The sequence below is a fragment of the Bordetella tumbae genome (assembly GCF_965139195.1).
Classification (GTDB): Bacteria; Pseudomonadota; Gammaproteobacteria; order Burkholderiales; family Burkholderiaceae_B; genus Bordetella_A; species Bordetella_A tumbae.
Genome location: NZ_CBCSJH010000004.1, coordinates 1 through 115,343 on the forward strand (window position 1 = coordinate 1; position 115,343 = coordinate 115,343).

Consider the following 115,343-nt stretch of genomic DNA (forward strand, 5'->3'; position numbering starts at 1 on the left):
GCACGGATTTAGTCCGCGCAGCGGACCGAGGCCCCTGGTCATGGGCCGAGTCCGTGCGATAGGCCCGGCACCACGCCCAGGCACGCGACAGGGACGCCTCCATAGAGACAATCACGAACAGCAAACGCCCACAACACCAACAGCGATAAAAAATGCCCCCACGCTGCCCCTTTGGCTTGCTGCCCCCCAAGGGGGCGTTTTTATCTTGGGACGGCCCGGCGAGACAAAAAAAAGCTCCCGAAGGAGCTTGGAAGAGCCAGACAGGCGCAGCAGTCCTGCCTGGCGGGGGAAAAGGGAGTCTTAGTCGTTGATGTCCACGTCTTTGGTTTCGCGAACAAACAAGGTGCCGATGACCAGCGTCATGACGGCGATGATGATCGGATACCACAAGCCGTCGTAGATGTTGCCTGTCGCAGCCACGATCGCAAAAGCAACCGGGGGCAAGAAGCCGCCGAACCAGCCATTACCGATGTGATACGGCAAGCTCATCGAGGTGTAGCGGATGCGGGTGGGGAACATTTCGACCAGCATGGCGGCAATCGGCCCGTACACCATGGTCACGAAGATCACCAGAATGGTCAGCAGGACTACCACCATGACCTTGTTGATTTGTGCCGGGTCCGCCTTGGCTGGGTAGCCGTGGCTGCGGATCGCGTTGGTCAGGGCGGTTTTCAGCTCGGCAGACTTGGCCTTGAACTCATCCGCAGACATGTTCTTGCCTTCGAAGGAAGGAAACTCGTCATTGCCGATTTTGACCTTGGCTACGGTGCCGGCAGGGGCTGCCTGGTTAGCGTAGTTCACTGAGTTGCCCGCCAGGAACGACTTGACCACGTCGCATGAACTCGTGAATGACGAGGTGCCCACCGGATTGAACTGGAATGAGCAAGTGGCCGGGTCTGCAATCACGGTGACCGGTGCCGATGCCTGAGCTTTTTCGAGCGCTGGGTTGGCAAAGTGCGTCAGGCCCTGAAAGATCGGGAAATAGGTCACGGCAGCGATCAAGCAGCCCGCCATGATGATGGGCTTGCGGCCGATGCGGTCAGACAGCGAGCCGAAGATCAGGAAGAACGGCGTGCCGATCAACAGGGCCAGGGCGATCAGGATGTTGGCGGTGTTGGCGTCGACCTGCAGCGTCTTGGTCAAGAAGAACAAGGCATAGAACTGGCCGGTGTACCACACCACGGCTTGACCGGCAGTCAGGCCCAGCAGTGCGATGATCACGACTTTCAGGTTTTTCCATTGGCCGAAAGACTCGGTCAGAGGCGCTTTGGAGCCGCGGCCTTCTTCTTTCATGCGTTTGAAGGTCGGTGACTCATTGAGCTGCATCCGGATCCACACCGATATGCCCAGCAGCACCACAGAGATCAGGAACGGAATGCGCCAGCCCCAGGCTTTGAAGGACTCTTCGTCCATGATGCCGCGCACGCCCATGATGACCAGCAGGGACAGGAACAAGCCCAGCGTGGCCGTCGTCTGGATCCAGGCGGTGTAGGCGCCGCGACGGCCTTGGGGGGCGTGTTCGGCCACGTAGGTAGCTGCGCCGCCGTATTCGCCGCCCAACGCCAAGCCTTGCAGCAGCCGCAGCACGATCAGAATTGCGGGGGCGGTGATGCCGATGCTGGCATAGCTGGGGAGCACACCCACGAGGAACGTGGACAGGCCCATGATGACGATGGTGACTAGAAAGGTGTACTTACGGCCGACCAGGTCGCCCAGACGGCCAAAGACCAGGGCGCCAAAGGGCCGTACCGCAAAGCCTGCCGCAAAAGCCAGCAAGGCGAAGATGAACGCCGCTGTGGGATTTACCCCTGAGAAGAAGTGGCCCGCAATGATGGCCGCAAGCGACCCATACAGATAAAAGTCGTACCACTCGAATACCGTGCCTAGCGACGACGCGAAGATCACGCGCCGTTCGTCTTTGGTCATCGGGCGCGGGCCCGTGGATGGGCCTGGGCTGGCCATCGATGCTGTGCTCATGATGTCTCCTCGTTTTGGATCGGTGGTGATCCACCGTGCCGGCTCGTGTCCGGTATGTTCCGGTATTCGGGCTAGTAAGAAGGTAGAAAACGAGGCTGACGGGGTTCTGACGGGATACTTACTTGAATCTTAATTTTGAAACAAAACGTGTTTTTTTGGTGTTTTTCCCAGCGTTTTTACCCGATCCGGGTCTGTTCATCAGGGATATCCCTAGACCGGAAAATCAGCGTTTTCCTGCCTACCGTGTAAGGGAAACAACACACGGATGCATGCGCCGGGCAGATCCGAGTGAGCGGTGCCCTCAAGGATTTGCACTTGTGCGTGATGTTTTTGAGAAATCTCACGCACAATGGCCAGCCCGAGGCCGCTGCCTTCAGCTTGGGTCCCCAGCACGCGATAAAAACGGTCAAAGACGCGTTCGCGTTCTTCGGGGGGGATGCCTGGACCGGAGTCCTCGACTTCCAGGATGGCATGTGTGGTGCTGCTGCTGACACGGACGGTGATATGCCCGCCCGATGGGGTATAGCGCAGCGCGTTGTCCACCAGATTATTGAGCAGCTCGGCGAGCAAGATATCGTTGCCGTCGATCATGACTGGCGTGTCTGTGCCTTCAAATCCTAAATCGGTATTGAGCGAGAGCGCTTGGTGCACCCATTGCAAGGTCTGCTCATGCGCGATGGCATTCAGGTCGGCGGGTACCAATTCGACTGAATGGGGGTTTTCGGCGCGCGCCAGTAATAGCAGCTGATTCACGAGGCGAGTGGCGCGTTCCGAGCCCATGATCAGTTGACGCAGACTCGCCTGCATTTCGTCGGGGCTGGCGTCTCGCAGGGCTAACTCGGCCTGAGTACGCAGGCCCGCCAAGGGCGTCTTTAACTGATGCGCGGCGTCAGCGACAAAACGTCGTTGCGCCTGTACGTTCGAGGACAGACGATCCAGCAATTCATTCATGGCGCCGACCAGAGGTGCGATTTCCGACGGGGCAGCGCCCTCGTCGATGGGCGACAGATCGTCGGGGCGGCGAGCTCTCAGGCGCTGTTGCAGGGCGTTGAGAGGAGCGACGCCTCGTGACAGGCCGAACCACACCAGCAGCACCGCGACGGGCAGCACGATGAATTGCGGAATGATGACGCCTTTGATGATGTCATTGGTTAATTCGGTCCGCTTTTCCATGGTTTCGGCGACCACGAGCAGCACGGGCTGAGTTTGCGGGATGTGCAGGTCGACCCAGGTGTAGGCCAGCCGTACGCCGAACCCGCGCAACGTGTCTTCGGCATATAGGACAGTGCCGGGCTGTGGCGGTCCGAGATCGGGGGGCAACGGCAGGCCTTTATCCCCGCCCAGCACCTCGCCGTGACTGCCCTGGGCCAGCCAGAATACGCTGTCGGTCTCACCGGGATGCAGCACGTCGCGCACAGAATCATTGATTTGCAGGACGGCGCGTCCGCCCTGCGCATGTACATGGCGCGACAGAATATGCAGGTTCTGCGCCAGCGCTCGATCGTAAGGGACGTTGGCGATGTTCTGCGCCACCACGTAGGTGATGGCCACGCTCATTGGCCACAGCAGGAACAGGGGAGCCAGCATCCAGTCGAGGATTTCTCCCAGCAACGATCGCTGGGGGGGCGCAAAGCTGGGGCCTTTCGCCCCGCCGCGCATGGCGTCCAGGGCTTCTTGGTTCAGCGACTCGTGCGCAGCTGGCTCAGTGGGTGAGGTGGCTGGCGGCACCTTGGTCCCGTTCAAGGCAATAACCCAGGCCGCGTACCGTGATGATTTTGACTCCGCTAGGCTCGAGTTTTTTACGCAGCCGATGCACATAGACCTCGATGGCGTTGGTGCTGACCTCTTCGCCCCATTCGCACAGGTGGTCGACGAGCTGGGTTTTGCTGACCATGCGGCCACTGCGGGTCAGCAAGATCTCCAGCAGGCTGACTTCGCGTGCGGATAAATCCAATGTCTGCTCATCGACCAGTGCGACACGCCCCGTCTGGTCAAACACCAGGCGGCCATGGCGCAATAATGTGGCTCCGCCGCCAGCACCGCGCCGTGTCAGGGCGCGCACACGGGCCTCCAGCTCGGATAGGGCGAACGGTTTGGCCATGTAATCGTCAGCGCCCAGATCCAGCCCTTTGACGCGTTGCTCGACACTATCGGCCGCTGTCAGGATCAGGACCGGCATCGCCGAGTTGCGCGCACGCAACCTGCGCAGGACCTCGAGTCCGGTGAGTTGAGGGAGTCCCAGGTCTAAAATGAGCAGGTCAAAAGGCTGGGCGGCGAGGGCGGAGTCGGCGGCGGCGCCGTCACTGACGGCGTCAACGGCGTAACCATTGTGGCGCAATGAGCGGGACAGGCCATCGGCCAGGATGCTGTCGTCTTCGGCGATAAGGATGCGCATGCAGTGAAAGCGGGGCAAAAGCCGTTAAGGGCGCGCGACACCGGGTGGTGTTCGTGCGCAGGCATTCTGGCACAGCATCGGCTGATTGCCCATCCTGGGAATCCCTGGAAAAATATGGCACACTGGATTTATATACAGTACAATCGAATGCAATAATCGCCGCTTCGACGTGCAGCGCTTTGCCGCACGTTAAACCTCACAGCGTCAACATCATTTAGCCACGGGAAACCACATGGACGACAAAACCAGCAAAGCAGCCGCCTCGGAAAAGGCCAAGGCGCTGGCCGCCGCGCTTTCGCAAATCGAAAAGCAGTTTGGCAAGGGCTCGATCATGCGTTACGGCGATAACGAAGTCGAACACGACATCCAGGTCGTGTCGACGGGCTCGCTGGGGCTTGATATCGCGTTGGGCGTGGGTGGCTTGCCGCGTGGGCGCGTGATCGAGATCTACGGCCCTGAATCGTCGGGCAAGACCACGCTCACGCTGCAGGTCATCGCAGAAATGCAAAAAATCGGCGGCACCTGCGCATTCGTCGACGCAGAACACGCACTCGACGTGCAGTACGCCTCGAAACTGGGCGTCAACCTCACCGATCTGCTGATTTCGCAGCCCGATACCGGCGAGCAGGCCCTGGAAATCACAGACGCGCTGGTGCGTTCGGGTTCGGTGGATCTGATCGTGATCGACTCGGTCGCCGCGTTGGTGCCCAAGGCCGAAATCGAAGGTGAAATGGGCGATTCGCTGCCCGGTCTGCAGGCTCGCCTGATGAGCCAGGCGCTGCGCAAGCTGACCGCTACCATCAAGCGCACCAACTGCATGGTCATCTTCATCAACCAGATCCGGATGAAGATCGGCGTCATGTTCGGCAACCCGGAAACGACTACCGGCGGTAACGCCCTCAAGTTCTATTCCTCTGTGCGCCTGGACATCCGCCGCATCGGCTCCATCAAAAAAGCCGAAGAAGTCGTCGGTAACGAAACGCGCGTCAAAGTCGTTAAAAACAAGGTCTCGCCTCCATTCAAGCAGGCCGAGTTCGACATCATGTATGGCGCCGGCATCTCGCGCGAGGGCGAAATCATCGACCTGGGCGTGCAAGCGGGCGTGGTCGACAAATCCGGCGCCTGGTACAGCTACAACGGCACCCGCATTGGTCAGGGCAAGGACAATGTCCGTGAATACCTGAAAGAGCGTCCCCAACTCGCCATCGAGATCGAGAACAAGGTGCGTGAAAACCAAGGCATCGTCAGCCGTGCTGCGACATTCCCGGCTAGTGAGGCCGAGACTACCGACGCAGAATGATTCGTCAGCGGGGTTCTTCGTGGCCACGTCGCGGCTCGTCTTCACGCGAGCCTGACGACGGAGGATTTGAGACGATGAACCGCTCTCGTGCGGACAGCGGTGGCGAAAATCGCCGAGTGCTGTCTGCACAAGAAGACGATTTCGAAACCCAAGGCAAACTCCCGGCTCGGGATAATGATTTCGAGACATTGAGCAAGCCCAAACCGCGTGGACCTAGCCTAAAGGCCCGCGCGGTGGGTTATCTGTCGCGTCGCGAATACGCGCGCAATGAGTTGGCGCGCAAGCTCCAGCCTTATGCCGAAGACGCTTCCGACATCGAGCCGGTGCTCGATGCACTGGAAAAAGAGGGCTGGTTATCTACCGAGCGATTTGCGCAGAGCCTGGTGCATCGTCGTGCCGGGCGGCAGGGCACGGCACGCATTGTGCAGGAATTGCGTCAGCACGGCGTAGCCGAGGATCAGGTCGCGCAACTGCGCGATGACCTGCGCGCCACCGAATATCAGCGTGCGCTCGAGGTTTGGCGCAAGCGTTTTTCCGCCAAACCCGTCGATCGTAACGAGTACGCCAAACAGGCCCGCTTTCTGGCTGGCCGAGGGTTCGCTCATGATGTGATTCGGCGTCTATTGGGCGACGAGCGTGACGATGATTGATCAAGAGCGGCTCAGTTTTTCTTGACCTAAGGCCCCAAAAATCGGTGAGGCATTCATACGTTCTTATCCCAAGCTACCGGCAAAACGCCGTGCGTAGTCTTCACGTTTGAATGCCTCGATCACGAAGTCGATGAAGACTCGCGTCTTGCTCGGGAGCAGGTCGCGACTCGCATAGTAGAGCGAGATTGCGCCCGCATCGGCCCACCAGCGCGGCAAAACTCGCACAAGCTCCCCCGACTCCAATCCTGCTAGAACATCAGGGACGGCCAGCATGGCGACCCCCAAGCCTAGCTGCACCGACTCCCTCAGCGCGGCAGGGTCGTTGACCACTAAAGTTTCGCGCATCAATGCGGCAACCTGATCACCTTGCGCGTCGCGCATGTTCCAGGTACGGATGCGGCCCGACTTAAGTGAACGCATGACGATTCCATCCAGCTCAATCAGCCCGGATGGGTCAACCGGTGCTGTGCGCCGGGCCAGATAGGCAGGAGATGCGACGGCGATGATATGCGCTGGTGCCAATGTCCGGGCGACCATGCCGGGCGCGAGCTCGAAGCCACCACCAATAGCGGCGTCGTAGCCTTCGGCGATCAGGTCCACCGCGCGGTTCTCGAAATGCCACTCGGGCTTGATACGAGGGTAGCGCTGCAAGAAGTCCGGCAGTAGCGGCAAAATGTGGCTCATCCCGATGGTTGGCGGCAGGCTGATCTTGAGCACACCCGCAGGCTGTCCGTCGTCTGCCGATACTGAGGCAATGGCGTTTTGCAAAGACTCCAGATTGCCGCCGATCGCGCTCAGGAACGCCTCACCCGCCTCGGTCAGCGTCAGTTTGCGGGTTGAACGATGGAATAGCCGTACTTTTAGGTTGCGCTCCAGCATGGCCACGTTCCGGCTTACTGCTGCCGGAGTTAGCGCCAACCGCCGCGCCGCAGCCGAAAAGCTACCGCTCTCGGCACTGCGCACGAATGACTCCAAGTTGGCCAAGGTTTCCATTCGTGGATATTAAACTAATGCTTGAAGATGATTCAAGCTATATAGCACTAATCAAGAGGAAATAAGTGGGCGAAAGTGGCCCTACTTGTAGGGTCTAGGGTAAAGAGCGTTCTGCGCCGCTCTTGGAACAGGAGAAGATGCCGTGCCGAAAATTATTCAGATGCAGTCCCCCGGCGGTCCGGCCGTCCTGCAGATCATCCCCAGTGATCTGCGGGCGCTACGTGCTGGGGAGGTTCAGATCACCCAAGACGCGATTGGTCTCAATTTTGTCGATACCATGATACGGAGGGGGCAGTATCCAATGACGATGCCGGCGGTCCCTGGTTTCGAAGCAGCGGGGACAGTCACCGCGATAGGACCCGACGTGAGTGGGATGTCGGTCGGCGACCGTGTCGCCTACTTCTTCGCCGAGGGGGCATACGCTACCGAGAGGGTGATTTCAACGGCACCGTTGGTCCACCTGCCTAGCGACATCACCAATGAGGTCGCAGCGACTTTTTTGGCCAAGGGCGGAACGGCCTGGATGGGGCTTCGTGGCCTCTATGATCTCAAATCGACTGATGTGGCGCTGGTGCTCGGCGCATCAGGAAGCGTGGGCTCAATTCTTTCCCGTTGGGCAAAATCGCTCGGCGCGACGGTCATTGGTATAGCTGGGTCTCCGAACAAGCTCTCCAAGGTAACCGCTGGCAGCACCTACGCGTTCCACTCGCAAGATCCCGACATCGCGGCGAATATCCGCGCGATCGCGCCGGATGGGGTGGATGTGGTTTACGATTTCGTAGGGCAGGCGATGTTTGATTTGGGCGCTGCAAGCGTCCGCGATGGCGGTGTCATAGCAGCTATCGGCTATGCGTCGGGCCAAGCATCGACAAACCGACCAGATTTCGCTCGACGAGCCATCGCAGTTCGAAGTGGCGGTTCCCCTCAATATGTGCGTGGCCAGGCGGTCGGCATTGCGACCAACGAGCTATGGGCCGCAGTGCGTTCCGGCATTTTCGACGACCTCAAAACCGCTCGCTATCGGTTCGATGAGATTACGCGTGCACACGACGACATGGACAGTCGACGCTTGACCGGGCTGCCGGTTCTGATCACGTAGGCCAGGCATTAAATCATTGCTTGAAGATGATCCAAGTCATTTGATACTAATCAACAAGCAATAAAAGCGCGAAAGTCACTCCACCGAATCCTCGGCATTTAAACGGAGTGACCCATGAACGACATAACTTCTACCCAATCGCTTCCGCTGGTCGGCAAGACGGCCTTCGTCACCGGTGGTTCTCGCTCAATCGGAGCGGCCATCGCTAAGCAACTCGCTGCCGACGGCGCCCAAGTCGCCTTCACCTACCGCGGCTCGCCTGACGCGGCCAAGCAAACAATCGCGGACATCGAGTCGGCCGGCGGCCGCGCGCTGGCCATCGTAGCCGATGCTGCGGATCCGGACGCCGTGCGCGCGGCTATCACCAAGACGGTCGAGACATTTGGTGGCCTGGACATTCTGGTGAACAACGCCGGAATCGCGTCGGCGAGCCCGATCGACCAGATTACATTCGAGGACTATCAGTCGATGCTCGCGGTCAACGTCACGGGCGTTTTCGTTGCCACGCAGGAAGCCATACGCCACATGAAGGAAGGTGGCCGAATCGTGCACATCGGAAGTTCGGCGACGAAGTATGCCGGCGTGCCCGGTCTCTCGGTGTATGGACTGACAAAGGGAGCCATCACTGGCTTCAACCGCAGCTTGGCATACGACCTGGGTTCGCGTGGCATCACCGTCAACACCGTGCACCCCGGGCCCGTAGACACGGACATGAATCCGGTCGATAGCGAGTGGGCCAAGTTGCTCATCCCCGGTATCGCGGTGGGCCGTTACGGCAAGCCGAATGAAATCGCCAGCGTCGTGGCGTTTCTCGCCAGTCCACAGGCCTCCTATGTCACGGGCGCCGACATCCTGGTCGACGGCGGTTTCACGTCTTGAGCGTCTCTGGAGTGGGCTCGTTGGCCCGCTCCACACGACTGCAAAGCCGATCTTCGTCATCAGACATAACTTCATCTTCGGTCGAGGACATTCATCATGAACACGCCGCTTCCTTCCATCGGCATCATCGGTGCGGGTCATATCGGCGCGGCATTCGCGCGCGCGCTGGCACGCTGCAGTATCCCGGCCGTCCTGTCGAACAGCCGCGGGCCGGAGAGTCTGCAAGCGCTGGTACAGAGCATTGGTCTCAGCATACGCGCCGGCACACGAGAGGAAGCGGCCGCGCAGGCCATCGTGTTGGTCGCGGTGAACTGGTCGAAGTTGCCAGGTGCCCTGGCCGGGCTGCCGGATTTCGAGGGGCGCATTGTTATCGATGCTAATAATCCGATCGAGGCACCGCTGTTCAAGCCCATCGACCTTCATGGCCGCACATCGAGCCAGTCATTCGCCGATCTGGTACCGGGCGCGCGCGTTGTGAAGGCGTTCAATCATCTACGTCCCCAACTGCTCTTCGCCGATCCAGCGGAGCGCGGAGGGCGACGCGTTCTGTTCTTTGCTGGCGACGATGCCCATGCCAAGGCGCAGGTCAGTGCGTTGATCGATCAGTTGGGCTTCGCGGGTATCGATCTTGGCACGCTGGCCGTGGGTGGACGCATGACGCAGTTCCCAGGTGGGCCGCTGCCCTCGCTAGAACTGGTGCAGTTTGGTTGACAACCGCGCCCCAATCCTTGGGGCAGCAAGCCGAAGGCGCAGCGTGGGGGTATTATTTTTTGATCCATTCAGACTTTCACTGACCGTATCCCATCCAGGGTTTTAAAGCACGTCTCTCGTGCGATTGCCAGGAAATCATTAATGTAAGGCGCGTCGATGTCCTCGGTGCGTACGGCTGCGTACAACGTACGCCATACTCCTTGCGGACCCAGGTGGCACAACCGCAGCCAGCCTTGATGCAAATATTCTGTCAGTGCCCAATTAGGCAGTGCAGTCACTCCGCGGTTGCTGGCGACGAGTTGCACAATGATGGGGGTCAGTTCTGCCTTGCGTACCGCGGCCGGCTCCACGTCGGCGGGATCCAGAAATGTCGTAAAGACATCCAGCCGTTGCCGATCCACAGGATAAGTGATGAGGATCTGATCAGCCAATTGTTCGGGCGCGATATGTTTGCTGGCAGCCAAAGGATGCGACTCGGATACAGCCAATACCAGCTCGTATTTGAATAAGGGCAGGTATTCCACCGCTTCGAGTTGCTGTGGATCCGAGGTAATCACCAGATCCAGATCCCCCCGTACCAGCGCGGGCAGGGGGGCAAACGAAAACGCGGCCGACAGATCCAGCGCGACATCCGGCCATTGGCCTCGAAATGCGTCCATGCTCGGCATGAGCCATTGAAAACATGAATGGCAATCGATCGCCAGATGCAGCCGCCCCGTGCGGCCCGCCGCCAGCCGCTGCAACTCCCGTTCGGTGGCTCGGATTTGCGGCAAGACTTCATCGGCCAGCGCCAGCACCCGCAGCCCCGCTGTTGTCAGGCGAGCCGGGCGGGTACGGCGATTGAGCAAAGGGGTACCCAGACGGGTTTCCAGATCCCGCAGTTGATGAGATAGCGCCGACTGCGTCAGGTGCAGTCGATCGGCGGCTTCTTGCAGACTGCCTCCGTCGCGGATCGCCGAGAGGGTTTCTAGATGACGGATTTCGAGCATGGATCAGGCGTATCAGGGGAGGGTGGATAAAAAATATGAGCGTAGCGAGGTTGCGGATGGACCAACATGAATCACACTCAATTTATTTATATGAGAAATTTTCAATAAATGTATGTTGAGATTGATTTTGACGCAAATTAAGTTAAAGGCAGAATAGCATCAGAGTTGAATGAAATTTGTTGAATCGGATATTTATATGACCATAATTCATAATTTGGGCTTTCCCCGTATTGGCGCGCAGCGTGAGCTCAAGCGCGCGGTCGAGGCCTATTGGGCAGGCAAGCAGGCCGCAGGGGATCTAGCGCAAACAGGCCGCGAGCTGCGTGCCGCGCATTGGCAGCGCCAGGCGTCGACGGGCGTTCAATTCGTGCCGGTAGGCGATTTCGCGTGGTATGACCATGTCCTGGAATGGACCACGCTGCTGGGCGCGGTGCCGGCGCGTTTTGGCCAGGCCGATGATCAGCCTGTGACGCTGGATACGCTGTTTCGCATGGGGCGCGGGCGCGCGCCATCGGGCACGCCTACCGCGGCCTGCGAAATGACCAAATGGTTCGATACCAACTATCACTACATCGTGCCGGAACTGGTTCCCGGCCAGACATTCCGCATCGCGCGTGAGTATCTATTCGATCAGGTCAAGGAAGCTCAAGCCCTCGGCCATCAAGTCAAGCCCGTCATTCCGGGCCCATTGACCTGGCTGTGGCTGGGCAAGGGCGATGCGTTTACCGATGGGACCGGAGACGCTGCCAAACTGCAATTGCTGGACGCGCTGCTGCCGGTCTATGCCGAGGTATTGGCGCGCCTGGCACAGCAGGGCGTGCAATGGGTGCAAATCGACGAGCCGATTCTTGTGCTGGATCTGCCGCAAGCCTGGCGTGACGCCTATCGCACGGTGTATGCGCGTCTGGCGCAGGCGCCTGTCCAACTGTTGCTGGCGACCTATTTTGGCGGTCTGCAGGACAATCAGGAAACTGCTTTGGCGTTGCCCGTTGCCGGCTTGCATATCGATCTGGTGCGCGCGCCTGATCAGTTGCAGTCCATCGCTGCCGCGCTGCGTCCAGACCAGGTGCTGTCTGCCGGCGTGATCGACGGCCGCAACATCTGGCGCACCGATTTGGATGCCGCGCTGGCCGCGTTGGCGCCGGTTCGCCAACAATTGGGGGATCGCCTGTGGCTGGCGCCGTCGTGTTCTTTGCTGCACGTACCGGTGGACTTGGCAAATGAAACAGATCTGGATGCCGAACTAAAAAGCTGGCTATCCTTTGCCGCGCAAAAGCTCGACGAGCTGAGTCTGCTCGGCCGGGCATTGGATCATGCCGAGACGGCTGAAGTCAGCTCGGCCTTGGCAACCCAGCGCGCCGCGCTCAAGGCACGCAGTGAATCGCCCCGCATTCACAATCCCGCTGTCATTCGCCGCATGACTGACGCCACCAAAGTCACCCGTGACCGTGCGCCGTTTGCAGACCGTATTGCACAGCAACAGCAGTTGCTGAAACTGCCCGCATTTCCGACGACCACTATTGGTTCGTTCCCGCAGACGGCCGAAATCCGCGCCTTGCGTCGTGACTGGAAGTCCGGCGTGCTGAGCGATGCCGCCTACGAGGCAGCGATCCGCAAGGAAATCGAGGCCGTCATCCGCTTTCAGGAAAAAATCGGCCTGGACGTGCTGGTGCACGGCGAGCCTGAGCGTAACGACATGGTCGAATATTTTGGCGAGCTGCTGGCCGGGTTTGCCTTTACCCGCAACGGTTGGGTGCAGAGCTATGGCTCGCGTTGCGTCAAGCCGCCGATCATTTTCGGTGACGTCGCTCGTCCTGCGCCGATGACCGTCGGCTGGTCCTCGTACGCGCAGTCGCTGACCGACAAACCCGTCAAGGGCATGCTGACCGGCCCGGTGACGATTCTGCAATGGTCGTTTGTGCGCGATGACCAACCTCGTGAGCAGACCTGCCGCCAGTTGGCGCTGGCGCTGCGCGACGAGGTCGTTGATCTCGAGGCGGCCGGCGTGCGAGTCATCCAGATCGACGAACCCGCCATCCGCGAGGGGCTACCGCTGCGTCGCGGCGACTGGCAGGCCTATCTGGATTGGGCGGTGGATTGCTTCCGCCTGTCGACTGCCGGCGTGGCAGCGGACACGCAGATTCACACTCACATGTGCTATGCCGAGTTCAATGACATCATCGAATCCATCGCCGCGATGGATGCCGACGTCATCACCATTGAGACCTCGCGGTCGAATATGGAGCTGCTGAAAGCCTTCGAGGATTTCCGTTATCCGAACGATATCGGCCCGGGTGTGTACGACATTCACTCGCCCAACGTGCCGGACGTGGACTGGATGGTCGGCCTGATGCGCAAGGCGGCGTCGCGCCTGCCGAGCGAGCGCCTTTGGGTCAATCCCGATTGCGGCCTGAAGACCCGCGCATGGCCGGAAACCGAGGCCGCGCTGGTGGGAATGGTTGAGGCGGCCCGCGCGCTGCGTGCGGCCTGATCCGTCCCGCTTTACACCCAGGAGGCCGGTAGCCCGGCCGCCCCTGGGAGCGTGGTGGGCGGGGGAGAGGGGAAGCGGCGTTTCCTCGAGCCCTGCGTTATACTTCCCTGGATTTGCTGCTTTGCGTCAAAGACTTTGAAGTGCAGGCCCCTTAATGCCCTTGCCACCGTCGACAGTTCCTCGCCATCCTTTGCACACGCGTTCCATACGCGTGCAGTCCTACGGGCGCGAGGATGGTTTGTGGGATATCGAAGCTGAGCTCATTGACTTCAAGTCCTATGATTTCCCCAAGAGCAACGGGGAATTTTTCAAAGCAGGCCGCCATATTCACCACATGCATCTGCGCATCACCATCGATGACGCGTTTACCATAGTGGCAGCCCAGGCGGCTTATGACGCGGCACCCTACGAACAGCACTGCATGGACATCGACGCCGCCTATGCGGGCTTGGTGGGCATGAACCTGCTCAAAGGGTTTCGGCGCCAGGTCAAGGAGCGCTTTGGTCGTACGGCAGGCTGTACGCACATGACCGAGCTTTCGCAGGTGCTGCCCACCGCGGCAGTCCAATCCATGGCCAACCGGCGGCGCCAGAACAGCAATCCGGATATCCGCCCATTTCAGCTGGATGGCTGTCATGCCTTGCGCACTGACGGCCCGGTGGTGCTTGAGCATTATCCCAAGTGGTACACCGGGGATAGCGCTGAGGCGTCAGCGGGCGCAAATTCCGATTCTCCCTCTTTTTCTCATTCGTCCTGACAGGTAACACATGAAAATCCACGAGTATCAAGGCAAGGAACTGCTAAAGCAATTTGGCGTGCCTGTGCCGCGCGGGATCCCCGCATTTTCCGTCGACGAGGCTGTGGCTGCCGCTGAAAAGCTGGGCGGACCGGTATGGGTCGTCAAGGCACAGATCCATGCTGGTGGCCGTGGCAAGGGCGGCGGCGTGAAGCTCGCCCGTTCGATTGACGACGTGCGCAAGCTGGCCGGCGAGATCCTGGGCATGCAATTGGTCACGCACCAGACCGGTCCGGAAGGCCAAAAGGTCAATCGCCTGTACATCGAAGACGGCGCCGACATTCAAAAGGAATACTACGTGTCGCTGGTCACTGACCGTGCCACGCAGAAAGTCGCCATCATCGCTTCCAGCGAAGGCGGCATGGACATCGAGGAAGTCGCTCACTCGACGCCCGAAAAAATCATTACTGAATACATCGACCCGCAAACCGGTCTGTCGCTCGAGCAAGCCAAGCAGGTCGCCCAGGCCATCGGCTTGACCGACGGCTCGGCCGACCAAGCCGCCGACGTGTTCCAGAAGCTCTACAAGTGCTACATGGACACCGACGCGTCGCTGGTCGAAATCAACCCGTTGAACCGTGACAGCAAGGGCAACATCATCGCCCTGGACGCCAAGTTCAACTTCGACCCGAACGCCTTGTTCCGTCACCCGGAAATCGTCGCCTACCGCGACCTGGACGAAGAAGATCCCGCAGAAGTCGAAGCCAGCAAGTTCGACCTGGCCTACATCCAGCTCGACGGCAACATCGGCTGCCTGGTCAATGGTGCTGGCCTGGCCATGGCGACCATGGACACCATCAAGCTGTTTGGCGGTGAGCCGGCCAACTTCCTGGACGTTGGCGGCGGCGCGACCGCTGAAAAGGTCACCGAAGCCTTCAAGATCATGCTCAAGAACAAGGGCGTGCAGGCCATTCTGGTCAACATCTTCGGCGGTATCATGCGCTGCGACGTCATCGCCGAAGGCGTGATCGCTGCTTGCAAGGCCGTCAACCTCAACGTACCGCTGGTCGTCCGCATGAAGGGCACCAACGAAGAACTGGGCAAGAAAATGCTGGCCGACTCGGGGCTGCCCATCATCAGCGCCGACACCATGGCCGAAGCGGCCACCCGCGTCGTAGCCGCCGTTAAATAAATTGCCAAGGATTCACAAATGTCGATTCTGATCAACAAGGACACCAAAGTCATCACCCAGGGCATCACGGGCAAGACGGGCCAGTTCCACACCCGTATGTGCCGTGAATACGCCAATGGCAAAGCCGCCTTCGTGGCCGGCGTCAACCCCAAGCGTGCCGGCGAGGACTTCGAAGGCGTGCCCATTTTCGGTAGCGTGAAAGACGCCAAGAGCGAAACCGGCGCCACCGTTTCGGTCATCTACGTGCCGCCCGCCGGCGCTGCCGCCGCCATCTGGGAAGCCGTCGAGGCCGAACTGGATCTGGTCATCTGCATCACCGAAGGCATCCCGGTCCGTGACATGCTGGAAGTCAAAAACCGCATGAAGGCCATGAACAGCAAGACCCTGCTGTTGGGCCCGAACTGCCCCGGCCTGATCACCCCCGATGAAATCAAGATCGGCATCATGCCCGGTCACATTCACCGCAAGGGCCGCATCGGTATCGTCAGCCGCTCCGGCACGCTGACGTACGAAGCTGTCGGTCAAGTCACCGAACTGGGCTTGGGCCAATCCAGCGCCGTCGGTATCGGTGGCGACCCCATCAACGGCCTGAAGCACGTCGATGTGCTCAAGCTGTTCAACGACGATCCCGATACCGACGCCGTCATCATGATCGGTGAAATCGGTGGTCCGGACGAAGTCAACGCCGCACAATGGGCGAAAGACAACATGAAGAAACCCGTGGTCGGCTTCATCGCCGGCGTCACGGCGCCTCCGGGAAAACGCATGGGCCACGCCGGTGCGTTGATCTCGGGCGGTGCCGACACGGCGGATGCCAAACTCGAAGTCATGGAAGCATGCGGTATCCGTACCACGCGCAACCCCTCCGAGATGGGCAAACTGCTGAAGTCCGTGCTGTAACAGCCTGACGTTTCGCAGTGTAAAAAGCCCGCCTGGTTTGGCGGGCTTTTTACCGTCGGGGCGTCGATGGTGTTGTCGCACCCGTTTTGCAAAATATAATAACGAGCCGGTATTACGCGTACACCCCTATAAAAATCGTCAGGCGCCAAGAGCGCTCGGCATCCGGCAACGGCCACTCCCCAGCTCGCAACTACCAAGATGGCCGCGACCCGTACGCAACAAACAAAAGCATCAACTCACACCTAGGGGATCGCTAGGAAAGAGAGGAATGGAACTTACATCAGCAGCATTTTGGATTGCCCTACTACAGATTATTTGGGTCAACATCCTGTTATCCGGCGATAACGCCGTAGTGATTGCACTCGCCGCGCGCTCACTGCCCGCAGAGCAGCAAAAAAAGGCGATCACGATCGGTTCAGCGGCCGCGATCATCATGCGTATCGTGTTGACGCTGGTTGCCGCCAAGCTCCTGTTGCTGCCGTGGCTCAAGCTCATCGGCGCACTGTTGTTGGTCTATATCGGTGTGACACTCCTGTTGCCCGAGGGCGACGAGGACGGTGATGGCAAGCAGCATGGCACCTTGCTGTCGGCGATTCGCACCATCATGATTGCCGACTTGGTGATGAGCCTGGACAACGTCGTGGCGGTTGCCGCCGCTGCAATGGGCGATACCACCCTGCTGGTCGTAGGGTTGGCCATCAGCATCCCGTTGGTTATCTTTGGTAGCACCTTGTTATTGAAGGTGATTGAGCGTTTCCCGTTGATCGTCTGGGTCGGAGCGGCACTGCTCGGCTTCATTGCTGGCGAGCTGTTGGTAGGCGACCCTGCCTTGCACGATTCCGTGATCCGTATTGACAGCGCCTTGGGCCTGACTGAGCATCAGTTGGCATTGATCTCCGGTGTCGTGGGTGCAGCCCTGGTTTTGCTGATTGGGAAAATTTTACTTTCTCGACGCCAGGTACTGACACAAAGCTGAACTACAATACGCGTTTTGGCACGACGACTGCCGCGTTTTGACGCGGCAGTTTTTTGCCGCCGGGCCGCTTCAAGGCAAATGCTCCCGTGGGGGGTAGCAAGCCGAAGGTGCGGCGTGGGGGCTTTTTTCCCGCCAAGTCATCACAGGCAACGAGTCCCAAGCACAGGGACCAAGCCGCAGGCGCATCGGGGAAGGTGTCGACGTGGGGCTGGTAACGTCCGATTCATGATCAGCCGTTGCCATCCAAATTGTCATTCCGAGGGGGATCGCAAGTGTTAGAGTTTCTACAAACAATAAGCTGGGCTGCAGTATTCCAAATCATTCTTATCGACATCCTGTTGGGTGGCGATAATGCCGTCGTGATTGCGCTGGCTTGCCGCAATCTGGCGCCCAAACAACGCATGCAGGGGATTTTGTGGGGTACGGCCGGTGCAATCATCCTGCGCGTCGTGCTCATCGCATTCGCCCTGACGCTTCTGGCCATCCCCTTCCTCAAGGTCGTGGGCGGTCTGCTTCTGGTCTGGATCGGCGTCAAACTCCTCATTCCCGAGGACGACGGACACGACAACATCAAGGGCAGCACCTCTATTGCCGCTGCCGTGAAAACCATCATCGTGGCCGACTTTGTCATGAGCCTCGATAACGTCATCGCCATTGCCGGCGCCGCGCAGAACGCGCACGAAGGCCACCAAATTGGTCTGGTGGTATTTGGCCTGGTCGTCAGTGTGCCTATCATCATCTGGGGCAGCACCCTCGTGCTCAAGCTGATTGACCGCTATCCTTTGGTCATTACATTGGGCGCCGCATTGCTGGGCTGGATCGCTGGCGGCATGGTAGTTACCGACGTTGTTGTCGAAAATCAATTCGGCCCTCAGCCTACTGCGGTTAAAATCGCTGCAGAAGTCATCGGCGCATTGATTGTTGTGGGTCTTGGGCGGTGGCTTGCTAGCCGTAAAACTGCCTCCAAGGAATCTACTCATGAGTCTGCGTAAAAGCGACAACCCCGAATCCGGCCTGAGCCTGCTGCAAGGCCTGGCAATACTGGCCATCATCGGGGTGATCGCCACGGTGATCTTTTCCAGCCTGGGCAATTAACCTGCCCGTGTCTGCACCGCAACGCCTCGTTATCGCGACCCGCGCCAGCCGGCTTGCCCTGTGGCAAGCCGAGCATGTGCGCGATCGGTTGCGCGCTGTCTACCCCAATTGTTCCGTCGAATTGCTGACGCTGACCACACGGGGCGACCAGATACTGGATCGCACCTTGTCCAAAGTCGGCGGCAAAGGGCTCTTTGTCAAAGAGCTCGAAACGGCCTTGCTCGATGGGCGGGCCGATTTGGCGGTTCATTCACTCAAAGACGTCCCGGTCGACTTGCAGGCGCCATTCGAATTGTGCGCTGTGCTCGAGCGAGCCGACCCTCGCGACGCTTTTGTTTCCAATGACTATGCGACCTTGGCCGACCTGCCGGCTGGGGCCGTCGTTGGCACCTCCAGCCTGCGGCGGGAGTCGCAGATCCGGCAACGCTATCCTCATCTGCAGATCAAGCCGTTGCGTGGCAATCTGGATACCCGCCTGGGCAAACTCGATCAGGGCGATTACGCCGCGATCGTGCTGGCTGCGGCCGGTCTGCAACGCCTGGATCTGGGTCACCGCATCCGCAGCCTGCTGGATCCTGTCGACAGCCTGCCGGCAGCCGGGCAGGGCGCGCTAGGCATTGAAATCCGCGACGATCGTGATGATCTGCGTGCCTGGCTGGCTCCTCTCGTGTGCGCGCGCACCACGGCTTGCGTGTTGGCCGAGCGTGCTGTCTCACGGACGCTGGGCGGTTCATGCCAAGTCCCTCTGGCGGCGTATGCCGTACTCGACGGCGATAACGTCGAGCTTCGAGCATTGGTGGCCTCTCCCGATGGCAAACAAGTGATTCATTTCCAACAGACCGGGCCAGTGGCGCAGGCCGAGCAGATCGGCGAAGCCGTCGCTCAGGCCTTGCTCTCCAAGGGCGCGGCCGCCATTCTGGCTGCCTTGCAAGACACGTCTGCCGTCTGAGGCTGGCTCATGCCAGTTTGTTGTGAGGTACGTCCGGATTCAAGGCTGAGCTTGGCAGCAGCGTATAGCTGCTGGAGCCAGCTTCCGGGATACATACAGGGGTGTCTATGTCGCGTATCGCCATTCTGACTCGCCCTGCCGGCCGTAACGACGCGTTGGCGCAGGCGCTCGGCGCTGCCGGTTGGCAGGCGCTGGACCTGCCTGCCCTGGAACTGCGCTCCTTGCCGGTTACCGCGACAGATCTGCCTTTGCCGCAAGACTTCGATCTAGTCATCTTTGTCAGCGGCCATGCGGCGCGGACGTATTTGAAGCAACTGCGGGACTTGGCGGGGCAGACCGACTGGCCCGCTGCCGTCGCAGCCGCAACGGTGGGACCGGCGAGCGCGCGTGCGTTGCGCGAAACGCCAGGTTTTTGCGCCAATACAACAGTATTCTGTCCGCCGCCCGATGCGTCTACCCATGATTCTGAAGCCCTGTGGCAGGTCTTGCGTGCGCAAGACCGCCTGCCCAACAGGGTGTTATTGGTACGCGGCACCCAGGGCCGGGATTGGCTGGCCGATCAACTGGAGGCCATGGGGACGCGGGTACGGCGGCATGCCGCTTATGAACGCCAGCCGGCCAACTGGCCGTCGTCTGCGGTCGAGCAACTGCGAAAATGGGCGCAAAAGAGGGAAAAAGCGACGTGGCTGCTGACGAGCGGCGAAGGACTGACCGCCGTCCAATCCCATATCGATGAGACTGGTCTCGCCGATTGGTGGTACGCCTGCGACTTTATCGTGACCCATCCCACACTGGCGCGGCGGCTGCAGCAAGGCCTCGCTGGCAAGGTCACGGACGCAATGGTAAAAATCTGCTTGCCGGCCGATGATGCGATCCTCGCGGCCTTTGTTGCGGCTTGAATCGAAGTTTTGGCATTTCACCGAATACAATCGCGTCATGACAGACCAGACACCTGACACTGCACCTGCCGTCAATTCGGCAGTTCCGGGCGCAGCTTCGCCCACCAAACCGGCATCCGCCCCGGTTAAAAAGTCGTCCCGTGGGGCAGGCTTATTGGGCGCGGCGCTGATTATCGTGCTCCTAGTGGCCGTCGGCCTGGGGTGGGCGCTATGGCTGCAGCGCAAGCAAGCCGACGCGGCCGGCCGTGAAATAGCGACTCGTTTGGCCACATTGGAAGACGCCGTCGCGCAAGGCCGCAAAGACGCGCGCGAAGCCTTGACCCTCATTCAAGGGCAAAGTGGCCAGGTACGCAGCCTGGAAGCACAAGCCCAAGAAGCCAAGACCCGCTACAACGATTTGCAGCAAGCCTGGGAAACCTTCAGCGGCGGTGCGACAGACGAGATCCTCGCCAACGACGTCGAGCGCCTCTTGGTGCTGGCGAATCAGCAATTGCGCTTGGCAGGCAATGTCAACAACGCCATCGTCGCGCTGGAAACAGCGCAGACACGCCTGGCACAGGCGGCTCGTCCGCTTTTCGCCGGTCTGCAACAAAGCATCAACGGCGATATCGATCGCCTCAGGGCCGTTGCGACCGTCGATATTCCAGCGCAAACCGCGCGCATCGATCGTTTGGCGGGCCTGATTTCCAAGGCGCCTTTGCTAGTCCCCGATGCCGCAGCCCCTGGTGCCTCGAGTGATACGCAACCCAAACCGGCGACCGCGCCGATCCAGTCTCAGGCCGATGATCCTCGCCATCAATTGCCCGCAGATGCCGCGTGGTGGGAGCGTTGGCGTGCCGAGATCGCATCCTGGCCAGGCCGGGCCGGCAGCACCTTGACGCATGAGCTCGGTGACCTGATCAGCGTGCAGCGCGTCGATCAGCCGGCTGCATTGTTGCTGTCCTCCGAGCAAGCCGAACAGGTACGTGGCGCCTTGCGTCAACGCCTGATGACGGCGCAATTGGCCATGCTGATGCGTCAACCCGAGGTCTGGAAAAACGAACTCGCCAACGTCGAGAACGTGCTCAGCATTTACTACGACGGCCGTGCCGTGGATACTCAGTCGGCGTTGCGTTTGACGCATGAACTGCAGAACATCGATATCGCAGTGCGTTTGCCAGATGTCGGTGACAGTCTGGCCAGCGTAGCCGCCTTGCGCGCCGCTGGGTTTGATTCGCCAGCCAAACAGGACTAACGCATGCGTACTTGGTTCTGGACTTTGCTGCTTCTTATCGTCGCCGTCGCTTTGGCGGTGGTGCTGCGCTCTCATACCGGCAACGTTATTTTCCTGGTGTCGCCGTGGCGCATTGAACTGTCGTTGACGCTGTTCGTGCTGCTGGTGGTGGGTATTTTCGTCGCGCTGTACGTGGGCTTGCGCCTGCTGGCCTGGTTGTTGGCCATTCCGGATCGTATGCGTGTCTGGCGCGGTCAACGTGCCCAGGCTCGTGATCACGTACTGCTCGAACGCGGCTGGACAGAGCTCCTGGAAGGGCGCTTTTCTCATGCCGAGAAGAATCTGACCAAGCTGTTGGGGCAGACTCGTGTCGAGAGCCGGCGAGTGTTGGCGGCGCTGTCAGCGNCGCACATGGACTGGGCGAGTTTGCTCGCCGGGACCAGTTGCTGGACTCCGCACGTGAGCACGCCTCTGGCAATACCGGCCTGCAAGAAGCTATCGCCACCGTTGCGGCAGATCAACTGCTGGATCAAGGCCGTGCGCAAGACGCCTTGGCAGTGTTGACGCCGTTGCAGGACGGCGGAGCCCGTCATCTGCATACGATGCGCCTGCTGTTGCGTGCCGAGGCGGCCCTGAATCATCACGACCGTGTCTTTACGCTGGCACGTGGGCTGGTGCGCCGCAATGCACTGTCCAAGACCGAGGCCGAAGGCCTGATCGATCGATCGGGCGCAGCGCGACTGCGTGCTGCTGCGGCCTCCGGTACGGAAGCCTGGCGCAGCGTCTGGAAAGACCTCAAAAACGAAGAGCGCGTCTTGCCGGAAATTGCCCTGGCAGGCGCCACGGCATTCGAGGCCGCGGGCGAGCCCGCCGAGGCTGCTCGCATCCTGGAGGCAGCCGTCCCGGTCCACTTCACCTCGTCCTTGGTGGATGCCTATGCGCGTTGCGAGCCCGACCAGGTGCCTCGCCGTCTTGCCAAAGCCGAGGGTTGGCTGCAAAAGCGTCCCACCAATGCGGATCTGTTGAGCGCCTTGGGAATGTTGTGCCTGAATGGCCAGTTGTGGGGGCAGGCCGAGCGCTATTTGCAGCGCAGCCTGGCGCTGCGTAACGATGCGCGCACGCATGCCTTGCTCGGCAGCCTGTACGACCGTTTGGATCGTCCCTCGGACGCTGTGCGCCATTGGCGCTTGGCGACGGTTGCGACCATGGCATTGCCTGTACTGGCCGGCGATCCGGCCTTGCCTGCAGCCGATACGGATGCCGACCCTCTGCATCTGGATGCAGAGGGGGAATACTCGACCTATCCGCCGGAGGCAACTGTTGCCGCAGTGCCAGTTGTGTCTCAGCTCGAAGACGCACCCTTGTCGGTCCCGGCCGACTATGTGCTGGATCCTGATGCTCGCGTCCTGGAGCGCGAGGCGTCAAACGCGTTGGAGCCGGATCCTCCGGCTGTCGCGCCTGCCCGGTCCAACATCGATATCGAAGACTACTTCGACAGCGCACCCATCCCCGTGCCTGAGTACGATGCCCCGGAGCCTACTTACGACACCCCGCCATCCACCTCGCCTGATCAAGGCAAATCGGATAAGCGGGATGACGGAAAATCTCTTCCACTTTCAGATAAACAAGGTTGAACCATGAGTCTCGATCGCGTCTCTCCCGGCAAAAATCTGCCGGAAGACTTTAACGTCATCATCGAAATCCCCATGAATGCCGACCCGGTCAAATACGAGGTCGACAAAGACAGCGGCGCCGTATTCGTGGATCGCTTCATGCTGACCGCCATGCACTATCCGTGCAACTACGGTTATATCCCTCAGACCCTGTCTGAGGATGGCGACCCAGCCGACGTGTTGGTGTTGACCCCGTTCCCGATTCAGGTCGGCGCCGTCGTGCGTTGCCGCGCGTTGGGCGTGTTGGAAATGGACGATGAGAGCGGTGGTGACGCCAAACTGTTGGCCGTGCCGGTCGACAAGCTCTATCCTCCTTACCGCAACATCAAGTCATACGAAGACCTGCCGGCTGAGGACATCAGCCGTATCCAGCATTTCTTTGAACACTACAAAGACCTGGAAAAAGGCAAGTGGGTCAAAGTCAAGGGCTGGAAAGGCGTGGACGCCGCTCGCGAAGAAATCGTGCGCAGCGCCGAACGCTACAACAAGGGCTGATGGCGATGCCGGCACGCATTCAAGAAGGTCAAGAGAACATGGACTACGTATTCCCTCCGTCGCCGCCCGTTGCCGTGCCCGTAGCCGGCAGCGGCGCGTTGGTTCCGGTGCGCCGCATCTATTGTGTGGGCCGTAACTACGCCGAGCACGCCAAGGAAATGGGCTTCACCGGTCGCGAAGACCCGTTCTTCTTCAGCAAGCCCAACGACGCCATCCTGTCGATCGCCGACGGTGAAACCGGCGCCACGCCTTATCCGCCCAAGACCAGCAACCTGCATTATGAAATGGAGCTGGTCGTCGTGCTGGGCAAAGGCGGCAAAGACATTTCCGTCGAGCAGGCTGGTGAATGCGTGTGGGGCTACGCCTTAGGGCTGGACATGACCCGCCGCGATCTGCAGGGCGAAGCCAAAAAACAAGGACGCCCCTGGGAGGTCGGCAAAGCCTACGACCTGTCCGCGCCGATCGGTCCCGTCCATCCGCGCAGCGTCGTCGGTACCCTTGAAAAGGGCGCCATCTGGCTCGACGTCAACGGCCAGCGCAAACAGTCCAGCGACATTTCACAGATGATCTGGAACATTCCCGAGAGCATCGCTTATCTGTCGAGCCTGTTCGAGTTGAAAGCCGGCGATCTGATCTTCACCGGCACCCCCGAGGGCGTGGGTGCTGTCGTTCAGGGCGATGAGCTCGTGGGCGGTGTCGAGGGTCTGGGCGAATTGCGCGTGCGTATTGCTTGATCGTCAGTCTCTTTCACGGCCAGGCGCCTAGGGCTGATTCTCTCCAAGCCGGGACGACTTGGCTCGAGGCTTTGTGCTGACTGTATTTTCTCCGGAGTTTCATCATGCGCGGACGAGTCATGCTGACGGCGCTGATCGTATTTGGCGTCGTACTGCAAGGCTGCAACACCATGGCAGGCATGGGCAAGGATATGTCCGATGCCGGGCAAGCCATTAGCACGGCTGCAGAAAAATAAAGCTTCATGCTTGTTGCGACAACGGCCCCTCCGGGGCCGTTGTCGTTGTTGCAGCGAAAACAAGCAGCTCGTTTTATCGCGCGTGCCACGCGATGTGAGGATTTTGCCCACCTCGGCATCTACGAATAGCCGGGATCTCTGCGAGGTTTCACACTACAGCCTCTGTTGATTGAAGAGAGGTCGGGCATGATCCAGCGTATTTCCCGCCAGCGCGGTCAGGGGATGACTGAGTACATCATCGTGGTGGCGCTGGTTGCGGTGGCAGCCATTGCGGTCTATCAGTTATTTGGTCAAGTGGTGCGCTCGCAAACCGCAGCCATGGTGCGTGAAATCGCGGGCGAAGACGGCACTGCCGAGTCGCGCACAGCCCAGTCGGCGGCGGACAAGTCCACGACACAGACCAAGACGCGCACGTTGAAATCGTTCACGGGGCACGCCAAATGAAGGGCGCACGCGGCCAGGCATTGCCACTGGTCCTGGCGCTCGTCTCCGTGGGCAGTATTGCCTGGATCGCCTTGTACAACGTAGGACAGACCGCGAGTGCCCGCGTACGTCTGACGCATACCGCAGACGCCGTGGCATATAGCGGCGCCGTGGCGCAGGCGCGCAGCCTGAATATGTTGGCCTACATCAATCGTGCTCACGTGGCGCATCAGGTTGCGATGGCGCACCTGGTGACCCTGTCCTCCTGGGCTCAGTACGGGCAGACACAATCGCAACAACGAGCCTCGCGAAATCCTCCGTCCACGTTGATCTCGAGGCTCTTTGGGGCCTCGGTAGGGAAAGCGTACGCACGGGCACGTGCGACCGATGATATCGCGCCCGCATTAGCGCATGCATTTCAGCAGCACGATGACGTGGTGCATCAGATATTGCAGCAGGCCTCCGTCTCCGTCGTGGAAAGTATGAAGGATTCTCGCCAACAGACGATGTGGCGCGTTCTGCATGCGAACTATCCAGAGTATGGCAGCGGAGCAGGGGAGCTTGAGAATGGACCGTTGCAGTTTGCTTTATTGTCGGATGGCCTGCCGGGATACGTTCAATCCTATCCGGGGCGCCAAGAGGGCCCGCTGCGGAACATGGTCGAGCATGCGGCGCAACGGTACGATTTTCTACAGCGCCGCAATCAAACTCGTCGTAATGACTGGATCGTGAAAGACCAATGTCCTGCCAAGCGTCATGAACTGCGGCGCCGGGGAAATACCCGGCTAGAGGCAGACGGACGTTGGTCTGCACGGGATACCGTGTCGTTTCATGCCTTGCGTTCCAATCGTTGGATAGGCTGCTACTACCGCGAATACGCAATGGGGTGGGGCGACAATAGTCCTCAATCGAAAAAGAACCCACACATCAGTGATCAGCCGCCGCATGGGTTCGCTCAGCAGGATTTCTGGCGCTGGGTACACGAGCACACAACATGGGACTTGTTGTCGGGCCGCAGTAATCCTATGGCGAAGGCTTACGCCTCGTTCAGCGGATTGCATTGGGCCAGTCGTGGGCTCCCTGACTATTACGATCTGAATGACGATATCGCGTATCGTCCCTTGCGGTTTGCCGTCCAGTTGCGTCAGTCTGCCGCGTCGTTGATCACGGCCCAGGCAGCGAATGCGCGAGTGGCTCCGATTGCACGGTATGCCTATCACGGCTTGGCCGCCGACGAGTTCGTGACGGTCAACAGTGCAGCGCAGGCCTATTTCGAGCCACCGTCCCACGGTAACGACAACAACGAACTCGCGAGTTTATTTCGCCCCTATTGGCAAGCTCGATTGAGCCCCATGCTGCCTGACGATGTGTCGAGGGGCCGGCCATGAAATGGCGGTCGCACCGTTCCATTGCTCAGGGGCAAGCCGCGGTCGAGGCGATGCTTGCTCTGGTGTTGCTAGGCGGACTCATGCACGGCGTCGCTGCTGTCGGGACAGTATTGCTGCGTGGGCAGCAGGCGGCACAGTCTAGCCGTCTTGCCGCGTTCATCGATGCTGAAAATCATGGGTTCGTTCCGAGCAAAAGCGATATCGGAAATGCTCAGGTCGAGATCCTGGCTCGCGATTGGCTTCATGTCGATTCTGGGTTGCGTAGCGCACATGCTACTGATCATTCCGTGACGCCGCCGGCATTTATTGCCGGTGATACAGGTTCGATGCCCGTGCATCGACATACAGTCGTTGCGGCGGACACCGGGCATGGTGTCGATGATGCCGCAGTGTCCGAACGTATTCAACGTTCTTCAATAGGGTGGGCGGAGGCGGCACGAGGCTCAGTCCGTATTGCTGACACGTTGCGGCGTCGTATGCGGCATGTAGACGCGCCGTGGGGACGGGACGAGTGGTCGACCGATTGGCTGAATGCATGGGAGGACTTGGCGCCGACACGAGCCATCATCGCTGGACGCAGCAGTTTGACGGAGCATTGACACGATGTATGGATTGAACGCCTGTTGGAAAATGCTCTGCATGTTGCGCCGATCGTCAGCCGCGTTCGTCGTGACGATGATCATGGCCATCGCAGTCCAGGCAGGGGAGGCCTCTGCGCTTGAGGATTTGTCACTGCCACCGGGCAGCACGCAAACCTCATTTGGTGGGCGGATGCATTTGTTCGGGATGCCAATCGATATTCGTGTTTTTGGTATTCCTTTGCCCATTGCACAAGCCGCTCGCACGTTGGGCGAGCGTTATCCCATGCTGTCGGATATGGGACTCTATCCCCGGCGCGTGGTGCTGTCAGGGCACGTTGTCAATCAGTTCTGGGTGATGAACCTTGAATCTGAAGGTCCTCGTTCCACGCGTGGCAGCCTCTCAGTACTGACCGAAACGGATTTCTCCAGTGAATTGACCGCACGACAGCATGCGGCGGTCCGCCAGGGCGACACGATGAGTTCACTCCCGTGGCGGCTGACGGGGGCGCGATTGCGATTGCAGCTCGAACAAGAAGAGCCAGACGGCCGTAACCGCACTCAAGTATGGACGTCTACTTCGTCTATGGAGTCGGTCTCGGCGGTCATTCGTCAAGGTCTGCGGAATGAACGCTGGCTAGCGGAGACGGATACGCCAACGACAAGCCGATGGCGGCGAGCGCGGAGTCTGCTTCAGATCACCATAACCGCCATTGATGGCGGTACGGGAATCGTCCTGTTGCAACACGATGGAGCAGAATCTTGAGCCTTATATATACGGCGTTCCAATTACGCATACGCACTATCGGAGTTTGTGGTTTTGCTTTGGCTGCAGGCCTGCTTGCAGCTTGGGCCGCTCATGAACACATCCAGACACGCGAGCGTGAACTGGAACGTCAGGCAGCGGTGGAGGTTCGTACACGCTTGGTCGTTGCCACGGACCTTGCCGCAGGTACTCGACTGCAGACGGATCATCTCGCAATCCGAGATATTCCGTTGCCATGGGTGCCGAGCCATTCGTTTGAAGCAGATGCCGTGGATCAAGTGCTCGGCGGCGTGCTCACCACCAATCTAAAGCAAGGCGATATTTTGCTCCCGATGCACATCGCTGCAGAGGTCGAGTCATCGCTTTCAGACTTGGTACTACACGGAAGGCGTGCCGTGACGTTGCCTGCGGCTGAGATCAATGCGGTATCAGGGCTTTTGCAGCCGGATGATTTGATAGATCTTTATGTGTCGTTCGTGCACCAGGGTCAGCATCTGACCGCGCCGTTACTACAAGGCGTACGCGTGTTGGCGATCGGCGGCCGCGCCGACTCGCCCGTGTCCATCACGTTCGACGCCTCCGAACAGGACGCTATCAAACTCGTGGCGGCTCGTCATACGGGTTCGTTGACTGCCATGTTGCGTCATCGCAGCGATGCGATGGTCTCCGAGTCCGCAGCCCCTGGGGATCTGGCTGCCTTGATGGGGCTGGCGCATCCGGCGACGGCCGATCGAGCGCCGATTCCTGTTCTATACGGTGATCGGGTTGACACCGAGACGCTGTCATCAGATGCAAACGCGCCCGAGCAGGCGTTTCCGGCTTTACCGGATCGAGATGTACCTCCACCCAAATCGCTCGCCATATATTCGGAGGGACGATGAAAAGAATTCTGCTTGCCATGTCGATCATGATGGCCGTGCCGAGACCCGTGTGGCCGGCAACCGAGCCCGCGGCATTAATCCTGGAGGTAGGACAGACCAAAGTCGTTCATCATCAATCAGTGACACGTGTCGCGGTGGGAAACGGGCAGGTCATCAGCGCAGTCTCTGTCGAGGGCAAGGACGTGGTCCTCTTTGCTCGACAGGAGGGCGCCTCGTCTGTGCATGTCTGGACGCCGAACGGCGTAGGCGCCGCTTATGAGGTCCAGGTCCGCCCCGCAGGGTGGGCGCAGATGCAACAAGAAGTGCAGAAGCTGCTCGCACACATCCCCAGCGTACGCAGCTCGTTGGTGGGCGACAACATCGTTATTGAGGGAGAGGATCTGACCGACGATGATCGCGAGCGTGTATCGGCTTTGGTGCGCCGTTATCCTCGCATTCTGGATTTCACCGGACAAATCGGCTGGGATCGCATGGTCTTGCTGGACGTTCAGGTCGTGGAGCTGCCCAGTGCACATTTGCGCGAATTCGGGGTGCAATGGGATACGGTATCGACAGGGGGAATACAGGCGGGCATTGTTTGGCAACCCGGTTCGAGTGTGCAGCCGAGTGATCAGACGGACATACAGCCGCTGTCGATGGCGGGCAGGGGTGCGGGTGGGTATTTCGGGTTGAATGCCTTGCTTTCGTCGCGTATCACAGCACTGGCTCAGCGTGGCGAGGCCGTGATGCTCGCTCAACCGCAGCTCCTGGCCCGCAGCGGCGCCACGGCATCATTTCTGGCCGGAGGCGAGGTGCCATACACCACGGTCGATGCGCGCGGCAACACCAATACGGCATTCAAACCCTACGGTGTGTCGCTGAACATCACGCCGCGCATTGACCGCACGGGAGCCATCAGGTCGCGTATCGAGGTGGAGGCCAGCTCAGTCGATACGTCTATCAGCGTCTCCGGAGGCCCCGCGTTGCGTACCCGTCGTGCGGCCACTGAATTCAATGTGAGATCGGGACAAACCCTGGTGCTGGGTGGATTCCTGTCGCGCGAGCGCACCAGTGAACATAGTGGCCTGCCCGTCCTGCAGGACATTCCCGTGCTGGGTTCGCTGTTTTCCTCGCACCGCCAACAGCATAAAGAGACCGAGCTCGCGATATTCGTGACGCCGAGAATTGTGTCGCAAGATCATCCTGAGCTGGCCGACCGTGTGCGCCGTGGCCAGCGGGTGCTTACCGAGGCATTCCCGGATTCTCCGGTATTGGGCACGGCGACACCTGCAGTGGGAGACCCCGATTGGAGCGTCTATCGCGGGCCGGGTTCTCAATGGGCACCCACGTCTCATACGGCCAGCCCGATGCATTCCGAACCCACTCAGAGATAAGCATGATTGAGATTGTTATGACGTTCGAAGACGGTGAACAACGCACCGTGCAGCTCCAGGCGCCCTTGAAAATAGGACGCTCGGCGCACTGCGGACTGCGTATTCCCAGCTGGCGCGTAGCCAAACATCACGCGAATCTGCATGGATCGCCGCAGTCTCTAGCGCTGGAGGATACGGGGTCGTTCATGGGCACATTGGTCAATGGACGCCGCATTGTCGTGCATCAGCCTGTACTCCCTGAGGACGATATTCTGATTGGACCGTGCCGGTTACGCGTACGGTCCCTGTACAAGGCTGTCGAAGGGCGAGAATCAAACATATCGTCGCAGCCGTCAATGCCGCTTCTGAACACGATACCGGCAGTCCCATACGAGCTGTCAGACCATACTGTCTCCAGTGTTACGGTTGCAGAGCCGGATGCTGGCGGCCCGACGCTCGGCATTTCCGAGCTCCTGCCCCACCGGCGGCGATTGCACGCCGGACTTCTACAAGCATTGAACCTGCGGCGCCGAGATGTGGACGGTATGAGCGACGCGTCGTTGCGCAGAGAGGCGCAACCCTTGCTGGAGCAGATCGCCGCAGACGATGAGAGCATCCCCGACCATATTGATCGTATGGCATTGTGCCGTGACGTGTTGGATGAGGCCGTCGGATTGGGACCGCTGGAACCGTTGCTTGCAGACTCCGAAATCAGCGAAATCATGGTTAACCGCTATGACGAGATCTATGTGGAACGGCAGGGGCGTTTGTATCGCCATCAGGCTACATTCAACAGCGAACAATCCGTGCGATGGATCATTGAGCGGATTGTGACGCCAATAGGCCGTCGTATTGACGAAAGCGCCCCTATGGTGGATGCGCGTTTGCCTGATGGTTCGCGTGTCAACGCGGTGATACCACCGATTGCCCTGAAAGGTGCCAGCCTGACGATACGGAAATTCCCCATTGTCCGGCCGCAAATGCTGGATTTGGTGCAGAGCGGCGCTATAGATCCGGCCGTAGCTCACTTTCTGATGTCGTGCGTCCGCACTCGCAAGAACATCGTCGTATCGGGCGGAACAGGATCAGGCAAGACCACACTATTGAATATTCTGTCCAATGCTATTCCCGAGGGTGAACGGATCATCACCATAGAGGATGCGGCAGAACTGCGGCTCGACCACGATAATCTGGTCGTGCTGGAGGCGCGTCCACCGAATCAGGAAAATCGCGGCCGCGTCGATANCCGAGACCTTGTACGCAACGCGTTGCGTATGCGGCCTGATCGCATCGTGGTGGGCGAGTGCCGCGGTGCCGAGGCACTCGACATGTTGACGGCGATGAATACGGGCCATGAGGGTTCGCTGACCACCTTGCATGCCAACTCGCCGCGGGATGCCTTGAGCCGATTGGAGACCATGGTCTTGATGGCAGGCATGGACCTCCCTTTGATTGTGGTACGTGAACACATTGGCGCTAGTGTCGACATTATCGTGCAACAAACACGCCTGTCGGATGGACGCCGTGTCGCCACATCAGTCGTGGAGATTACAGGCATGGAGAGTGGACGGATTCAACTGCAAGAGCTGTTTTGTTATCGAGCAGAAAATGGCTTTCAAGCCTGTGGATTGCTGCCGAGTTTCATCGACGAGTGGCATGCCGCCGGTATTGAATTTGATATCGGTCTGTTTTCTGCAATGGCTCAAAAATGCGAATGATTTGGATCACCTTAGCGATGTCTACGGTCTGTGTTGTGCTGCTGACTTGGCAGATGCAGGCATGGTTGGGCCCCGCGGTTGCACGCTATCGCTCGCTCTATACCCGAGAGACAAGCATCAAACTAGACCAGCTATTTCTGTTCATTAGTCCCAGTCGGTTATGGGCATGGATCGTGATGCTGGCCCTCCTGATCGGAGGACTGGCATTTGTCTTGACTGACGCGCCAGTGATGGCCTTCATCGCTGCAGTGGCCGCCACCAGGCTGCCGCGATATCTAGTGGGTCGTATGCGTGCCCGGAGATTGGCGCGGTTCGAGCGGCAGCTGCCTTCGGCCTTGTCGGCATTGGCCTGCGCATTGCGAGCAGGGGTGGGCGTGCCGGCCGCATTGCGCCACATTGCCGATCATAGCGCGGCGCCATTGGCCCAAGAATTCGGATTGCTGCTGCGAGAGCAGCGGCTAGGCGTCTCGTTCGATACGGCATTGGGGAATCTGGGTACTCGCGTGCCATCCGAGGCCAGTGCCTTGTTCATTGCATCATTGCGTGTCGCGTCTCACACAGGAGGCAATCTGGCCGAGATTCTCGAGGGAATTGCCAGCACGCTGCGCGAGCGCCTGAAATGGCAGGAGAAGGTGCGCACCCTGACGTCGCAGGGACGGCTGCAGGCGTGGATCGTCGGCGTACTGCCGGTGCTGCTGCTTTGCGTTTTGAGTTACCTGGAACCCGACGTCATTGCGATGCTATGGAGCACTCCAGCAGGGTGGGGCGTGCTCGCTGTCTTGTGTACCTTGGAGGCCGGCGGCATGTTGCTGATTCGGCGCATCGCCAACATTGATATGTGATCGTCGTCATGTTTGTCGTATTTGCTGTTGTTTTCGCGGGGCTGGGCGCAATGCTTCTCGCTTGGATCCTAGGATCGGTTGTCAGGTTACGCGCAGATGTTCGACGACGCCGAAAAAGCATTGATCGCGATTTGCCTTTTGTATTGGACATGATGACCTTATGTGTGGAATCGGGATTGGGGTTGCATAGCGCATTGCAGCAGGCAGAACGGCATGGGGTCCCGGGATACTTGCGTGAGGAACTCGTTCACGCCTTGTCGGATATGCGCGCGGGCATGCCTCGCGTGGCGGCGCTGAGGGCGCTGGCTGATCGTTGCAATTGTCCCAGCGTTCACCGCTGGATTGCCGCCTTGATACAAGCAGATGGTCTGGGTATGAGTATCGGGATGCTGCTGCGTGAGCACGCTTCGCAATGTAGAACAGACCGGTTTCAGCGTGCAGAAAAACTGGCGCTGGAGGCGCCTGTGAAAATGCTCTTGCCGTTGATAGCTTGTATTTTTCCCTGCACCTTTATCGTGCTGGCATTCCCGATCGTGATGCAGATGTGGCAGGCCGCGCCATGACGGATCGTTGCCAAGCGCTTCGCCGGATCCGGTTGGTGCGAGCCCGCAGCGTGTGGGCTCGGCTGCGAGGACTACTAGGTCGGGAGCGGCCACTCGGGAGGCGTACCGGATTATGGATTTCGCCTTGTTGGGCCGTTCACACCTTTGGTATGCGATATCCCATCGACGTCGCGTTCATTGGTCGCGATGGCAAGGTTCAGCGTCTCGTCCGCGATCTCGGTCCTGGACGTGTCGCTCTGTATTTGAGAGCGACGTCCGTCATTGAACTCAGGGCCAACTCCACGGACTCTTCATTGCGCTATCGGCGGCGATTGAATATCGCTCTACGAATGTTCCTGGATAGCCATACGTCATTGAAATAGCGAGAAGACCGTCAGGCCTGTCTTATTTTTTCTTGCAGTTCTCCGAAAGTCGTGGGCATCGCCTCAGGGCTTGGTTTCTGGGCACGCGTATGGCCGCATGCCGAGATGCTTTCGCAGATTCGCATTTTTTGGCTCGTGGAACATTCCATAGATATTCGTTACATAGTTTGATCAAAACAAGAACAGTAGAAATAAATGCACTTGGTTCATCGTTGCCTGACGCAGATGCGTCAGCTGAAACTCCGTTGTTTGCTGCTGTCCATGAGTACAGCCGGTGCGTTGGCGGGCGTGATCGCGCCGGCATACACAATGAGTTTCGATGCTGCCGCTCAAGCCGATGAAATCCAACGTCGCCAGGCTCAGGAGCTCGAGCAGCAACGTGCCCGTGCCGAACAGCGTCCAGACGTATTGTCCGAGACGGAGTCTTCTTCGATTGATATGGACGCATGGGCGTTGCCCGACGAGACTCCATGTTTTCCCCTTGCAGCGATCTTATGGCAGGGTGATTCACCACCAGCCACAATCCAGGCGACCGCTCAATCAGCCATTGGCAGATGCGTCGGTCTACAGGGATTGAACGTCTTGCAAGCGCATCTGACTATGCGTTTGGTCGACTTGGGGCTAATCACGGCATGGGTTCGGGTACCCGAGCAATCATTAGCCGAGGGCTCGCTCACGTTACGCTATGGGGCAGGCCGTATTTCGGAGGTGCGCAGCGAGGGCGCTCCGGGCTGGTGGCGCACCGTATTGCCCAGTGGTCCGGGCGATGAGTTGAATCAGCGCGATCTGGATCAGGCATTGGAAAACATCCAACGTCTGAAAGGACAATCCGATGCACGTATCGACATAGCGCCCGGAACGGCACTAGGCGCCTCCGATGTTCTGTTGCAACCCGGATCAGGCAAGCGTTGGCATGCTTATATCGGCGGCGACAATGCGGGGCTGAAGACGATGGGAAACAAAAGACTCAATGCAGGGTTGACGGTGGATTCCCCGTTATTTCTGTATGACCAGCTTTCCGTCTCATGGAACAGTAACGCTGGCCTGCGTAATCACGACAACAACACGAGGGCGGCGTCGGTCTATTACAGCGTTCCATTTGGATACTGGACGATGTTCGCAAGCGCGGGCCGTTCGCGCTATCGGCAGACGGTTTCAGGGTTCGAAGAGCCTATTGTCTATGGCGGTACGACGCAGCAAGTCGATGCTGGGGTGTTGGTAGTGCCGTATCGCGGCAGCCACAATAAAGGCACCATCGTGGCAAAAGTGCTGCGCAAGCGTGTGGGCGGGACGCTCAATGGCATCGATATCGAGGTGCAGCGCCGTGACGTCATGGGTTACGAATTGGGTTATCAACATCGCCACTATGTAGGCCGCACGGTGGTGGACGCAGGCGCAGGCATGCGAGGTACCGTACCGCGGTATTCGAAGCAACCTGGGTATGTCTATGGAGATCCCGGCTGGGATGGGCGTACCACGATTCTGGCAGCCACTGCGGGCGCCTACATGCCTTTTACGCTTGCTCAACAGCAGATGGCATATCAATTCAATTGGCAATTCCAGCACGCCAAGACGCCCATCGTGCCCGCGGATTATTTCACGATAGGTGATCGCTACACCGTACGCGGGTTTGACGGACAAATGACTTTGACGGCCGAGGACGGTTGGAGTCTGCGCAATGACTTGTCCTGGAACTTAAGCACCCTCGGCCAACAGCTCTATGCGGGGGTCGACGCGGGGCGTGTGAGTGGTCCCTCTGCACAGTATTTATCAGGCCGGACTTTGGTCGGTGCCGTCGCCGGTTTACGTGGCCGCATATCTGTGCCTTATATCGATACCAGTTACGACGTATCGCTGGGCTGGCCGCTGAAGAAACCCGATGCCTTTCCCACATCAAACGTCGTATTCGCCGCAGCGTTGATGTTCGAGTTTTAGAGAGTACGTGTGATGTTGAACAGAAAGATTCGCCGGATCCTGTTGGGGGTATTGTCTGCGCCCTGCTGGACAGCTGTCGTGGCGCAGACGTTGCCGCTTACCGTAGACAAGAGTGTCGGCGGGGCTCAGCCCGTCGTGGGCACCAGTCATGGGGTGCCTGTTATTCAGATCGTGCCGCCCTCGGCGGCTGGTGTATCGCTCAACCGATTTACACATTTCAATGTCGGCCCCTCTGGCGCGGTGCTGAACAACAGCGGTGGTGCGAGCCAGACGCAGATTGCCGGCCAGATTGCCGGCAATCCCATGCTGGGTAATCAGCGCGCGACTACGATCTTGAATCAGGTGACCGCGCCCAATCCGTCTCAATTGCGCGGAATGCTTGAGGTAGCAGGCCATCACGCCAACGTGATAGTCGCGAACCCAGCAGGAATTACCTGCAATGGCTGTGGTTTTTTGAATGCCACTCGCGCGACACTGACCACAGGCCGTCCAGCGATTGGGCCTAAAGGTAATATTGCGCTGGATGTGGCAGCGGGAAAAATATCGATTGAGGGCCAGGGATTGGACGGCACGCAGGTCCGCCAGGTCGATCTGTTTGCTCGTGCGCTGGCGATCAATGCGGGAGTATGGGCAGATCACCTGAATGTGGCCGCGGGAGCTGCGCGGGTGGATGCCGATAGCGGAAAAGCCAGTGCGCTCGCAGGCCAAGGCCCCGTGCCCAAGTTCGCGTTAGACACGGCGGCCTTGGGGGGCATGTATGCAAACAGTATACGGCTCATCGGTACTGAGGCGGGCGTGGGCGTGAACATCGCAGGGAACCTCGTGGCTCTCACCGGTGATCTGAGTCTGAATGCCGCGGGCGACGTCCGTATCGTGCCGAATGCGACCTTGTCTGCAAAGAAAACCTTGGCACTGAACGTATCCGGTCAACTCGATACGCGCAAGGCGGTACTACACGGCTCTAGCGTCAAGATATCCGCCCAGACGTTGCGCAATCAAGAGGGCAGAATTACCGCTGCGGGCCCCGCGACACTGCAGGTTCAAGGTGAACTGCTCAATGCGGGCGGATTAATCGCCGCTGCAGGTGATCACCGGCTTGAGGCTGGCCAGTTGAACAATCATGGCGGTACCTTGGCTGGAGGCAGTCTCACGGCGGCGGTCAAAGGAAGAATCGATAATCGCAAAGGGTTGATGCTGGCGGATAACACGCTCCGTTTGTCGGCAGTCAGCTTGAGTAATGACGACACGCTGGACGTGAATCAGACGGCCGCGTTGGCGCAGGTTTCGACGGCTTCAGCTGGTGCGACTGCATCTGTTGAGTCTGCTTCCGCGTCGTCCGGAGCTGCGCGGCCTACACCTCTCGCCACAGGTGTCACGGCTAAAACCGTCGATATACGCGTGGCTCAAGTCAATAACGCCAAGGGTGCGATTCATGCCCGCAATGACCTGGTCCTCGTTTCTGAAGACCTCAAGAATCCGTCTGGCCAGATTGCCGCGCAGCGTAATACGCGTATTGACACGCAGGATCTGCGAAATAGACAGGGCACGATCGCTGCAGACCAACAACTGACTGTGCACGCCAAGGGCCTGGACGGCCTGGGATGGTTGCGATCGGGCACCGACTTGGCTTTTACCCATAGCGGATCTCTGACGCCACAAGGCAATTTCACCGCAGGGCGGGATTTTAGTCTGGATCTGGGTGGCGCCCTGGTCAACAAAACTCGCCTGACTGCTGGCCGTGATCTACGAATCAAAGCGGACTCGCTGAACAACACGGCGACCGGCGAGCTGCTGGCGGGCCGTCACAGTACGATAGACGTCACACAGACCATGACAAACGCAGGCCTGATTGATGCGCATGTGACACGCATCAGCGCCGGGCAGCTGCATAACCGCGGCCGCATTTACGGCGACGGCGTGTCGATCAGCGCTGGCACATTGGTCAATGATGCGGGACCGAAGGGCTCGGCCCTCATTGCTTCGCGTGGCAATCTCAATGTGGGCGCTGGTTCCTTGACCAATCGCCATCATTCCGTCCTCTATGCCAAGGACCATCTGCGCGTCGGCGGAGCGATCGATGCCGCCAAGCGAGTCGCCGGGCAGGCAGATCAAGTGCAGAACATCTCGGCCACAATAGAGGCTGGCCGCACCATCACGATTGCGGCGAGCCAGATTCACAATCAGAACGCGAACTTCGTTTCGGAGACCGTGCAGGTTTCATCGAAGCCCAAGGTGTACTTCACGCCCGAAGGCAGTACGACTATGTACGACGCCGCCAGCCATTGGCTATGCGATACGGTGACGCGCGGTTGTAGCCGGCGCCCCGAGTGGCTCAACGATGATCCGGAACGCAGACTGCTGCTACCATCCGCAAAATATCCCGCGGCGCGCTATGGGCCTCCCTTTGACTATGCTCCTAATGAACGGGGTAGAGCAGGGATATCCAGCCCCATCGCATTGACTCACACTCCTGCGGGGCGCCAATGCATAGGCCGCGAGTGCCGTCCGACGCCTGAGCGGTTCCGTTATTCCCGTGACGCAAAGATCTGGTCGGTATTCGGCGTCGAGCCGCCTGCTGGCGAATTGCCGGCCTGGAAACCCAGCCCGCAATCCAATTCACGTAAGTCTCAGTCGCTGGAGCAGCAGCGAAAAACCTATGAAGCCACCCCAGCCTACAAAGATTACAAGGCACGCCATCTGGCGTTGGACTCGCGTATCAAAGCATTCAACCGGGACTTTCTCAATCGACTGGTCAAACACTTTACGTTCTACGAAGTCAATGAGATCCTGACGCAGACCCGCACGGTTCGCAGCGACCCGGGTCGTATTTTTGCGGCTGGCGCGCTTAACCTCAAAGGGGTAGTCACCAACGACAAAAGCCAGATCGCCGCTGGCGGCAAACTGACCGTGGATGGTCCTGCTATTCACAACATTGGCGCCACGGGTTGGCGTACCGTCACCCGAGAGGGCCAGGCGACATTCACCCAGGCACGCAGCAGTGATCGCAAAGCACATCGTGCGCCTTATAAGGCCATCGTGGCAAGCGATCCGTTCGATCTGCCCGTAGGCGCAGTGCGCACAGCCCTGGCGCCCAAGGTGCAGTTGCCGGCGCGGCAAGACGCATCTCAGACGTATGGCACATTGATAGCCGGGCGCAACACGCATCTGACGGCGCAAGGGGACCTCATCAATAGCGGCACTATTGGTGCGCGCGATGCGACGGTGGTCAATGCGTTGAATATCATTAACCATTCCGGCGGCCAGATCCAGGCGCGCCGCATCGATTTGGCCGCACGCGAGAATCTGAGCAACCTCGCCGCACGGATTCAGGGCGACACGGTCGCGTTGCGTGCCGGGCAGAATATCAATTTGCTTTCGGCCGAGACATCCGACGATTTCGGCGCTACACGGGGCACCCATTTATCGGGTGTGTCCAGCGTGAGTGCGAATGATCTGTTGATGCAGGCGGGCAACGATATCAACCTGTTGGCTGCGCAGGTGTCTGTCGAGCGCAATGCGCGTCTGCAAGCCGGACGCGATATTCGGCTGGATGAACTTGTTGCGCAGCACAGGGAAACCATCTCGAGCGGGCCACACCAGCGTCACGAGTTGAGTACTAACAAGGTGATCGGGTCAGGTGCGAGCGCCAAGGGAGACCTGGCGATCGCGGCGGGGCAAGACGTCAGCGCGCGCGCTGCGGAGATCCACGCCCAACGGCAACTGATCGTCAATGCCGGGCGCGATGTCATATTGCAGGCGGGAGTAGACAGCGGTGCAGCAAAAGATCAATACCGCGAAAAGAAAAAAAGCCTGCTGTCATCCAAGACAGAGGACACGACCGTCTCCACCCAGTGGAAGCAGCCCCATGCCTCGACCCTGACGGGAAAGAACGTCGAGATCTCTGCTGGCCGGGATGTGACCGTGCAAGGCTCGAATGTGGGCGCGCAGCAGCATCTGGATATTGCCGCGGCGGGCAACGTCAATATCGATCCAGGCCGTAGGCAGTCCGACTCCAGTCGTGTTGAGAAAGTCAAGAAATCAGGTGTAGGCGCGACTGGCGGTATGAGTGTCGGCAGACGCAAGCAGACGCATTCGATACAGGAGTCGGCGCAAAGCAATACACCCAGTACCCTGGGCAGCCTCAAGGGAAACACCACGATACGCACTGGCCAAGCCGTGAACGTGACGGCCAGCACCATCATTGCGCCCGAGGGAAACATCACATTGGCCGGCCAGCAAGTAACCATAGGTGCCGCGCAAGACACCCATCACAAGCAAGAGTCATTCGAAATCAAGCAGACCGGGGTGAGCGTGACCGTGAACAATCCCTTGGTAAACGGGATGCAGGCTATTGGGCGCGCGGCTGATACTGCAGATAAAACAGACAACCCCTTGATGAAAGGCCTGGCAGTGGCGGCGGCCGGACTGGAGGCCATCAGCGCTTTGGATGCTGTGCAAAAGCAGGAAGCTACCGAAGGCGCGAAAGACCTGGACAAACTGGGCGGTATCCAGATTGGCATTAACGTGGGTAAGAATAAGCAATCCAGCAAGACTGAGCGTGCTGCTTCGACTGCTGCCGGATCCACAGTCGCTGCAGGCAAGGACCTGACCATCCTGGCCGAAGGCGCAGGCGAGGTCTCAGATATCAACGTGAAAGGTTCCAGATTATCTGCCGGTGGCAACACGCAGCTGAACGCCGAAGGCAATATCAATTTGCAAGCGGCGGAGAACACCGTAGACACCAAGCACAAGAGTCGCGGATCGAGCTCATCGATTGGCGTAGCTGTGTCGTTGGGTTCGAACGGGGCCAGCATAGGAGCAGTAGCGGGTGCCACCAATGCGAAAGGCAAGGCCAATAGCCGAGACAAGACCATGACGAATACCAAGGTCACGGCAGGCCAGAAACTGACACTGCAGTCAGGCGCTGACACCAACGTGCAAGGCGCGGTCGCCAGTGGGAAACAGGTGGTGGCCGAGGTCGGAGGCAATCTGAGCATTGAAAGCCTGCAGGACACCAGCACCTTTGAAAGCAAACATCGAAACATAGGTGGCAGCGTCGTCGTCGGAGCGGGTTTTGCAGGCAGTGCCAGCTATGCCCAAGACAAGGTCAAAGGCGATTTTGCCAGCGTGCGCGAACAAAGCGGCATCCAGGCAGGCGATGCGGGCTTTGATGTGCACGTCAAAGGCAACACGAATCTGAAAGGCGCGGTGATTGCCAGCACCGCGGAGGCAGTACAGGCCGGGGTAAATCGTATCAGCACCGGTACGCTGACTGTGAGCGACATCGAGAATCACAGCGACTACAAGGCGAGTGGTGTAGCCTTGGCGGGCGGATTCAGCGTTAGCGGTAGCGATAAAGAATCGGCCGGCAAGGGCAATGGAAAAGCGAACGGCAAGGCAGACGGCGCCACTGATGCAAATGCCATCGGTGCCGGCAATAACCCGGACGGAATCAAAGCCTCCGCCAGTACTGGCAAAGCAACAACCGTCGCAGGCGCCGGCTACACATGGGCTGCCCAAAATATAGGTCGTGACACGTCAGCGCTAGCCCCAGGCTTCAGTAAAACCAGCGGCAACGAGCGCAGCACTACAAAGAGCGGAATCAGCGGCGCGACGGTCACGATCACCGACCATGAAAAACAGCGCGCCCTGACCGGAAAGACTGCCCAGCAACTGCTGGCCACCCTAAACCAAGAGATTAAAACCGGCGACGATGCTGGAGGCTTAAGCAAAACCTGGGACCCCGAAAAGCTGCGAGCCAAAGTCTCCGCCGAAGCCGAAATCGTTGCAGCCTTCACCCAACAGACCAGCCAGACCATCCGATCCTACACCGACGAAAAACGCGCAGCGCTGCGCCAGCAGATCAGTGAGAAAACCGATGAACAGGAGAAACAAGCACTACAGCAACAGATCAGCGAGCTGAACACCCAAGAACGCATCTTGAACGTCATCGTAGGCGCATTAACCGGTTCTGCCGATGTAGCGGCGCTTCAAGCGGGATTGTCAGAGGCGGCAGATCGAATGCGGGAATACACCATCGCGGATTCGAGGAAGTTTGCGGGGATTACCGATGGCGTAACTACGCTGGATAACAAGAGTGGTAAAAGCGCGGGGATTCGACAGGATGAGGTCAAAGCGGCGGGAGTACGTCTAGACCTTGACATCCTGTGCGGTAGGGTTAATGAGCGATGTAAGGTTCAGAAAGATGCCAATAGAAATGACATTCTGGACGAAAGAGGAGTTCCCATTCTCGATTTACATGAGAGTGGAATGGTCCAGTTTGATCCTGAAAAGGCTCAAATGTCATTGGCCAAGTTTCTTCTAACTGCGGAGGGGGCAGATATGTCTGGATTTACAGGAGGTATTCAAGGCGGAGAGGGAACGCTTGGCGGTAAGTCTTATCGTCAGGGTGGAGTTCTCGATTTGTTTCACGAGGCCTATGCCGGGACACATGATGTTATCGGTGGAACGGTAAGTGGTCTGTACGACGCAGAAGGAAACGCTCAACGTGGGATGACACCAACAAAAAGGACGCTCTATGAAATATGGAGTGGTGTGGCGTTGGTGCCCGCGACGCCCTTTGCTCTGTCGGAAATCCTCTCTCCAGAAGCTTGGCACGTTATAGATACTCTGTTGAATTTGAAAAAATGAAAAAACTTGTTCGATACTTATCCGTTATAGCGAGCGTGTTGTTTTTGGCAGGCTGCTATATCAATTCGAAGGGGAATATCTGCAGCCTGACTCTGCCGGCCGCTTATTGCGATAAAGAGGCGTATGACCGATTAACGAACCCAGGAAAAATGATTGACGACTGGAGCCTCAGCGGTACAACGGAGCAGGCCCGCCTCCAGGACTGGATGGCGTGTGGGGGATCGTCGGGCGGGCAGTATGGACTTGTCCCGTTGCCGAACGGAAGGCGTCGAACATCGGAGCAGTCTAATGCTGAATCGAAAGCGGAGTTTTACAGCATTCAGCGTTGCATGTTGCGGAAGAAGTACGAATATATTGGTCGATGTCTTGACAACGAAATATCCCGTGCACACCCGGCATGCCGTGCTCGAGCGGGCGAGCCGTGGGAGTAATGTATGGGTTGGGGAATTGCTGGTAGCTAGTTGTCAAAAGGTGATATTGGTGAGGTGTCGTGCGCAGTCGAAGAGAGCGGTCCTAGCCGTCTTAGGCCGGAGGGACCTCAAACCAACTCCTCAGTAAAAAACCTCTCCCTCAACTCCGGCAACCCAATTCGATCCAGAATTTCATGCAATCTCTCCGCAGGCTTGCGCCGCGGCAGGTTCTTGTATTGCGCGATGATCAGTTCATTTTTCATCGAGTGTTCCCACCCAACGAGCTCCGTGACGCTGACTTGATACCCATGGGCTTCGAGTTGCAGACAACGCAGCACGTTGGTGACTTGACTGCCAAACTCCCGAGTATGCAGCGGATGGCGCCAGATTTCAGCCAGCGGATCCGCTAGTGCGCGGGCTTTATTCTTGCGTAGGGCGGCGGCGACTTCGGCTTGGCAGCAGGGGACGACCACGATGTATTTGGCTTGTTTGGCCAATGCAAAATGAATAGCGTCATCGGTCGCGGTATTACAGGCGTGCAGCGCCGTGACGATATCTATTTTCTCGGGCAATTGATCCGAGGTAATGGAATCTGCGACCGACAGATTCAGGAATGACATTCCGCCGAACCCCAATCGCTGGGCCAGCGCCTTGGACGACTCGACCAGCTCTGCACGTGTCTCGATGCCATAGACGTGCGATTGATCGTGTAATGTCTTGAAAAACAGGTCGTACAGGATAAAACCCAGATAGGACTTGCCCGCGCCATGATCGACCAGGGTGACTGCGTCGCGTTCTTTCTTGACGTCTTGCAGCAGCGGCTCGATGAACTGGAACAGGTGATAGACCTGTTTTAGCTTGCGGCGGCTGTCCTGGTTCATCTTGCCGTCGCGCGTCAGGATATGCAGTTCCTTGAGCAGTTCGACGGATTGACCGGGGCGGATTTCGGGAGCAGGGGACATCGGGAAAAGGCGTGCTGACAGGGCGTGGAATACGTCAGTTTACTGAAAATCGGTCATTGCCCGCAGGGGCGTTTGAGTATTGGGGCTGCCCTCAATGAAAATGCGGCACACCGCGATGTGCCGCATTCTGTCTTTACCAGAGGAATGCCTGCGTCACTGCGCCGGGAATACGGGTTCCCCCAGATTCAGCATCAACCGATTCGCCCAGGCAAAAATCGCATCCGAATGCAGCAGATCCAGCACGTCTGCATCGTTCAGCCCCGCGTCTTTCAGCGCCTTGATATCAGCAGCGGAAATCTCGCCGGGCCGCTCGGTGAGGTCGATCGAGAACTTCGCGATAGCCTGCTCGCGCGGCGTGGTGCCAGCAGTATGCGGGTTGTCGAAAACTTGCTCGATGACGGCGTCTTGTTTGGCCAGTTGCGTGTAGCGTTGGGCGTGCACCGAGGCGCAATACACGCAGCCATTGATGCGCGAGACTACGGTGGCGCCCAGCTCGCGTTCCGCGCGTGGCATGCCGCCGGGGGCGTACATGATGGCATTGAACGCCGCAGAGCGTTGGCGCAGGATTTCTGGTTGATGGATCAAGAACAGGTAGTAGTCAGAGACCTTGGCCTGGGGATGGCTTTCCTCGAGGACGGCGATTTGCTCGGGGGTCGCGGTCTCGACGTCGACGATGTCCAGCCACGCATCCCAGCCCAGGGTCTCGTTGGTGAAACCATGCGATTTGATGATGCGGCTCATGCGGATTCCTCCAGGGCTTTCATGGCTTTCAGACCGGCGACCAGGCGCACTTGATATGACAGAAAGGCGATCAGTTGCGACAGCGTGACGACTTCGGGCGTTGACAGGCCAGCTTGCGGCAGCGTCAGCAGGGCGTCGCGGTCACCTTCGACGGGCTTTTCGATCAGCTTGCGGGTAAAGGTCAATACGGCAGCCAGGCGCGGCGTGGGCGCATTGCCGGGCTCGCCTTGTTCGGCCAGCTCAATCAGCGAATTCTCGGCGCCTGCAGCCTGCAGTTGTTCGCGGTAGTGTGCGGCGAGCTCGGCCGAGGGCGTCAGACGGCTGGCATACAGTGCGACCAGGAGGCGCTCGACCAGCGACAGGCCCGGTAATTCAGGGGCGAACAACGTGTCATAGCTACCCTGAGTCGCGGCGGCGACCTTGGCCCGTTGATGACGGGTTTCGTAGGTTTTGCTGCCCGGGGTCAGGCCAGCCAGGCGATCTACCAAGTCATTGGCGGGATCGTAGGTTTTCGATGCTTGTGTTTCCATGTGTCGACCTCCTGGAATTACTTTTTCGCGGCAACGGTAGCGTCGTCGATGGCGGCGGCGACTGCGTTGGCGGCCTTGATCACTGGTGCGGCTTTGGCGCTAGCCTTGCCGGCGGTACCACTGGCGCGGGCTGCGACTGCGTCGCGCAGGAACGCCAGCACACCGGGCCATGATTCGGCATCGGCGCGCGCATTCGGGCTGGGGCTGCCGCCACTGGTGCTGATGCGGCCCGAGACGGGGTGCGCATAGACCAGCTGTGTCGTGGGAACATACGGGAACAGGATCGTGTGACCGCCGCCCTCGTAGTCCAGCCATTGCACGGGATAAGGATGATTGGCCTCGCGTAGCGAATCGCGCACCATGCGCGAGTAAAGCGTCGATGGCCAAGAGCCGTCTTCAGTGCCCGACAGCAGCATGACAGGGCCTTGGATGCGCTCGACCGGAATGCGTGCGCGTGCGACGGCCTCCGGGTCTTGCAGCGCGGTCAGTATGGCCTTTTCATGACGATGGGGGGCGGGGCCTTCGTCAAAAGGCGCCCAGGTCGCAGTGCGATTGCCTTCCCAGACATGGGGTACGGGTTTGCCGCCCAGCAGCCAGGTGGGGCCTTCGCGGCCGATTTTCGGGTCGCAGGCATTCTGGCCGCTGTGCACCACGGCGCCGGGCACATAAGCCACCACGGCCGAGACGGCCTCGGGGAATGCGGCGCCCAACAGCAGCACGAGTTCGCCGCCACGGGATTGTCCACTGATGGCGACAAAATCATGGGCGGGTTTCAGCTCACGGCGTATCCAGTCCATGCCAGTCTGGAAATATTCGAGCGGCGTGTTCGAAATATAGTCCGACAAGCCAGGCGCTTTGAAATACGCCAACGACAGCGCCGCGTAGCCGCGCGACGCATACAGCGCGGCCCGCGGCTCGTTGAAGCCGCCGCCAGAGCCATTCAGAATCATGACGGCAGGGTGAGGTCCGGGACCGGGCGGCAAATACAGCACGCCGACCAGCCCGTCCTCGCGCACCTCGCGGCGAGTCACGCCGTCGGCGGCCAGGCGTTGCACCAATTCACCACCTAGGCTGACGTCCGTACCGCGCACACTGATTTGCGTCACCAGGGGCTCGGTTACCGGCGTATTGAACACATTACGGCTGGCGCTCTCCGGGGCCTGGGACCAGATCAGTCCCATCGGGCTGACCTCGTCATAGCTGCCAGAACCCGCCACCGGTGCGTCACGCGTCAGATCGACGATGCCGTTTTCGTCGGCACGAAACTGCGCCTGGCTGGTCCAGGCTACGGCGTCGCGAACGGTGCGCGTCGATATCTCGACCACTTGTCCCGGCGTCAGCTTTTCCACACGAATCTGACGCGGCACATCGATCAGGTCATCGACAGGAGAGATACTAAGCGTCGCTTGGCTCATTTCGCGTCGACCTTGGTGACCATTTGCGCAGCGGTGCGATCGCTGGTCATGGGCGTGACTTTCAGGCCTTTACGCGTGGCCCAGATGTTCTTGTAGTGGTACAGCGGAATGATGCCCACGTCTTCGGACACGATCTTGACCGAGTCGCGCAGGATGGCTTCGCGTTTGGCGACATCAAATTCCGAGGTGGCCTTGACCAGGTCCGCGTCGACTTTGGGATTGCTGTAGTAACCCCAGTTCGAGGCACCCAGGCCTTTCTCGGGCGATACGCTGGCCAGGATGTTGACCAGGGCGTAGCTGGCTTCGCCGGTGCCGTTGCCCCATGCCAGCATGGTCATGGCATATTCATTTTTGCGCGCGCGGCTCGAATATACGGCCCACGGCATGACTTCAACCTTGGTCTTGACGCCGATACGGGTCCAGAACTGCGCGACAGCCTGGGCCGTCTCGGGACCTTGCGGGTAGCGGTCGTTCGGTACATGCATCGTCAGGTTGAAGCCGTCCGGATAACCCGCCTCGGCCAGCAGTTCCTTGGCTTTCTTCGCGTCGTACGGAATGTCCTTGACGTCGGGGTTATAGCCAAAGGTGTCCTTCGGCATCCATTGATTGGCCTCGGTCGCCGCGTCTTGCAGGATGCGGTCTACGATCGCCTTGCGGTTGATCGCCAGATTCAGCGCCTCGCGAACCTTGAGGTCCAGCAACGGGTTCTTCGGTAGTGGTTTACCGGCGTTGTCGGTGATGTACGGGTTTGCCGCCGAGTTGAAACTGGGCTGCAGCAGCATGACACGCAGACCGTCATACGGATAGACGCTGACGTTGGGGGCTTGCTTCAACTTCGCCAGGTCCGACACCGAGACTTTGTCGATCACGTCCACATCGCCAGCCAACAGGGCAGCGGTACGCGAGGCGGCGTTGTTGATGTAGCGGTAGTTGACCTTTTCCCAGAGCTGTTTCTCGCCCCAGTAACCGTCGTTGCGTTCCATGATGACGCGGTCGCCAGGCGTGTATGAGACGAACTTGTAGGGGCCGGTGCCGACCATGGCCTTGCCCGAGTTGTAGTCCTCGGTCGCGGATTTTTCACCAACGTGTTTACTGACGACGTGGATCGATGCCAGATTCAGCGGCAGATCGGGGTTCGGCGCTTTCGTCTTGACGATGAACGTCAAGGGGTCAGGAGCCTCCATCGACTCGATGGTGCGCAGGTAGCCGGCATAGGTTGCCACGCTGCCCGGCACGTTGCGCGCGCGGGTATACGAGTAAATCAGATCGTCGGCGGTAAACGGCTGGCCGTCTTGCCATTTCACGTTGGGACGCAGTTTGAATTCCCAGGTTTTGTCATCGAGCGGTTTCCAGCTCAGTGCCAGGCCTGGCTGCAGTTTGTTCCACTTGTTTTCGACCAGCAGGTCCCAAAAATGCAGTGCTACCGAGCGGTCGCCCGCATGGTTGTTGAGCTGGGGATCGAGCGAGGAGAGGGGGTCGGCAAAGCCGATGCTCAGGTCTTCGGCCATCGCGCCGGCCGACAGGCCCATCAGAGCAGAGGTTAACGTGGTCAGGATCAGACGCTTCATGGTTGCAGTTCCGTGTATTAATGTTGAGCCAACGGCTGACGGGATGATTATTTCCCGTCGTTCAAGTGACAGGCGCTCATATGGTTAATGGCGATGCCTTTGAGCGTCGGGACTTCGGTTTTGCAGCGAGGCATCGCATGCGGACATCGCGGATGAAAATGACAGCCGGAGGGCGGATTCAGCGGACTGGGAATTTCGCCCTGGATGGCGGTAAAGGTTTTATGGCGCGCGTTCATGCGCGGGATTTCGGCCAGCAGCGCCTGGGTGTAGGGATGGTTCGCACGGCGAAAGACGTCTTCGGCCGGCGCGCTTTCGACGACGCGTCCCAGGTACATGATGACGACACGATCGGACAGATGTTCTACTACGCCCAGATCGTGGCTGATGAACAGATAGGTCAGGTTGAGTTCTTCACGCAGATCCATGAACAGGTTCAGGATCTGTGCCTGGATCGAGACATCCAGCGCCGCGACGGCTTCGTCGCAGATCAGCATCGAGGGCTGCACGGCGAGGGCGCGTGCGATGCCGATGCGTTGGCGTTGACCGCCGCTGAATTGGTGCGGATAGCGTTGACGCAACGCGGGGTCCAGTCCAGCACGCTGCATTTGCGCACTGACATAGTCATCCATCTCTGCGCGGCTGGTCAGTCCGTGGATCAGGGCTGCTTCGCCGACGATCTGGTCTACGCGCAGGCGCGGGTTCAGGCTGGCATATGGATCCTGAAAAATCAGCTGAGCTTTCAGGCGCGCGCGGTGGGCCTGTTGGGCATTCATCTGATGACGCGGCATACCATCAAACCAGACCTCGCCGGCGGACGGCGGCATCAGCCCAGCTGCCATGCGGCCCAGCGTGGATTTACCGCAGCCGGACTCGCCAACCAGGCCGACGACTTCGCCGGGACGCACGATCAGATCGACACCATCGACGGCATGCGTGATGGACGGCGGGCGCGATAGACGCAGTTGTTGCAGTACGCGTTCGGTTTTCCCGATCTTGCGTTCGCCAAAGCGTTTGCTGACTTGGCGCAGTTCAATCATCGGCGTCTGTGCGGAGGAGGCCGTATTCATGCGACCTCCGCAGCGGTGAGGGTTGGGTAAAAACAGCGCACCAGGCGTTCCGAAACGGGTTGAGTCAATTCAGGGCGTTCACTACAGGCCGAGCCCGCACGCGGGCAGCGGGCCGCGAATGCACAGCCGGCGGGCAGGTCCAGCAGATTCGGCGTCATGCCGGGGATCTGGCGCAGCCGCTGGCCACGCAGATTGTTGCCCGGCAAACTGCCGATCAATCCGGCGGTATAGGGATGCAGCGGGGCGTCGAGCACATCGTCAACACGTCCGTGTTCGACAATGCGCCCGGCATACATGACTGCGACCTCATCCGCCAGGCCGGCGACCACCGACAGGTCATGGGTGATCCAGATCAGGCTCGTGCCGTGCAGGCGCGCGAGCTTTTGCACCTCTGACAGAATCTGGGCCTGAATGGTGACGTCGAGCGCGGTAGTGGGCTCGTCCGCGATGATCAGGTCAGGACGATGCAGCAGCGCAATCGCAATGGCGACGCGTTGGCGCATGCCGCCCGACAATTGATGCGGATAGGCCCGCAGCCGGTCTTCCGGGCTGGGAATTCCCATCATGCCCAGCGTGTCGCGCGCCAGTTCGCGCGCTTGCGCCTTGGACATGTTGTTGTGGGCACGTACCGCCTCGATCATTTGTGCATCGACCCGCAGGACCGGGTTGAGCGTCATCATCGGATCTTGAAAAATCATCGCGATACGATTGCCCTGCAGCTTGCGCAACTCGCGTGGCGACAGCTGGGTCAGATCACGTCCCTGGAACAAAATCTCGCCGCCCACGATGCGGCCCGGGGCGTCCACGAGCCCCATGATCGAGAAACCCGTGACGGATTTGCCTGATCCGGATTCGCCAACCAGGCCGAGGATGCGGCCACGTTCCAATTTGAACGAGACGCCATCGACAGCAGGCAAGACACCCGCGCGGGTGAAAAAATGTGTGCGTAGATCACGCACTTCCAAGGTGGCCGGGCCACCAGCAGAGTGGTGCGCAGCCGTCATTTGTGGGTCCTCGGATTCAACACATCGCGCAGGCGGTCACCGACCAGATTGATGGCCACGATAGTGATCAGCAAGGCAATGCCAGGATAAAAACTAATCCAATAGTCACCAGACAGCATGTATTGGAAACCAGTCGAAATCAGCAGGCCCAGCGAGGGCTCCGTGACGGGAACGCCCAGGCCCAGAAAGCTGAGTGTGGCCTCCAGCGTGATGGCGCGCGCAATTTGCAAAGTGCCGATCACAATCAGCGGCGGCAGACAGTTGGGCAGGATGTGCTTGATCATGATGCGCCAACTGGGGATGTCCAGGCAGCGCGCAGCCTCGACGTATTCGCGGCGACGCTCGACCAGCGCCTGTCCGCGTGCGGTGCGCGCATAGTAGGCCCATTCCAAGATCACCAGGGTCAACACCACGTTGCTGACGCCTTTACCCAGGTAGGCCAGGATCATCATGGCCACCAGGATCGAGGGGAATGACAGCAACAGGTCGACGACGCGCATGATCAGCGTATCGACGCGTCCACCTGCGTACGCAGCCAGCAGGCCAAGCAGGGTGCCGAGTATGCCCGCTATCAATGCCGAGCCTATGCCCACCATCAGACTGATGCGCAGCCCGTACAAAATGCCGGAATACAAATCCCGGCCTTGGCCGTCCGTACCCAGCAAATAGGTAAAGGTGCCCATGCCGTTTTCCGAACCGGGCGGCAGGCGCGCATCCAGCACGTCGAGTTGCAGGAGGTCGTAGGGATTTTGTGGCGTAATCCACGGGGCCAGGATCGCGGCCAGGATCAGCAGGGTCGCAACGACCAGGCCGAATACCGCGATCTTGGACGAGAAAAACTCTGCCAGATTGCGGCGCCATGGCGATTCTTGACGCAAGGGGGCGATAGCCGTGCTCATTGCGCAGCCTCCGCGTCGAGGCGAACTCGAGGATCCAACAGCTTGTACAAAATATCGACGATTAAATTCAGGGTGACAAACAGGCAGACAATCACGACCAGATACGACACGATCACGGGACGGTCCAATGCATTGATGCTGTCCAGAATCAGTTTTCCAGCGCCGGGCCACGAGAAAATACTTTCCGTCACGACAGCGAATGCAATGGTCGACCCTAGCTCCAGGCCCAGCACGGTGACCAAGGGGATGAGCGTATTGCGCAGCACGTGCACACAGACCACGCGCACCGGTGACAGGCCTTTGGCGCGGGCGAATTTTACGTGGTCCAGCGGCAGCACCTCGCGTACGCCGGCACGAGTCAGGCGAATGACGAGGGAAATTTTGAACAGCGACAGATTGACCGCGGGCAGAATCAGATGGCGCAGCCCGTCGGCAGTGAGCCAGGACCATTGAGCGCCCAGAAATTCCACCGTACTGCCGCGGCCGCTCGCCGGCAGCCAGCCCAGCGAAACGCTGAACGCCATGATCAACATCAGGCCGACCCAAAAGGTCGGCAAGGAAAAACCGACGATGCTGCCTGCCATCAGAAAACGCGAGATCGGGTTTTCGGGATACAGGCCCGCGAACAAACCGAGCGGCACGCCGATCACGACGGCCAGAAAAAGCGCCGCAAATGCCAGCTCCAAGGTCGCCGGCATACGGTCCAGAATCAATTCAATGGCCGGGATGTTATAGACAAAGCTATTGCCCAGATTGCCGTGCAGGGCGCCACTCAAAAAGCTCAGATACTGACGCCAGAGAGGTTGATCCAGCCCCATCTGCGCAATGATGCGTGCGCGCTCGACCTGATCGACATCCTGGCCAATCAGGATATCGATCGGGTTGCCGATGGCATGCAGGCCGACAAAGACGATCAACGTCATCAACAGCACGACCACCAACGCCTGGGCCAGGCGGCGAAAAAGCCAGACAATCATTGAACCGGCTCCTGTACGCCTGGGGCAGGCACCCATTCGTCGCCAAAGACTTCAGGCTCGGCGTACGCCTGGATATTGGCGTAATGCGTTTCGACGTCTTCGCGATAAAACAGTCCCGCCATGCCTTGTGCGAGCCGTTTGGCGCCGTCGCTGATCGCGGGGATATCGCCCGATACGGTACCGTGGGTCAATGCAGCCGGATACGAAAAACAATGCACGCGGTCCAGGCCGGGACAGCCGCCGGGTGTTTTTTCTTGCAACTCGAACGCCGCACCCAAGTCGGGGGAGTCGGTGAGTTCCTGGTCTTCTTGTCCCGCTGCCGGGGTGTAACGATCGCCCCAGGCACGGACGTGCGGCGCCAGTGCGGCGAATTCCGGACGCACGGTCCAGTCGATACGAAAGCCCGTCGAGCACACGAGGAAATCCAGTACGAACACGCCTTTGGGCGTGGTGACATGGATCTCGTCGCCGACCATCGCGACGTCCAGAATCGGACAGCTCAGATTGAAGCGGGCATTCGGATGACGCGAGACACGCAGTGTGCTGCCGCGAGGCGGCGGCACTTGTTGCGTATTGATGTAGTGGCGGATACGCCATTTCCATTCGTCGGGCAAACTCAGGTGTCCGTGGACCAGGCCGGCATTGCCGGAACCTTTGCCCTTGTTCACGCGCGGAATGTCATCGCGGCGAATCAACAGATCGACGCTGGCCGCGCCGGCCTCCAGGGCAGTCGCTGCGCTATCCATGGCCGAGGCGCCCGCGCCGATCACGCCGACGCGCTTGCCCGCGAGAGCGGTGTAGTCAGTCGTATCCGATGAATGCGCCCAACGGTCGCGTGGCAGTTTGTGAGCAAAGGCCGGCACATACGCGCCGCCCAGGCCATCACGCCCAGTGGCCAGCACGACACGGCGTGCCAGTACTGTTTGCGGTCCAGCAGGCGAGGCGATGTCCAATTGCACGACGCCATCCGCGCGGGGACGCACAGCCTGCACGTGATGCTGATTGCGGATATCCAGTCCCAGCACGCGACGGTACCAACGCAGATAATCCATCCATTGCAGACGGGGAATCTTGTCCAGGGCCTCCCAGGCCTCGGCACCGAACTGAGCCTCGAACCAGGCGCGGAACGTCAGGGCAGGCAAGCCGAGCGCGGGGCCGGTGAGTTGCTTGGGGGAACGCAGCGTTTCCATACGCGCCGTGGTGGCCCAGGGGCCTTCGTATCCTTCGGGGGCGCGATCAAAAATCGGTGCGTCGATTCCGACATGATTCAACGCCGCCGATGCAGCCATACCCGCCATTCCGCCACCGATGATCGCCACATCCAAGACGGATTGGCCGTCGATAGTGCGCGAAGGCATCCACCGTTTGGCAGGAAGCTCTAACCAGGCCAGGTCTTGGCGCAGGCGCGCCTCCAATGCGGCGAGGCCCAGTTGTGGGCTGTCGACAGAGAGAGTCATGAGAGTCATGATGCAGAAGAATCCATAACAGGAGTGGTTTCGCCGTAGATCGAATGCAGCAATGCGCCATGCTCGCTCGCCTCGTGACGCACAAAACCGGGCAATAGCTGCGCAGCGGTTTCGGCCAAGGCATCGGCAACTGCCTGCACTGCGGGCAGGGAGGGCTGCGATTGCGGCGTGATCACGCCGAAGAAAAACGGGATGTCGATATCCAGCGTCCGGATCGCCACGCCATCGACGGGCAGGCCGTAGACGGTGATGGGCTCCAGTACCGCCAGACCGAGGCCGGCGCGTACGGCGGCGAGCGCGTTGACGGACGAGTTGGTTTCGATCAGGCCGGGTGCCCTGCGCCCTTGGTTTGCCAAAGCCTGATCCAGACGCCGGCGCAAGCGGTATGGGTTGGCCATGGTAATCAGGCGTCGGCCAATCAGGTCATCGATAGATAAAGACGGTTGCGCAGCCAGCGGATCGTTCGCCGGCAGGGCGACGATACAGGGGGCCTGGCCAATCCAATGCACGGTCAGGCCCCGGTGCTCCAATGGCAAACTGGTCGCGCCGAGTTGCGCTGCGCCGGTCAGCACATCGTGCAGCACGCGTTCGGGCGACATGCTGCGCAGTTGAACGCGAGCGGTGGCTATGCGGCCTTCGATGGATTTCAGTGCGGCAGGCAATAGGCCTGTCGCCAGCGCTGAGGTGGCAGCCAACCGGAGAGGGCGATCATCGCCGCGGGCGATTTCCTCGGCACGTTGGCGGATCTGTTTCAAGCCGACCAGTGCACGTTCGACATCGTCATAAAGCAGGAACCCCTGTTCAGTCGGGGTTACGCGCGGGCCATTGCGGGCAAACAGCGCATAGCCGACTTCGGCCTCCAGCTCCTGGATCGAACGGGTGATGACCGGCTGCGAACGGCCGAGCAGACGCCCGGCAGCGGTCACGCTACCGGTAGACATGACGGCCGCAAAGGCCTCCAGTTGCCGTAATTCCATCGTTTTGCTTTATGCCAAAACAGAATTTTGAAGCCATCAGTATGCGACATACAAATAATTAAATGGCATAAGCAAATTCCCTAATGCGGGTTTTCTCCTGCTTGTTAATAATTTCTCGTTATATTAGGGGCTTGCGCCACTTCTTCTATGTGGCCTGTCGTCCACCGTTGGGTTTTGGGGTAAGGCTCGCAGGCGGCAAACGCTAGATATAACGTCTCTCTTCTGAATGGTTACACTCAATTGTCCAGACCAGGAGGCCAAATGAAAAAGATCGGAATCGCCGTTGCCGCACTAGTTGCGGCCGGATGTTCTAGCCCTGATCGTGATGCAGCGCCCGTAGGCATGCCGAACCCGGCTTCTGCTTATTGCATTGAGCTCGGCGGCAAGCTGACGATCGAAGACCGGCAGGGCGGACAGGTTGGTATCTGCACGCTGCCGGATGGGAAAACGATCGAAGAATGGGAGCTATATCGACGGGACCATCCGCGCCCGTAATGCACGGACAGCGGTATATCAGTCTGCGTCTGCTTTAGCGCCGAACGCCATTTGCATGGCGTACTGCCGCACGTCGCTCGGCCACGCAGAGGCGTGCTGCGTGAATTGGGCCTGGTCATGGGCGAACAACGCCCGTGTGGCTTCTTCGAAGCCAGACAGATTGCCAGCCATGGACGACATGAAACGGTAGGCGGCTTCTTGTTGTTGGCGTTGCTGTGTCGCACCCCCGTCAGCGTGGCGGGCCTGATCGACCAGTTTGCGCAGCGCTACCGACGCACCGCCCGGTTGCTGTGCGAGCCATTCCCAATGACGTGGCAGCAAGGTGACCTCTCTCGATACGACCCCGAGTTTGGGGCGTCCACGTCCGCGCGCCGCTGCCGCTTCAGCGGGAGAAGGCGCATGAGATTCAGTGGCGGGCGAGGGCGGGGCCAGCCGCGCCATGATTTCACCGTTACTGCCGCGTAGATCCACGTCCACGACCTGACCCGTCGCGTCGTTATAGATCAGTACCGGCCCGGTGGCCTGCTCGTCATGAGCGCGGCGAGCGGCGACCGCGACCTCGGGCAGGGGGCCAGACGCAATGCGTCGATGGCCATCAAAGGCGGTGCAGGTTGCCACAGTATTGGCCACAACGTTGGTTACCGTATTCATACGTTCTCCTTCCGTCTAGTGGCTTAATTATTAGCCGGGTAAAATTAATAATCAATATTACCCGGGTTAAATATTGCAACTAGAAATTTAGCTATCGACTAGGGAAACCCCCTAGTAAAAAACTGTCTAGCGCGTATAATCTTGCTTTGCGCCCGGAGTTCCCCATGCGTCTCGTTCAAAAAGCGCTCACCTTCGACGATGTGTTGTTGGTGCCTGCGTATTCCGAGGTGTTGCCGCGCGACACCTCTCTGATCACCAGCCTTACTCGCAAAATCAAACTGAATATCCCGCTGGTGTCCGCTGCCATGGACACCGTCACTGAGTCGCGCCTGGCGATTGCCATGGCCCAAGAGGGCGGCATCGGGATCATTCACAAAAACCTGTCTGCTGACGAACAAGCCAAAGAGGTCGCGCGCGTCAAACGCCACGAATTCGGCATCGTCATTGACCCCGTCACCGTCACCTCCGACATGAAAGTCCGGGACGCCATCAGTCTGCAACGTCAGCATGGCATCTCGGGTCTGCCGGTCGTCGAGGGCAAAAAGTTGGTAGGCATTGTCACCAACCGTGACCTTCGTTTCGAAGACCGCCTGGACCAGCCGCTGCGTAACATCATGACGCCGCAGGAACGCCTGGTTACCATGCAAGAGGGCGCCACGCTGGACGAGGCTCAGGCCCTGATGCACAAGCACCGCCTCGAACGCGTGCTGATCGTCAACGACGCCTTTGAGCTGCGTGGCCTGGCCACCGTCAAAGACATCGTCAAAAACACCGAACACCCCGTTGCCAACAAAGACAGCCAGGGCCAATTGCGTGTGGGCGCTGCCGTAGGCGTGGGCGATGGTACCGAAGAGCGCGTGGAAAAGCTTGCTGCTGCTGGCGTTGACGTCATCATCGTCGATACCGCGCACGGTCACTCGCGTGGCGTGCTGGAGCGTGTTCGCTGGGTCAAAGAAAACTTCCCCAAGGTCGAAGTCATCGGCGGCAACATCGCCACCGCCGCGGCTGCGCGCGCGTTGGTTGATCATGGCGCTGACGGTGTCAAGGTCGGTATCGGCCCGGGCTCTATCTGCACCACACGTATCGTCGCAGGTGTTGGTGTGCCACAAATCACGGCCATCGCCGATGTGGCCAGTGCCCTCGAGGGCACTGGCGTGCCGTTGATCGCCGACGGTGGTATCCGTTACTCGGGCGACATCGCCAAGGCCCTGTCCGCCGGTGCATTCGCCTGCATGATGGGCGGCATGTTCGCCGGCACCGAAGAAGCCCCCGGCGAAGTCGTCCTGTTCCAGGGCCGTTCGTACAAGTCATACCGTGGCATGGGCAGCCTTGGCGCCATGTCCGATGGTTCGGCCGACCGCTATTTCCAGGATCCGGCCAACAACGCCGACAAGCTCGTCCCCGAAGGCATCGAAGGCCGCGTCCCCTACAAGGGCAGTGTCCTGGCCATCATCTACCAATTGGTGGGTGGTATCCGTGCCTCGATGGGCTATTGCGGCTGCGCCACTATCGACGACATGCGCACCAAAACGCAATTCGTCGAGATCACCTCGGCAGGGGTACGTGAATCCCACGTCCACGACGTGCAGATCACCAAAGAGGCCCCCAACTACCGCGCCGACTGATCGAGTCAGTACAATGCAATGCATCGCGCACCGGCAGAACTCCCGCGGTTCTGGCCGGTGCGCTTTTATTTCCAACCGGCAGAGTCTCCATGCACCAGCGCATCCTTATTCTTGACTACGGTTCGCAAGTCACCCAACTGATCGCCCGCCGCGTTCGCGAGGCAGGTGTCTATTCCGAAATCCATCCCGGCGATGTCGACGACGCCTTTGTGCGTGAGCAGGCTGCACAGGGCCTGAAAGGCATCATCCTGTCGGGCAGCCACGCTTCGGCCTACGACGAAGGTTCGTTGACCGTTCCTCCGGCCGTCTTCGAATTGGGCCTGCCGGTGCTGGGCATTTGCTACGGCATGCAGTCCATGGCCATGCAACTGGGCGGTAAAGTCAGCTTTTCCGACCATCGCGAATTCGGCTATGCCGAGGTTCGCGCCCATGGCCATACCCAGCTGTTGAACGGCCTGGCCGATTTCACCACGCCCGAAGGCCACGGCATGCTGAAGGTCTGGATGAGCCACGGTGACAAAGTCACCGAGCTGCCCCCGGGCTTCAAACTGATGGCCTCGACCCCGTCCTGCCCGATCGCTGGCATGGCCGACGAAGACCGCAAGTTCTACGCCGTGCAGTTCCACCCCGAAGTCACGCATACCGTCCAGGGCAAGGCCATGTTGGCCCGCTTTGTGAACGACATCTGCGGTTGCCAGGGTGACTGGAATATGCCCGACTACGTGGCAGAGGCTGTCGCGCGCATTCGCGAACAAGTCGGCAGCGACGAAGTCATCCTGGGCCTGTCGGGTGGCGTGGATTCCTCAGTGGCCGCCGCCCTGATCCACAAAGCCATCGGCGACCAGCTGACCTGCGTATTCGTCGATCACGGCTTGTTGCGTCTGGACGAGGGCAAACAGGTCATGAAGACCTTTGCCGAAAACATGGGCGTGAAAATCGTCCATATCGACGCGACCGAGCAGTTCATGAGCAAACTGGCCGGCCAAGCCGACCCCGAAGCCAAACGCAAAATCATCGGCCGCGAGTTCGTCGAGGTTTTCCAGACCGAAGCGGGCAAGCTCAAGAACGCCAAATGGCTGGCCCAAGGCACCATCTATCCTGACGTGATCGAATCCGCTGGCGCCAAGACCGGCAAAGCCACTTCGATCAAATCGCACCACAACGTTGGTGGCCTACCCGACACGCTGAATTTGCAGTTGTTGGAACCCTTGCGTGAACTGTTCAAGGACGAAGTCCGCGAACTCGGCGTGGCCCTGGGCCTGCCCCCGCAGATGGTCTATCGTCACCCGTTCCCTGGCCCTGGCCTGGGCGTGCGTATTCTGGGTGAGGTCAAGCAAGAATACGCGGACCTGCTGCGTCGTGCCGACGCGATTTTTATCGAAGAACTGCGCAGCACGATCGATGAGACGAGCGGCAAGAACTGGTACGACCTGACCTCGCAAGCTTTCGCAGTGTTCCTGCCGGTGAAATCGGTAGGCGTGATGGGCGATGGCCGCACGTACGAATACGTTGTCGCGCTGCGCGCAGTACAGACCTTCGACTTCATGACTGCCGACTGGGCACCGCTGCCACATGCATTGCTGGCCAAGGTCTCCTCGCGGATCATTAATGAAGTCCGTGGGCTGAATCGAGTCGTGTACGACGTGTCGAGCAAGCCGCCTGCGACGATCGAGTGGGAGTGAGATCACTTTCTAGCTAATTGATTTCATTCAGCTAAGCGAATGCCATTGATCGTGTATTTTGCACGGTCAATGGCATTTTTTTATCGCGTCTTTATTGAAGGGGGCCGTGTTCACCCGGCTGATACGCCCAGGTTGCAATATTGCCCTTTGAAATACAGCAGCGGCTGCGTGGCAACGGCTTCTTGGCTGTTTAACGCTTTCACTTCACCAATCACAATCAGGTGATCGCCCGCGGTATGTTCGGCGTGAATTTCGCAGTCGAGCCAGTGCAGGCAGCCGGCAATGATCGGATTGCCCAGTGGCGATGGGCGCCATTCGACATCGTGCCACTTCGCCGCGCCTCGTTGAGCGAACTGATTGGAAATCCTGACCTGCGCATTTGACAGGATATTGACCACGAAACGACCTGCTTGGCGAATCTTGGGATAGCTGTACGAACTCGCCATGACGTTGAATGACACCAGCGGTGGATTCATGGACACGCTATGGAACGACTGGCAAGTGAAACCAACCGGCTCGTCATCGACGTACGATGTAATCACCGTGATACCGGATGCGTAGTGCCCGAGCGCTTCGCGAAAGCGCGATGGCTCGATAGCGGTACTAGCAAATGACATATGGATTGGGATTCTGAATGCATGGCCATCGACGATGGCGTCCTGATCGATCCTGCGAATGAGGTGCAGGATCGATGATCGTACTGTGCTGCTTCAGGCCGAGAGTTCTTTCCGGACGATTTCCGCGCCTGCGCTTAACGCCTGCAGCTTGCCTCTCGCGACGCCACGAGGCAAGGGGGCCATGCCGCAGTTGGTCGAAGGATAGAGTTTGTCGGCATCGACAAACTGAAGCGCTTTGCGCAGGGTGTTGGCGACTTCCTCGGGGGTTTCAATGGTGTTGGTTGCGACGTCAATCGCTCCGACCATCACTTTTTTACCTCGAATGAGCTCAATCAGATCCATGGGCACATGCGAGTTCTGGCATTCCAGCGAGACGATATCGATACCGGATTTTTGCAGCTTGGGGAAAGACTCTTCATACTGCAGCCACTCTGACCCCAGCGTCTTTTTCCAATCGGTATTGGCTTTGATCCCGTAACCGTAGCAGATATGTACGGCCGTTTCGCATTTAAGCCCTTCAATTGCTTTTTCTAACGTGGCAACGCCCCAATCATTCACCTCATCAAAGAAAACATTGAATGCGGGCTCATCGAATTGGATGATGTCGACGCCGGCTGCTTCGAGCTCTTTGGCTTCTTGATTGAGAATCTTGGCGAATTCCCAAGCTAGTTTTTCGCGGCTCTTGTAGTGGCTATCGTAGAGCGTATCAATCATGGTCATAGGACCTGGCAGCGCCCACTTGATGGGTTGCTTGGTCTGCTGACGTAAAAACTTGGCGTCTTCGACAAAGACTGGCTTTTGACGAGAAACCGCGCCAACAACAGTCGGTACGCTGGCATCATAGCGATCGCGAATTCTGACGGTCTCGCGTTTCTCAAAATCAACGCCGCTCAGGTGCTCAATGAATGTGGTGACGAAGTGCTGGCGCGATTGCTCACCATCGCTGACGATATCGATCCCTGCGTGTTCTTGCTCGTGCAATGACAAACGCAAAGCATCTTGCTTGCCCTCAATCAACGCTTCGTCGTGCAGTTTCCACGGTGACCAGAGTGTCTCAGGTTGAGCCAGCCAGGACGGTTTGGGCAAGCTGCCAGCAGTGGAGGTGGGGAGCAATTTTTTCATGATAGGTAGCCTTTTATTAGGGCAAATCAAAGCGCGTAATTAGCCGCGGACCATTGCTCGAGAATGGTTCCGTAGGGTTTGATGAAATGCTCATCAACGAATTTCCCCTGCTCAACAGCCAGCCGGCTGCGCTCTTCTCGATCGTAAACAATGCGAGTCAGTGAATAATCCTGATGCTTCAAGCTTGGCTGGTAGGATTTTCCTGCGGCTGAATTCGCGTTGTAAATTTCAGGGCGATAAATCTTTTGGAAAGTGTCCATCGTGCTGATGGTGCTGATGAGCTCAAGATTGGTGTAATCACTGAGTAAATCGCCTGAAAAATAAAAAGCCAAAGGCGCAGCACTATTTGGGGGCATGAAATAGCGAACCTTCAGCCCCATCTTGTTGAAATAGTCATCCGTCAGGGAATACGCATCCTGCTGATATTCAACGCCCAGCACAGGATGCTGGTTTTCAGTCCGAATATAGGTCTTGCTGCTCGAAACACTCAGGCATATGACAGGCGGCTTATTGAAATTCTCTTTATAAGTGTTCGAATTGACAAAGGCCTTGAACAGTTTGCCATGCAGCTCGCCAAAGTTATCTGGCGTGCTGAATTTCGGCTGATTCTCATTGTGCTGCAGGAGCAGCACGCTAAAGTCATAATCTCGCACGTAAGAGGAAAAATTATTTCCTACCATGCCCTCGATACGTTCGTTGGTCTTTCGATCAACAACGCTTGCTTTCAATAGCTCGATCAGGGGAAGGGCGCTGTCAGTGCTTGCCGCATCAATGCTCATTTCAACGGAAATGATGTCAAGCTCGACTGTATAGCGATCGCCTTTTGGATTATCCCAATGCGCCAAAGCATTGAACCGATTGTCAATCATCCTCAAGGTGTTGCGCAGGTTCTCTTGGCGACTATCCCCTCTGGCCAGATTGGCAAAGTTGGTCGTGATGCGTGTGTTATCTGCTGGATGATAATCTTCGTCGAAACAAATGCTCTTAATGGTAAATTTAAAATCTTTATTCATCGCAATCTGGCGTCCTGAATCCTGAGGTGAGACCTCGGCTTTATTTCTTTGCCAGACCGTTTCGGTTTTATTTACTGGCTTTATCACTCAGCAGTTTGTATATTTTCTGCAATCAAGAGCAGCGCGTATTTTATGCTGTGCATTGAGCTAATAAAAATGAAATGATTTCATTTCAGTATTAGTCATGCTCATGATGCGATGCGCAGAAGGACTTCGATCAGTTGCTCGCGCTCGTTGCTGATGAGCCAGATTTCGATGCGTTGGCGGCTCGGATTCAGCAATACATCAACGCAATATCAGACGGGCCGTCACGCTATTAAATGGCGAAGTCGACTTCTTCTTCGAGCCTCGCAATCTGGTAGCTCACGGCGGATTGAGCTACATGCACCATGGCGATTTTGCTGTTCGTGCCGCTGACGGCATGGGTGGTACATGCGCTCTTCGGACGGGGCGGTTTGCACTATCGCGCATGGGTATTCCTGATAGGGTGGGGGATCACGCTACACCTCATCCTGGCGGGCTCGCTTGTCCCGCTCATGACCGGCTGGATAAGCACGGCCACGCTCGCGATTGTTATCCAGGTGATAAAACGCCGGACTGCTTATCGTCGTACCTTGGTTGGCCGAACGCTGGCGCGGGGCTTTCTGATCCGCCCAGCGGGATCGTGAGAACATCGGCAATTACCCCTGCGCGATCTCCTGAGCAAAGACAGCGGCTGCCTGTTGCGCCACTTCTGCCACATTCAGGCTCATCGCCAGCTTGCATTCATTCAACTCTTCCAAGGCGAACCACTTTGCCTCGAGCGCGTCATCGCCGCCTACCGGTACCCCGGATTGCCACTTGCAGAGCACTGCAATTAGCACGAAATGCTGATGGAGCTCGCCTTTGTCGTCACGGCCGAAGACATCGACAGCCGTAAAGACACGGTGCGCTTCGGCGCGTACACCGGTCTCTTCCAACAGTTCGCGAACGGCGGCGGCTTTGATGGTTTCGCCGATTTTAATTTTTCCGCCGGGGAAACCCCAGCAACCGGCGTCGGGTGGATTGGCCCGGCGCACCAGCAGGATTTTTTCATCGTGGAATACGGCCGCGATGGTCGCTGCGATGGGTCGGGATACCGGCCGCGCAGAAGGCGATGGATAGCTGCTATCTGACATAGTGGCCTCGCATAATGAGACAAGCAAAGAGGCAAAGCATCAGGCCGCTGGCAATCGAGGCGTCGCAGATCAGGCGACGGCTCTATGGTTGCCAGCAGATGGGCCATCAACGTTCGGTATCAGACGGCCGCGGGGGCAATTTTCTCAGAGTCAATAGCATACCGTAGCATGGCCTCACGGATCTTTGCACGAGGCAGCCATCCCTCGTCAACGCACGCCTTGATCGCGGCCAGGACGATGAACGTTCGATCCACCTCGAAGAAAGCACGCAGTGACTCGCGGGTATCCGAGCGGCCGAAACCGTCCGTGCCGAGACTGATAAAGCCGCGATCCTTGACGAAGGGGCGGATCTGGTCGCCGACGATCTTCATATAGTCGGTTGCGACCACGACAGGACCGATACGGCCTTGCAGACACTGCTGAACATACGGAATGCGCGGCTCGTCTTCCGGATGCAGCATATTCCAACGCTCAGCGGCCATGCCATCACGGCGCAGCTCAGTCAGGCTTGTCGCGCTCCAGACATCGCTGGAAATGCCGAAGTCCTGTTCCAGCAGTTCACCCGCAGCAATGACTTCGCGCAGAATCGCGCCGCTACCTATCAGTTGTACATGCGGCTTGCCAGATGGCTCTGACGCGGGGGCCTGCTTTTTGCCGTCGCGCAATAGGTAAAGCCCTCTGAGAATGCCGGCCTCGCTTTCCGGTGGCAGGGCGGGGTTCGGATAGTTCTCGTTGAGCAAGGTGATGTAGTAGTAGATATCCTCCTGTTCTGCATACATGCGGCGCAAGCCGTCCTGGATGATGACTGCCAGTTCGTAGGCAAAGGTAGGGTCATAGGAAACGCAATTCGGTATCACCGACGAGAGTACGTGGCTATGGCCATCATCGTGCTGCAAGCCTTCTCCCATGAGCGTAGTACGGCCCGATGTGGCGCCCAGCAGGAACCCTCGCGTGCGTGCGTCGCCCGCCGCCCACGCCAAATCCCCCACGCGTTGCAGGCCGAACATGGAATAGAAGATATAAAACGGGATGGCCGCCAAGCCATGATTGCTATAGGCCGTTCCCGCAGCGATCCATGACGCAATCGCACCGGATTCATTAATGCCTTCTTGCAGGATTTGACCGTCTTTGGCTTCTTTGTAGTAGCTTAGCTGGCCGGCGTCCTGTGGGGTATAGAGTTGTCCTACGTACGAATGGATGCCGATCTGGCGAAACAGGCCTTCCATGCCGAAAGTGCGCGATTCGTCGGGCACGATGGGAACGACGAGCTTGCCCAGATGAGGGTCTTTGAGCAGCGTGGTCAGGATGCGGACGAACGACATGGTGGTCGAAACACCGCGTTCACCGCTATCTTTCAATTGTGTGGCAAAAGCGCTGAGCGGCGGAACCTGCAGCGGGGTAATCCGGCTGATACGGGCTGGCACATGACCGCCGAGTGCGGCTCGGCGCCGCGCGAAATAGCGTGCTTCCTCGCTGTCGGGCGCAGGCTTCAGATAGGGCATATCCTCGAGCCGGTCGTCGGGCACCGGCAGCGAGAATCGATCACGGAACGCGCGCACGGCGTCAGCGCTCATCTTCTTGAGCTGATGGTTGACGTTCTGGCCTTCGCCGGCCTCGCCCATGCCGAAGCCCTTGACCGTTTTGGCCAGAACGACCGTTGGACGGCCTTTCGTGCTGACCGCCTGTGCGTAGGCGGCATGTACTTTCTCCGGATCATGGCCCCCACGTGTCAACGCCCAGATTTCATCGTCCGACAGATGCGCGACCAACTCCAGCAGCTGCGGGTACTTGCCGAAGAAATGCTCGCGCACATAGGCGCCGTTCTGCGATTTGAACGTCTGGTACTCACCGTCGACGCATTCCATCATGCGTTGACGCAGCAACCCGCTGGTATCGCGCTTGAGCAGATCGTCCCAACCGCTGCCCCACAACACCTTGACGATGTTCCAGCCCGCTGCCCGGAAGGTGCCCTCGAGTTCTTGAACGATCTTGCTGTTGCCTCGTACTGGGCCGTCCAAACGTTGCAGATTGCAGTTGACGACAAAGATCAGATTGTCGAGTCGCTCCCGTCCGGCGACCGAGATAGCTGCCAGCGACTCGGGCTGATCCATCTCGCCGTCGCCAAGAAAGGCCCACACTTTGCGGCCTTGATGCTCCAGCAGCCCGCGGTATTCGAGATACCGCATGAATCGCGCCTGGTAGGCAGCCGTCATCGGCCCCAATCCCATCGACACAGTGGGGAATTGCCAGAAATCTGGCATCAGGCGCGGGTGGGGATACGAGGATAGGCCGTCGCGCCCGGCCTCCCGACGGAAATTATCCAGTTGCTCTTCGGTGATGCGTCCTTCCAGATAGGCGCGTGCATAAATGCCGGGTGCGGAGTGTCCCTGTATGTAAACCATATCGCCGCCGAAAGTCTCGGTGCGGCCCCGGAAAAAATGATTGAAGCCTACGTCATAGAGCACGGCGGCTGACTGGTACGTGGCGATGTGTCCGCCGACATTGGAATGCTTGCCGGCGCGCAGCACCATGACCATTGCGTTCCAGCGGATGTAGGCGTTCAATTGGCGTTCGATGTCGAGATCGCCAGGATAGGCAAGTTGCCGGTCTTTCGGGATGCTATTGACGTAGGCGCTGGTGACACGCTCATGCAGGTCGCCATGTCTGGATGCATCGAATTCAGTGAGCTGGTCGATCAGATAGTGGGTGCGGGAGCGGCCCTCGACTGCCTCTACAGCCTCCAGCGCTTGCAGCCATTCTTGAGTTTCCAGCGGGTCGACGTCGACCAAGGCGGGGGCGGGATTCATATTGGGGCTCCAGAAAAAACAACGTGTTAAAGCGGTGCCGGCGCTGGCCAGCCTGGTGTGGCGCAGACATCGATTGATGACCTATGAGTTGCAAATGCAATCGTATTTTGAGAGATTCTAAGTCAGCTACAATTGCAAATGCAACTGAAAAAAAGGAACCTGCTATGACGAAGGACGGAACGGATCTGTGGTTTTCGTTTGTGCGTACCCATCGCTTGATGATCCGCGAGGTAGAGAGCCGCCTGGCGGCGTCCAAGCTGCCGGCTTATGCCTGGTACGACGTGCTGTGGGGATTGGAAAGCGGGCCGCAAGGAACGAGGCGGATGCACGAGCTGGCCGACGCACTGGCGATAGAGCGCTACAACCTGACACGGCTAGTAGATCGCCTGGAACAAGAGGGATTGGTCACGCGTACGCGCTCGCCAGAGGACGGCCGAGCCGCGTATGCCAGCATCACAAAGGAAGGGCGGGCGCTGCGTAAGAAAATGTGGAAGGTGTACGAAAGCACCGTTGCAGAGCTTTTTCTGAATCAGTTCAGCGCGGATGAGCAATCGACGTTCTCCAAAGGTCTGGACCGAGCTGCCGCCATGGCCCGCGGTCAGTAATTCAATGTGCCGCGAGCGCAGACAAAGCCGCCGATTTCACTGGCAATGTGTCGTTCATATCTGGTGACGGGGAGGGCAGGCCTTTGTTGAGGGACTTCTTGCGCGGCCAGATATCGTGCTTTACGATTGCAAATACAATTATTGTAATTGCAATCGCAAAAAAGGACAGACATGACATATCCCTGCGATCTGGCGTTCTATACGGCCGACACCCCAAATGGGCAGAAGATCAGCATCTTTCTCAAGGAAGCCGGACTTCCTTATGAGCAATTTGACCTGGATCTTGAGCGCGGCGATCAACATCAACCTGATTTTCTGAAAATCAACCCGAACGGCAAAATTCCGGCCATCGTTGACCGAAAGGCTGGTCTGTCGGTTTTTGAATCAGGCGCCATACTTTCTTATCTTTCATCGAAGACTGGTTGCTTGCTGCCCACGACAGAGGCAGAGAGTATTGCCGTGCAGCAATGGCTGCATTTCCAGGTTGGCGGTATCGGGCCGATGCTCGGGCAGCTGTGGTGGTTCTTGCATGCGTCAAAAACGGGCAACGCTGAGGCAATACAGCGGTATCAGAAGCAATCGCTTCGTCTTTACCAAGTTACGGATACACGTCTCAGTGAGTCTGCCTTCATCGCTTCAAATAGCTACAGCATTGCCGATATTGCTGCGTTCTCCTGGTTGAGAACCTGGCAGGAGTTGAAGCTGGACATCACGCCGTACCCGCATGTCCGGAAGTGGCTCGATAAGATTGCCGCGCGGCCCGCGGTGCAGGCGGGACTATTGGCCACTAACGCTGTTTCCCGAGTCACCACCGATCGGCTGTGTGCTACCGGGGGCTGACGCCATGGCGTGGACTTATTTGTTTCTTGCCGCAGCGTTGGAGATTGTGATGGGCCTCTGTCTCAAATTGAATGCAGGTTGGACCAAGCTGGGGCCGAGCGCCATCGCGGTCATAGCTGGGCTGGGCAGCATCTATTTGCTGGCATTGGCCTTGCGTTCGTTACCTGTCGGGATGGCTTACGCTATCTGGACAGGTATCGGAACTATTGGACTCGTTCTTGTGGGCGTGTTGGCATTTCAGGACGAGATGAACTGGCCCCGAGCTTTCTTCCTGGGATTGGCGTTCATCGGGATTATCGGATTGCGTTTTGCCGAATCGACGACATGAGAACTGATGCCCCTCGGTACAGATCGACGTCACCTGCTACGACCCGATTGAGCAATAGAGTGATAGTTCGATCCGCAAACCGACGTTGGTCTTTCACGCCGCCGAAGTCGCACTTAATCAAACATAATTTGACAGCTCGATTGCTGCTGGGGCAGAGTGCGATTCATCTTTAGCTTGTTCGTTGTCCGCAGCGCTCGCTAGGGGAAACCCTTGCATTCATCACAAGTCTGCGACGCTTGTTCCTACCGATTCACCCGGGATACACCGGGAGTGTTTTTGATGGCCGCGGAACTCGGACCCTGGCCTCTAGTAGAACCAACGTTCTTGCAGTACCAACGAGGAGACGATGATGAGGAAGGGTTGGAAAGAGCTGATGGCTGCGATGGCCATCTCGGCAGGCGCTGCTGTGCATGCAGCAGAGGCTCCGGATATCAAGCTGATGCAGTTGTCCGTCGGCAAGATCGAGTTGGACAAGGGTTTCATGACCGCCATGGTCGATGTCGGCACCAAGATCAAGATTCCCGTGCCGGCATACGTGATTCAGCATCCCCGCGGCTTGGTGTTGTTCGATACCGGCATGAACCAGGCGACCGCCGATGGCAATTGCGCCAATTACTGGGGCCAGGGGCTGTGCGGCGCGTTCAATTCGATCCAGGGGCGCGACGAAGTCGTCGACCGCCAGCTCAAGGCTGCCGGTTTTGATGTGGGCGATGTGAAATACGTGGTGTATTCACACTTCCACCTGGACCACGCCGGCAATATCAAAATGTTCCCCAACGCCAAACACGTGGTTCAAAAGGCCGAGCTGCGAGCGGCCTGGTGGCCCGAAAAATTCCAGCGCGCCGCCTATGTCATGAAAGACTTCGACACCACGCGCGACTACGACTTCATCCAGGTTGAAGGCGATTTCGATTTGTTTGGCGATGGTTCCATCGTGTTGCTGGATACCAAGGGGCATACGCAGGGACACCAGTCGCTGCAGGTCAAACTGAAGAACACCGGCATGGTTCTGCTGGCTGCCGATGCCATCTACACCGGTGAAAACGAGGCGGGTGTGATTCCGGGAATTACCTGGAATACCAACGACTCGATGCGGGCCATCGACCGGCTCAAACAGATACGCGACGCCAATCAGGGCCAGCTTTGGTATAGCCACGACGCGCAGCAGCATGCGCAGAACGCCAAGACCAAAGTCTTTGACTGAGGCGCGCATGTCAGCGGCGGTTGCGCTGGAGGGCGTTACCAAGTCGTTCGGCTCCCGGCAGGTCCTGCACGGTATTTCGCTTGCCGTAGGCAAGGGCGAGATCGTCGGGTTGCTGGGACCGAACGGCAGCGGCAAGACCACGACATTGCGGCTGATGGCGGGCTATTATGCGCCCGACAACGGCCGCGTGACGGTCTGTGGCCGCACGCCGGCTGCGGGGCGAGGCAATGCCGATATCGGCTATCTGCCTGAGCGTGTCCCGCTGTACGACACGCTGACGGTGAACCAGTACCTGTCGTTCGTGGCGGGCGTAAAGATGCCTCGCGACCGCACCGGGCGCCGCCAGGCAATCGAACGATCGCTTGACGGTTTCGATTTGCAGGGATTGGCGGGCACGCCCATCGGTCGCCTGTCCAAGGGCCAGCGCCAGCGGGTAGGCCTGGCGCAGGCTGTGTTGAACGATCCGCCGGTGCTGTTGCTGGACGAGGCCACCAATGGCCTGGATCCGCTGCAGATCGTCGAGGCGCGCGCCATGATCCGGCGTTGTGCCGAGGGGCGGGCAGTGGTGTTCAGCAGTCACTTGATGCAGGAAGTCGAGGCGCTGTGCACTCGCATGGTGATTCTGCGCAATGGCCACTTGGTAGAGGATGCGCCGCTGGGCGGCACGCAGCCGCTGCTCAAACTGAGACTGGATCTGCCGCAGGCCCGGCACGCCGAGCTGCATCAGGCCTTGGCCGCCTGCCCCGGATCGCCGCGGGCGCAAGTCACCATGCTTGCCGAAGGGCTGAGCGATTGGCAGATCGCCTGGGACGAAACCGACGGGGAGCGAGCCTGCGACGCGGTACTGCGGACGGTGCTGGGCATGGCCCGGGTGCGGGCAGTGCTCGGCGCGCATGATGCGGTGGAGACGCGATTGCTGGCGGCTTTGGCGCCCAACGACACCGAGATGCGGAGGCGTGCATGAGCGGGTTTGGCGCGTTGTACTGGAAAGAACTGCGCACGGATTTCGGATCGCCGGTTGCCCTGGCGGTGGTGGCGGTGTTCTGGGCGCTGGCGGGCTATCTGTTCAGCTTCAATCTGTTTTTTGTGAGCACGGGTCAGATGGTGACCTCGTTTCACAACATGACGATCTTGTTGATCCTGGTCATGCCGCTGGTCAGCATGCGGGCGTTCGCCGAGGAAGCCCGCCAGGGTACGCTGGAATTGCTGCTGACCTTGCCGTTATCGGATGCGACGCTGGTTGCCGCCAAATTCGCAGCGGGGCTGACGATGCTGGCGCTGATGCTGGCCGGCACCATGGTGGCCGTATTGCCGCTGGCCTGGTACGGGCAACCGGACTATGGCCCTATCGTGGGCGGCTATATCGGCGTGTTCCTGTATGGTGCGCTGTTCCTGGCCATTGGCATCGCCGTATCCAGCGCCTGCTCGAACCAGATCGTGGCGGCCAGCGCTACGTGGGGCATCCTGGTGCTGTTGTGGTTTATCGATTATCCCGCCGCGCTGGATGCGTTGCCGGCGCTGTCGCCGCTGTTTCAGGCCTTGTCACTGTCAGCCCAGCATGTGGATTTCATCCGGGGGGTATTGCCGGGACCGGCGACCGTCATGCTGCTTAGCTTGGCCTTGTTGGCCCTGATGGTGGCCGCGGTAAATCTGAAGCGCTGGAGGCTGCGATGAGCGCGTCTGGCATGCGGCGCGTTGGACGGCGCTGGCTGTTGTGGCTGCCGGTCATGGCGACGGGCGCGGTATTGCTGGCGCTGAACCTCTGGGCCACACGCAGCCTGGGCCGGCTGGACCTGACCGCACAACGGGTGTACAGCCTGTCTGAGGAAAGCCTGGAGGCGGCGCGCGCCATTCGTCAGCCGATAACGGTGACGTGGTTCTATGATCTGCGCAACAAGAGTATGGTGGATGCCCTGCATCTGTTGCGCCAATACGAGCGCGCCAACCCATTGATCCAGGTAACTGGTGTGGACCCCGCGCTGCGGCCAGCGCAAGCGCGCGCGGCCGACATCCAGTTCGCGGGCAGCGCGGTGCTGGAGTCCGGCGAGCGGCGCACCACGATAAACGGTGGAACAGAAACCGACTTCACCAACGGTTTGATCCGTATCAGCCAGAGCGGGTCGCAGACGATCTGCTTTACCCAGGGACATGGCGAGGCCACGTTGGACAGCTTGAGTTCCCTCGACGACCTGGAAGACCACGATCACGACGAAAACCTGGTCGCACGCGTCGAAGTGCATGAGCGCAATGGTCTGGCACTGGCGCGCAATGCCCTGCGCACCTTGGGCTTTTCCACCGTGGGCGTGAACGCGGGCGGCTTGGCGCAAGCGCTGCCGCATTGCGCCGTGGTTGTCGTGGCAGGGCCACGCGCACCGTTCGGCGCCGGGGACCTGGGCGCGTTGCGCGACTGGACCGTAAGCGGCGGCAAGAGCCTGGTGCTGCTGGAACCCGACAGCGCTCACGGGTTGGGCGATTTGCTGGCGGATTTTGGCGTGGCGCAGGCCGCTGGAGGAATAACCGATTCAGGCAGTCACTATCGCAATGACCCAGGCAGTCCCGCAGTCAGCGACTACACCCGTCACAAGCTGACGCGCGGCTTGCCCTTGAGCTTTTTTCCCGGTGCCGCCGCACTCGAGCCGGCGGGAGACAGTCTGCCGCCGGGGGTCGCCGTTACGCCTTTGGCGCAGACATCGCCAGAGGCGCGGCTGCCTGGGCGTGAAGCGCAACGGTTGACGCTGATGGCCCTGGCTACCGGCAAGGCCGGCCCAGAGGAGGGCGCCGGGCGGCCCATGCTGCTGGTCGCAGGCGACAGCGACTTTGCCACCAACCAGCACTTTGCTGCGCTGGGTAACGGAGCGCTGTTCGTCAATGCGGTGACGATGCTGGCCGGCGCGGACCCACTGCTGGATATCCGGCCTCGACACTATGAGCAGGGGCGTGTAGAACTGACCAACCGCCAGATGCAAACGGTGTTTTGGACCAGTACCGTGGCCTTGCCGGCGCTGGCGCTGTTGATCGGTTTGATGATGTGGTGGAGGCGCCGATGATGGCCGCGCGTTCGTGGCTGGCAGTGCTGTTGGCGGGCGTGGCCCTGTCGATATGGCAATGGAATGAGCTGCGCGAAGGACCGGAGCACCATGACGGACACACCCATCTGCATGATGAGCACGGCAAGCCTGCGCGCCTGTACGATTGGAATGTGGCCGATGTAACCCAGGTAATACTGTCGAGCCCTCAAGCGCGGATCACCATGGATCGCGAACCAGACGGCTGGCGCAGTGCTTCGGCTACGGATTTCGACGTGGCCGGCTTCGTCAAGCTGTTTTCACAACTGCGTAGCGAACGCCAATTGACGCCTATTGCAGGACAACCCTATGGCCTGGCGCCGCCTCATCTGCGCATTGCGTTGCGGGACGTGCAGGGCAATGCGCTGGCTCTGATGGACGTGGGCGATTTGGCGCCAGATGGCTTCAGCCGTTATGTGCAAGTGCCCGGCGAGCCGAACCTGCGCATGGTGCCGGACTACCAAGTGCGCGAGCCGCTGGCGGCCATGCAGCGGTCAGCCGCCAGCGGCCAGGGCAATCACCTCAAGCCATAATAATTTTGCAGGAGGTGCGGCTCTTCAATGGGCCACTGTGCCTGGTCGATTGCTCGGTGGTAGCGAAGACCTTGCGTTCTCAATGATCGACCGACGAGGGCGCTCTGAACACGAGGGCCAAACCAGCCAAGATCGCCACCATACCCGCCATAGCCAGCGCAGGCATCGCGTTACCCAGAATCAGATAATCAAGAAGCACCGTGATCACTGGCACCAGATAGAACAAACTAGTGACGTTGACCAAGTTGCCGTTGCGTATCATCCGGTAGAGCAGTAGCTGCGCTCCCACCGAGATGCCCAGCCCCAACCACAACAGGGGAATCCAAAATCCCAGGTTGAGTTCTACATGAACTGGCTGCAATGGGGTGAGGCCGAGGCACAACAGCAACGTTACGGCATACTGCAACGGTAGCACTTCGGTGGGGGCTTGCTGAATGCGTTTTTGCAGCATGGCACCGAAGGTCATACATAACAGTGCAGCCAGCGCGTAACCCATGCCGAGCCCCGACAATTTTGTCAGGGCCAGACTTTGATATACCACTAGCGTCAGGCCTGCCAATGAGAGCGAGAGGCCGAGTAGCCGCCAGGTGGAGAAACGCCTTTCCGTCATCAGCAGCGTCAGGATCGGCTGTATACCGAGTAGCGTTGCCAATAGCCCGGGCGTGATGCCATTGGCCATCGCCTGAAAATAGCAGACCGAATAGCCGCCAATCAGTAGCAATCCTGTTCCTGCAATCTGCCAGCGTGTCCCAGGCTGAGGCAGCCACCGTCGGCTCGGCAGCCCGATCAGTAAGAGAGCACCGAGCGCCACGCTAAAGCGCAAGATCAGCATGGCAAGTACGGAACCGTGGTCCAGTCCCCAGCGGATGAAGATAGCCGCGCTGCCCCACAGCAGCACGAACGTGGACATGGCGGCGAAACCCGTCCATGTGGAAGATTTAGAAGTCATTATTTATTCACCTGTCGAACAACGAACAGGCCCCAGCCATCCGCCGACACTACAGTGTCAGGGCAGCCTTAATGGCATCAGGGTAGGGGCCGCGAAGCGGGCTGGATCAGCCCAGAGTCATCGCGAGTGGCGGAGCCACTGCGATGTTCGCCGGAGGCGCGACAGGTGAGGGCGGCGGGTTCGTAGCGCGCACGCCGCCGGCCACGATGCTCGTGGTCAAGGCGAGTGAGAGAGGGCGTGCAGACGAAACCATGGGTGTCTAGTCAATATCCAGAGATAATTGCGAAAGAATATAGCATGTACATGCACGGAATGATGATTTGCAGAACGTATGTTGCAATTCGCACGTCGATGGAGAACGATAGAGCTCGACCATGAACACAGAGAAGACGGTTCCACTCCGGACGAGTGCCAGTGAGATCACGATTTTTGAGGAAGGCGACCCGCATGAGGATCCTTGGGTTTTGGGCCAGGCACCGGTCGAGAACATAGAAGTGGGGCCTTACGATGCTGGCTGGCCTATGCTGTATGAGACGTTGAAAAAACGGATTGACATTGCTCTAGCCGGAAAGGCGCGGGCGATCGAGCATGTGGGTTCCACCGCGGTGCCTGGCTTGTCAGCCAAGCCGGTGATCGATATTGACGTGATCGTGGATGATCCCACGAACGAAGACGCGTACGTTCCCGCATTGGTCGAACTCGGATACACGCTAATCATCCGGGAGCGATCCTGGTATCAGCATCGAATGCTCCGTCACGAGTCGCCCCGCGTCAACTTGCATGTGTTTGGGCCGAATTGCCCAGAGCATATTCGCCATATCTTGTTCCGGGATTGGCTTTCTGCTCATCCACGGGATCGGAATTTATACGCCGATGCAAAGGTCCGTGCGGCACATGGGGCCGAGACGGTGCAAGAATACAATCTGAGAAAGCAGGGGGTAATCCGGGAGATCTATGCAAGAATCTTCGACTCTTATCGGCCTTAGCCACGCCTCTTGATTTGTTTGAAGCGTTGCGTCGTTTCGGTCAATGCTGTCTCAGTGGGCAGGCGCTCCATCGAGCTGGCGCCATAGAAGCCGTGGCAGCCAGGGCAAGCGTCGAGGATGTATGCCGCGTCTTCCGGCGTTGCGATCGGCCCGCCGTGGCACAACACGATGATGTCGTCGCGGACGTTTCTAGCCGCGGCCGCCCAGCTGTTGATGAGTGGCACGCACGCTTCTAGCGTGACGGCCGTGTCGGCACCAATCGAGCCGCCCGTCGTCAAGCCCAAGTGCGCAACGATGATGTCTGCGCCCGCCTTTGTCATCGCTATGGCATCGTCGTCATTGAAAACGTACGGTGTCGTCAGCATTCCCTTTTCGCTGGCCAAGCGAATCATCTCAACTTCCAGCTCATACCCCATCCCAGTTTCTTCGAGATTGGCCCGGAAGTTGCCGTCTATGAGGCCCACGGTCGGAAAGTTCTGCACGCCTGCGAAACCCATTCTCTTCAGGTCATCCAGAAAGACGTCAAAATTGCAGAACGGATCGGTACCATTCACACCGGCTAAGACAGGCGTCGATTTCACAACGGGTAGCACTTCCTTGGCCATATCGACGACAATCTCGTTAGCATTGCCATAGGCGAGCAGGCCAGCCAGCGACCCCCGTCCAGCCATCCGATAACGGCCTGAGTTATAGATAACAATGAGGTCAATCCCTCCGCTTTCTTCACATTTGGCCGAGAGCCCTGTACCTGCGCCCCCACCAATAATGGGTTCGCCACGAGCGATCATGTCGCGGAACTGATTAAGAATGTCTTCGCGTGTATGTCTGTTCATCTTTCACCTGTATGTGTGTATCAATAGTGAGATCCTGATCAGGCTCAGGCGGTTGCTTTTTTTTGAGCGTAGATGGCCTGGAACTCGCTCACTGCGATTGCAATAAAGCGCTCGTCGTTGATGTTGTATGGCACCCGAACGATTTTCCGTCGGTCCGTCTGTTGGACTGTTTTCTCGATGGCCTCGAAGAGTGCATGATCAGCATCCGGCGCCCAGAACGGCATATCGGGAGAGTCAAGAACGGAAACGCCGCCTTCTGGGATGAGAAATCGCACCGGACCGTCACATGCATTCAGTTTTTCCCCAATCCAGCGGCCCATCTCGGCGTTTTCCTCGACGGTGGTGCGCATCAGTGTGACCTGTGGGTTGTGGTGATAGAAGAGCCGGTCCGCGTAGTGAGCCGGCACAGTATCGGGGCGGTGGAAATTCACCATGTCCAGCGCACCGCATGAGCCGATATAGGGAATTTGGGTGCGTGCGATGGCATCCAGACGGCCTTCATCACATGCAAGTACTCCGCCAAAGAGATGATCACAAACCTCGGTGGTTGTCAGGTCAAGCACACCGTCGAGCAATTGGCTGTCGACCAGTTTTTCCATGGCTTTGCCGCCGCTTCCGGTGGCATGAAAGACCAGGCAATCAAATTCGTTTTCCAGTGCCGAGGTTACGCCCTGGATGCATGGTGTGGTGACGCCAAACATCGTCAGTCCGATGGCGGGTTTGAGGATATCGGGCATATCACGTTGAAAGCGTACCGCGCCGGCAATCATGTTTGCGCCGTTTGCCAGCACTTTTCGCGAAATACGATTGATGCCAGCTACATCAGTTACCGAATACATCATCGAGATATCACTCGCGCCTATATATGGAGCGATGTCTCCCGATGCCATGGTCGATATCATCAGCTTGGGCGTGCCTATCGGCAGGCTTTGCATTGCGGGTGTGATCAGAGCAGTACCGCCAGAGCCACCGATTCCCAGGAGCGCCGCGATATCATCCTGGGCCGCGATATATCGTTGGAACGCCACCGCCATGGCTTCAATGGCTTTTCCCCTGTCGCCGCAGAATACCGCTGCACTGCCTTCTGGATGATATTGCGCGACCGCTTTGGCCTTGACCCCGGCTCCTCGGTCAGTCGCGCTGGTCGTCGACAAATCAACGATCACGACAGGTACGCCAGCAGCCTCGATGATTTTGGCCATGAAAACGGCTTCAGCGCCCTTCGTATCTACTGTTGTGGCAAGATAAACTCGTTTTTCCGTAGTTGTCATGACGTCTCCTGGGTTTCAATCCTCATATGGTGCTTTGAGCCTCCTGCTCGCTTCATGCAAGAGACAATCGGTTTTCGTATGCTGTGAGCAGCTTCCCAATAAAATACATTATTGAGACAGCAGTCTAATTTAATTTTACCCAATATTGAGACTATCGTCTCAAATGTTAATGTCAAAAGAATATGCCGGTAATGTCGCCAAAAGACAGTGATTCGATGTCCAGGACGCGAGCTCGTACCAAAGATCTGCTGGTCAGTACGGCACTCGTACAGCTCGAAAAAGGTGTTTTCCCATCTATTACCGAGCTTGCAGTTGCGGCGAACGTCTCTCGCGCCACGGCCTATCGATATTTCCCCACGCAGGCCTCGCTCATTTCAGAACTGGTTGATGCTAGCCTGGGACCGGTGCTCGATTGGGAACCTTCGTCGACCGACGCGGCGTTGCGCATGTCTGAGTTGATTGACTTTTCCTATCCTCAGATGGTGATGCACGAGGGAGCATTGCGCGCCGCCTTGCGGGTCACGCTGGAGCAATGGGCCGACGCGCGAGCAGACCGCAATGACGAGCCCCGATATGTCCGAGGTAATCGAAAGAAGCTGGTGGGTAGGGCCGTTGCCCCGCTGAAAGACACATTGAGCCAGCGTCGGCTTGACCGGCTGACAAAGGCACTTTCGCTTATTTATGGTACGGAAACGATGGTGGTTCTAATGGATATTTGGGGCTGTAAGCTCGAAGAAGTACAGTCTATTGCCAAGTGGGTAAGCGATGCTCTGGTTACCGCCTCTGTTGCAGAGCAAAATGCCTCGAAAAAAAGCGGGCCGACGAAACCCACATCGAGGAGTCGCGCAGCGGCACGGTGAACATGATGTGCACCGCACGCGTATCGGCATCTTTCCGAAGTTCACGCGCACCTGGCGGCTGTTTCGAAAGCCCAGATCGTGTTTCGAATCACGAACCTCGGATGCCCGCCTTTTGGATCACATCGGTCCACTTGGCCATCTCGGCGTCGATGAACTTGCCGAATGCGGCGGCATTGTCTGGGCGCGGCTCCATGCCCTGTGCCAGGAGGCGTTTCCTGATCTCGGCATCGGCCAGTGCATCGTTGATTTCCGTGTCCAGGCGCTTGACGATCGCGGCCGGTACTCCGGCCGGCGCCATAAACCCATACCAGCCCGACGCCACCACATTCGGAAGTCCCTGGCTACGCAAAGTAGGTGCCTGCGGATAGATTTCGCTCGGTTCAGCGGATGCCACTCCCAGCACGCGCAGCTTGCCGCTCTGGATATGCGGCAGCGCTGCGGTAATGGCTGTCAGTGTGGCGTCCAAGCGCCCAGCCAGCAGGTCCGTGTACGCCGTGACGTCGCCACGATACTGCACGGTTAAACCTTTTACCTGGGCGTCGCGCAGAAACAGCTCGGCCGCGAGATGTGGCAGCGAGCCGTTGCCCGGTGAGCCGAATGTCAGGCCATTAGTCTGAGATTTTCCGTAGGCGATCAGTTCCTGCGCGGTCTTTGCGGGGGATTGCGCGTTGACGATCAGGAATAATGGAACCGTGGCGGACATGGCAACGGGTTGCAAGTCTTTCTTGGGATCATAGCCCAGTTGCCCGTACAGGGCCTGCAGGGTGGAATAGGGCGCGGCGGCATACAGAATGGTATAGCCGTCGGCCGCGGCGTGGGCGACAAATTCGTTGCCTACCCGAGTACCTGCGCCGGGTTTGTTTTCTACGATGACGGCCTGGTTCAGGCGTTTTGCCAGGTAATCGCCGATCATCCGTGCGGACAGGTCATTGGGACCGCCGGCCCCGTAGGGCGCCACGATTTTCACGCTGCGGGCGGGCCACGCCTGTTGGGCCAATGCACGTGGCATGACGCCGGTGCAGGCGGCCGCGGCCGCTGCGCTCAATAGCGTCCTTCGGCTCATCTTCATGTTTGTCTCCTGAATATTCGAATAGGAAGGAGAGTTCGCCTAGGTATCCGCAAGAAGCCGGCGCCTTCGCGACCCTGAGAGGCGATGATAGATGGCTGTTTCTATCAGGACAATTTTCAAATTATTGATTACTTAAAGGTTTAGGTTATAAATCGAATTTCACTTTTCGACGGCAGCAAAGGGCATCCCATGACATTCGAAGTCACGTTGCGGCAGTTGCGCGCCTTTATCACGGTATTAGAATGCGGCAGTTTTTCTGTAGCGGCCGATACCATGCATTTATCGCAGGCGGCCTTGAGCGGTCTGGTCAAGGAACTGGAAAGCCGGCTAGGCGTGCGATTGCTGGATCGCAATACGCGCAGTGTCAGCGCTTCGGTGGTCGGCACGGCATTCGAACCCATGGTGCGTCGAGTGTTAGCCGACTTGGATGAGGCTCTGGAGAACGTGAGTAATCTGAAAGCGCTGCGCCGTGGCCTGGTACGAGTGGCAGCGCCCGAGACGCTGTCGTGTACGTTACTGCCGGAGCTTGTGGCTGGCTACGGCGAGCGTCATCCGGGCGTGGAAATTCGGTTTGATGACGTGCCGATCGAACAGGTGCTCGCCAATTTGCATAACGGCAGCTCGGATATCGGTTTCGGCCCCGCGGGCGTGCTGACGGACGATGCGATACAAGCGCATCTGATTCGCATCGATCCCTTGTGGGCCGCACTGCGTCCCGACGATCCGTTGGCGACGGGAAAACCGGTCAGCTGGAAAGACCTGCGTGAGCGACCACTGATCAACTACATGCCCAACCTGGCGTTGAACGTGCTGAGTAATGTGCCGTCACGACGGCATCCCGAGCAGATCGTGCCGGTGCATAGAGTCAACACGGCGCTGTCATTGCTGCGAGTGAGGCCTGGCTACGTAATCTGTCCGTCTATGGCGCGATCGTTGGTCGAGGGCTTTGGTCTGGTTTTCGTGCCATTGTGTCAGCCCGCTGTGAGCTGGCGCATTGCCCTATTTGCCCGCGCTCGGGCCTCGTTATCTCCTGCGGTGGAGAGCTTTCTCGACTACACGTTGGAGGCTGCTCAGGTCGATGAAGCGGCGCACGTGCCGACTGGACATCCGGTGGTCGCGCGTAGTCGGAGTAGACTGGGATAAATAAGATAATCTGATAAAAGCCTCAGAAATCTCGTCTTGTCCGATAAAAACGGGGGGCGTATCTTAGGCGGCCAGCCTCGGGAATTCGCAGCGTGCGGATGCCGCTTGCAGTTTGCAGAGGCTTTTCCAGACTCTCATCCGGCCGCCTATGAATTTGCCCGACCTAGATTCTTTCCTGTCACCGCGTTCCATCGCTATCGTGGGCGCTTCTACCAATCCCAACAAAGTCGGCGCAGTGGCGCTGCGATATCTGCTTGAACAGGGATATCGTGGTGAGGTGTATCCGATCAATGCTGGGACACAGCGGATCGGAGGGTGTCGGACTCACCCCTCATTGCGCGCCGTGGGCAAACCGATCGATCTAGCGATTTTCGCCATTCCCGCCTCGGGCGCGGACGCGGCACTAGACGATGCCATCGGCGCAGAGGTGCGCAACATCGTCATGTTCTCGGCCGGCTTTGCCGAGCTCGGAACGCAAGGTGCAGCGGTGCAGCGTCAGTTTGTCGATAGGGCGCGCGCGGCAGGAATTCGCGTGCTGGGGCCCAACTGCCTGGGGTTCATGAATGTAGCGCAGTCTGTGTATGCCACGTTCTCTCCGGTGGTGTCGACCGGTCTGGTCAAGACTGGCCATATCGGCTTGGTCAGCCAGAGTGGCGCGTTTGGCGCATACGCCTACGCCATGGCGCGCGAGCGCGATGTCGGACTTTCCGCGTGGGTGACCACGGGCAATGAGTCAGACATTGACGTGGCTGATTGCATTGCGTGGATGGCACGCGATCTGGCGACGCGAGTGATCATGGCGTATCTGGAAGGCTGCCGCGACGGCGCAAAGCTGCGGCGAGCGCTGGACTTGGCCCGCGCAGCGAGCAAGCCGGTGATCGTAGTGAAAGTCGGCCGCACGGCACTGGGAGCGCAAGCCGCTGCATCGCATACCGCGGCATTGGCGGGTGACGATGCGGTGTATCAAGCGCTATTTCGCCAACATGGCGCCTGGCGCGCGCGTTCTATCGAGGAGTTTTTCGACATCGCGCATTGCCTCGCGGTTTCTGGTCTGCCGGCCAATGCCCGAGTGGGCCTGTTGACAGTGTCGGGTGGCGTTGGTGTGATGATGGCGGACGACGCAGCCGAGGCGGGTTTGGATGTCGCCGAGCTGCCGGCAGCCGCGCAAGAGATCATCCGAGTTCGCGTGCCGTTTGCCGCGACGCAAAATCCGGTCGATTTGACGGGGCAGGTCACAGCAGATCCGTCGCTGCTCGATACCGCTGCTCGTGCGATGCTGGAGCATGGCGACTACGGCAGCTTGCTGATTTTTCTAGCCGCGTTCGGCAGTACTCCTGCCATGCAGGCCAGGCAACAACAGTTGGCTCGGGATCTACGGCGGGAATTCCCCGGTCGTCTGGTGATGTTCAGCGCACTTGCCGATACCGGGCAACAGCGCGCGCTCGAAGAGCAAGGGTGCCTTTGCTATGGCGATCCGGCCAGAGCGATCCGTGTGCTGGCCGCGATGGCGTTCTTTCATGCACAGCAGTTGCGGCCCAAGCCCGTGCCTGCCGTTGCAATCCCATCGGTCGCACTGCGGCTTGGCGCTTATAGCGAAGCCGACGCGATGCGAGTCTTGAGCGAAAACGGCATACCCGTCGTGCCGGCACGTCATGCGCATTCTCGCGAAGGTGCGGTGGACCACGCATGCGCGTTAGGATTTCCAGTAGTCATGAAGGTCGTGTCTGCCGATATCACGCACAAGAGCGATATCGGCGGCGTGGTGCTGGATATCCGTGATGCGCAGGCTGCTGCTGGCGCATTCGATCGTATTCTGTCGACGGTGGCAAGTGCGGCCCCGCACGCCCGTGTACAGGGAGTACTGATCGCGCCGATGTTGCGCGGCGGTGTTGAGTGCATCCTGGGGGTGCGCCGGGACCCTGTCTTGGGACCTGTCGTGATGCTGGGGGCAGGTGGTGTGAATGTCGAGTTGTTGGGAGACGTGGCATTGCGGCTGGCGCCGATCGACATCCAGCAGGCACGCGAGATGATCCGCGAGCTAAAGATCGCCCCGTTGTTCGCCGGGTTTCGCAGTGCGCCCGCTGCGGATGTGACTGCCTTGGCCGAGTGCATGGTGCGGCTCTCGCAGTTTGCCGTGGCGGCGGGCGATGCGCTCGATTCGGTGGAGTTGAATCCGCTGGTGGTATTGCCGCAGGGCAAAGGAGTCTGCGCGTTGGATGCGGTGGTGTTGACGCGAGCCGCAACCGCGGCGTCGGCTGCTGTCCGGCAGGCAGTGATTGCCACTTTGCCGCTCTTCGAGATGGCGCGCATGCGTGCTTCAAATACCGCACGCAAGCATGCTGTGGCCGGCTTTGCCGGCGACAGTCCTGGTTCGAGGATGCGTTGGGTGAATCAGTTCACCCATACTCGCAGACTGCGCAGTCCAGACGACAAAGAAGTTGTGACGCCAAACAACGACACGCTGTTCACCAATGCGTGGTTGGATCTGTCGGAGGGACCATTGGTCATCGACGTTCCACAGATGGGGTCACGCTACTGGGTGCTGGGATTTTTGGATGCGTGGACAAATCCCTGGGCATATGCCGGGCGGCGCACCACCGGTGGAGCCGCACAACGTTTATTTGTGCATGGCCCTGGCTGGCAAGGCACCGTAGTACCGGCGGGCATGCATCAGATCAGTGCCCCTAGCGACGATGTGTGGGTCATCGGCCGTATTCTGGTGGATGCAGATCCGGCAGACTTGGCGCAGGTGCATGCGCTGCAAGATCGTTTCGCCATTTGTCGACTCGATGGGACGCCCGCGTTATCGCGCCTGGACGTATTGCTCGACAACCGAGATACCGGCATACCCGAGGCACACGAATATCTGCGTGTGTTGGACAACATGCTTGAACGCAATCCGCCGTCCGAGCCTCTGCCATGTTGGCCGCCGGAGGTCGCCGATCTGCAGACGGCTTTGACCGAGATCTATAGCGAGCTGCGCGATGTGGCGCAGCCTTCTGCGCTGGGCGGGGGGTGGACCACGGCGGTGGCGGTGCGCACGAGTTTCGGCAGCGACTTTCTGACGCGCGCTCGTGTGGCGCGTAATTGGATAGGCACGCTTGGTGTCGATGAGGCGATGTATATCATGGCCGAGGTAGACGCCGATGGTGAGCCATTGACGGGTGCACAGCGTTATGTGCTTCGCTTCGCGCCGCAAGGCGGGCCCAGAGTGGACGCGTTTTGGTCGATCACGCTCTATCGTCGCAGTGACTGTCTGTTGGTCGAAAATCCCATTGGGCGGCATTCCATCGGCGATCGCACGCCGGGCCTGCGGTACGACGAAGACGGTGGTTTGAGCATCTCGATCCAGGCCGATGACCCCGGGCCGACGGAAAACTGGCTTCCGGCACCCGCGGGGGCCGGATTCTATCTCACGCTGCGACTATATCAGCCTCAATCGATTCACCTGGACGGCGAGTTCCGTTACCCTCCAGTTCAGCGCGTGGACTGAGCGGTCGGCGCATGAACCAACATGATGACGTTTATCAGGAGCAACGTATGTTGAAGCGACTAACGGGCAGGGTGGCGATCGTGACTGGCGCGGGGGGCGGCCTGGGACGTGCCCACGCCATTGAGCTGGCACGGCACGGTGCGCAGGTGGTGGTCAATGATCTCGGCAATGCCGCTCAAGACGTGGCTGATGAGATCTGCGCTGCTGGTGGACAGGCCATCGCGGTGTTGAGCGACGTGACGCAATATGCCGACATGGAGGCTATGGCTGCCCGCTCGATAGAGGCTTTCGGACGTGTGGACGTCTTGGTGAACAATGCGGGCATCCTGCGAGACCGCAGCTTTGCCAAGATGAATCTGGACGACTTTCGCCTGGTGCTGGACGTGCACGTCATGGGCGCTGTCAATGCCACCAAGGCGGTGTGGCCCCACATGTGCGCGCAATCATACGGACGGATCGTGATGACGACCTCGTCGTCGGGGTTGTATGGCAATTTCGGGCAATCAAACTATGGCGCGGCCAAGATGGCGCTGGTCGGTCTGATGCAGACGCTTGCTCTCGAAGGCGCCAAACATAACGTACGGGTGAACTGCCTGGCGCCTACTGCCATGACTGCGATGACCGAGGGTTTACTGGATCCGCAGGCGGCAGAGATCTTTACGCCGGAAAAGGTCAGCCCGGGGCTGATTGCGTTGATAGGCGAGGACGCCCCGACGCGCATGATTCTGTTGGCGGGAGGGGGCAGCTTTGAATGCGCGCACATCACGATGACGCATGGCGTCCACCTGGGTGACGCAGGTACCCCGGTCGATGCTTTGTGCGAACAACTCGCGCAGGTGCAAGCGCAGGCCGGTCAACTGGTCCCGGCCTCCGGTTGGGACCAGTCCCGGCATGAACTGGCAAAGGCCCTTCAACACGCGAACTGAAACGCCGCGCGGATATCGCCGATAATGCAGGGTAACCAATAAGCTTGGCTTCGGCCTAGATGCGCTACCCATGAGAACTGATAGCCGCCTTTCCCGCATGCTGCACGTACTGCTGCACATGGCACGTGCCAACGAGGAGCCCATGACATCAGAGCAGATCGCGCGCATGCTGGGCACGAATGCCGCCGTTGTCCGTCGCACCATGGCGGGCCTGCGCAAGGCCGGTTATGTGCAATCTGACAAGGGCCACCATGGCGGCTGGCGCCTGGCTTGCGGGCTGGACCGTATTACGCTGCTCGATGTGCATCAAGCAGTTGGCGGCCCGCGTATCTTTGCGATTGGCGCCGACCGTGACAATCCCGACTGTGCCGTAGAGCGCGTGGTAAACGCAGCAATTGCGGACGCCTTGCATCAGGCCGAGATCCTGCTGGTGCAGCGGTTGGGGGCGGTCAGTCTAGCCGACTTGGCGGGGCAGTTCGACGCATTGTGCCGTGCGGCGCCTTCGAATGCGAAAACGAAATCGAGCCATCGGCCACAGCCCTGAGTCCTCGTTCGATTCCTGATTGAACAGACGTATATCGCCAAGGTTCATGCTTTAATGTATCATTAAAAGATACGTGAAATTAAACTCGCACGAATGAGGTTTCCGATGGACTACGACGTGATCATCATTGGGGGCAGTTATGCCGGTATGTCAGCCGGCCTGCAATTGGCGCGTGCGCGCCGTAAAGTGTTGGTGATTGATGCTGGACAGCGTCGTAATCGCTTCGCTACCCATTCACATGGCTTTCTCACTCAAGACGGCAGACCTCCTGAGGAGATTGCCGCCGCAGGCCGAGCGCAGCTTATGCGCTATGCCACCGTGCAATGGTTGGACGACTGGGTAGAGGTCGCCGAGCCTGTTGACGGTGGGTTTCGAATCGTTGCGCAGCAGGGCTCCGCGCATACCGCCAGCCGCCTCATCCTCGCCGCGGGGGTGCAGGATGAACTGCCGGAATTGCCCGGTTTGGCACAGCGTTGGGGCAAACACGTGTTCCATTGCCCCTATTGTCATGGCTATGAATTGCAGCAGGGGCATATCGGTGTGCTGGCCGTGTCGGCGATATCACTGCATCAGGGATTGATGTTGCCCGATTGGGGTGAGACGACCTTGTTCCTTAATGATGTATTCGAGCCTGATGCCGAGCAGCTGGCACACTTGACGGCTCGCAATGTGCGAGTAGAGCCGGGCAGGGTGGCGCGTCTGGACGGTGAGGCCGTCGATGTGGTGATGCAAGACGGCCGCGTATTCTCGTTGGCGGGCTTGTTCGTTGCCACGCGCGTGCGTCCGGGCGCATTGGCGGTTCAACTCGGGTGCGAACTAGAAGAAGGGCCGCTAGGCCCCTATGTGAAAGCCGATTTCACACGGGCGACGACGATACCTGGCGTATTTGCTTGCGGCGACTTGGCCCGTCCTGCGGGGTCGGTGGCGCTGGCGGTGGGCGACGGTGCCATGGCGGGGGCTGCCGCACATCGCTCGCTGATGTTCGGTTTGTGATGCCGCGTCGTCCGACGCAGACTATGTGTGTGGCTTGATGCCTATGCATGGTCTGTATCGGGCGTCCACAGCGGTACCGTATCGTCGCCGCTGGTTTCCGGGCCCGTATCAGCCAGCAGCGGGCCTAGTGCTGGCGCGTGCGGATTCGTATTCGGCGAATGGCCGCAAGTGATCGGCCAGCGCCTTGCGAAATGCTGGCCGTGCTTCGCAGCGCGACTGATAAGCCTGTAGCGCGGGTCGATCGCTGACCAGCGAGGTATTGCGCAAGATGCGCAATACGGTGGTCATCATCAAGTCCCCGACGGTAAAGCGGTCTTCCAGATAGTCGCGCTCGCCCAGCCACTGTGCCAATTCGTCCAGGCGCTTGCACACGGCCTGCTCCGCAGTCGGGACGGCTGGCGCCGCCCACGGCTCATTGACATGGAAAATCATCAGCCCGCCAAGATGCGTGATAGGGGGCTCCACCGTATTCAACGCCGCCAGTGTCCATGCGCGCGCACGTGCGCGGCCTTGCGCGTCGGCGGGCAGCAATGTATCGCTGCGTTCGGCGATCTCCAGCAAGATGGCTCCGGATTCGAATAGCTTGAGGTCGCCGTCTTCGATGGCGGGGACCTGCCCAAAGGGCTGCAATGTCCGGTATTCCGCGCTGGCCTGGTCTTTCACACCGATCAGTTTTTCTTTGTACGGGATGCCGGCTTCTTCGAGCGCCCAGCGCACGCGTAGATCGCGCACCAAGCCTTGCGCAAAAGGGGGCACCCAACGGAATGCGGAAAGAGTAATCATGGGTCGCTCCTAGCGACTTCGGCGTTCGTGCCGAGCAGGAAAAGGGCGCAGCCGCAAAGCTACGGGATGCGATTTGGGCTCAGCCCGCGAAATGCCGCACAAGTTTGTCCAATGCGCCACCCCAGCCTTCTTCGTGACTAGTGCGCGTGGCTTCGTCTTGCAGGCCGCTGTGTGTGAGCGTGAGTTCCGTGCCGGTGTCAGTGGCGCGCAATGCAAACTCGAGGCGCGACTCGCCGCCGTCTTCGTTATCGGACCAGCGCCAACTCATCGCCAGATGATGTGGAGGATCGACGCGCAGGTATTCGCCGCTGCTTTCATGTTCGCTGCCGTCGAGCATGCGAAATCTCACTCGGAAACGGCCGCCGACCCGGACATCGGTTTCGGCGACGAGCACTGGCCCGCCGTCTGGGCCCCACCAGCACGCGATGCCGTCAGATGTGGTCAAAGCGTCGAATACCGTAGCGGGCTGTGCCGCGATACGTCTTACAAGAGTCAGGCTGGTCATTTTTCGGGTCTCCGTTGGGCTTCCTGGCTTTCCGCGTAGGAAGCCAGGCGATTGAGGCTATGGGTCCAGAAATGCTCGTAGCGACGTAGCCAATCCATCGCGGCCTGCATGGGGGCAGGCGAGAGGCGAACGGTAACGGTGCGTCCGGCCTTGGTACGGACGATGAGTCCGGCATCGTCAAGGACGTCCAGATGCTTCATGACGGCCGGCAGCTTGATGGAAAAAGGCTGCGCCAACTGGCTGACGGTCGCACTGCCTTCTTGCTCGAGTCGTGCCAGGATGGCGCGGCGGGTCGGGTCTCCCAGCGCCGCAAACGTCCGATCCAAGGTTTGATAATAGTTCACCATGTAGTGAAGTATTTGCTAAATACCGTGGGTTGTCAACTCAAATGGTTTACGGCCAGGCTGTGTGTTGTTGTCGGGCGGGTGGCCCTGCGATGTGCGTCGCAGCTACTAGGCTGCTGTCGTGGCTGGCACAGAAGAGTGATGCTGTCGGATTCTAGGTCGTCGAAGGGCGTCAACCTTTAGTTTCTGTTGATATCGATATAAGTCAAGGATTGTCAATTTTCATTGAAAGTTGATATGTAGAACCGTAAGTATATGTATATTGGGGCATAATTAGTACTCAATGTGTTAGTTGTAAGTTTTTACTACATACGCAGCCCGCCAAGTTTGTCTTGATCGAATCGCTTTTCTCTTCGGGCCAGGCGTTATTGACCAAGGAGAGGGGCGTCGTATGACGGCCAAGCAGTACCAAGACCAAAATGTCTACGAAGCAGCAAAAGATCGTCTACGTATGGTCTTGACGCAATTTCAACGAGTTTGTGTTGCCTTTTCTGGAGGCAAGGATAGCTCGGTACTGCTGCATTTGGCGCTGGAGGTCTCCCGGGAACTGGGCCGCGGAGAAGTGCATGCCGTGTTTATCGACCTCGAAGGTCAGTATGAGTCGACCATTGAGCACGTCAAGGAAATGTTCGACCGACCCGACGTCCGCGGCTGGTGGATATGTTTACCGATAAATCTGCGCAACGCCTCCAGCCTTCAGGAGCCCTATTGGTGTGCCTGGGAGCCTGGACGTGAGCAGGACTGGATCCGGCCGATGCCTGATCATTGCAGAGTGATCAAGGATCAGGATTATTTCCCTTTTTATCGCTACCGGATGGAGTTCGAAGAGTTTTTCCCGGCATTCAACGAGTGGATGTGCCGCGACGGCGTATCCACGGCCATTCTGGTGGGCATTCGCTCCGATGAGTCGCTCAACCGGTATCTGGCTATCAAGCGCCGTGCCGGTGTCAAGAAGTTCGCCTGGACAGCTCCCGGAGGCAAAGAGCCTATCGCATGGAGCGCCCGGGATCACCTCCATGGTAAAGCAATCACTTTTTTTCCTATCTACGATTGGCGTTTCAGCGACCTGTGGCGTTATACGGCGGATAAAGGCAATTCGTACAACCGTTTGTACGATCGTATGTATCGTGCCGGCGTTCTATTCTCACAGATGAGGGTATGCCAGCCCTACGGAGATGATCAACGCAAAGGGCTGGATCTGTTTCATCAGCTCGAGCCGCAAACTTGGTTCCGCGTCGTAGCGCGTGTGGCCGGCGCGAATTGCGGTGCACGCTATTCGCGGCAAAAGTTCTTGGGCTATCGCGGGGGAATCGGGCTGCCGCCGACGTTTTCTACATGGAAACAGTACAGCGAGTTTTTGCTGCGCAGTCTGCCGCAAGAGGTGAGACAGGTATATATGCGCCGCATCAAGGCATTCATCGATTGGTGGGTGGTTCGTGACTATCCGCTTGCGGCTTGGCCTGACGCGGGCACCCCAGCTCTAGAGAATAGACGAACTCAACCTTCGTGGCGCCGGATAGCTATGTCATTGCTAAAGCAGGATATGGCGCGGTCATTGTCGTTTGGCTTTGCCAAGCGTGACACCAAGGAATTGTCTGTGACGGGGAAGAGGGGATGAATTCGTCACGACGGTATGTATTTGAAGTGCGGCGTTCCATTGATGATGAGACGGCGTTTTTCGCCAAGATGGGACGCTTTTTTGCCAGCGCTACGGTACGGCGAGAGTGCGGCGGCTATCCGCTGAACGATGGCCCGCGGTATCGATGGTTCACCGTCCGTCACGAGAATGACCCGAGGGTCCTCGGATTTATCAGTATTGAGCACCTAGCTGACGAGGTGCGTATCCGAGAGGGATATCTACGTGTTGAAGCGCGCGACAAAGGTCTGTTTCGTGAGCTCCGCAATCGTGTTCTGGCGTACATCGACGAGCGGGGACTTGCAGCTAGAGTCCAGGCGCTGCAGTCGAACGTGTCTCTTCTGGAGCCCTATGGGTTCGAAGTCCAGAGTGTCAGAGGACAGTGGGTCACATTGAGGAGGAATCGATATGCTGAAAGTAGAACAGCTGATCAGTCGTGCTGCAGCGTTGTTTGATGAACTGGATAGTCTGCCTTTGCGTCAACGGATAGAGGCCATAAACGGGATACGCCGGTCGTTGCGCGATCACAGTCCTTTTGCTGACGAACCCGTCGATTGTGTTCAATGGGTGCCAGTGAGCCAAGTCGAAGGCAATGACTACAATCCCAACACTGTTGCTCCGCCGGAAATGAAGCTGCTTGAGTTGTCTATCGGTGTAGACGGTTATACGCAGCCAATCGTGGCGCACGAACACCAAGAAAATGAATACGTGGTCGTGGATGGGTTTCACCGTCAGCGAATAGCAAAGAAGAATGGGCCCATCCGACAACGCCTGCATGGCTATCTGCCATTGGTCTGTATTCAATCGGAGCGAAGCAATATTGCAGACCGTATCGTCGCTACGATACGGCACAATCGTGCACGTGGCGTTCATGCCGTGATGCCGATGACTGACATCGTGGTTCGATTGCTCAAAGAAGGATGGCACGAAAGCGAAGTCGCCCAAAGACTAGGCATGGATGCAGACGAAGTACTGCGCTTTAAACAAGTATCGGGACTGCCTGAACTATTTCAGGACAGCGAGTATTCGAAATCTTGGAAATAGCTTTTCGTACTGCAAATGCAGGCCGCCAAAGCATGATGCGCGGATAAATGAAAGCACTCGAACTAAGTGAAGTATTACGTTGGTTTGCGTGATTGTTTCATTAGTCATGTATATCGGTCAAAAGATAATGAATCACGTGCTTTTGTAGAAAATTATACCTATTCCCTTGCCACAATTACGCTTGGTTATGGACCGTAGTGTCCAGTAAAGATCAACGGAACAAAGCAACGGCATACAAGCCGTAAGGGCGCGGGAAGTGAATCATCTCTACAGGTCGATTTGGAACGAAGAAAGCCGCACTTTTGTTGCGGTCCCTGAGACAACGAAAGCGCGAGGCAAACGAAGCTCTGGCGCTCGCCTTTTGGCACGCGGTGCCTTGGCAGTAGCGATTGCCGGTGCGATGGGAGCCGCTCAAGCGACCGTCACGATTGACGACAGTACTGCGCCAAGCAGCTGGGACGGCAATGAGATCGTGTTCTCCGATGGGACCGGTCGTATCGAGTTCAGTGGTGGCGGTACCGTAACGGGTCTGACCGACGCTAGTCTGAACGCAGGCAGTTCCGAGGCGGTATCTGGCAGACAGCTGTTCCAAACCAACGAACGCGTTGGTGCTGCCGAGACAGCGATTACTGCCGCACAAGGCAATATCACGACACTGCAAAGTGACGTCAGTACGGCGCAAGGAAACATCACGACGCTGCAGAGCGATGTCAGCACGGCGCAGGGCAACATCACCACGCTGCAAAGTGATGTGAGTTCCGCAGAGGGCAATATCGCAACACTGCAGAGTCAAGTTGGTGCTATTGGGACTTCCATTACTACCGCCAGCGTCACTACTGATAGTCTGAATGTTGCCAACGGCGTTATCGTTGCCGACAGCAATGGGGTCACCATTGGGACCGATGTTGATATGGGCGGCAACAAGATTACTAATCTTGCTGATGGCACGATCAATGCGACCAGTACCGATGCTGTCACTGGTAAGCAAATCCATAACCTTTTCATTGAACAGGGCGCGACCGGCGTTCGGTATTTCCACGCCAATTCGGCAGCACCCGATTCGCAGGCCATTGGCCAAGAATCGATCGCGATCGGTCCCAGCTCTGAGGCGCGCGAAGACAACAGTTTCGCTGCAGGCGTTGGAGCGATTGCTGATGGCGAAAGCGCAATTGCCTTGGGTGACGGCGCTCAAGTTTCAAAGCCCGCGAACAACGGTGATCCGACTGCTGCGATCGCCATTGGCAAGGACAGCGATAGCAGTGGTGTAGCCAGTACGGCCATAGGCCTGGAAGCAACCGCCTCGGGTGGCAACGCCGTTGCGTTGGGAACTGGCGCTGCTGCGACTGGCGCCAGCGGTTTGGCCTTGGGTACCGGCGCGGTAGCAGATGCCGAGAATAATATCTCGATAGGCAGCGGCGCTGGTCAGGGCACAGGTCAGCACCTGCCAGGCGATCGCTCACATAACATTGCCATCGGCACGGCGTCTGGTCAGAACGTTGCAGGCCAGTTCAACGTAGCGATGGGAGAAGGGGTTGGTAATAACGTAAACGGTGACGACAACGTTGCGTTAGGGCGTAACTCCGGTGGATTAGAGGGTGACTCTAATGTCAGCATCGGTTTGAACGCGAATACTGGTGGCACAGCGAACCGCGCAGTCAGCATTGGCGAAGATACGGATGCGCAAACGGAAGGCATTGCGATTGGTTATGCCGCCAGCGCCGGCAACACGGGTGTGGCGATTGGCCGTCAGACCAGCGCAGTGGGAACAGGAACGGCGATTGGGCCCAATGCTCATGCGGATAGCGGTTTTGTCGCATTGGGGCTGAATTCTAACGCTGTCCAGAGCGATGTCTCGGGTAATAGCCGGTTCACTAACCGCGCGTTCTCCGGCAGCGCAGTTTCCGTTGGCAGCAGCGAGGCAGGCAGCGAGTTCACGCGCCGCATCGTCAATGTCGAAGACGGGGCGAATGATACGGATGCGGTGAACGTCCGTCAGTTGCAGCAAGCGGTATCCGGCATTGATCTGAGCGATATTGATTTTGCCGGTGGCGTCATCGCCAATCTGCAAACCCAGATTGACCAGAACATGATGCACTATGTCAGCATCAATGATGGTGGGGTAGACAAGGGCAACAAGAACAACAATGGTGCCAGTGCTACAGCCATTGATTCGATTGCTATCGGTCCGGACGCAACGACCAAGAACCAAGACTCGATCGCGATCGGGCACTTGGCTGGTGCTGAGGGTGATTCCGCGGTCGTGCTCGGTCATAACATCAAAGGCTTGGGTTCGAATTCGACCACGATCGGCAATTCGCAATCGGAAGCCCGCGATGCGAGCGGTATCGCCATCGGTACAAACGTTGTCAGCCGTGATGAGAACTCCATCATTATCGGTCGGGATTCGTATAGCAATCGCCAGGCTAACGGCCCGTCCGTTGAAAACTCGATTGTGATCGGCACAGAATCCAGTTCGACAGCGGTAGAGGGTATTGTTGTCGGCAAGAATTCCGTGGTAAATGCGGCTCGTGGTATTGCCCAGGGTAGTGGCGCAACTGCTACAGCAGAGAACGCCATGGCATTCGGTACTACTGCAAGCGCCGCTGGATCGGACTCGCAAGCAAGTGGTACGGGTGCAAATGCTTTTGCGTTAAACGGTATTGCGTTTGGAACCAATGCGCGATCCGGCCAGGCTAACCCTGACGTTGAACTCGCAGACAGTAATCATGATTCGATAGCTATAGGTACATCTTCAATCGCCGAGCGGGATAGCAGCATCGCTCTGGGGCAAGAGGCTCAGGCGCTTGGTTCGAGATCAACCGCGATTGGTTATCAGGCTCAAGTTGACCCCTCGGTAGAGGCTAGTGGCGTAGAGGGATCCGATGGCCTCGCAATCGGGTCGTTCGCGCACTCCAGTGGTCCGAAGGCCGGAGCAATCGGACCTTATGCGAACTCGTCGGGCAACGGGAGCTATGCCATTGGCTACATGGCGAACGCGACGTCCGATAACGGCATCGCGCTCGGCGTGAGTTCGAACTCTACGGGCCAAAACGGTATCGCAATTGGTATGGTTTCTGATGCCTCGGGCGGCTCTTCTATTAGTATTGGCACAGAGTCAGAGGCCTCGGGCGAATTCAGCATGACTGTGGGTGGTCGTGCGACGTCTTCGGGTGATTATTCATTGGCTGCCGGCTACGGTGCTAATGCTTTGCAACGCGCTTCGCTTGCAATGGGTTTCCAGAGTACGGCTAATGCGACCAACTCCAGCGCAATAGGTAGAGGGGCGTCTACGGCGGCGGGCGCGACAGATTCGATTGCGATGGGCACCAATGCTGCGTCATCGAGCGCAAACGCGGTCGCTCTTGGCACTGGCTCTGCGGCATCTGGCGAAAGCGCGCTCGCGCTTGGCCGTGGTGCTGCGGCATCGAACGCAAATGCGGTCGCGCTTGGCAGCGGTGCCGTGACGGCTGCCGCGGTCGGTACGTCCAATGCGGTTATCGACAACGTTACATACAACTATGCTGGTACTAATCCGTTAGCCACTGTCAGCGTAGGTAGTGCGGGCCAAGAGCGCACTCTCACCAACGTTGCTGCGGGTCGTATCAGCAGTACCAGTACCGATGCTATCAACGGCAGCCAGTTGTACGGCACGAACGTGGCTGTGACTGCAGTCGGCAACGATTTGGACACCGCTGGCCAATCCGTGGCAACGGTTATGGGCGGGAATGCCGCTTATGACCCGGTTACGCACCAAGTGACCACGAGCAATATTGGCAATACTGGCGAAGACACTGTCCATGACGCCATTGGCTACGCTGCACAGGGTTGGAACGTGGCGGCCAACGGCGAAGGCACCGGTGCGAACGTTGCTCCGGGCGCGACGGTCGACTTCAGCAACGACGACGGCAACGTCGTGATCAGCCGCAATGGCACCGATCTGGCTTTCAACCTGGCCAACAACATCGATCTGAGCGCAGCCGGCAGCGTCACCACGGGTAAGACCCTCATGAACGATGACGGTCTGGTGGTCAACGATGGCGGCAATAGCACGGTGACCTCGACGGCGGGCACGACGGTGGTCAACGCCGTGGGCGAGGTGACCACGGTAGGCGCAGGTTCGATTACGGTTGCCACTCCCGGTGGCGGTCAGACGACGATCGGCAGCAACCAGATCAACGTCGGCGGCAGCAATCCGATCGCGATCAATGGCAACACGGGCACGATTGGTGGTCTGACCAACACGACATTCGATCCGGATAATTTCACCAGCGGGCAAGCGGCGACGGAAGACCAACTGAAGTTGGTCAGTGATGTGGCCAATGCCGGTTGGACGGCGACCGATGCAGCGGGTAACAGCGCGAACATCGGCCCGAACGGTGTGGTGACATTCGAAGGCGACGACAACCTGAGCGTGGCTCAGACGGGTGTAGATCAGAACGGCGTGATCTCGGTCAGCCTGAACCAGAACATCGACCTGGGCAATACCGGCAGCGTCACCACGGGTAATACCGTGATGAACAATGACGGTCTGGCCGTCAATGATGGTGCTGGAAATAGCACGACGACGACGGTGGCTGGCACGACGGTGACCGATGCTGCCGGTGCCACGACCACGGTGGGAGCAGGTACCGTGTCGGTGGTGGACGCGGCTGGCAACAGCACGGCTATCGGTGGCAATCAAATCTCGGTCGGTGGCAGCAACCCGATTGTGATCAGCGGCAACACTGGCACGATCGGTGGTTTGACCAACACGACGTTCGATCCGAGCAACTACACCAGCGGCCAGGCTGCAACGGAAGACCAACTGAAGCAGGTCAATGATGTTGCAAGCGCCGGTTGGAAAGCGACCGATGCGGCAGGCAACAGCGCCAACATCGGTCCCAACGGTGAAGTGCGATTCGAGGGTGACAGCAACATCAGCGTTGCGCAAACTGGTGTGGATCAGAACGGTGTGGTGGCGGTCAGCCTGAACGAGAATATTGACCTGGGCAATACCGGCAGCGTCACCACGGGTAATACCGTGATGAACAATGACGGTCTGGCGGTCAANGACGGTGCAGGCAACGTGACGACGACCACGGCTACCGGCACAACGGTGGCTGACAGTGCCGGAAATACGACAGCTACGACGGCAGCGGGCTCGACAGTAAGCAATGCCGCTGGCGCTACGACCACGGTGGGTGCCGGCACGGTGTCGGTGGTGGACGCGGCTGGTAACAGCACGGCCATCGGTGGCAATCAAATCTCCGTAGGCGGCGCTAATCCGATTGTGATCAGCGGCAATACCGGCACGATAGGTGGTTTGACCAACACGACGTTCGATCCGAACAACTACACCAGCGGCCAAGCGGCAACGGAAGACCAGCTGAAACAGGTCAACGATGTTGCAAGCGCAGGCTGGAACGTGACCGATGCCGGTGGCAATAGCGCCAACATCGGCCCGAACGGTGTAGTGCGATTCGAAGGTGACAGCAACATCAGCGTTGCTCAAACCGGTGTGGATCAGAACGGCGTGGTGGCGGTCAGCCTGAACCAGAATATCGACCTGGGCAACACCGGAAGCGTCACCACGGGTAATACCGTGATGAACAATGACGGTCTGACGGTCAATGACGGCGCAGGCAATACGACCACGGTCGGTGGCAACCAGATCTCGATCGGTGGCAGCAACCCGATTGTGATCAGCGGCAACACTGGCACGATCGGTGGCTTGACCAATACGACGTTCGATCCGAACAACTACACCAGCGGCCAAGCGGCAACAGAAGACCAGCTGAAACAGGTCAACGATGTTGCAAGCGCAGGCTGGAACGTGACCGATGCCGGTGGCAATAGCGCCAACATCGGCCCGAACGGTGTAGTGCGATTCGAAGGTGACAGCAACATCAGCGTTGCTCAAACCGGTGTGGATCAGAACGGTGTGGTGGCCGTCAGCCTGAACCAGAACATCGACCTGGGCAACACGGGCAGCGTCACCACGGGTAATACCGTGATGAACAATGACGGTCTGGCGGTCAACGACGGTGCAGGCAACGTGACGACGACCACGGCTACCGGCACAACGGTGGCTGACGGTGCCGGGAATACGGCAACCATCACCGCTGCTGGCACGACGGTAAGCAATGCCGCTGGTGCTACGACCACGGTGGGTGCCGGCACGGTGTCGGTGGTGGACGCGGCTGGCAACAGCACGGCTATCGGTGGCAATCAAATCTCCGTAGGCGGCGCTAATCCGATTGTGATCAGCGGCAATACCGGCACGATCGGTGGTTTGACCAACACGACGTTCGATCCGAACAACTACACCAGCGGCCAAGCTGCAACGGAAGACCAGCTGAAACAGGTCAACGACGTCGCCAGCGCAGGCTGGAACGTGAGCGCCAATGGTGATGCGGGCGCCAACGTAGCACCTGGCGGTTCGGTGGACTTGTCTAATACCGATGGCAATATCGACATCACTCGCACGGGTACTGATCTTGCGTTCAATCTGGCGGACGATCTCCACTTGACCGCAGACGGCAGTTTGACGATCGGAGACGGCACAGATGGCAGCGTGCTGAACAACGGTGGTTTGACGGTGACGGATGGTGCCAACATATCGACAGTAGGCGCGGGCGCAATTTCGATAACCGATGCTGCCGGCACGACTGCGATCGGTGGCGATCAAATCGCAATCGGGGGCCTCAGCCCAATCGTCATCAGCGGCAATACGGGCACCATTACCGGCCTGACTAACCAGACCGTCAACTATGCGGGTTTTGGTGATGGCTCTGGACGTGCTGCGACTGAAGAGCAACTCAAGCCCGTCACCGACTTCATCGGACTCAATGATGACGGATCGTTCAGCTACGGCGGCGACAAGTACGCCTCGTTACAAGATGCGCTCAACAGCATGCATTGGAACGTTGAGGCGCCAGCGCCGGACAACTCGGGCGGAAGCTCGGGTGGGACGGATTCCGGCAACGGGAATGGCGGTTCGGGTGGCTCTGACGGTGGCACCGGAGGTGGCTCGCCTACACCGATCCATAACGGCAATACCGTGGGCTTCGTCGCAGGGGACAATATCGTCATCTCGAAGACCGAGCGTCCCAACGGTGAGGGTGCCGATGTCAAGGTCTCCATGGCTCAGGACATCAACGTCAACTCTGTGACGGCCAAGACGGTGAACGCCCAGGAAGTCAAAATCGAGAACGGCCCGACCATCAATCAGAGCGGTATCGACATGGGTGGCAAGAAGATCGTGAATGTGGGCGCGGGTACCGCACCCACGGACGCAGTCAACCTGGGCCAGTTGGAATCTGCGACCAATGGTTTGCAGAACCAGATCAGTCAGGTCCGTGGTGATGTGAGCAGACTCAATAACAAGCTCAGTGCTGGTATTGCCTCTGCGATGGCGACGGCGGGTTTACCGCAGGCCTACTTGCCAGGCAAGAGCATGATGTCGATAGCAGGGGGCACCTATAACGGTGAATCCGGTTATGCGATCGGCGTTTCCACTGTGTCTGATAACGGAAGCTGGGTTATGAAATTCTCTGGTAACTCCAATTCGCGCGGCGATTACGGCGGTGCGGTGGGCGTGGGTTATCAGTGGTAATTCATAGATATTGAGCTTGCGCTCTTCGGCCCGCCGAGGCCGAAGAGAGAGCCGCTGGTATCGATTGAACAATACCGGCGGCGATCAACCTGCTTGTCGAATTCAAAGGAAAGATTGATGAAAACCGTTATTACCCGCTGCCTGCAGCGGTCGGCTCCGTTGACGGCTGCTTTGTTGCTGGCAGGGTGCGGCACGCTGAGCAATGTGAGCGGCGACGGCAAGACAGATAGTCCTGTATTCCCCGATCCGCAGAGCGTTTCCCTTTCCACCGGTACCTTCCCCAATGTGGACAGCCTGGCCCTGGTCCAAGATGGCGTTACTCGAGACCAGATATATGAGCTGCTCGGTCGCCCGCATTTTTCGGAAGGCTTCCAGGTGCGTGAATGGGATTATCTGTTTCATTTCCGCACGCCTGAGGGTATCCGCACCTGCCAGTTCAAGATTCTGTTCGACTCGGATAAAGTCGCTCGCAGCTTCTATTGGGCGCCCCAGGATTGCCGGCCTGTCCCATCAGCAGCCCCCAAGAAATACACCTTGAATGGCGATGTTTCGTTCGCGTTTGGCAGCGCAGTGATTACTGCTGCCGGGAATAGCCGTATTGCCGAGATCGCAGGAGAACTCCGTAATCGCCAGACCATTGATCAATTGGAAATCGCTGGACACACGGACCGTATCGGCAGCGATGCCAGTAATGAGGATTTGTCGCAGAGGCGGGCGGATGCGGTGCGTCAAACACTGATTGCCAATGGCATCCCCGCGGGCAGTATGCGTGCCGTAGGCTACGGTGAACGCCAGCCAATCGTGCAATGCGACCAACAGAATCGCAGTGAGTTGGTTGCCTGCCTGGCTCCCAATCGCCGTGTGGAAATCAACGCCAGCGGCGTACGCTGAACTGGCGGCGCGGACCAAGAAAACTCGAGAGTAACGACGTCCGCGACTTGTCTCACATTCTGATAATGGGCACAAAGCCAACATAGCCTCATAGAGGCCGGGCTTTGTGTACTTTCTTTATATTGGAGTTCCAATGAGTATTAGTACAACAATGACAGCAATGGCTAAGCGCCAAGTGTGGCGTGGTTTTGCGCTCGCTAGCGTGCTTGGGTTGGCCGCGTGTCAGCAGATGCCGAACAAGGGGACCAGCAGCGCCCGATCGGGGAATGCTCAACCCGCTGCTCAACAGGCCAGCACGACCCAGCAACCGGCCCAGCAGCCGAGCCAGCAGAACGCCAATAACTCTACGCCGAACATTACCTTCCATCTGGCGCAGGTTCGTCCCGGCAACGGTTTGGCTCAGGTGCAACTGAACCAGAACACGCGCCTCTATGCGGTCCCGCAACCGGTGTTGACTCAGGCGGATCTGCGGCAGATCGTGCCGATGCAAAATAAGAATGGGCAGGTGTTCCTGCGCTTTGACTTCAATCAGCAGGGCGCCGCAAAGCTGGCCAAGGTGACCCGCGAGTCTCAAGGCAACTATCTCATCATCAGCGCGCAGGGCAAGCTGATCTCTGTACCCAAGATCTCGGCGACTTATGACGGTGGCAGCTTTCCTTTGCCGGTCGCCAGCGTCGACGAGGCTCAAGCTATCTCGCGCCTGATTCGTCAACCGGCGAGCCGATAATAGAAGAGTGGTCGACGTAATGACTGTCAGTCCAGTTTTTCTTTTGTATGACAGTGACGCATTATTGCAAAGAATGATGACGGAGGCGGCTGCATGGCGTATCTCCTTTAGAGAGGAAGACGCCATGGACGATGTTGTGAGCCCCGGCGCCGCAGCAGAGGCGGGGCACATCATCAATACCATGCGCTGTCCGTCAGGGCATCGGTCGCTGAGCCTCAATGAGCTGAGGTCTGACTATCCCACTGCGGGGATAGTCGTTCTGACTGAAGAAATGGTGTTTGGTCCTGAACGGGCGTCTCTCCTCTTTGCAGGAGCAGATGCCTGCTTTGATGCAAGTGTGGTGCCAATGGAGGTCGTTGCATCGCTTCAGGCTCTTTGGCGCCGCGGATACGCATTTGGGCGAGTGTCACAAGACCGGACCAAGCCCGACATTGCTGATCAGCTGCTGGTCTGTGACTCCAATAACAAGCGGTGGGAGTTGAAAGACGATGGTTGGTTGTTGTTGACGCCTTCTGGTCGAGAAATCGGATTGACACCAACCGAAAGGCATCTCTTGCAGGTGCTCATGGCAAACTGTCCCAACCCGGTCGAACGTAAAGATCTGGTCATCAAGTCGCGTCCTGGGGACATAGGACGCTACGTGGACGTACAAATCAGCCGGATAAAGCAGAAGCTGATAGCAACCGGAGAAAGGCTGCCTATTCGTTCGCTCAGGGGATATGGATATGTATTCGTGGGGAATGCCACCTGATCGACGCGTTTTGAAATCCGACTGATGAGCGAGCTCAATGGTCGGTTCAGTCAGCATGCTTGGAAAGGGTAGGTAATGCGATTGCGCTCTTCGGAAATGGCTTGAAAGTCAGGGCGATCAGGAAAGCACCCGTTCCCAGGGCGAAAGAACCGACATAGAGCCAGACATAGCTGCCGGTGATGTCATGGAGAAAGCCGCCCGCCACCGGGCCGGTTGCCATTCCCAGGCTGCCTGCCATGGTTGTGCCGCCGATCACGGTACCCATCATATGCAGCGGAAAGTTTTCACGGACGATGACGGCATAGAGTGGCATGATCCCGCCGTAAATGAAACCGAACACCGCTGCCGCCGCGTAAAAGGTCCCCAGATTGCTGGCGAAAGCATAGATCAGCGCACCAAAGGCCTGCGCGAGCAGTCCCCAGACGAGGACTCGCTTGGCGCCCAACCTGTCGCCCAGGAGGCCAAAAGCCACGCGGCCACCGAGGCCGGTCAGACCTTCCAGGCTGTAGATAGTCGCCGCTGTAATCACGGGAATACCGCATGTCACGGCATAGCTTACCGTGTGAAAAATCGGGCCGGAGTGGGTGGCGCAGCAGAAAAAATTGGTCAAGGCCAGAATGATGAACTGCCGCGACTTGAGTGCTTCTGCCAGCGACAGGGACGGCTGATCAGCCATTTTCGGGGATGCAGCTGCGGGCTCGGCCAGAGCAGGCGGGCGGCGGATCAGAAACGAGATCGGGATCATCGAGACGGCAACGATAGTGGCGATGATCAGCATGGCGCTGCGCCAATCATGGCCGTCGATCAGCCAGGCGGCCAGGGGTGACATGGTCATGGGCGCGACACCCATGCCTGCGGACACCAGAGACACCGCGAGACTGCGATGGGTGTCGAACCAGCCGGTGACGCTAGCCATGATCGGCACCATGATCGCAGCGCCGGCAGCGCCGACCAGCAGGCCAAATGCCAGCTGAAAGACCAGCAGCGACGGCGCCTTACTTGCCAGCGCCAGGCCGGCGGCCAGCAGCACGGAGCCGGTCAGTATCACCAGCCTGGGGCCCAGCCGGTCCGACAGGGTGCCCCAGAGGGGGCTGGCAACCGCCAAGGCAAGAAAGCCGATGGTCATGGCGGTGGAGATACCGGTTGTTGACCAGCCGGTATCTTGGGCAATCGAAAACAGGAACACCGGCAGGCAAAACATGGCGCCGATCGCGATACAGCCGAGCAGGCCGCCAGCTGCGACAATCACCCATCTATAGACTTGGTTCTGCAGCATGGGAATTCCTTAGTGAACGGGTTCAAGAGCACGACGAATGAATTCGTCGGAAATCGACATCGTTCCGAAATTTTTTTGCAGGCGTCATCCCAAGCCAGAGCGCCAGGCGGCTGGATTCCGGTTTTGGAATGCCAGCGCCTGCCCCCTCACTGCCGTCGTAACTGACCGATCTTTATACCGTTTGCCGCGTCCGCCGTGCCTGCTTGTCGGCATACATCAATCGGTCCGCTTCCTTGAGCACGCTCTCCACCGAACCGACAGACGGATCGGCGGTGGCAATGCCAAAGCTCGCGCCGGCATAGTCGAAACTGCACTCGTCAAAAGTATAGGTGCCGATCAACAGCGGTGCCAGACGACTGCGTATTGCATTGGCTGTTCCGTCCGGATTTTCGGGTTCGGACGGGGCGGCCAAGCCGATCACGACGAATTCGTCTCCACCAAACCGGCCCAGCATATCGTTGGCACGCAGGCTGGCAGACATGCGGCGGCCGACCTCGATCAGGAATTTGTCGCCAACCTCGTGCCCGTAGGTGTCGTTGATCGTCTTGAACTCGTCCAGGTCTATAAACGCCACCAATACCCACGATTGCGTTTGCTTCGCCACGGCAAACAAACGGTCCAATTTAGCCACCACCGCGCGCCGATTCGGCAGGCCGGTCAATATGTCATAGTTGGCTGCATACCGTTCGTCCTGGCGGCGTATCAGCATCTGGCCGACCACATGGCTGGACAGCAGGAGCAGAGCCAGGCCGACCACCGCCACCAGCCCCGCCGTCCATGCGTGCCGCTTCCCCATGGGCACCAAGTCATCCAGCGACGCCAATGTGAGCAACTGATATTGGGTATTGGGCAGCGGCTGACTGCGCAGCAGATAGGGCTTGCCGTCGATGACCCATCCGCCGGTATGGCTCTGGAGGTCCATTGCATGTACGTCCATGGCATCACCCGACTCCTCGCCGTCGGCCGATGGTACCGTCGACCCCGGTGGCAGCAGCGCCGCTACGTTGCGTAGCATGAATGGCTCTGACGAGCTGGTGATGACACGCCCTTGGCGGTTTATGACCAGCGAAATATGCCGGCCTGTCAGATACAGCGCCATGTCTGACGCGTCGAACTTCACCGTGACGGACCCTAGCGGCCTGTCGTTTGCGTCATCAATCCGGCTGGACACGAAATAGGATGGCATTTTGAGCAGGCGGGCAATACCGAATGAACTGCCATTCCCTGTGCGCAAGGCGTCCATGAGGTAAATGCGGCCCGTGTAAATCATCCCCACGATACTGTCGGGCGAGGCCCAGTTGCTGGCCGTCACGGTGTCGTCCGACATATTGTTCATATAGATGCGGCCATAGCGCAGATCGCCGGACAGCGCATTCATATAGTCGCCAACCTTGCGCACCAACGGGTCACGCGTAAACTGCGCGGCGCGTTGCTGGTGCGTCAGCTCGGCAAAGCCGGGCGGATCCGTGCGATAGCGGGTGGCCAGCTCCACCACCTGGCTTTGGCGTGCCACCATATTGGTCACGCTAACCATTTCCGTAAATAGCCGCTGTATGACGCGTGCCGTGGTTGTGGTCTCGTATTCGGTGCTGGCTCCCACGCTGCTCAGCCACGTGTTCACAGCCCGCTGCGACATCCACCAGCCCGCGCCAGCCACTAGTCCCAGCCAAACCACGCTCAGGCCCAGCGTTACTCGGCGCACGATCGGCCGTATCTGCCGTCCCCGCAGGCGTTGCGCAGGCGTTTCATTGTTCCTGCCGCTACTCCCGGCGATGTCGTGATTCCAGACGGCTTCGTTCATTATTTGTGATCTTTGGGTGTAATCATCATGGGGTTGGCAGCATTATTTCGTTAATGTAGCAATTTTAAAAAATTCGAAATGTTAGGAAATTATAAGAGCGGTGCGTATTTGGCAACACAGTGAGTCCTGTCGTATGCCTACCGGCCAATTTCCTTGCTACCTACCATGACGACATGCGGCCTTTTGCCGCGTGGGCCCAGACGATTGGGCCACCACCTTCAGGAGGGTTCATCATGTTAAGCGTAGACACCACCGTGCAGTCAGGTCAGCAGCAGTTCGACGAACAAGTCCCTTCACGTTATGCATTGCGTATTGGCGAGATTGAAGCGCTGGTAATCAGCGATGGGGTGCTTTTGTTGCCCGCTGAGACCATGTCTACGAATGTCGATCCAGTCGACCGGGCGGTCTGGCTGGACGACATGTTTTTGCCGCCGGATGCGTTCGATTGGCCGTTGAACGTGATGATGGTGCGCCGCGGCGATCGGAATATTCTGATTGATAGCGGCCTGGGCGCAGAATACCCGGACTTCCCGCGCGCCGGGTTGCTGCCGCAGCGACTGGCCGCCGCTGGTATCGATCTCGCGGACCTGACCGACATCATCATCACTCACATGCATATGGATCATGTGGGCGGCTTGCTGGTCGAGGGGATCAAAGAACAATTGCGTCCCGATCTGCGGATTCACGTGGCGGCCTCGGAAGTCGAATTCTGGAAATCACCCGACTTCTCTCAGGCGTGCATGCCAGAGCCCATACCCACCGTGCTGTGCTCGGCCGCGACACGATTCTTGAACGAGTACGGCAGCTATCTGCAGACATTCGACGAGGAGTGTGAGGTCGCGCCGGGCGTCACCGTCCATCGCACCGGAGGCCACACCGCCGGGCACAGCGTGGTATGTCTGGAGTCTAGAGGTGATCGGCTGACGTTCGCAGGCGACGCCATATTTCCTGTCGGATTCGATCATCCTGATTGGCATAACGGTTTTGAGCATTACCCCGACGAGTCCGCCCGCGTCCGGGTCGAACTGTTGAAGAAAATCGCCGCCACCGGAGAACTATTGGTGGCGACGCACCTGCCGTTTCCGTCCGTGGGGCACGTGGCCATCGACGGCGACGGTTTTCGTTGGGTGCCGGTCATTTGGGACTTCTGATTCCTGAGGATCGACTCGTTACGCGCTGCGCCGCGTTTCACCATGCGGCGCAGGCGCGCTGGGATAGAGCTTGCCCGCATGCAGCAATTCCAGCACCAGATCCCGTTTTCGCTGCAAGTGCTCGAGCAGTATCGCGCGCATTCCTGCCGAGTCGCGCTCGGACAATGCCTGCATCATTTGCTCGTGCTCTTGGATGGCGTGTTTCCATTTGGCAGCATCCTGGTTGGTGCGATAACGCAGTGACTGCACGCGTGCGTTGATCGAGTGATAGGTGCTGGTCAGCACTGGATTGTGCGCGGCCGCGTTGATGGCGTTGTGGATCTTTGCGTTGAACTCGTAATAGCCGGGCAGATCGTCCCGCTCATAACAAGCCAGCATTTCGTAGTGCAGGGCGCGCAGTTCGGCGAGCTCTTCTTTCGAGATGCGTCGCGCGGCCAATTCGCCGGAGGTGGCTTCGAGCACGCCCAGCATTTCAAAGGTATGCAACACATCGGCTTCGGTCAGCCGGACCGCCACAGCCCCGCGATTGGGAATCAGGTCGACCAAGCCCTCGGCTGCCAGCAGTTTGATCGCTTCGCGTAATGGCGTGCGCGATACGCGCAACTGCTCGCACAACTCGCGTTCATTCAGCTTGGCACCCGGGGCAATACGGCCCTCGATCAGCAAGGTGCGTAATCGCGTGACGACTTGATCGTGCAGTGCCTGACGAGATATTTCGAGAACTTCGGCCATAGGGTGGTCCGGACGGCGGTCCAGCTGAATTGCGGGAGTAGTCGAATTATAAATACAAAAATTCTGGTGATTTCAGGGAAGTATAGGGTAAACCATGACGCAAAAATGTATTTTGAATGCAAAAATGGATAAAAGCGAATAGTCTCTGCCGGACATTCTCGCTATTCACCACCTTGATCATTCGGAGGGGCGCCCATGATCCCACTCGATTTCCATCCTACAGGCCGTCATTTTTTGCAGATCCCAGGCCCCAGCCCGGTGCCGGATCGTATCCTGCGCGCGATGAGCCTGCCGACGATTGACCATCGTGGTCCGGAATTCGGCGCGTTGGGCCTGAAGGTGCTCAACGGCATCAAGGATGTCTTTCAAACCAAGCATCCCGTCATCATCTATCCCGCCTCGGGCACGGGGGCCTGGGAGGCGGCTTTGTCCAATACGCTCAGCCCCGGCGATCTCGTCTTGATGTACGAGACCGGCCATTTCGCGACCTTGTGGAACCGGGTGGCGACGCGCTTGGGCCTATCTGTCGAGTTTTTGACCTGGCCGGGCGCGGATGCCGAACTACCGAACGCGGCGGGGTGGCGGCACGGTGTGCAGGCTGATCTGATCGAAGAACGCTTGCGCCAAGACACGCAGCATCAGATCAAAGCTGTCTGCGTCGTGCACAACGAGACCTCCACTGGCGTGACCTCGGATATCCCCGCCGTGCGTCGCGCCATCGATGCGGCCCAACATCCTGCGTTGTTGATGGTTGACTCTATCTCAGGCCTGGGCTGCGCGGAATTTCGTCATGATGAGTGGGGCGTGGACGCCACTGTCAGCGGTTCGCAAAAAGGCCTGATGCTGCCGCCAGGGATCAGCTTTAACGCCATCTCTCCACGCGCCTTGCAGGCCGCACAACGAGCGAAACTGCCGCGCTCGTTTTTTGCGTGGGACGAGATCATTGACATGAACGCCACCGGCTATTGGCCCTATACGCCCAATACGAATCTGCTGTATGGCTTGTCAGAGGCTCTGGACATGCTGCAGGACGAGGGGCTGACGAATGTGTTTGCACGCCACCAGCGCTGGGGCGAGGGCGTACGCGCCGCTGTCAACGCATGGGGGTTGCCGATCCAGTGTGCAGACCCTGAGGTGTATTCCCCTGTGTTGACTGGCGTGATTACGCCAGAGGGCATCAACGCCGATGATGTGCGCCGATTGATTCATGAACGCTTCGATCTGTCGTTGGGCACGGGCCTGGGCAAAGTCAAAGGCCGCATGTTCCGCATGGGGCATTTGGGCGACAGCAACGACCTGACGTTGCTGGCTATGGTGGCCGGTGTGGAAATGGGGCTGAAGCTTTCCGGCGTCAAGTTGCAGCAAAGCGGTATTCATGCTGCGATGGATTATTTCGCGGCGCATCCGGTCCAGCGGGCACTGAACCGGGCGGCTTAGGGGTTGTCCCTGACGGTGGACGTCAATCGGACGTCCGCTCCATGATCTTTCATTCACGCGGGTTCACCGTGACGGTGGAGGATCAACAAGGGCGACGGTCGGTGGATACGTACGAAGGTATCCCGGGAAGGCGCGTTCGCGTGTTGGATAGGTTAGGCCGAATTCGACGAACATGACGGTTCAAAAGGCTAACCGTGCAGGCCTCTCTGCAGGCTATGCAGGCGCAGCGCCACGTGCAGTTCCAGAAAACGCCCTTCACGACGCCATCCCGTGAGCAGGTCGTCGACGATTTCCAGGCGTTGCCGTAGCGTGTTCACGTGTATCTGCAGGGCATCGGCGGTTGATTTGGCGTTTTGCGCGTGTTCCAGGTAAATCAACAGCGTGTCGGCGAGATGCGTGTTGCGACGCTCGTCGTGAGACACGAGTTTGCCAATCGTCGCATGGATGAAACCCGAGACGTCTTCAGCTTGCCGTTGTTCGAACAGCAGCGAATACATGGATAGCGTCGCCTCTGGCGCCATTTCACGTGAGCGGCCGAGCGCACTGAGGATGTTGATGCCGCGTTTGAGCGATCGGAAACGGCTAGGCAGGGCCTCTACATTGGAAAGCGAATCCGAGGCCACCCCTAGCGTTGTCAGGCGCTCGTCTGTCAGCAGCGTCCCTTGAAGTACGCGCTCCAGAGAGGCAAACTGACCCGCGTCACAAATGGCGACGATGAAACCATCCACCGTTTCCAACAGAATTCCGCGAGCGATCTCTGTGCGTACCCGGCGCAACGCATATTCGATGTCTCGTTCCTCGACACGTAGAACGGCCAGGCGCAGGGGGCGGGTTAAATCAATGCCGAATGGCTTGGCTCTGGTTTGCAGGGCCGCGATACTTTCCTGCTGCCAACTCACCAATGCACGGATGGTCGCGGCGGATTCGTTGCTGACGACCAGTTCGCTGCGCTCTTGCGAGAGCAGTACGACACCGGCCACCAGGGCGCCACGTTCGAACGTTCGGATTCTGGTGGGACTCATGGGCTGATCAGACGCGATTAGCATGGCTCCGAGCAGACGGTCCGCACCCATCAGCGCTGCGATGCGAACATGGAGGCCTTTATCGCTCTCGACTGCTTGCGATCGGCCTGTCTTGCGGCATGCTGACAGGGCGAGGTGGACGGCATCCTGCATCTTCGTATGTTGCAGTCTGTCCGCCAATTGACGGCCAGCGGCCATGACTGCCCCATGTGCGTGCGCTTGTTGGACGATTTGTTCTGCCTCGTCCAACAGCATGACGTGTCCGTCGATCAACGATGCCACCATGCTCAGAAAATCCGGCATGGTGCAGCCACGAGCGACCAGCTTGGTCATCTGTTCCTGGGCTTCTGCTGCCGCCTCGATTTCTTCGGCTTGGCGATGCAAGGAGGCATTGGCTTCGCTGGCGCGCTGCAGCGCGACTTGGGCTTCCTGGAATAGGCGGGCGTTTTCGATGGCGATGGCCGCCTGTGCGGCCAGGGTGGACAGCATCGCGATTTCCCATGGCGCATGATGGCGCGGATGCCTGTCGCAGATACACAGCACGCCAATGCAATGATTGCCCACCATGAGTGGCGCGCCCAGCAGCGATTGGACGCCCTCGTCCCGGATCGCCAAATCGATTCCGCGGTCATGGACAAAGCCTTGATCGGTCTGGTAGTCCGTGCAGTGATAGGGGGTCTTGTGTTTCAGGACATAGCCGCAGATGCCGTGATCGATCGGCACCCGCACGTTCTTGAATCGCTCCGAGATCGCGCCGTCCGTCGCACGAATATAAAAGTCGTTTTGTATGCGGTCGAAGTTCGTCAGATATCCAATATCTGAGGCGAATATCTGTTTGGCGCGGCGAACGATAGCTCCCAGCACGAGTTCCAGGTCGCGGATCGCCGTCAGGTCGTTGGCGCTTTCGAGGACGACGAGCAGGTTTTTCTCTCTGCGTTGTTGCTGTGCATGTTCTTCTGAGATGGCAATGGCAGCCCGGATACTGCCGACAAGTAAAGCGCGCACGCTCGCATCCTGAATGGTGGACTCGACGCGGACCAGCATCTGGTTGTAGTCCTGGGTCGTAGCATTGCGCTGCAGCATTGTCAGCAGTTCGGATTGCAGCTCGCCTGGATCGAGGGAACTTGTCTCGGTATCCGTGTGCTTTCCCGGCTTGTCGATCATTATCTCTTGTGTGTTTGGCATGGGACGTCGCTTTCGTTCAGTCTGCAAGACGGTTTCAGTGAAAACCCTGAATGGAGGTGCTGTACGGTCTGGCTAATGTAGTTTGATCACATAAATAAAGTCTATTTATGTTTGCATGATCCATAGAGTTCGCGCCAGTTAACACGCATCATGCATTCACTACAACAGGATCAGTCACCAGGCTGAGGAGACAACAGATGAAATTGCTGGCCAGAATACTGGGCACGGGCTTGCTCGCCGTATCAGCGGTGTCGATGGCGCAACCGGACCGGCCTGCTGAAATCAAGCTCGGCATGAGCACCTTTATGACAGGCTCGGCCTCGGTGCTGGGCGCACCGGCGAAAGTAGCTGCCGAGATGTGGATAGAGAAATTCAACGCCGCCGGTGGCATTGATGGGGTCAAACTCAAACCGACGTGGATCGACGAGGGGCAGGGTGCGGAAAAGTTTCTGTCGGAGTACCGCCGCCTGGCCTCGGAGCCGGGCGAAAAACTGATGCTCTCGGCGATCTCCAGCGGCTATTGCAACGCCTTGGCGCCCGTCGCCGAGGAAATGAAGGTCATCAACATTCTGTGGGAATGCTCGAGTGAAAAAGTCCTGGAGGCTCAGCGCTATCGTTACGTATTTCGCACAGGTCCGAACGGCACCATGGAGATGGTGGCTGCCGTCCTGCACCTATTGCGCACCAAGCCTGATTTCAAGACCCTGGCCGTGGTCAATCAGGACTATGCCTGGGGGCGCGATTCATGGGAGATATTCCGCAATACCCTGCTGGCGTTGAAGCCGAACGTCAAGATCGTGGCAGAGCTCTTTCCCAAGTTCGGCGCTGCGGATTTTTCTAGCGAAGTGACGCGCTTGCAGGCATTGCATCCCGATGTAGTGCTGTCGACAGCGTGGGGCGGTGATCTGGATACCTTCTTGAGGCAGGCTTCACAGCGCGGGTTATTCAAGCGGTCGCAATTCGTCCTGCCGTTGGCGGATTCGTCGTTGGAGCGTTTGGGTAATGCTGTGCCGCCTGGCGTCATTATCGGTTTTGTCGGTGATGGTTATTTTGCTGATCCGGCTTTTGCTGACGATCCAGAAGTGCGGGATTTCGTCCAGGCGTTCAAACAGCGCACGGGGGCTTATCCCAATTTCGCTGTCTACCACATGATCCAGGCGCTGAAGGCCGCGACCGGAACCTATAAGAAAGCTATCGCGGACAATGGAGGAAAGTGGCCGACGACCGAGCAATTGGTGGATACCTTGCATCAATTCGAGTATCGCGGCTTGTCGCGTCCCATCCGTATGCGTGAGGATGGGCAAGCCTTGCAGGGGCAGCTCTTGGGAGTGACGCGTCACGACAGTTCACAACCCTTTCCTATCGTAGGCGATCTGACGTTTTATCCCGCGGATATTGTCGCGCCGCCCGTGGGCCAGGTATCGGCCGAATGGGTCAAGACGCTCAAGCCCGAGCTATTGCAGAGCCAGCAAATTCAGCACGTAGGTCAGGGGAAGTAGATGCCGCATCATGTGACGCAGTTGCCGTTAGGTGAGGGCCCGTTGCGGGGACTGGTGGTGATCGACGTAACTCGGGTCGTGGCGGGCCCGTATTGCACCATGATGCTCGCGGATCTGGGGGCGACGGTGATCAAGATCGAGAATCCGGCTGAACCCGATTATGTGAGGAGTTTTCCGCCGTTCGTACAGGGCTCCAACGGCCAGGCCAGCGCATTTTTCGCCCAATACAACCGCCACAAATTAGGGGTGAGCCTGGATTTGAAATCTGAACAAGGGAGGGCACTATTGCGTGACCTGGTCAGCAAGGCCGATCTGCTGGTGGAGAATTTTCGTCCTGGAACCATGGCAAAAATGGGGCTGGACTACGATACGTTAAAAGACATCAACCCGCGTTTGATCTATGTGTCGATCAGCGGTTTCGGTCAAACGGGTCCCAATGCACGCCGCCCTGCGTATGACAACAGCGCCCAGGCGACAGGGGGCTTGTGGTCCATGAATGGCGACAAGGGAAAACCCCCGCTGCGCGTGGGTACCATCATCGGAGACCTCTCGGCGTCGTTCTATGCCGCAATCGCCGCATTGGCGGCAGTCATCGACATGAAGCAAACCGGTAAAGGGCAATGGGTGGACGTGGCTCAGCAGGATTCTGTGGTGACCTTGACCGAGCACGCCGTGGTGAACTACACCGTCGATGGCGTTATTGCAGCGCCTTTGGGTAATGATCATCCCTTTGTTCGGCCTTATGGCCAATACGCGTGCAAAGACGGCTTCGTTTTTTTCGGCGCGTATACCGACAAGTTCTGGACCGAGGCATGCCGGCTCTTTGGCGAGCCCCAATGGCTCACCGATCCTGAAATCGATACGATGGCCAAGCGTTTTGATCCAGAAATCTATGCCAGGCGCGTTCAGCCTATCGTGCAGCGTTGGTGCGCGACGAGAACGAAGGCAGAGCTGGAGGCGTTGGCCAGTGACCTGATTCCGATGACACCCATCAAGACGATGGCCGAGGTGGTCGATGATCCCCATCTGCAGGCTCGGGACATGTTTGTGCCGGTGCAAGTGGACGGCGTCGAGGTAAAAGCCTTTGGCAGTCCGATGAAGCTGTCTCGCACTTCCGTTCATGTCCAGGGGGCGGCGCCGGGTTTCGGCGAGCACAACGAGGTCGTGCTCAAAGGGTGGCTCGGTATCGATGAGACTGACTACGCGCGTTACGTGGGGGAGGGTATCGTCTGATGAGCATTGCTTACGAGGTCAGGGATGCCATTGCTCATATTCGTTTCAATCGGCCCGAGAAACTCAACGCGCTCACTTTGGCGATGTACGAGGAATTGGGTGATGCATTTCGCCGGGCAAACGACGACTCGGCGGTGCGGGTCATCTTGTTGAGCGGTAATGGCGATCGTGCCTTTTGTGTCGGCGCCGATCTGGGGGAATCGATTCCCGCCTTGGCAGAGGGCCGTTTTGATATCTCGGAATGGGACGGCGCGCACATCAAGCAGCCAGGGTTCTATAAACCTGTTGTCGCGGCCATCAATGGCATGTGTATGGGCGGCGGCTTTGAAATCATGCTGGCTGCCGACATACGCGTTGCTGCGGATACGGCGGTGTTTGCGTTGCCGGAGGCGTCGTTGGGGTTCGTTCCCGCAGGTGGCACGCTGGTGCGATTGGTGCGTCAGATTCCATTTGCATGGGCGATGGAACTCATGCTGACGAGCGAGCGCTTTTCTGCCACGCGACTCGCTGAAATGGGATTGCTGAATCGGGTGGTTCCTTTTGATCAATTGGAATCGGTGGCGCTGGGTTATGCGCGCGCGATCGCAGAGAAAGGCCAAGTCGCCGTCTCGGTGATCAAGGAGGCAGCCTTGACGTTGGGACATTTGCCGTTGGACGAGGCGTTTCGCCGCGAGGCGATACTCGGGCAGCGCGCGTTTACGTGCGATGAAGCCAGAGAGGGACTGCAGCGGTTCATGGCTCGCAGGCCAACTCTGTGATCAAGGTGGACATCAGTTCTGCCGCCGGCAGCTCTCGTGCCAGCGGCGCACCTTGCCCCGCCCATTGCGCGGCGAATTCGTTGTTGCCTTGTTTGGCTGCGGCGGCATTCAATTGCTTTGCTGCGTCGTACGCATAGGGATATGCGGCGGGCCCTGGGCTGCCGGCGGCTTCGCCAAATTCGATGAGGCGATTGACCATGCCGCGGGCTGGCCGTCCCGACAACACAGGCGTCAGTCGCGTGGCGGCGGCACGCTCGCTTTTCAAATTCTCGCGATAGCTGGCGTTTGCAGCGGACTCCGGGCACAACACGAATGCGGTGCCGAGTTGTGCGGCGGCGGCGCCTAGATTCAATACTGATTTGATGCCTTGGCCGTCCATGATGCCGCCGGCGGCAATGATGGGCAATCGAGTGCGTTGCACCAGCAAGCGGACGAGCACCGAGGTGCTGAGCCGTTCATCGTTCGCCTCCGGGTCGAACATGCCACGATGGCCGCCTGCCTCGATACCCTGGGCCACGATGGCGTCAATGCCGGCTTGTTCAATCAGTGTGGCTTCGTGCAGATTCGTGGCGCTGGCGATGGTATAGATTCCCGCTTGGCGCAGGGCCTTGATATGCTCGGCCGTCGGCAGACCAAAATGGAAACTCACGGCTGCCGGACGCTGTTGCAGCAGCATCTCGAACACGGCGTCGTCTTGCAGGAAGCTCTTGTAAATTTCCTTGAGCGTGGTGGGCGGTGCAATTCCAGCTTCTGCAAACAGCGGGCTCAGATAACGCAGCCACGCGGTGTCGCGTGCAGCGTCATAGTTAGAGGGAGCATGGCAGAACACGTTGACGTTAAAGGGACCGTCCGTCAATCGGCGGGTGTCTTCGATCGCTAGTTGCGCCTGGTCGGCGGTGTTGGCGCCAATACCCAGCGACCCCAGGCCGCCGGCGTTGGATACCGCCGCTGCCAATTGGGGAGTAGAGGTGCCAGCCATCGGGGCTTGAATGATGGGATGCTTGATGCCGAGCCGGCTCAGAAATGATGCAGACGTGTTCATGTGAGAAGCCCTCGATGTTTTAGCAGAATGACGGTATGGCGGCGGACTTAGGAACGCCAGCCTAAGCAGGACGCAAATTCTTTAATTTCAGTATTGGGAATATAATACATAAAACGTTCTCTAATTGGGAATTTAATGGATTCGGAATCGCTCAAGATTTTTTGTTCGGTAGCCAGTGAGTTGAGCATCACCCAGGCCGCTGTTCGCCTGGGCCGTGCGCCATCGAACGTCACCACGCGCATCCAGCAATTAGAGGCCGACGTGGGAACGAATCTGTTCGTGCGCACGGGAAAACGCATGGCGCTGTCGGCAGCGGGCGAGCGCTTTCTGGATTATGCGAAACGCTTGCTGGCGCTCGAGGATGAGGCGCGTCATGTGGTGACTGGCGGGCGAGAGGGCGGTGCGCTGCGCATCGGTAGTATGGAGAGTACTGCCGCGAGCCGCTTGCCGGCATTGCTGGCGCGCTATCACGCCTCCTATCCGACCACGCGCCTGACGTTGAGCACGGGGCCATCGCGCGCATTATTGGAACAGGTGAGAACAGGGCGATTGGACTGCGCGTTCCTTGCGTTGCCGGCGTCGTTGCAAGACGCGGCCGCATTACAAGAGGCGGGCCTGAAAGCCCAGCCGGTATGGCGCGAGGATCTGGTGTTGTTGCTGCCTGCGAGCGAATCCCGTGCGCGTAAGCCCAGCGACGTGCAGGTCCGGGCCTTGGCGGCTTTTCCGCAAGGATGCACTTATCGCAGCATGGCCGAGGAGTTGCTGGGAATGAACGGCGCGGCCGATTGGACGGTGCTGGAAATGGCCTCATATCACGCCATGATTGCCTGCGTGGCGGCAGGGGCGTGTGCGACGTTGTTGCCCCAAAGTGTGCTGGCGCTCACGAGCGCACCGGATACGTTAAAGACGCTATCCGCGGGGCGGGCAGATACGGTGCTGGTATGGCACGAGGGGTTTGAAGCACCGGCGTTTCAGCATCTGCTGCAGTTGCTGGATTAAGCGAGGGTGATGATTTTAATAAGGGTTTATACCTAATTGTAAGATAAGCTGATAGCGACGTATGCTGTCCACTCAAGATGGCGGCGGGGCACTGATCGACGGTCAGTTCGCACGCTGCGATAACAACGAGAGACAAGCATGTCCCTGTCAGAGTCGAGTGATCGTCGATCCCGGTTGTTGCGGCCGGGTCACGAAATGGACAGTCAACAGCGGGCGGAGCGCACGAGCTATTACCCGGGCTTGGCCGGGAAAGTCGTAGTGTGCACAGGCGCCGCGGCCGGCATCGGGCTGGCCATGGTGCGTGCCTTTGCGCGGCATGAGGCGCATCTGGTTTTGCTGGATGTGAATCCGGATACTTTGGCTGCGGCGCAGGCCTCGATCAGGCAGCAACATCCGAGTATCAATGTCGACGCGATCTGTGTATCCGTCGTGGACAGCGAGGCGGTCGAACGCGCATTCCAGGATGTGGATGCTCGTCATGGCCGGGTCGATGTTCTATTGAATAACGCGGGCATTTCGATGAACCGGCCCACGCTGACGCTAGCGCCGGACGACTGGCGGCGAGCGGTCGATATCAATCTGAATGGCCTGTTCTATTGCTGCCAACAAGCGGCTCAGCGTATGACCCGCGATGGTAGTGGGGTGATCCTGAATACGGCATCGATGTACGGCATCGTGGCCGCACCCGAACGCGCTGCGTATTGCGCATCCAAGGCCGCCGTCGTGGCGCTGAGTAAATCACTGGCCTTGGAGTGGGCGCCGCATGGGGTGCGCGTCAATGCGATTTGTCCAGGCTATATCCGCACCGATTTGGTCAACGATCTGGTGGCGCGCGGCGCACTCGATGCGGACGTGCTGGTCGCTCATACGCCGATGCGGCGATTGGGTACCCCAGAGGAAATTGCCGAGGCAGCCTTGTTTCTGGCGTCGGATGGCGCCGCGTTTGTGACAGGCCACGCCTATGTTGCCGATGGCGGATGGACTGCCAACGGCTATCTTTGACTCAACACGACGACCACGATTATGTCTGAACTTTGCCGCTTGACCCCTCAGTCTCCCTGGTGGGAACTGACAACGACTGATCAGGATTGGGATGAGGCTGACCCGCAATTGCTGGGTACCTTGCTGGCGCATTGTGCGCTGATAAGAGGGTTCGAGGAAACCGTATTGGATCTGGCGGCACAAGGCCTGGTGCATGGCCCGGCCCATTCGAGCATCGGCCAAGAAGGCGGCGCCGCAGGATCCATCGCAGGCCTGAAAGCGAGCGACGGTGTCAACGGCTCGCATCGGGGGCATCACCAGTTCTTGTCGAAAGCGCTGGCGTATCTGCACCCGCGCGGGATCGATCCGAAAGCGGAAATCGATGAGGCAGTGCAGGGTCTGCTACAGAAAGCGTTGGCCGAGATTCTGGGCTTGGCACAGGGATACTGCCGCGGGCGTGGCGGGTCGATGCATTTGCGTTGGGCTGAGGCGGGTGCGCTGGGCACGAATGCGATTGTGGGCGGCGGGGTACCGATGGCCGCAGGTCAGGCCTGGGCGTATCGTCACGCGGGTACGGACGATGTCATGATTACGTACTTCGGTGACGGCGCTGTCAATATCGGGTCGGTGCTGGAGACGATGAATCTGGCAGCGGCGTGGAAACTGCCACTGTGCTTTTTTATTGAAAACAATCGCTATGCCGTCTCGACGGCGATCGAGGACAGCACTGCCGAGACGCGATTGTCGTCACGTGGATCGGCGTTCAATATCCCCAGCTGGAAGGTCGACGGCATGGACCCGCTGGCGGTGCACGCAGCCATGCAGCAGGCATTGACACACATGCGCTCGGGACAAGGGCCGACGATTATCGAGGCGGACGTATATCGGTTCTTTCATCAGAACGGCCCCTATGCAGGCAGTGCTTTTGGCTATCGCACAAAGGAAGAAGAAGCCGCGTGGCGTCAGCGCGATCCGTTGTTGCTGCTGGCCCGCCGCATGACGGCACGGGGACTGATGACGGAATTGGATGTGCAGGCCTTGCATGATCGTGTCAAGGCGGCGATGAATGCGGCGGTGCAAGCCT

At 58.7% G+C, this 115,343-nt stretch carries 95 protein-coding genes and 4 pseudogenes (1 of these 99 running past the window's edge); 66 read left to right on the forward strand and 33 right to left on the reverse strand.

Features of this window, described 5'->3' with window-relative positions; translation table 11 throughout:
• Window positions 1–300 precede the first annotated feature (300 nt).
• The 3 genes from ACNA0J_RS06875 to ACNA0J_RS06885 form a co-directional block, all read right to left on the reverse strand.
• Window positions 301–1,977, reverse strand: coding sequence for an MFS transporter (locus tag ACNA0J_RS06875; RefSeq protein ID WP_415817774.1), 1,677 nt, complete (start codon window positions 1,975–1,977; stop codon window positions 301–303).
• Window positions 1,978–2,187: 210 nt separating this feature from the next.
• Window positions 2,188–3,564, reverse strand: a complete 1,377-nt coding sequence (locus ACNA0J_RS06880; protein WP_415818202.1) for a sensor histidine kinase — start codon at window positions 3,562–3,564, stop codon at window positions 2,188–2,190.
• Window positions 3,565–3,679: 115 nt separating this feature from the next.
• Complete coding sequence (locus tag ACNA0J_RS06885) at window positions 3,680–4,372, reverse strand: response regulator (protein WP_415817776.1); 693 nt, start codon at window positions 4,370–4,372, stop codon at window positions 3,680–3,682.
• Between the two features lie 232 nt (window positions 4,373–4,604).
• Between ACNA0J_RS06885 and recA the strand changes: the two genes are divergently transcribed.
• Together recA and recX are read left to right on the forward strand one after the other, a co-directional pair.
• Complete coding sequence (recA, locus tag ACNA0J_RS06890; protein WP_415817778.1) at window positions 4,605–5,672, forward strand: recombinase RecA; 1,068 nt, start codon at window positions 4,605–4,607, stop codon at window positions 5,670–5,672.
• A gap of 74 nt (window positions 5,673–5,746) precedes the next feature.
• Window positions 5,747–6,322 carry a recombination regulator RecX gene (recX, locus tag ACNA0J_RS06895; protein ID WP_415817780.1) on the forward strand — a complete coding sequence of 192 codons (576 nt, stop codon included), beginning with the start codon at window positions 5,747–5,749 and terminating at the stop codon, window positions 6,320–6,322.
• A 63-nt stretch (window positions 6,323–6,385) separates the two neighbouring features.
• Here the strand turns inward: recX and ACNA0J_RS06900 are convergent, their stop codons facing one another.
• The gene (locus tag ACNA0J_RS06900) at window positions 6,386–7,315 is read right to left on the reverse strand and encodes a LysR family transcriptional regulator (RefSeq protein ID WP_415817782.1); all 930 of its coding nucleotides are present in this window, start codon (window positions 7,313–7,315) and stop codon (window positions 6,386–6,388) included.
• Between the two features lie 142 nt (window positions 7,316–7,457).
• Between ACNA0J_RS06900 and ACNA0J_RS06905 the strand changes: the two genes are divergently transcribed.
• The 3 genes from ACNA0J_RS06905 to ACNA0J_RS06915 all read left to right on the forward strand — a co-directional run bounded on the left by ACNA0J_RS06905 (window position 7,458) and on the right by ACNA0J_RS06915 (window position 10,004).
• Window positions 7,458–8,414, forward strand: coding sequence for a zinc-binding dehydrogenase (locus ACNA0J_RS06905; protein WP_415817784.1), 957 nt, complete (start codon window positions 7,458–7,460; stop codon window positions 8,412–8,414).
• A gap of 114 nt (window positions 8,415–8,528) precedes the next feature.
• Window positions 8,529–9,293 (forward strand): 3-oxoacyl-ACP reductase family protein, encoded by a 765-nt coding sequence (locus tag ACNA0J_RS06910; protein WP_415817786.1) that lies wholly within the window; start codon window positions 8,529–8,531, stop codon window positions 9,291–9,293.
• 96 nt (window positions 9,294–9,389) lie between these two features.
• Window positions 9,390–10,004: an NADPH-dependent F420 reductase gene (locus tag ACNA0J_RS06915; protein WP_415817788.1), complete on the forward strand. Its 615-nt coding sequence runs from the start codon at window positions 9,390–9,392 to the stop codon at window positions 10,002–10,004.
• A 68-nt stretch (window positions 10,005–10,072) separates the two neighbouring features.
• Here ACNA0J_RS06915 and ACNA0J_RS06920 read toward each other — a convergent pair whose 3' ends face one another.
• Entirely contained in the window at window positions 10,073–10,993 is a 921-nt protein-coding gene (locus ACNA0J_RS06920; RefSeq protein ID WP_415817790.1) for a LysR family transcriptional regulator, read from the reverse strand.
• 196 nt (window positions 10,994–11,189) lie between these two features.
• Between ACNA0J_RS06920 and metE the strand changes: the two genes are divergently transcribed.
• From metE to ACNA0J_RS07055, 27 genes and pseudogenes are all read left to right on the forward strand, one after another.
• Window positions 11,190–13,484 (forward strand): 5-methyltetrahydropteroyltriglutamate--homocysteine S-methyltransferase, encoded by a 2,295-nt coding sequence (metE, locus tag ACNA0J_RS06925; RefSeq protein ID WP_415817792.1) that lies wholly within the window; start codon window positions 11,190–11,192, stop codon window positions 13,482–13,484.
• A 154-nt stretch (window positions 13,485–13,638) separates the two neighbouring features.
• On the forward strand, window positions 13,639–14,241 hold the full coding sequence (locus tag ACNA0J_RS06930) for a DUF2889 domain-containing protein (RefSeq protein ID WP_415817794.1): 603 nt from the start codon (window positions 13,639–13,641) through the stop codon (window positions 14,239–14,241).
• Window positions 14,242–14,251: 10 nt separating this feature from the next.
• Window positions 14,252–15,412: an ADP-forming succinate--CoA ligase subunit beta gene (gene sucC, locus ACNA0J_RS06935; protein ID WP_415817796.1), complete on the forward strand. Its 1,161-nt coding sequence runs from the start codon at window positions 14,252–14,254 to the stop codon at window positions 15,410–15,412.
• Window positions 15,413–15,430: 18 nt separating this feature from the next.
• Entirely contained in the window at window positions 15,431–16,312 is an 882-nt protein-coding gene (gene sucD / locus ACNA0J_RS06940) for a succinate--CoA ligase subunit alpha (protein WP_415806536.1), read from the forward strand.
• A gap of 268 nt (window positions 16,313–16,580) precedes the next feature.
• A complete protein-coding gene (locus ACNA0J_RS06945; protein WP_415817798.1) occupies window positions 16,581–17,288 on the forward strand; it encodes a TerC family protein in 708 nt (235 codons plus the stop codon).
• Between the two features lie 272 nt (window positions 17,289–17,560).
• Window positions 17,561–18,280 carry a TerC family protein gene (locus ACNA0J_RS06950; RefSeq protein WP_415817800.1) on the forward strand — a complete coding sequence of 240 codons (720 nt, stop codon included), beginning with the start codon at window positions 17,561–17,563 and terminating at the stop codon, window positions 18,278–18,280.
• A 110-nt stretch (window positions 18,281–18,390) separates the two neighbouring features.
• Window positions 18,391–19,332 (forward strand): hydroxymethylbilane synthase, encoded by a 942-nt coding sequence (gene hemC, locus ACNA0J_RS06955; RefSeq protein WP_415817802.1) that lies wholly within the window; start codon window positions 18,391–18,393, stop codon window positions 19,330–19,332.
• Between the two features lie 107 nt (window positions 19,333–19,439).
• Window positions 19,440–20,231: a uroporphyrinogen-III synthase gene (locus tag ACNA0J_RS06960; RefSeq protein WP_415817804.1), complete on the forward strand. Its 792-nt coding sequence runs from the start codon at window positions 19,440–19,442 to the stop codon at window positions 20,229–20,231.
• 37 nt (window positions 20,232–20,268) lie between these two features.
• Entirely contained in the window at window positions 20,269–21,465 is a 1,197-nt protein-coding gene (locus tag ACNA0J_RS06965; RefSeq protein ID WP_415817806.1) for a uroporphyrinogen-III C-methyltransferase, read from the forward strand.
• 3 nt (window positions 21,466–21,468) lie between these two features.
• The coding region (locus ACNA0J_RS06970; protein WP_415817808.1) for a heme biosynthesis HemY N-terminal domain-containing protein at window positions 21,469–21,849 on the forward strand (381 nt) is incomplete at its 3' end.
• Window position 21,850: 1 nt separating this feature from the next.
• Window positions 21,851–23,078 (forward strand): annotated as a pseudogene (locus ACNA0J_RS06975) (heme biosynthesis HemY N-terminal domain-containing protein); the annotation flags it as partial.
• Window positions 23,079–23,081: 3 nt separating this feature from the next.
• The gene (ppa, locus tag ACNA0J_RS06980; protein WP_415806543.1) at window positions 23,082–23,612 is read left to right on the forward strand and encodes an inorganic diphosphatase; all 531 of its coding nucleotides are present in this window, start codon (window positions 23,082–23,084) and stop codon (window positions 23,610–23,612) included.
• A gap of 38 nt (window positions 23,613–23,650) precedes the next feature.
• Window positions 23,651–24,346, forward strand: coding sequence for a fumarylacetoacetate hydrolase family protein (locus ACNA0J_RS06985; RefSeq protein ID WP_415817810.1), 696 nt, complete (start codon window positions 23,651–23,653; stop codon window positions 24,344–24,346).
• 104 nt (window positions 24,347–24,450) lie between these two features.
• Complete coding sequence (locus tag ACNA0J_RS06990) at window positions 24,451–24,582, forward strand: entericidin A/B family lipoprotein (protein ID WP_415817812.1); 132 nt, start codon at window positions 24,451–24,453, stop codon at window positions 24,580–24,582.
• 186 nt (window positions 24,583–24,768) lie between these two features.
• Window positions 24,769–25,026 (forward strand): hypothetical protein, encoded by a 258-nt coding sequence (locus ACNA0J_RS06995; RefSeq protein ID WP_415817814.1) that lies wholly within the window; start codon window positions 24,769–24,771, stop codon window positions 25,024–25,026.
• On the forward strand, window positions 25,023–26,393 hold the full coding sequence (locus tag ACNA0J_RS07000; protein WP_415817816.1) for a hypothetical protein: 1,371 nt from the start codon (window positions 25,023–25,025) through the stop codon (window positions 26,391–26,393). Before ACNA0J_RS06995 ends, ACNA0J_RS07000 begins: the two co-directional genes overlap by 4 nt.
• Window positions 26,390–26,992 carry a hypothetical protein gene (locus ACNA0J_RS07005; RefSeq protein ID WP_415817817.1) on the forward strand — a complete coding sequence of 201 codons (603 nt, stop codon included), beginning with the start codon at window positions 26,390–26,392 and terminating at the stop codon, window positions 26,990–26,992. The genes ACNA0J_RS07000 and ACNA0J_RS07005 overlap by 4 nt, the downstream gene beginning before the upstream one ends.
• Before the next feature lie 40 nt (window positions 26,993–27,032).
• On the forward strand, window positions 27,033–27,737 hold the full coding sequence (locus ACNA0J_RS07010; RefSeq protein WP_415817819.1) for a hypothetical protein: 705 nt from the start codon (window positions 27,033–27,035) through the stop codon (window positions 27,735–27,737).
• Window positions 27,734–28,618, forward strand: coding sequence for a Flp pilus assembly protein CpaB (gene cpaB / locus ACNA0J_RS07015; protein WP_415817821.1), 885 nt, complete (start codon window positions 27,734–27,736; stop codon window positions 28,616–28,618). Before ACNA0J_RS07010 ends, cpaB begins: the two co-directional genes overlap by 4 nt.
• Entirely contained in the window at window positions 28,615–29,991 is a 1,377-nt protein-coding gene (locus ACNA0J_RS07020; protein WP_415817823.1) for a type II and III secretion system protein family protein, read from the forward strand. Before cpaB ends, ACNA0J_RS07020 begins: the two co-directional genes overlap by 4 nt.
• Before the next feature lie 2 nt (window positions 29,992–29,993).
• On the forward strand, window positions 29,994–31,215 hold a 1,222-nt coding region (locus tag ACNA0J_RS07025; RefSeq protein ID WP_415817825.1), incomplete at its 3' end, for an ATPase, T2SS/T4P/T4SS family.
• A gap of 1 nt (window position 31,216) precedes the next feature.
• Window positions 31,217–31,688, forward strand: a pseudogene (locus ACNA0J_RS07030) (ATPase, T2SS/T4P/T4SS family); the annotation flags it as partial.
• Window positions 31,685–32,530, forward strand: coding sequence for a type II secretion system F family protein (locus ACNA0J_RS07035; RefSeq protein WP_415817827.1), 846 nt, complete (start codon window positions 31,685–31,687; stop codon window positions 32,528–32,530). The pseudogene ACNA0J_RS07030 and the gene ACNA0J_RS07035, both read left to right, overlap by 4 nt.
• Window positions 32,531–32,616: 86 nt before the next feature.
• A pseudogene (locus tag ACNA0J_RS07040) lies at window positions 32,617–33,093 on the forward strand (type II secretion system F family protein); the annotation flags it as partial.
• A complete protein-coding gene (locus tag ACNA0J_RS07045) occupies window positions 33,090–33,455 on the forward strand; it encodes a DUF192 domain-containing protein (RefSeq protein ID WP_415817829.1) in 366 nt (121 codons plus the stop codon). The pseudogene ACNA0J_RS07040 and the gene ACNA0J_RS07045, both read left to right, overlap by 4 nt.
• Window positions 33,456–33,650: 195 nt before the next feature.
• Window positions 33,651–35,390, forward strand: coding sequence for a ShlB/FhaC/HecB family hemolysin secretion/activation protein (locus ACNA0J_RS07050; RefSeq protein WP_415817831.1), 1,740 nt, complete (start codon window positions 33,651–33,653; stop codon window positions 35,388–35,390).
• A 12-nt stretch (window positions 35,391–35,402) separates the two neighbouring features.
• Window positions 35,403–42,041, forward strand: a complete 6,639-nt coding sequence (locus ACNA0J_RS07055; RefSeq protein WP_415817833.1) for a two-partner secretion domain-containing protein — start codon at window positions 35,403–35,405, stop codon at window positions 42,039–42,041.
• 538 nt (window positions 42,042–42,579) lie between these two features.
• Here the strand turns inward: ACNA0J_RS07055 and ACNA0J_RS07060 are convergent.
• The 10 genes and pseudogenes from ACNA0J_RS07060 to ACNA0J_RS07105 form a co-directional block, all read right to left on the reverse strand.
• A complete protein-coding gene (locus ACNA0J_RS07060; protein WP_415817835.1) occupies window positions 42,580–43,413 on the reverse strand; it encodes a class I SAM-dependent methyltransferase in 834 nt (277 codons plus the stop codon).
• 153 nt (window positions 43,414–43,566) lie between these two features.
• Window positions 43,567–44,684: pseudogene (locus ACNA0J_RS07065) on the reverse strand (CMD domain protein).
• A gap of 17 nt (window positions 44,685–44,701) precedes the next feature.
• Window positions 44,702–46,099: an acyl-CoA thioester hydrolase/BAAT C-terminal domain-containing protein gene (locus tag ACNA0J_RS07070; protein WP_415817837.1), complete on the reverse strand. Its 1,398-nt coding sequence runs from the start codon at window positions 46,097–46,099 to the stop codon at window positions 44,702–44,704.
• Entirely contained in the window at window positions 46,096–47,667 is a 1,572-nt protein-coding gene (locus tag ACNA0J_RS07075) for an ABC transporter substrate-binding protein (protein ID WP_415817839.1), read from the reverse strand. The genes ACNA0J_RS07070 and ACNA0J_RS07075 overlap by 4 nt, the downstream gene beginning before the upstream one ends.
• A 47-nt stretch (window positions 47,668–47,714) precedes the next feature.
• Entirely contained in the window at window positions 47,715–48,734 is a 1,020-nt protein-coding gene (locus ACNA0J_RS07080) for an ABC transporter ATP-binding protein (RefSeq protein ID WP_415817841.1), read from the reverse strand.
• Entirely contained in the window at window positions 48,731–49,738 is a 1,008-nt protein-coding gene (locus tag ACNA0J_RS07085) for an ABC transporter ATP-binding protein (RefSeq protein ID WP_415817843.1), read from the reverse strand. The genes ACNA0J_RS07080 and ACNA0J_RS07085 overlap by 4 nt, the downstream gene beginning before the upstream one ends.
• Window positions 49,735–50,637 (reverse strand): ABC transporter permease, encoded by a 903-nt coding sequence (locus tag ACNA0J_RS07090; protein WP_415817845.1) that lies wholly within the window; start codon window positions 50,635–50,637, stop codon window positions 49,735–49,737. The genes ACNA0J_RS07085 and ACNA0J_RS07090 overlap by 4 nt, the downstream gene beginning before the upstream one ends.
• Window positions 50,634–51,614: an ABC transporter permease gene (locus ACNA0J_RS07095; protein ID WP_415817847.1), complete on the reverse strand. Its 981-nt coding sequence runs from the start codon at window positions 51,612–51,614 to the stop codon at window positions 50,634–50,636. Before ACNA0J_RS07095 ends, ACNA0J_RS07090 begins: the two co-directional genes overlap by 4 nt.
• Window positions 51,611–53,080 carry an NAD(P)-binding domain-containing protein gene (locus tag ACNA0J_RS07100; protein ID WP_415817849.1) on the reverse strand — a complete coding sequence of 490 codons (1,470 nt, stop codon included), beginning with the start codon at window positions 53,078–53,080 and terminating at the stop codon, window positions 51,611–51,613. The genes ACNA0J_RS07095 and ACNA0J_RS07100 overlap by 4 nt, the downstream gene beginning before the upstream one ends.
• Window positions 53,077–54,057, reverse strand: coding sequence for a LysR family transcriptional regulator (locus ACNA0J_RS07105; RefSeq protein ID WP_415817851.1), 981 nt, complete (start codon window positions 54,055–54,057; stop codon window positions 53,077–53,079). The genes ACNA0J_RS07100 and ACNA0J_RS07105 overlap by 4 nt, the downstream gene beginning before the upstream one ends.
• Before the next feature lie 261 nt (window positions 54,058–54,318).
• Between ACNA0J_RS07105 and ACNA0J_RS07110 the strand changes: the two genes are divergently transcribed.
• Window positions 54,319–54,552, forward strand: coding sequence for a putative hemolysin (locus ACNA0J_RS07110; protein ID WP_415817853.1), 234 nt, complete (start codon window positions 54,319–54,321; stop codon window positions 54,550–54,552).
• 18 nt (window positions 54,553–54,570) lie between these two features.
• Here ACNA0J_RS07110 and ACNA0J_RS07115 read toward each other — a convergent pair whose 3' ends face one another.
• A complete protein-coding gene (locus ACNA0J_RS07115) occupies window positions 54,571–55,203 on the reverse strand; it encodes a DUF2239 family protein (protein WP_415817855.1) in 633 nt (210 codons plus the stop codon).
• A 164-nt stretch (window positions 55,204–55,367) separates the two neighbouring features.
• Between ACNA0J_RS07115 and guaB the strand changes: the two genes are divergently transcribed.
• Together guaB and guaA are read left to right on the forward strand one after the other, a co-directional pair.
• Window positions 55,368–56,828: an IMP dehydrogenase gene (gene guaB / locus ACNA0J_RS07120; RefSeq protein ID WP_415817857.1), complete on the forward strand. Its 1,461-nt coding sequence runs from the start codon at window positions 55,368–55,370 to the stop codon at window positions 56,826–56,828.
• Between the two features lie 89 nt (window positions 56,829–56,917).
• Entirely contained in the window at window positions 56,918–58,510 is a 1,593-nt protein-coding gene (guaA, locus tag ACNA0J_RS07125; RefSeq protein WP_415817860.1) for a glutamine-hydrolyzing GMP synthase, read from the forward strand.
• Window positions 58,511–58,620: 110 nt separating this feature from the next.
• Here the strand turns inward: guaA and ACNA0J_RS07130 are convergent, their stop codons facing one another.
• The 3 genes from ACNA0J_RS07130 to ACNA0J_RS07140 all read right to left on the reverse strand — a co-directional run bounded on the left by ACNA0J_RS07130 (window position 58,621) and on the right by ACNA0J_RS07140 (window position 61,262).
• A complete protein-coding gene (locus ACNA0J_RS07130) occupies window positions 58,621–59,127 on the reverse strand; it encodes a flavin reductase family protein (RefSeq protein WP_415817862.1) in 507 nt (168 codons plus the stop codon).
• Between the two features lie 93 nt (window positions 59,128–59,220).
• On the reverse strand, window positions 59,221–60,249 hold the full coding sequence (locus ACNA0J_RS07135) for a methionine synthase (protein WP_415817865.1): 1,029 nt from the start codon (window positions 60,247–60,249) through the stop codon (window positions 59,221–59,223).
• Between the two features lie 26 nt (window positions 60,250–60,275).
• Window positions 60,276–61,262 (reverse strand): DUF1852 domain-containing protein, encoded by a 987-nt coding sequence (locus tag ACNA0J_RS07140; RefSeq protein WP_415818204.1) that lies wholly within the window; start codon window positions 61,260–61,262, stop codon window positions 60,276–60,278.
• Window positions 61,263–61,651: 389 nt separating this feature from the next.
• On the opposite strand from ACNA0J_RS07140, the gene ACNA0J_RS07145 reads away from it, so the two are divergent.
• Window positions 61,652–61,930 (forward strand): hypothetical protein, encoded by a 279-nt coding sequence (locus tag ACNA0J_RS07145; RefSeq protein WP_415817867.1) that lies wholly within the window; start codon window positions 61,652–61,654, stop codon window positions 61,928–61,930.
• Window positions 61,931–61,942: 12 nt separating this feature from the next.
• On the opposite strand, the gene ACNA0J_RS07150 is transcribed toward ACNA0J_RS07145, so the two are convergent.
• On the reverse strand, window positions 61,943–62,419 hold the full coding sequence (locus ACNA0J_RS07150; RefSeq protein ID WP_415817869.1) for an NUDIX hydrolase: 477 nt from the start codon (window positions 62,417–62,419) through the stop codon (window positions 61,943–61,945).
• A gap of 119 nt (window positions 62,420–62,538) precedes the next feature.
• Window positions 62,539–65,226 (reverse strand): pyruvate dehydrogenase (acetyl-transferring), homodimeric type, encoded by a 2,688-nt coding sequence (gene aceE, locus ACNA0J_RS07155; RefSeq protein WP_415817871.1) that lies wholly within the window; start codon window positions 65,224–65,226, stop codon window positions 62,539–62,541.
• Window positions 65,227–65,390: 164 nt separating this feature from the next.
• Between aceE and ACNA0J_RS07160 the strand changes: the two genes are divergently transcribed.
• The 8 genes from ACNA0J_RS07160 (at window position 65,391) to ACNA0J_RS07195 (ending at window position 71,801) form a co-directional block, all read left to right on the forward strand.
• Window positions 65,391–65,831: a MarR family winged helix-turn-helix transcriptional regulator gene (locus tag ACNA0J_RS07160; protein WP_415817873.1), complete on the forward strand. Its 441-nt coding sequence runs from the start codon at window positions 65,391–65,393 to the stop codon at window positions 65,829–65,831.
• Window positions 65,832–66,002: 171 nt separating this feature from the next.
• Window positions 66,003–66,671 (forward strand): glutathione S-transferase family protein, encoded by a 669-nt coding sequence (locus tag ACNA0J_RS07165; protein WP_415817874.1) that lies wholly within the window; start codon window positions 66,003–66,005, stop codon window positions 66,669–66,671.
• A 4-nt stretch (window positions 66,672–66,675) separates the two neighbouring features.
• Window positions 66,676–66,999, forward strand: a complete 324-nt coding sequence (locus tag ACNA0J_RS07170; protein WP_415817876.1) for a DMT family transporter — start codon at window positions 66,676–66,678, stop codon at window positions 66,997–66,999.
• Between the two features lie 346 nt (window positions 67,000–67,345).
• A complete protein-coding gene (locus tag ACNA0J_RS07175) occupies window positions 67,346–68,203 on the forward strand; it encodes an N-acyl homoserine lactonase family protein (RefSeq protein WP_415817878.1) in 858 nt (285 codons plus the stop codon).
• A gap of 7 nt (window positions 68,204–68,210) precedes the next feature.
• Window positions 68,211–69,167 (forward strand): ABC transporter ATP-binding protein, encoded by a 957-nt coding sequence (locus tag ACNA0J_RS07180; protein ID WP_415817880.1) that lies wholly within the window; start codon window positions 68,211–68,213, stop codon window positions 69,165–69,167.
• Window positions 69,164–69,877, forward strand: a complete 714-nt coding sequence (locus ACNA0J_RS07185; RefSeq protein WP_415817882.1) for an ABC transporter permease — start codon at window positions 69,164–69,166, stop codon at window positions 69,875–69,877. The genes ACNA0J_RS07180 and ACNA0J_RS07185 overlap by 4 nt, the downstream gene beginning before the upstream one ends.
• Entirely contained in the window at window positions 69,874–71,250 is a 1,377-nt protein-coding gene (locus tag ACNA0J_RS07190) for a GldG family protein (protein WP_415817884.1), read from the forward strand. The genes ACNA0J_RS07185 and ACNA0J_RS07190 overlap by 4 nt, the downstream gene beginning before the upstream one ends.
• Entirely contained in the window at window positions 71,247–71,801 is a 555-nt protein-coding gene (locus ACNA0J_RS07195; protein WP_415817886.1) for an electron transporter SenC, read from the forward strand. The genes ACNA0J_RS07190 and ACNA0J_RS07195 overlap by 4 nt, the downstream gene beginning before the upstream one ends.
• Window positions 71,802–71,880: 79 nt before the next feature.
• Here ACNA0J_RS07195 and ACNA0J_RS07200 read toward each other — a convergent pair whose 3' ends face one another.
• Window positions 71,881–72,750, reverse strand: a complete 870-nt coding sequence (locus ACNA0J_RS07200) for a DMT family transporter (protein ID WP_415817888.1) — start codon at window positions 72,748–72,750, stop codon at window positions 71,881–71,883.
• 374 nt (window positions 72,751–73,124) lie between these two features.
• Between ACNA0J_RS07200 and ACNA0J_RS07205 the strand changes: the two genes are divergently transcribed.
• Complete coding sequence (locus ACNA0J_RS07205) at window positions 73,125–73,736, forward strand: GrpB family protein (RefSeq protein ID WP_415817889.1); 612 nt, start codon at window positions 73,125–73,127, stop codon at window positions 73,734–73,736.
• Here ACNA0J_RS07205 and ACNA0J_RS07210 read toward each other — a convergent pair.
• The gene (locus ACNA0J_RS07210; RefSeq protein WP_415817891.1) at window positions 73,733–74,569 is read right to left on the reverse strand and encodes a phosphoenolpyruvate hydrolase family protein; all 837 of its coding nucleotides are present in this window, start codon (window positions 74,567–74,569) and stop codon (window positions 73,733–73,735) included. The genes ACNA0J_RS07205 and ACNA0J_RS07210 overlap by 4 nt on opposite strands.
• A gap of 44 nt (window positions 74,570–74,613) precedes the next feature.
• Entirely contained in the window at window positions 74,614–75,840 is a 1,227-nt protein-coding gene (locus ACNA0J_RS07215; RefSeq protein WP_415817893.1) for a Tm-1-like ATP-binding domain-containing protein, read from the reverse strand.
• Between the two features lie 191 nt (window positions 75,841–76,031).
• On the opposite strand from ACNA0J_RS07215, the gene ACNA0J_RS07220 reads away from it, so the two are divergent.
• Window positions 76,032–76,700: a TetR/AcrR family transcriptional regulator gene (locus tag ACNA0J_RS07220; protein ID WP_415817894.1), complete on the forward strand. Its 669-nt coding sequence runs from the start codon at window positions 76,032–76,034 to the stop codon at window positions 76,698–76,700.
• Window positions 76,701–76,788: 88 nt separating this feature from the next.
• Here ACNA0J_RS07220 and ACNA0J_RS07225 read toward each other — a convergent pair whose 3' ends face one another.
• The gene (locus ACNA0J_RS07225) at window positions 76,789–77,769 is read right to left on the reverse strand and encodes a Bug family tripartite tricarboxylate transporter substrate binding protein (RefSeq protein ID WP_415817896.1); all 981 of its coding nucleotides are present in this window, start codon (window positions 77,767–77,769) and stop codon (window positions 76,789–76,791) included.
• 189 nt (window positions 77,770–77,958) lie between these two features.
• Here ACNA0J_RS07225 and ACNA0J_RS07230 point away from each other — a divergent pair, with 189 nt between their 5' ends.
• The 5 genes from ACNA0J_RS07230 to ACNA0J_RS07250 all read left to right on the forward strand — a co-directional run bounded on the left by ACNA0J_RS07230 (window position 77,959) and on the right by ACNA0J_RS07250 (window position 84,868).
• Window positions 77,959–78,912 carry a LysR family transcriptional regulator gene (locus ACNA0J_RS07230; RefSeq protein ID WP_415817897.1) on the forward strand — a complete coding sequence of 318 codons (954 nt, stop codon included), beginning with the start codon at window positions 77,959–77,961 and terminating at the stop codon, window positions 78,910–78,912.
• Between the two features lie 148 nt (window positions 78,913–79,060).
• Entirely contained in the window at window positions 79,061–82,405 is a 3,345-nt protein-coding gene (locus ACNA0J_RS07235; RefSeq protein WP_415817900.1) for an acetate--CoA ligase family protein, read from the forward strand.
• A gap of 47 nt (window positions 82,406–82,452) precedes the next feature.
• Entirely contained in the window at window positions 82,453–83,331 is an 879-nt protein-coding gene (locus ACNA0J_RS07240; protein ID WP_415817902.1) for an SDR family NAD(P)-dependent oxidoreductase, read from the forward strand.
• 70 nt (window positions 83,332–83,401) lie between these two features.
• Entirely contained in the window at window positions 83,402–83,875 is a 474-nt protein-coding gene (locus tag ACNA0J_RS07245) for an Rrf2 family transcriptional regulator (protein ID WP_415817903.1), read from the forward strand.
• Between the two features lie 105 nt (window positions 83,876–83,980).
• On the forward strand, window positions 83,981–84,868 hold the full coding sequence (locus ACNA0J_RS07250) for an NAD(P)/FAD-dependent oxidoreductase (protein WP_415817905.1): 888 nt from the start codon (window positions 83,981–83,983) through the stop codon (window positions 84,866–84,868).
• 108 nt (window positions 84,869–84,976) lie between these two features.
• On the opposite strand, the gene ACNA0J_RS07255 is transcribed toward ACNA0J_RS07250, so the two are convergent.
• The 3 genes from ACNA0J_RS07255 to ACNA0J_RS07265 form a co-directional block, all read right to left on the reverse strand.
• Window positions 84,977–85,651: a glutathione S-transferase family protein gene (locus tag ACNA0J_RS07255; RefSeq protein WP_415817907.1), complete on the reverse strand. Its 675-nt coding sequence runs from the start codon at window positions 85,649–85,651 to the stop codon at window positions 84,977–84,979.
• A 79-nt stretch (window positions 85,652–85,730) separates the two neighbouring features.
• A complete protein-coding gene (locus ACNA0J_RS07260; protein ID WP_415817910.1) occupies window positions 85,731–86,156 on the reverse strand; it encodes an SRPBCC family protein in 426 nt (141 codons plus the stop codon).
• Window positions 86,153–86,503: an ArsR/SmtB family transcription factor gene (locus tag ACNA0J_RS07265; RefSeq protein ID WP_415817912.1), complete on the reverse strand. Its 351-nt coding sequence runs from the start codon at window positions 86,501–86,503 to the stop codon at window positions 86,153–86,155. The genes ACNA0J_RS07260 and ACNA0J_RS07265 overlap by 4 nt, the downstream gene beginning before the upstream one ends.
• A 388-nt stretch (window positions 86,504–86,891) precedes the next feature.
• On the opposite strand from ACNA0J_RS07265, the gene ACNA0J_RS07270 reads away from it, so the two are divergent.
• The 7 genes from ACNA0J_RS07270 (at window position 86,892) to ACNA0J_RS07300 (ending at window position 99,143) form a co-directional block, all read left to right on the forward strand.
• Window positions 86,892–88,118 (forward strand): DUF3440 domain-containing protein, encoded by a 1,227-nt coding sequence (locus tag ACNA0J_RS07270; RefSeq protein ID WP_415817915.1) that lies wholly within the window; start codon window positions 86,892–86,894, stop codon window positions 88,116–88,118.
• A gap of 426 nt (window positions 88,119–88,544) precedes the next feature.
• Complete coding sequence (locus tag ACNA0J_RS07275) at window positions 88,545–89,180, forward strand: IbrB-like domain-containing protein (protein WP_415817918.1); 636 nt, start codon at window positions 88,545–88,547, stop codon at window positions 89,178–89,180.
• A gap of 256 nt (window positions 89,181–89,436) precedes the next feature.
• Window positions 89,437–94,229, forward strand: a 4,793-nt coding sequence (locus ACNA0J_RS07280) for an ESPR-type extended signal peptide-containing protein (RefSeq protein ID WP_415817920.1), incomplete at its 3' end; no start/stop codon positions are given.
• A 2,173-nt stretch (window positions 94,230–96,402) separates the two neighbouring features.
• A complete protein-coding gene (locus ACNA0J_RS07285; protein ID WP_415818205.1) occupies window positions 96,403–96,774 on the forward strand; it encodes a YadA family autotransporter adhesin in 372 nt (123 codons plus the stop codon).
• A 117-nt stretch (window positions 96,775–96,891) separates the two neighbouring features.
• Window positions 96,892–97,665: an OmpA family protein gene (locus tag ACNA0J_RS07290; protein ID WP_415817922.1), complete on the forward strand. Its 774-nt coding sequence runs from the start codon at window positions 96,892–96,894 to the stop codon at window positions 97,663–97,665.
• A 160-nt stretch (window positions 97,666–97,825) separates the two neighbouring features.
• Entirely contained in the window at window positions 97,826–98,392 is a 567-nt protein-coding gene (locus ACNA0J_RS07295) for a SecDF P1 head subdomain-containing protein (RefSeq protein ID WP_415817923.1), read from the forward strand.
• 19 nt (window positions 98,393–98,411) lie between these two features.
• A complete protein-coding gene (locus tag ACNA0J_RS07300; protein WP_415817925.1) occupies window positions 98,412–99,143 on the forward strand; it encodes a winged helix-turn-helix domain-containing protein in 732 nt (243 codons plus the stop codon).
• 46 nt (window positions 99,144–99,189) lie between these two features.
• Here the strand turns inward: ACNA0J_RS07300 and ACNA0J_RS07305 are convergent, their stop codons facing one another.
• Window positions 99,190–100,419, reverse strand: coding sequence for an MFS transporter (locus tag ACNA0J_RS07305; protein ID WP_415817928.1), 1,230 nt, complete (start codon window positions 100,417–100,419; stop codon window positions 99,190–99,192).
• A gap of 172 nt (window positions 100,420–100,591) precedes the next feature.
• Window positions 100,592–102,220: a GGDEF domain-containing protein gene (locus ACNA0J_RS07310; protein WP_415817930.1), complete on the reverse strand. Its 1,629-nt coding sequence runs from the start codon at window positions 102,218–102,220 to the stop codon at window positions 100,592–100,594.
• 233 nt (window positions 102,221–102,453) lie between these two features.
• Here ACNA0J_RS07310 and ACNA0J_RS07315 point away from each other — a divergent pair, with 233 nt between their 5' ends.
• A complete protein-coding gene (locus ACNA0J_RS07315) occupies window positions 102,454–103,371 on the forward strand; it encodes an MBL fold metallo-hydrolase (protein WP_415817932.1) in 918 nt (305 codons plus the stop codon).
• 18 nt (window positions 103,372–103,389) lie between these two features.
• Here ACNA0J_RS07315 and ACNA0J_RS07320 read toward each other — a convergent pair whose 3' ends face one another.
• Complete coding sequence (locus ACNA0J_RS07320; protein ID WP_415817933.1) at window positions 103,390–104,103, reverse strand: GntR family transcriptional regulator; 714 nt, start codon at window positions 104,101–104,103, stop codon at window positions 103,390–103,392.
• A 195-nt stretch (window positions 104,104–104,298) separates the two neighbouring features.
• On the opposite strand from ACNA0J_RS07320, the gene ACNA0J_RS07325 reads away from it, so the two are divergent.
• Window positions 104,299–105,540 (forward strand): pyridoxal-phosphate-dependent aminotransferase family protein, encoded by a 1,242-nt coding sequence (locus ACNA0J_RS07325; RefSeq protein WP_415817936.1) that lies wholly within the window; start codon window positions 104,299–104,301, stop codon window positions 105,538–105,540.
• 188 nt (window positions 105,541–105,728) lie between these two features.
• Here ACNA0J_RS07325 and ACNA0J_RS07330 read toward each other — a convergent pair whose 3' ends face one another.
• On the reverse strand, window positions 105,729–107,747 hold the full coding sequence (locus ACNA0J_RS07330; RefSeq protein ID WP_415817938.1) for a helix-turn-helix domain-containing protein: 2,019 nt from the start codon (window positions 107,745–107,747) through the stop codon (window positions 105,729–105,731).
• Between the two features lie 197 nt (window positions 107,748–107,944).
• Between ACNA0J_RS07330 and ACNA0J_RS07335 the strand changes: the two genes are divergently transcribed.
• Genes ACNA0J_RS07335 through ACNA0J_RS07345 form a run of 3 tightly spaced genes read left to right on the forward strand, consistent with a single transcriptional unit; the run spans window position 107,945 to window position 111,237 of the window.
• The gene (locus tag ACNA0J_RS07335) at window positions 107,945–109,246 is read left to right on the forward strand and encodes an ABC transporter substrate-binding protein (protein ID WP_415817940.1); all 1,302 of its coding nucleotides are present in this window, start codon (window positions 107,945–107,947) and stop codon (window positions 109,244–109,246) included.
• Window positions 109,247–110,479 (forward strand): CaiB/BaiF CoA transferase family protein, encoded by a 1,233-nt coding sequence (locus tag ACNA0J_RS07340; RefSeq protein ID WP_415817942.1) that lies wholly within the window; start codon window positions 109,247–109,249, stop codon window positions 110,477–110,479.
• Complete coding sequence (locus ACNA0J_RS07345; RefSeq protein WP_415817944.1) at window positions 110,479–111,237, forward strand: enoyl-CoA hydratase/isomerase family protein; 759 nt, start codon at window positions 110,479–110,481, stop codon at window positions 111,235–111,237. The genes ACNA0J_RS07340 and ACNA0J_RS07345 overlap by 1 nt, the downstream gene beginning before the upstream one ends.
• Here ACNA0J_RS07345 and ACNA0J_RS07350 read toward each other — a convergent pair.
• Complete coding sequence (locus ACNA0J_RS07350; RefSeq protein WP_415817946.1) at window positions 111,212–112,279, reverse strand: NAD(P)H-dependent flavin oxidoreductase; 1,068 nt, start codon at window positions 112,277–112,279, stop codon at window positions 111,212–111,214. The genes ACNA0J_RS07345 and ACNA0J_RS07350 overlap by 26 nt on opposite strands.
• A gap of 135 nt (window positions 112,280–112,414) precedes the next feature.
• On the opposite strand from ACNA0J_RS07350, the gene ACNA0J_RS07355 reads away from it, so the two are divergent.
• From ACNA0J_RS07355 to ACNA0J_RS07365, 3 genes are all read left to right on the forward strand, one after another.
• Complete coding sequence (locus tag ACNA0J_RS07355; RefSeq protein WP_415817948.1) at window positions 112,415–113,278, forward strand: LysR substrate-binding domain-containing protein; 864 nt, start codon at window positions 112,415–112,417, stop codon at window positions 113,276–113,278.
• A 138-nt stretch (window positions 113,279–113,416) separates the two neighbouring features.
• On the forward strand, window positions 113,417–114,280 hold the full coding sequence (locus tag ACNA0J_RS07360) for an SDR family NAD(P)-dependent oxidoreductase (protein ID WP_415817950.1): 864 nt from the start codon (window positions 113,417–113,419) through the stop codon (window positions 114,278–114,280).
• 21 nt (window positions 114,281–114,301) lie between these two features.
• A protein-coding gene (locus tag ACNA0J_RS07365; RefSeq protein WP_415817952.1) for an alpha-ketoacid dehydrogenase subunit alpha/beta crosses the window boundary here: on the forward strand, window positions 114,302–115,343 show its 5' end (the start). It continues 1,247 nt past the right edge of the window; only the first 1,042 of its 2,289 coding nucleotides appear in the window; its start codon is at window positions 114,302–114,304; its stop codon lies beyond the right edge, outside the window.

Bases quoted from the DNA above. Each gene is read 5' to 3' on its own strand.
- ACNA0J_RS06875 (WP_415817774.1), bottom strand. From the start codon at position 1,977: ATGAGCACAGCATCGATGGCCAGCCCAGGCCCATCCACGGGCCCGCGC.
- ACNA0J_RS06880 (WP_415818202.1), bottom strand. From the start codon at position 3,564: ATGCTGGCTCCCCTGTTCCTGCTGTGGCCAATGAGCGTGGCCATCACC.
- ACNA0J_RS06885 (WP_415817776.1), bottom strand. From the start codon at position 4,372: ATGCGCATCCTTATCGCCGAAGACGACAGCATCCTGGCCGATGGCCTG.
- recA (WP_415817778.1), top strand. From the start codon at position 4,605: ATGGACGACAAAACCAGCAAAGCAGCCGCCTCGGAAAAGGCCAAGGCG.
- recX (WP_415817780.1), top strand. From the start codon at position 5,747: ATGAACCGCTCTCGTGCGGACAGCGGTGGCGAAAATCGCCGAGTGCTG.
- ACNA0J_RS06900 (WP_415817782.1), bottom strand. From the start codon at position 7,315: ATGGAAACCTTGGCCAACTTGGAGTCATTCGTGCGCAGTGCCGAGAGC.
- ACNA0J_RS06910 (WP_415817786.1), top strand. From the start codon at position 8,529: ATGAACGACATAACTTCTACCCAATCGCTTCCGCTGGTCGGCAAGACG.
- ACNA0J_RS06915 (WP_415817788.1), top strand. From the start codon at position 9,390: ATGAACACGCCGCTTCCTTCCATCGGCATCATCGGTGCGGGTCATATC.
- ACNA0J_RS06920 (WP_415817790.1), bottom strand. From the start codon at position 10,993: ATGCTCGAAATCCGTCATCTAGAAACCCTCTCGGCGATCCGCGACGGA.
- metE (WP_415817792.1), top strand. From the start codon at position 11,190: ATGACCATAATTCATAATTTGGGCTTTCCCCGTATTGGCGCGCAGCGT.
- ACNA0J_RS06930 (WP_415817794.1), top strand. From the start codon at position 13,639: ATGCCCTTGCCACCGTCGACAGTTCCTCGCCATCCTTTGCACACGCGT.
- sucC (WP_415817796.1), top strand. From the start codon at position 14,252: ATGAAAATCCACGAGTATCAAGGCAAGGAACTGCTAAAGCAATTTGGC.
- sucD (WP_415806536.1), top strand. From the start codon at position 15,431: ATGTCGATTCTGATCAACAAGGACACCAAAGTCATCACCCAGGGCATC.
- ACNA0J_RS06945 (WP_415817798.1), top strand. From the start codon at position 16,581: ATGGAACTTACATCAGCAGCATTTTGGATTGCCCTACTACAGATTATT.
- ACNA0J_RS06960 (WP_415817804.1), top strand. From the start codon at position 19,440: ATGTCGCGTATCGCCATTCTGACTCGCCCTGCCGGCCGTAACGACGCG.
- ACNA0J_RS06965 (WP_415817806.1), top strand. From the start codon at position 20,269: ATGACAGACCAGACACCTGACACTGCACCTGCCGTCAATTCGGCAGTT.
- ppa (WP_415806543.1), top strand. From the start codon at position 23,082: ATGAGTCTCGATCGCGTCTCTCCCGGCAAAAATCTGCCGGAAGACTTT.
- ACNA0J_RS06985 (WP_415817810.1), top strand. From the start codon at position 23,651: ATGGACTACGTATTCCCTCCGTCGCCGCCCGTTGCCGTGCCCGTAGCC.
- ACNA0J_RS06990 (WP_415817812.1), top strand. From the start codon at position 24,451: ATGCGCGGACGAGTCATGCTGACGGCGCTGATCGTATTTGGCGTCGTA.
- ACNA0J_RS06995 (WP_415817814.1), top strand. From the start codon at position 24,769: ATGATCCAGCGTATTTCCCGCCAGCGCGGTCAGGGGATGACTGAGTAC.
- ACNA0J_RS07000 (WP_415817816.1), top strand. From the start codon at position 25,023: ATGAAGGGCGCACGCGGCCAGGCATTGCCACTGGTCCTGGCGCTCGTC.
- ACNA0J_RS07005 (WP_415817817.1), top strand. From the start codon at position 26,390: ATGAAATGGCGGTCGCACCGTTCCATTGCTCAGGGGCAAGCCGCGGTC.
- ACNA0J_RS07010 (WP_415817819.1), top strand. From the start codon at position 27,033: ATGTTGCGCCGATCGTCAGCCGCGTTCGTCGTGACGATGATCATGGCC.
- ACNA0J_RS07020 (WP_415817823.1), top strand. From the start codon at position 28,615: ATGAAAAGAATTCTGCTTGCCATGTCGATCATGATGGCCGTGCCGAGA.
- ACNA0J_RS07035 (WP_415817827.1), top strand. From the start codon at position 31,685: ATGATTTGGATCACCTTAGCGATGTCTACGGTCTGTGTTGTGCTGCTG.
- ACNA0J_RS07045 (WP_415817829.1), top strand. From the start codon at position 33,090: ATGACGGATCGTTGCCAAGCGCTTCGCCGGATCCGGTTGGTGCGAGCC.
- ACNA0J_RS07050 (WP_415817831.1), top strand. From the start codon at position 33,651: ATGCACTTGGTTCATCGTTGCCTGACGCAGATGCGTCAGCTGAAACTC.
- ACNA0J_RS07055 (WP_415817833.1), top strand. From the start codon at position 35,403: ATGTTGAACAGAAAGATTCGCCGGATCCTGTTGGGGGTATTGTCTGCG.
- ACNA0J_RS07060 (WP_415817835.1), bottom strand. From the start codon at position 43,413: ATGTCCCCTGCTCCCGAAATCCGCCCCGGTCAATCCGTCGAACTGCTC.
- ACNA0J_RS07070 (WP_415817837.1), bottom strand. From the start codon at position 46,099: ATGAGCCAAGCGACGCTTAGTATCTCTCCTGTCGATGACCTGATCGAT.
- ACNA0J_RS07075 (WP_415817839.1), bottom strand. From the start codon at position 47,667: ATGAAGCGTCTGATCCTGACCACGTTAACCTCTGCTCTGATGGGCCTG.
- ACNA0J_RS07080 (WP_415817841.1), bottom strand. From the start codon at position 48,734: ATGAATACGGCCTCCTCCGCACAGACGCCGATGATTGAACTGCGCCAA.
- ACNA0J_RS07085 (WP_415817843.1), bottom strand. From the start codon at position 49,738: ATGACGGCTGCGCACCACTCTGCTGGTGGCCCGGCCACCTTGGAAGTG.
- ACNA0J_RS07090 (WP_415817845.1), bottom strand. From the start codon at position 50,637: ATGAGCACGGCTATCGCCCCCTTGCGTCAAGAATCGCCATGGCGCCGC.
- ACNA0J_RS07095 (WP_415817847.1), bottom strand. From the start codon at position 51,614: ATGATTGTCTGGCTTTTTCGCCGCCTGGCCCAGGCGTTGGTGGTCGTG.
- ACNA0J_RS07100 (WP_415817849.1), bottom strand. From the start codon at position 53,080: ATGACTCTCATGACTCTCTCTGTCGACAGCCCACAACTGGGCCTCGCC.
- ACNA0J_RS07105 (WP_415817851.1), bottom strand. From the start codon at position 54,057: ATGGAATTACGGCAACTGGAGGCCTTTGCGGCCGTCATGTCTACCGGT.
- ACNA0J_RS07110 (WP_415817853.1), top strand. From the start codon at position 54,319: ATGAAAAAGATCGGAATCGCCGTTGCCGCACTAGTTGCGGCCGGATGT.
- ACNA0J_RS07115 (WP_415817855.1), bottom strand. From the start codon at position 55,203: ATGAATACGGTAACCAACGTTGTGGCCAATACTGTGGCAACCTGCACC.
- guaB (WP_415817857.1), top strand. From the start codon at position 55,368: ATGCGTCTCGTTCAAAAAGCGCTCACCTTCGACGATGTGTTGTTGGTG.
- guaA (WP_415817860.1), top strand. From the start codon at position 56,918: ATGCACCAGCGCATCCTTATTCTTGACTACGGTTCGCAAGTCACCCAA.
- ACNA0J_RS07130 (WP_415817862.1), bottom strand. From the start codon at position 59,127: ATGTCATTTGCTAGTACCGCTATCGAGCCATCGCGCTTTCGCGAAGCG.
- ACNA0J_RS07135 (WP_415817865.1), bottom strand. From the start codon at position 60,249: ATGAAAAAATTGCTCCCCACCTCCACTGCTGGCAGCTTGCCCAAACCG.
- ACNA0J_RS07140 (WP_415818204.1), bottom strand. From the start codon at position 61,262: ATGAATAAAGATTTTAAATTTACCATTAAGAGCATTTGTTTCGACGAA.
- ACNA0J_RS07145 (WP_415817867.1), top strand. From the start codon at position 61,652: ATGGCGATTTTGCTGTTCGTGCCGCTGACGGCATGGGTGGTACATGCG.
- ACNA0J_RS07150 (WP_415817869.1), bottom strand. From the start codon at position 62,419: ATGTCAGATAGCAGCTATCCATCGCCTTCTGCGCGGCCGGTATCCCGA.
- aceE (WP_415817871.1), bottom strand. From the start codon at position 65,226: ATGAATCCCGCCCCCGCCTTGGTCGACGTCGACCCGCTGGAAACTCAA.
- ACNA0J_RS07160 (WP_415817873.1), top strand. From the start codon at position 65,391: ATGACGAAGGACGGAACGGATCTGTGGTTTTCGTTTGTGCGTACCCAT.
- ACNA0J_RS07165 (WP_415817874.1), top strand. From the start codon at position 66,003: ATGACATATCCCTGCGATCTGGCGTTCTATACGGCCGACACCCCAAAT.
- ACNA0J_RS07170 (WP_415817876.1), top strand. From the start codon at position 66,676: ATGGCGTGGACTTATTTGTTTCTTGCCGCAGCGTTGGAGATTGTGATG.
- ACNA0J_RS07175 (WP_415817878.1), top strand. From the start codon at position 67,346: ATGATGAGGAAGGGTTGGAAAGAGCTGATGGCTGCGATGGCCATCTCG.
- ACNA0J_RS07180 (WP_415817880.1), top strand. From the start codon at position 68,211: ATGTCAGCGGCGGTTGCGCTGGAGGGCGTTACCAAGTCGTTCGGCTCC.
- ACNA0J_RS07185 (WP_415817882.1), top strand. From the start codon at position 69,164: ATGAGCGGGTTTGGCGCGTTGTACTGGAAAGAACTGCGCACGGATTTC.
- ACNA0J_RS07190 (WP_415817884.1), top strand. From the start codon at position 69,874: ATGAGCGCGTCTGGCATGCGGCGCGTTGGACGGCGCTGGCTGTTGTGG.
- ACNA0J_RS07195 (WP_415817886.1), top strand. From the start codon at position 71,247: ATGATGGCCGCGCGTTCGTGGCTGGCAGTGCTGTTGGCGGGCGTGGCC.
- ACNA0J_RS07200 (WP_415817888.1), bottom strand. From the start codon at position 72,750: ATGACTTCTAAATCTTCCACATGGACGGGTTTCGCCGCCATGTCCACG.
- ACNA0J_RS07205 (WP_415817889.1), top strand. From the start codon at position 73,125: ATGAACACAGAGAAGACGGTTCCACTCCGGACGAGTGCCAGTGAGATC.
- ACNA0J_RS07210 (WP_415817891.1), bottom strand. From the start codon at position 74,569: ATGAACAGACATACACGCGAAGACATTCTTAATCAGTTCCGCGACATG.
- ACNA0J_RS07215 (WP_415817893.1), bottom strand. From the start codon at position 75,840: ATGACAACTACGGAAAAACGAGTTTATCTTGCCACAACAGTAGATACG.
- ACNA0J_RS07220 (WP_415817894.1), top strand. From the start codon at position 76,032: ATGTCGCCAAAAGACAGTGATTCGATGTCCAGGACGCGAGCTCGTACC.
- ACNA0J_RS07225 (WP_415817896.1), bottom strand. From the start codon at position 77,769: ATGAAGATGAGCCGAAGGACGCTATTGAGCGCAGCGGCCGCGGCCGCC.
- ACNA0J_RS07230 (WP_415817897.1), top strand. From the start codon at position 77,959: ATGACATTCGAAGTCACGTTGCGGCAGTTGCGCGCCTTTATCACGGTA.
- ACNA0J_RS07235 (WP_415817900.1), top strand. From the start codon at position 79,061: ATGAATTTGCCCGACCTAGATTCTTTCCTGTCACCGCGTTCCATCGCT.
- ACNA0J_RS07240 (WP_415817902.1), top strand. From the start codon at position 82,453: ATGTTGAAGCGACTAACGGGCAGGGTGGCGATCGTGACTGGCGCGGGG.
- ACNA0J_RS07245 (WP_415817903.1), top strand. From the start codon at position 83,402: ATGAGAACTGATAGCCGCCTTTCCCGCATGCTGCACGTACTGCTGCAC.
- ACNA0J_RS07250 (WP_415817905.1), top strand. From the start codon at position 83,981: ATGGACTACGACGTGATCATCATTGGGGGCAGTTATGCCGGTATGTCA.
- ACNA0J_RS07255 (WP_415817907.1), bottom strand. From the start codon at position 85,651: ATGATTACTCTTTCCGCATTCCGTTGGGTGCCCCCTTTTGCGCAAGGC.
- ACNA0J_RS07260 (WP_415817910.1), bottom strand. From the start codon at position 86,156: ATGACCAGCCTGACTCTTGTAAGACGTATCGCGGCACAGCCCGCTACG.
- ACNA0J_RS07265 (WP_415817912.1), bottom strand. From the start codon at position 86,503: ATGGTGAACTATTATCAAACCTTGGATCGGACGTTTGCGGCGCTGGGA.
- ACNA0J_RS07270 (WP_415817915.1), top strand. From the start codon at position 86,892: ATGACGGCCAAGCAGTACCAAGACCAAAATGTCTACGAAGCAGCAAAA.
- ACNA0J_RS07275 (WP_415817918.1), top strand. From the start codon at position 88,545: ATGCTGAAAGTAGAACAGCTGATCAGTCGTGCTGCAGCGTTGTTTGAT.
- ACNA0J_RS07285 (WP_415818205.1), top strand. From the start codon at position 96,403: ATGGGTGGCAAGAAGATCGTGAATGTGGGCGCGGGTACCGCACCCACG.
- ACNA0J_RS07290 (WP_415817922.1), top strand. From the start codon at position 96,892: ATGAAAACCGTTATTACCCGCTGCCTGCAGCGGTCGGCTCCGTTGACG.
- ACNA0J_RS07295 (WP_415817923.1), top strand. From the start codon at position 97,826: ATGGCTAAGCGCCAAGTGTGGCGTGGTTTTGCGCTCGCTAGCGTGCTT.
- ACNA0J_RS07300 (WP_415817925.1), top strand. From the start codon at position 98,412: ATGACTGTCAGTCCAGTTTTTCTTTTGTATGACAGTGACGCATTATTG.
- ACNA0J_RS07305 (WP_415817928.1), bottom strand. From the start codon at position 100,419: ATGCTGCAGAACCAAGTCTATAGATGGGTGATTGTCGCAGCTGGCGGC.
- ACNA0J_RS07310 (WP_415817930.1), bottom strand. From the start codon at position 102,220: ATGAACGAAGCCGTCTGGAATCACGACATCGCCGGGAGTAGCGGCAGG.
- ACNA0J_RS07315 (WP_415817932.1), top strand. From the start codon at position 102,454: ATGTTAAGCGTAGACACCACCGTGCAGTCAGGTCAGCAGCAGTTCGAC.
- ACNA0J_RS07320 (WP_415817933.1), bottom strand. From the start codon at position 104,103: ATGGCCGAAGTTCTCGAAATATCTCGTCAGGCACTGCACGATCAAGTC.
- ACNA0J_RS07325 (WP_415817936.1), top strand. From the start codon at position 104,299: ATGATCCCACTCGATTTCCATCCTACAGGCCGTCATTTTTTGCAGATC.
- ACNA0J_RS07330 (WP_415817938.1), bottom strand. From the start codon at position 107,747: ATGCCAAACACACAAGAGATAATGATCGACAAGCCGGGAAAGCACACG.
- ACNA0J_RS07335 (WP_415817940.1), top strand. From the start codon at position 107,945: ATGAAATTGCTGGCCAGAATACTGGGCACGGGCTTGCTCGCCGTATCA.
- ACNA0J_RS07340 (WP_415817942.1), top strand. From the start codon at position 109,247: ATGCCGCATCATGTGACGCAGTTGCCGTTAGGTGAGGGCCCGTTGCGG.
- ACNA0J_RS07345 (WP_415817944.1), top strand. From the start codon at position 110,479: ATGAGCATTGCTTACGAGGTCAGGGATGCCATTGCTCATATTCGTTTC.
- ACNA0J_RS07350 (WP_415817946.1), bottom strand. From the start codon at position 112,279: ATGAACACGTCTGCATCATTTCTGAGCCGGCTCGGCATCAAGCATCCC.
- ACNA0J_RS07355 (WP_415817948.1), top strand. From the start codon at position 112,415: ATGGATTCGGAATCGCTCAAGATTTTTTGTTCGGTAGCCAGTGAGTTG.
- ACNA0J_RS07360 (WP_415817950.1), top strand. From the start codon at position 113,417: ATGTCCCTGTCAGAGTCGAGTGATCGTCGATCCCGGTTGTTGCGGCCG.